The 115,343-nt window shown below is 46.1% G+C and carries 98 protein-coding genes (2 of these 98 only partly in view); 25 read left to right on the top strand and 73 right to left on the bottom strand.

Features of this window, described 5'->3' with window-relative positions; genetic code table 11:
• The 13 genes from desA to HP398_RS11880 form a co-directional block, all read right to left on the bottom strand.
• Nucleotides 1-947, bottom strand: the 5' portion of a protein-coding gene (desA, locus tag HP398_RS11940; RefSeq protein WP_017249910.1) for a Delta(5) desaturase DesA. It extends 112 nt beyond the left edge of the window; only the first 947 of its 1,059 coding nucleotides appear in the window; its start codon is at nt 945-947; its stop codon lies off the left edge, out of view.
• 255 nt (nt 948-1,202) lie between these two features.
• Complete coding sequence (locus HP398_RS11935) at nt 1,203-2,222, bottom strand: ABC transporter substrate-binding protein (RefSeq protein ID WP_017249909.1); 1,020 nt, start codon at nt 2,220-2,222, stop codon at nt 1,203-1,205.
• Nucleotides 2,223-2,339: 117 nt separating this feature from the next.
• Nucleotides 2,340-3,917 carry an AraC family transcriptional regulator gene (locus HP398_RS11930; RefSeq protein ID WP_173622814.1) on the bottom strand — a complete coding sequence of 526 codons (1,578 nt, stop codon included), beginning with the start codon at nt 3,915-3,917 and terminating at the stop codon, nt 2,340-2,342.
• A 124-nt stretch (nt 3,918-4,041) separates the two neighbouring features.
• A complete protein-coding gene (gene fhuB, locus HP398_RS11925; RefSeq protein WP_173622679.1) occupies nt 4,042-6,102 on the bottom strand; it encodes a Fe(3+)-hydroxamate ABC transporter permease FhuB in 2,061 nt (686 codons plus the stop codon).
• A 20-nt stretch (nt 6,103-6,122) separates the two neighbouring features.
• A complete protein-coding gene (locus HP398_RS11920; protein WP_173622678.1) occupies nt 6,123-7,142 on the bottom strand; it encodes an ABC transporter substrate-binding protein in 1,020 nt (339 codons plus the stop codon).
• Nucleotides 7,143-7,610: 468 nt separating this feature from the next.
• Nucleotides 7,611-8,225 carry a hypothetical protein gene (locus HP398_RS11915; RefSeq protein WP_017249905.1) on the bottom strand — a complete coding sequence of 205 codons (615 nt, stop codon included), beginning with the start codon at nt 8,223-8,225 and terminating at the stop codon, nt 7,611-7,613.
• A 223-nt stretch (nt 8,226-8,448) separates the two neighbouring features.
• A complete protein-coding gene (locus HP398_RS11910; protein ID WP_173622677.1) occupies nt 8,449-10,326 on the bottom strand; it encodes an FtsX-like permease family protein in 1,878 nt (625 codons plus the stop codon).
• Between the two features lie 13 nt (nt 10,327-10,339).
• Nucleotides 10,340-11,107, bottom strand: coding sequence for an ABC transporter ATP-binding protein (locus HP398_RS11905; RefSeq protein WP_017249903.1), 768 nt, complete (start codon nt 11,105-11,107; stop codon nt 10,340-10,342).
• A 176-nt stretch (nt 11,108-11,283) separates the two neighbouring features.
• A complete protein-coding gene (locus HP398_RS11900; protein WP_173622676.1) occupies nt 11,284-12,291 on the bottom strand; it encodes an ABC transporter substrate-binding protein in 1,008 nt (335 codons plus the stop codon).
• A gap of 159 nt (nt 12,292-12,450) precedes the next feature.
• On the bottom strand, nt 12,451-13,902 hold the full coding sequence (locus HP398_RS11895) for a polysaccharide deacetylase family protein (RefSeq protein WP_173622675.1): 1,452 nt from the start codon (nt 13,900-13,902) through the stop codon (nt 12,451-12,453).
• Between the two features lie 130 nt (nt 13,903-14,032).
• The gene (locus HP398_RS11890) at nt 14,033-15,262 is read right to left on the bottom strand and encodes an efflux RND transporter periplasmic adaptor subunit (protein ID WP_017249900.1); all 1,230 of its coding nucleotides are present in this window, start codon (nt 15,260-15,262) and stop codon (nt 14,033-14,035) included.
• A gap of 20 nt (nt 15,263-15,282) precedes the next feature.
• The gene (locus tag HP398_RS11885; protein ID WP_173622674.1) at nt 15,283-18,414 is read right to left on the bottom strand and encodes an efflux RND transporter permease subunit; all 3,132 of its coding nucleotides are present in this window, start codon (nt 18,412-18,414) and stop codon (nt 15,283-15,285) included.
• A gap of 38 nt (nt 18,415-18,452) precedes the next feature.
• Nucleotides 18,453-18,836 carry a MarR family winged helix-turn-helix transcriptional regulator gene (locus HP398_RS11880; protein WP_017249898.1) on the bottom strand — a complete coding sequence of 128 codons (384 nt, stop codon included), beginning with the start codon at nt 18,834-18,836 and terminating at the stop codon, nt 18,453-18,455.
• A 228-nt stretch (nt 18,837-19,064) separates the two neighbouring features.
• On the opposite strand from HP398_RS11880, the gene HP398_RS11875 reads away from it, so the two are divergent.
• Both HP398_RS11875 and HP398_RS11870 read left to right on the top strand, forming a co-directional pair.
• Nucleotides 19,065-20,231: a sensor histidine kinase gene (locus HP398_RS11875; protein ID WP_173622673.1), complete on the top strand. Its 1,167-nt coding sequence runs from the start codon at nt 19,065-19,067 to the stop codon at nt 20,229-20,231.
• A 32-nt stretch (nt 20,232-20,263) separates the two neighbouring features.
• Nucleotides 20,264-20,977, top strand: coding sequence for a response regulator transcription factor (locus tag HP398_RS11870; RefSeq protein WP_017249896.1), 714 nt, complete (start codon nt 20,264-20,266; stop codon nt 20,975-20,977).
• Between the two features lie 91 nt (nt 20,978-21,068).
• Here HP398_RS11870 and HP398_RS11865 read toward each other — a convergent pair whose 3' ends face one another.
• Nucleotides 21,069-21,527, bottom strand: coding sequence for a GNAT family N-acetyltransferase (locus tag HP398_RS11865; RefSeq protein ID WP_173622672.1), 459 nt, complete (start codon nt 21,525-21,527; stop codon nt 21,069-21,071).
• A gap of 131 nt (nt 21,528-21,658) precedes the next feature.
• Complete coding sequence (locus HP398_RS11860; protein ID WP_173622671.1) at nt 21,659-23,380, bottom strand: amidohydrolase; 1,722 nt, start codon at nt 23,378-23,380, stop codon at nt 21,659-21,661.
• A gap of 275 nt (nt 23,381-23,655) precedes the next feature.
• Here HP398_RS11860 and HP398_RS11855 point away from each other — a divergent pair, with 275 nt between their 5' ends.
• Together HP398_RS11855 and HP398_RS11850 are read left to right on the top strand one after the other, a co-directional pair.
• Complete coding sequence (locus HP398_RS11855) at nt 23,656-24,105, top strand: MarR family winged helix-turn-helix transcriptional regulator (protein WP_026043190.1); 450 nt, start codon at nt 23,656-23,658, stop codon at nt 24,103-24,105.
• Entirely contained in the window at nt 24,093-25,709 is a 1,617-nt protein-coding gene (locus HP398_RS11850) for a DHA2 family efflux MFS transporter permease subunit (RefSeq protein WP_017249893.1), read from the top strand. The genes HP398_RS11855 and HP398_RS11850 overlap by 13 nt, the downstream gene beginning before the upstream one ends.
• Nucleotides 25,710-25,746: 37 nt before the next feature.
• On the opposite strand, the gene HP398_RS11845 is transcribed toward HP398_RS11850, so the two are convergent.
• The 6 genes from HP398_RS11845 to HP398_RS11820 form a co-directional block, all read right to left on the bottom strand.
• Nucleotides 25,747-26,355: a pentapeptide repeat-containing protein gene (locus HP398_RS11845; RefSeq protein ID WP_173622670.1), complete on the bottom strand. Its 609-nt coding sequence runs from the start codon at nt 26,353-26,355 to the stop codon at nt 25,747-25,749.
• Nucleotides 26,297-27,700 (bottom strand): sensor histidine kinase, encoded by a 1,404-nt coding sequence (locus HP398_RS11840; RefSeq protein WP_254476052.1) that lies wholly within the window; start codon nt 27,698-27,700, stop codon nt 26,297-26,299. Before HP398_RS11840 ends, HP398_RS11845 begins: the two co-directional genes overlap by 59 nt.
• Before the next feature lies 1 nt (nt 27,701).
• Complete coding sequence (locus tag HP398_RS11835) at nt 27,702-28,349, bottom strand: response regulator transcription factor (protein ID WP_173622668.1); 648 nt, start codon at nt 28,347-28,349, stop codon at nt 27,702-27,704.
• Entirely contained in the window at nt 28,327-29,409 is a 1,083-nt protein-coding gene (locus tag HP398_RS11830) for an undecaprenyldiphospho-muramoylpentapeptide beta-N-acetylglucosaminyltransferase (protein WP_173622667.1), read from the bottom strand. The genes HP398_RS11835 and HP398_RS11830 overlap by 23 nt, the downstream gene beginning before the upstream one ends.
• Nucleotides 29,406-30,389: a polysaccharide biosynthesis protein gene (locus HP398_RS11825; protein ID WP_173622666.1), complete on the bottom strand. Its 984-nt coding sequence runs from the start codon at nt 30,387-30,389 to the stop codon at nt 29,406-29,408. Before HP398_RS11825 ends, HP398_RS11830 begins: the two co-directional genes overlap by 4 nt.
• A 129-nt stretch (nt 30,390-30,518) precedes the next feature.
• Entirely contained in the window at nt 30,519-31,274 is a 756-nt protein-coding gene (locus HP398_RS11820) for a metallophosphoesterase family protein (RefSeq protein WP_173622665.1), read from the bottom strand.
• A 264-nt stretch (nt 31,275-31,538) separates the two neighbouring features.
• Between HP398_RS11820 and HP398_RS11815 the strand changes: the two genes are divergently transcribed.
• Both HP398_RS11815 and HP398_RS11810 read left to right on the top strand, forming a co-directional pair.
• Nucleotides 31,539-32,096 (top strand): RNA polymerase sigma factor, encoded by a 558-nt coding sequence (locus tag HP398_RS11815; RefSeq protein ID WP_173622664.1) that lies wholly within the window; start codon nt 31,539-31,541, stop codon nt 32,094-32,096.
• Nucleotides 32,093-33,829, top strand: a complete 1,737-nt coding sequence (locus HP398_RS11810; RefSeq protein ID WP_173622663.1) for a DUF4179 domain-containing protein — start codon at nt 32,093-32,095, stop codon at nt 33,827-33,829. The genes HP398_RS11815 and HP398_RS11810 overlap by 4 nt, the downstream gene beginning before the upstream one ends.
• Nucleotides 33,830-33,884: 55 nt before the next feature.
• Here HP398_RS11810 and HP398_RS11805 read toward each other — a convergent pair whose 3' ends face one another.
• From HP398_RS11805 to HP398_RS11770, 8 genes are all read right to left on the bottom strand, one after another.
• Nucleotides 33,885-34,418 carry a GNAT family N-acetyltransferase gene (locus HP398_RS11805; protein ID WP_173622662.1) on the bottom strand — a complete coding sequence of 178 codons (534 nt, stop codon included), beginning with the start codon at nt 34,416-34,418 and terminating at the stop codon, nt 33,885-33,887.
• Between the two features lie 12 nt (nt 34,419-34,430).
• Entirely contained in the window at nt 34,431-35,048 is a 618-nt protein-coding gene (locus HP398_RS11800) for a TetR/AcrR family transcriptional regulator (protein WP_017249883.1), read from the bottom strand.
• Nucleotides 35,049-35,567: 519 nt separating this feature from the next.
• Nucleotides 35,568-38,732: a hybrid sensor histidine kinase/response regulator gene (locus tag HP398_RS11795; protein ID WP_173622661.1), complete on the bottom strand. Its 3,165-nt coding sequence runs from the start codon at nt 38,730-38,732 to the stop codon at nt 35,568-35,570.
• Nucleotides 38,733-38,790: 58 nt separating this feature from the next.
• Nucleotides 38,791-39,939 (bottom strand): ABC transporter permease, encoded by a 1,149-nt coding sequence (locus tag HP398_RS11790; RefSeq protein ID WP_173622660.1) that lies wholly within the window; start codon nt 39,937-39,939, stop codon nt 38,791-38,793.
• The gene (locus HP398_RS11785) at nt 39,936-41,066 is read right to left on the bottom strand and encodes an ABC transporter permease (RefSeq protein WP_173622659.1); all 1,131 of its coding nucleotides are present in this window, start codon (nt 41,064-41,066) and stop codon (nt 39,936-39,938) included. Before HP398_RS11785 ends, HP398_RS11790 begins: the two co-directional genes overlap by 4 nt.
• A 15-nt stretch (nt 41,067-41,081) precedes the next feature.
• On the bottom strand, nt 41,082-42,020 hold the full coding sequence (locus tag HP398_RS11780) for an ABC transporter ATP-binding protein (RefSeq protein WP_173622658.1): 939 nt from the start codon (nt 42,018-42,020) through the stop codon (nt 41,082-41,084).
• 118 nt (nt 42,021-42,138) lie between these two features.
• A complete protein-coding gene (locus tag HP398_RS11775) occupies nt 42,139-43,254 on the bottom strand; it encodes a sensor histidine kinase (protein WP_173622657.1) in 1,116 nt (371 codons plus the stop codon).
• A gap of 16 nt (nt 43,255-43,270) precedes the next feature.
• Nucleotides 43,271-43,972: a response regulator transcription factor gene (locus HP398_RS11770; RefSeq protein ID WP_017249877.1), complete on the bottom strand. Its 702-nt coding sequence runs from the start codon at nt 43,970-43,972 to the stop codon at nt 43,271-43,273.
• A gap of 268 nt (nt 43,973-44,240) precedes the next feature.
• Between HP398_RS11770 and HP398_RS11765 the strand changes: the two genes are divergently transcribed.
• The 4 genes from HP398_RS11765 (at nt 44,241) to HP398_RS11750 (ending at nt 48,060) form a co-directional block, all read left to right on the top strand.
• Nucleotides 44,241-45,026: a class I SAM-dependent methyltransferase gene (locus HP398_RS11765; RefSeq protein ID WP_106833837.1), complete on the top strand. Its 786-nt coding sequence runs from the start codon at nt 44,241-44,243 to the stop codon at nt 45,024-45,026.
• A 145-nt stretch (nt 45,027-45,171) separates the two neighbouring features.
• Nucleotides 45,172-45,783: a TetR/AcrR family transcriptional regulator gene (locus tag HP398_RS11760; protein ID WP_173622656.1), complete on the top strand. Its 612-nt coding sequence runs from the start codon at nt 45,172-45,174 to the stop codon at nt 45,781-45,783.
• A gap of 22 nt (nt 45,784-45,805) precedes the next feature.
• Nucleotides 45,806-47,110, top strand: coding sequence for an MFS transporter (locus tag HP398_RS11755; protein WP_173622655.1), 1,305 nt, complete (start codon nt 45,806-45,808; stop codon nt 47,108-47,110).
• Between the two features lie 95 nt (nt 47,111-47,205).
• Nucleotides 47,206-48,060 (top strand): copper amine oxidase N-terminal domain-containing protein, encoded by an 855-nt coding sequence (locus HP398_RS11750; RefSeq protein ID WP_173622654.1) that lies wholly within the window; start codon nt 47,206-47,208, stop codon nt 48,058-48,060.
• 228 nt (nt 48,061-48,288) lie between these two features.
• Here the strand turns inward: HP398_RS11750 and HP398_RS30925 are convergent, their stop codons facing one another.
• The 6 genes from HP398_RS30925 to trpB all read right to left on the bottom strand — a co-directional run bounded on the left by HP398_RS30925 (nt 48,289) and on the right by trpB (nt 53,915).
• On the bottom strand, nt 48,289-48,573 hold the full coding sequence (locus tag HP398_RS30925; protein WP_254476051.1) for a hypothetical protein: 285 nt from the start codon (nt 48,571-48,573) through the stop codon (nt 48,289-48,291).
• Between the two features lie 72 nt (nt 48,574-48,645).
• Nucleotides 48,646-49,521, bottom strand: coding sequence for a radical SAM/SPASM domain-containing protein (locus HP398_RS11740; protein WP_173622653.1), 876 nt, complete (start codon nt 49,519-49,521; stop codon nt 48,646-48,648).
• A 101-nt stretch (nt 49,522-49,622) separates the two neighbouring features.
• A complete protein-coding gene (locus HP398_RS11735) occupies nt 49,623-50,201 on the bottom strand; it encodes a GNAT family N-acetyltransferase (RefSeq protein WP_173622652.1) in 579 nt (192 codons plus the stop codon).
• A 144-nt stretch (nt 50,202-50,345) separates the two neighbouring features.
• Nucleotides 50,346-51,560 (bottom strand): NupC/NupG family nucleoside CNT transporter, encoded by a 1,215-nt coding sequence (locus HP398_RS11730; RefSeq protein ID WP_173622651.1) that lies wholly within the window; start codon nt 51,558-51,560, stop codon nt 50,346-50,348.
• Between the two features lie 57 nt (nt 51,561-51,617).
• On the bottom strand, nt 51,618-52,556 hold the full coding sequence (locus tag HP398_RS11725) for a nucleoside hydrolase (RefSeq protein ID WP_017249866.1): 939 nt from the start codon (nt 52,554-52,556) through the stop codon (nt 51,618-51,620).
• Between the two features lie 192 nt (nt 52,557-52,748).
• A complete protein-coding gene (trpB, locus tag HP398_RS11720) occupies nt 52,749-53,915 on the bottom strand; it encodes a tryptophan synthase subunit beta (protein WP_017249865.1) in 1,167 nt (388 codons plus the stop codon).
• 217 nt (nt 53,916-54,132) lie between these two features.
• On the opposite strand from trpB, the gene HP398_RS11715 reads away from it, so the two are divergent.
• A complete protein-coding gene (locus HP398_RS11715; protein ID WP_173622650.1) occupies nt 54,133-55,455 on the top strand; it encodes an esterase-like activity of phytase family protein in 1,323 nt (440 codons plus the stop codon).
• Nucleotides 55,456-55,507: 52 nt separating this feature from the next.
• Here HP398_RS11715 and HP398_RS11710 read toward each other — a convergent pair whose 3' ends face one another.
• Nucleotides 55,508-56,023: an SMI1/KNR4 family protein gene (locus tag HP398_RS11710; RefSeq protein WP_173622649.1), complete on the bottom strand. Its 516-nt coding sequence runs from the start codon at nt 56,021-56,023 to the stop codon at nt 55,508-55,510.
• Between the two features lie 145 nt (nt 56,024-56,168).
• Complete coding sequence (locus tag HP398_RS11705) at nt 56,169-56,603, bottom strand: HEAT repeat domain-containing protein (protein WP_173622648.1); 435 nt, start codon at nt 56,601-56,603, stop codon at nt 56,169-56,171.
• A gap of 185 nt (nt 56,604-56,788) precedes the next feature.
• On the opposite strand from HP398_RS11705, the gene HP398_RS11700 reads away from it, so the two are divergent.
• Complete coding sequence (locus HP398_RS11700) at nt 56,789-58,102, top strand: hypothetical protein (protein WP_173622647.1); 1,314 nt, start codon at nt 56,789-56,791, stop codon at nt 58,100-58,102.
• A gap of 51 nt (nt 58,103-58,153) precedes the next feature.
• On the opposite strand, the gene HP398_RS11695 is transcribed toward HP398_RS11700, so the two are convergent.
• Both HP398_RS11695 and HP398_RS11690 read right to left on the bottom strand, forming a co-directional pair.
• Nucleotides 58,154-59,365: a macrolide family glycosyltransferase gene (locus HP398_RS11695; RefSeq protein WP_173622646.1), complete on the bottom strand. Its 1,212-nt coding sequence runs from the start codon at nt 59,363-59,365 to the stop codon at nt 58,154-58,156.
• Nucleotides 59,366-59,619: 254 nt separating this feature from the next.
• Nucleotides 59,620-60,414 (bottom strand): glycosyltransferase family 8 protein, encoded by a 795-nt coding sequence (locus HP398_RS11690; protein WP_173622645.1) that lies wholly within the window; start codon nt 60,412-60,414, stop codon nt 59,620-59,622.
• 329 nt (nt 60,415-60,743) lie between these two features.
• Here HP398_RS11690 and HP398_RS11685 point away from each other — a divergent pair, with 329 nt between their 5' ends.
• From HP398_RS11685 to HP398_RS11670, 5 genes are all read left to right on the top strand, one after another.
• Entirely contained in the window at nt 60,744-61,826 is a 1,083-nt protein-coding gene (locus tag HP398_RS11685; protein ID WP_173622644.1) for a glycosyltransferase family 28 protein, read from the top strand.
• A 213-nt stretch (nt 61,827-62,039) separates the two neighbouring features.
• The gene (locus HP398_RS11680; protein WP_017249857.1) at nt 62,040-62,663 is read left to right on the top strand and encodes an acetate uptake transporter; all 624 of its coding nucleotides are present in this window, start codon (nt 62,040-62,042) and stop codon (nt 62,661-62,663) included.
• A 125-nt stretch (nt 62,664-62,788) separates the two neighbouring features.
• Nucleotides 62,789-63,232 (top strand): cell wall hydrolase, encoded by a 444-nt coding sequence (locus HP398_RS11675; RefSeq protein ID WP_106834954.1) that lies wholly within the window; start codon nt 62,789-62,791, stop codon nt 63,230-63,232.
• Between the two features lie 204 nt (nt 63,233-63,436).
• The gene (locus HP398_RS30920) at nt 63,437-63,742 is read left to right on the top strand and encodes a transporter (RefSeq protein WP_254476049.1); all 306 of its coding nucleotides are present in this window, start codon (nt 63,437-63,439) and stop codon (nt 63,740-63,742) included.
• 384 nt (nt 63,743-64,126) lie between these two features.
• Entirely contained in the window at nt 64,127-65,662 is a 1,536-nt protein-coding gene (locus tag HP398_RS11670) for a thiol-activated cytolysin family protein (RefSeq protein ID WP_173622643.1), read from the top strand.
• Between the two features lie 168 nt (nt 65,663-65,830).
• Here HP398_RS11670 and HP398_RS11665 read toward each other — a convergent pair whose 3' ends face one another.
• From HP398_RS11665 to HP398_RS11645, 5 genes are all read right to left on the bottom strand, one after another.
• Entirely contained in the window at nt 65,831-68,026 is a 2,196-nt protein-coding gene (locus HP398_RS11665; RefSeq protein WP_173622642.1) for a tetratricopeptide repeat protein, read from the bottom strand.
• Between the two features lie 6 nt (nt 68,027-68,032).
• A complete protein-coding gene (locus tag HP398_RS11660; RefSeq protein WP_173622641.1) occupies nt 68,033-69,229 on the bottom strand; it encodes a hypothetical protein in 1,197 nt (398 codons plus the stop codon).
• Nucleotides 69,230-69,690: 461 nt separating this feature from the next.
• Nucleotides 69,691-69,864 carry a hypothetical protein gene (locus HP398_RS11655; protein ID WP_173622640.1) on the bottom strand — a complete coding sequence of 58 codons (174 nt, stop codon included), beginning with the start codon at nt 69,862-69,864 and terminating at the stop codon, nt 69,691-69,693.
• A gap of 246 nt (nt 69,865-70,110) precedes the next feature.
• Complete coding sequence (locus HP398_RS11650; RefSeq protein WP_173622639.1) at nt 70,111-70,764, bottom strand: lysozyme inhibitor LprI family protein; 654 nt, start codon at nt 70,762-70,764, stop codon at nt 70,111-70,113.
• A gap of 505 nt (nt 70,765-71,269) precedes the next feature.
• Entirely contained in the window at nt 71,270-72,562 is a 1,293-nt protein-coding gene (locus tag HP398_RS11645; RefSeq protein WP_371736735.1) for a helix-turn-helix domain-containing protein, read from the bottom strand.
• A gap of 226 nt (nt 72,563-72,788) precedes the next feature.
• On the opposite strand from HP398_RS11645, the gene HP398_RS11640 reads away from it, so the two are divergent.
• The 4 genes from HP398_RS11640 to HP398_RS11625 all read left to right on the top strand — a co-directional run bounded on the left by HP398_RS11640 (nt 72,789) and on the right by HP398_RS11625 (nt 76,030).
• Entirely contained in the window at nt 72,789-72,992 is a 204-nt protein-coding gene (locus tag HP398_RS11640; RefSeq protein WP_173622638.1) for an aspartyl-phosphate phosphatase Spo0E family protein, read from the top strand.
• A 335-nt stretch (nt 72,993-73,327) separates the two neighbouring features.
• Nucleotides 73,328-74,347: an HNH endonuclease signature motif containing protein gene (locus HP398_RS11635; RefSeq protein ID WP_173622637.1), complete on the top strand. Its 1,020-nt coding sequence runs from the start codon at nt 73,328-73,330 to the stop codon at nt 74,345-74,347.
• Nucleotides 74,348-74,367: 20 nt separating this feature from the next.
• On the top strand, nt 74,368-74,877 hold the full coding sequence (locus HP398_RS11630) for an SMI1/KNR4 family protein (RefSeq protein ID WP_173622636.1): 510 nt from the start codon (nt 74,368-74,370) through the stop codon (nt 74,875-74,877).
• 643 nt (nt 74,878-75,520) lie between these two features.
• Nucleotides 75,521-76,030: an SMI1/KNR4 family protein gene (locus HP398_RS11625; RefSeq protein WP_173622635.1), complete on the top strand. Its 510-nt coding sequence runs from the start codon at nt 75,521-75,523 to the stop codon at nt 76,028-76,030.
• 139 nt (nt 76,031-76,169) lie between these two features.
• On the opposite strand, the gene HP398_RS11620 is transcribed toward HP398_RS11625, so the two are convergent.
• From HP398_RS11620 to HP398_RS11595, 6 genes are all read right to left on the bottom strand, one after another.
• The gene (locus HP398_RS11620) at nt 76,170-76,319 is read right to left on the bottom strand and encodes a DUF4062 domain-containing protein (protein ID WP_173622634.1); all 150 of its coding nucleotides are present in this window, start codon (nt 76,317-76,319) and stop codon (nt 76,170-76,172) included.
• A 46-nt stretch (nt 76,320-76,365) separates the two neighbouring features.
• Nucleotides 76,366-76,911, bottom strand: coding sequence for a restriction endonuclease (locus tag HP398_RS11615; RefSeq protein WP_173622633.1), 546 nt, complete (start codon nt 76,909-76,911; stop codon nt 76,366-76,368).
• 115 nt (nt 76,912-77,026) lie between these two features.
• Nucleotides 77,027-77,779, bottom strand: coding sequence for a hypothetical protein (locus HP398_RS11610; protein WP_173622632.1), 753 nt, complete (start codon nt 77,777-77,779; stop codon nt 77,027-77,029).
• Nucleotides 77,776-78,717, bottom strand: a complete 942-nt coding sequence (locus HP398_RS11605; RefSeq protein ID WP_173622631.1) for a hypothetical protein — start codon at nt 78,715-78,717, stop codon at nt 77,776-77,778. The genes HP398_RS11610 and HP398_RS11605 overlap by 4 nt, the downstream gene beginning before the upstream one ends.
• 405 nt (nt 78,718-79,122) lie before the next feature.
• Nucleotides 79,123-80,553 (bottom strand): 23S rRNA (uracil(1939)-C(5))-methyltransferase RlmD, encoded by a 1,431-nt coding sequence (rlmD, locus tag HP398_RS11600; protein WP_173622630.1) that lies wholly within the window; start codon nt 80,551-80,553, stop codon nt 79,123-79,125.
• Nucleotides 80,554-80,671: 118 nt separating this feature from the next.
• Nucleotides 80,672-81,562, bottom strand: coding sequence for a diacylglycerol kinase (locus tag HP398_RS11595; RefSeq protein WP_173622812.1), 891 nt, complete (start codon nt 81,560-81,562; stop codon nt 80,672-80,674).
• 142 nt (nt 81,563-81,704) lie between these two features.
• Between HP398_RS11595 and HP398_RS11590 the strand changes: the two genes are divergently transcribed.
• A complete protein-coding gene (locus HP398_RS11590; RefSeq protein ID WP_371736734.1) occupies nt 81,705-82,679 on the top strand; it encodes an ROK family glucokinase in 975 nt (324 codons plus the stop codon).
• A 68-nt stretch (nt 82,680-82,747) separates the two neighbouring features.
• Here the strand turns inward: HP398_RS11590 and HP398_RS11585 are convergent, their stop codons facing one another.
• The 5 genes from HP398_RS11585 to HP398_RS11565 all read right to left on the bottom strand — a co-directional run bounded on the left by HP398_RS11585 (nt 82,748) and on the right by HP398_RS11565 (nt 86,573).
• Nucleotides 82,748-83,650, bottom strand: a complete 903-nt coding sequence (locus tag HP398_RS11585; RefSeq protein ID WP_173622628.1) for a DMT family transporter — start codon at nt 83,648-83,650, stop codon at nt 82,748-82,750.
• A gap of 65 nt (nt 83,651-83,715) precedes the next feature.
• Nucleotides 83,716-84,897 carry an ABC transporter permease gene (locus HP398_RS11580; RefSeq protein ID WP_173622627.1) on the bottom strand — a complete coding sequence of 394 codons (1,182 nt, stop codon included), beginning with the start codon at nt 84,895-84,897 and terminating at the stop codon, nt 83,716-83,718.
• On the bottom strand, nt 84,897-85,625 hold the full coding sequence (locus tag HP398_RS11575; RefSeq protein WP_069847191.1) for an ABC transporter ATP-binding protein: 729 nt from the start codon (nt 85,623-85,625) through the stop codon (nt 84,897-84,899). Before HP398_RS11575 ends, HP398_RS11580 begins: the two co-directional genes overlap by 1 nt.
• A 28-nt stretch (nt 85,626-85,653) precedes the next feature.
• Nucleotides 85,654-86,124 carry a hypothetical protein gene (locus tag HP398_RS11570; RefSeq protein WP_173622626.1) on the bottom strand — a complete coding sequence of 157 codons (471 nt, stop codon included), beginning with the start codon at nt 86,122-86,124 and terminating at the stop codon, nt 85,654-85,656.
• A 110-nt stretch (nt 86,125-86,234) separates the two neighbouring features.
• A complete protein-coding gene (locus tag HP398_RS11565) occupies nt 86,235-86,573 on the bottom strand; it encodes a hypothetical protein (protein WP_017249806.1) in 339 nt (112 codons plus the stop codon).
• Between the two features lie 225 nt (nt 86,574-86,798).
• On the opposite strand from HP398_RS11565, the gene HP398_RS11560 reads away from it, so the two are divergent.
• The gene (locus HP398_RS11560) at nt 86,799-88,559 is read left to right on the top strand and encodes an RNA polymerase sigma factor (protein WP_173622625.1); all 1,761 of its coding nucleotides are present in this window, start codon (nt 86,799-86,801) and stop codon (nt 88,557-88,559) included.
• A 196-nt stretch (nt 88,560-88,755) separates the two neighbouring features.
• Here the strand turns inward: HP398_RS11560 and HP398_RS11555 are convergent, their stop codons facing one another.
• From HP398_RS11555 to asd, 6 genes are all read right to left on the bottom strand, one after another.
• A complete protein-coding gene (locus HP398_RS11555; protein ID WP_254476047.1) occupies nt 88,756-89,394 on the bottom strand; it encodes a hypothetical protein in 639 nt (212 codons plus the stop codon).
• A 13-nt stretch (nt 89,395-89,407) separates the two neighbouring features.
• Nucleotides 89,408-91,033 carry a hypothetical protein gene (locus HP398_RS11550; RefSeq protein ID WP_017249803.1) on the bottom strand — a complete coding sequence of 542 codons (1,626 nt, stop codon included), beginning with the start codon at nt 91,031-91,033 and terminating at the stop codon, nt 89,408-89,410.
• 132 nt (nt 91,034-91,165) lie between these two features.
• Nucleotides 91,166-92,602 carry an Asp-tRNA(Asn)/Glu-tRNA(Gln) amidotransferase subunit GatB gene (gatB, locus tag HP398_RS11545; protein WP_069847202.1) on the bottom strand — a complete coding sequence of 479 codons (1,437 nt, stop codon included), beginning with the start codon at nt 92,600-92,602 and terminating at the stop codon, nt 91,166-91,168.
• A 4-nt stretch (nt 92,603-92,606) separates the two neighbouring features.
• On the bottom strand, nt 92,607-94,079 hold the full coding sequence (gatA, locus tag HP398_RS11540; RefSeq protein ID WP_048031142.1) for an Asp-tRNA(Asn)/Glu-tRNA(Gln) amidotransferase subunit GatA: 1,473 nt from the start codon (nt 94,077-94,079) through the stop codon (nt 92,607-92,609).
• A gap of 32 nt (nt 94,080-94,111) precedes the next feature.
• The gene (gatC, locus tag HP398_RS11535; RefSeq protein ID WP_007717539.1) at nt 94,112-94,402 is read right to left on the bottom strand and encodes an Asp-tRNA(Asn)/Glu-tRNA(Gln) amidotransferase subunit GatC; all 291 of its coding nucleotides are present in this window, start codon (nt 94,400-94,402) and stop codon (nt 94,112-94,114) included.
• 713 nt (nt 94,403-95,115) lie between these two features.
• On the bottom strand, nt 95,116-95,961 hold the full coding sequence (asd, locus tag HP398_RS11530) for an archaetidylserine decarboxylase (RefSeq protein ID WP_173622624.1): 846 nt from the start codon (nt 95,959-95,961) through the stop codon (nt 95,116-95,118).
• A gap of 197 nt (nt 95,962-96,158) precedes the next feature.
• Here asd and HP398_RS11525 point away from each other — a divergent pair, with 197 nt between their 5' ends.
• On the top strand, nt 96,159-97,079 hold the full coding sequence (locus HP398_RS11525; RefSeq protein ID WP_173622623.1) for a diguanylate cyclase domain-containing protein: 921 nt from the start codon (nt 96,159-96,161) through the stop codon (nt 97,077-97,079).
• Here HP398_RS11525 and HP398_RS11520 read toward each other — a convergent pair whose 3' ends face one another.
• The 7 genes from HP398_RS11520 to HP398_RS11490 all read right to left on the bottom strand — a co-directional run bounded on the left by HP398_RS11520 (nt 97,080) and on the right by HP398_RS11490 (nt 107,511).
• Nucleotides 97,080-97,883 (bottom strand): MraY family glycosyltransferase, encoded by an 804-nt coding sequence (locus tag HP398_RS11520; RefSeq protein WP_017249798.1) that lies wholly within the window; start codon nt 97,881-97,883, stop codon nt 97,080-97,082.
• Between the two features lie 257 nt (nt 97,884-98,140).
• The gene (gene pruA, locus HP398_RS11515) at nt 98,141-99,688 is read right to left on the bottom strand and encodes an L-glutamate gamma-semialdehyde dehydrogenase (protein ID WP_017249797.1); all 1,548 of its coding nucleotides are present in this window, start codon (nt 99,686-99,688) and stop codon (nt 98,141-98,143) included.
• Nucleotides 99,689-99,963: 275 nt separating this feature from the next.
• Nucleotides 99,964-101,031 (bottom strand): CamS family sex pheromone protein, encoded by a 1,068-nt coding sequence (locus tag HP398_RS11510; RefSeq protein WP_173622622.1) that lies wholly within the window; start codon nt 101,029-101,031, stop codon nt 99,964-99,966.
• A gap of 41 nt (nt 101,032-101,072) precedes the next feature.
• On the bottom strand, nt 101,073-101,972 hold the full coding sequence (locus tag HP398_RS11505) for a WD40/YVTN/BNR-like repeat-containing protein (protein WP_017249795.1): 900 nt from the start codon (nt 101,970-101,972) through the stop codon (nt 101,073-101,075).
• 47 nt (nt 101,973-102,019) lie between these two features.
• Nucleotides 102,020-104,035: an NAD-dependent DNA ligase LigA gene (ligA, locus tag HP398_RS11500; RefSeq protein WP_026043184.1), complete on the bottom strand. Its 2,016-nt coding sequence runs from the start codon at nt 104,033-104,035 to the stop codon at nt 102,020-102,022.
• 228 nt (nt 104,036-104,263) lie between these two features.
• A complete protein-coding gene (gene pcrA, locus HP398_RS11495; RefSeq protein WP_173622621.1) occupies nt 104,264-106,609 on the bottom strand; it encodes a DNA helicase PcrA in 2,346 nt (781 codons plus the stop codon).
• A 101-nt stretch (nt 106,610-106,710) separates the two neighbouring features.
• Nucleotides 106,711-107,511 carry a VanW family protein gene (locus tag HP398_RS11490; protein ID WP_173622620.1) on the bottom strand — a complete coding sequence of 267 codons (801 nt, stop codon included), beginning with the start codon at nt 107,509-107,511 and terminating at the stop codon, nt 106,711-106,713.
• A gap of 195 nt (nt 107,512-107,706) precedes the next feature.
• Between HP398_RS11490 and HP398_RS11485 the strand changes: the two genes are divergently transcribed.
• A complete protein-coding gene (locus HP398_RS11485) occupies nt 107,707-108,756 on the top strand; it encodes a DUF418 domain-containing protein (protein WP_173622811.1) in 1,050 nt (349 codons plus the stop codon).
• Between the two features lie 52 nt (nt 108,757-108,808).
• Here the strand turns inward: HP398_RS11485 and mglC are convergent, their stop codons facing one another.
• From mglC to HP398_RS11460, 5 genes are all read right to left on the bottom strand, one after another.
• On the bottom strand, nt 108,809-109,828 hold the full coding sequence (mglC, locus tag HP398_RS11480) for a galactose/methyl galactoside ABC transporter permease MglC (RefSeq protein WP_017249790.1): 1,020 nt from the start codon (nt 109,826-109,828) through the stop codon (nt 108,809-108,811).
• A gap of 19 nt (nt 109,829-109,847) precedes the next feature.
• The gene (locus HP398_RS11475) at nt 109,848-111,365 is read right to left on the bottom strand and encodes a sugar ABC transporter ATP-binding protein (protein ID WP_173622619.1); all 1,518 of its coding nucleotides are present in this window, start codon (nt 111,363-111,365) and stop codon (nt 109,848-109,850) included.
• An 85-nt stretch (nt 111,366-111,450) separates the two neighbouring features.
• Entirely contained in the window at nt 111,451-112,497 is a 1,047-nt protein-coding gene (locus HP398_RS11470) for a galactose ABC transporter substrate-binding protein (RefSeq protein WP_173622618.1), read from the bottom strand.
• A 125-nt stretch (nt 112,498-112,622) separates the two neighbouring features.
• Nucleotides 112,623-113,609 carry a substrate-binding domain-containing protein gene (locus tag HP398_RS11465; protein WP_173622617.1) on the bottom strand — a complete coding sequence of 329 codons (987 nt, stop codon included), beginning with the start codon at nt 113,607-113,609 and terminating at the stop codon, nt 112,623-112,625.
• Nucleotides 113,606-115,343, bottom strand: partial view of a cache domain-containing sensor histidine kinase gene (locus HP398_RS11460; protein ID WP_173622616.1) — the 3' portion only. The gene runs 26 nt beyond the window's last position; only the last 1,738 of its 1,764 coding nucleotides appear in the window; its start codon lies off the right edge, out of view; the stop codon is at nt 113,606-113,608. Before HP398_RS11460 ends, HP398_RS11465 begins: the two co-directional genes overlap by 4 nt.

The raw sequence follows: 115,343 nt of genomic DNA, 5'->3' as shown, positions 1-115,343 counted from the left end.
TCATCCCATAAATGAAAACGCAGGCACTGCAAGCTGGCCGCCAGTGTAATCGTTGTCGCCATGTGAAGCGGCGGTGTCTCGTTATGTGCTTCTTCCAGGTTGTAGTTCGGTACGCGTGGACTTAAGTGATGGACGTGGTGAAAGCCAATATTGCCTGTGATCCATTGCAAAACCTTCGGCAGCTTGTAGTAGGAGCTTCCTTCTACTGCTGCTTTCACGTAGCTCCACTCTTCATCGTTCTCAAAGTACGAATCCTCATACGTATGCTGCACATAAAACAGCCAAATCCCAAACAAGCCAGAGACGAAAAAGATCGGACCTTGAATCAACAGGAATGCTTGCCAGCCAACCGCCCAGATCAAAAGCGCATAAAGACCGACCAGCAGCACATTCGTCAAATACGTATTCAACCGCTCTTTGCGGCGAGCTCGCTTCACATTAAAACGATACTGAAGCAAAAAGACAAAAATAGGTCCCAAACCAAACATCACGATCGGATTGCGATACAGCCGATAAGCGATTTTATTCCAAGTAGAAGCCTCGAGATATTCATTGACAGTCATCATCCACAAATCACCTACGCCTCGTTTATCGAGGTTGCTACTCGTTGCGTGGTGAATGTTGTGACTGTTTTTCCATTGTTCATAAGGGACAAGGGTCAGCACACCGGTAATCGTACCAACGATGTCATTCGCCAGACGATTTTTGAAAAAGGATTGGTGGCAGCAATCGTGACAAATGATGAAGGTACGGATGACAAAGCCGGCTGCGACAATGACGATAGGCAGCGTGAGCCAATAGGACACAGACAGACTGAGATAAGCTCCGTACCAGAGTAGAATCAGTGGAACTAGCGTATTGATCAGCTGTCGGATACTCTTTTTCATATCTGATTTTTCAAAGGGGGCAACATTCTTTTTCAACTCGGCAATATTGGCTTGATGCATCAATTGTTTCCTCCTCGATCGAAGCGTACAGGGACATGTAAATTCGCCGGACGCAATATTCTATCTTTATTGTAGAAAATAGCGTCTAGCCGCTGTAGTCATAAACGTCAAGTCGAGGACATGACAAATGTCATGGTTGAACAAACGACTGGGAAATTTAGGGTGCGCAAACCAAGCGGAACATCCCATATTATGCCAAGAAAAGACCCCATCCATACTTCGGATGAGGTCTTTGGCTTTGACGTCGTATTCTTCTTACTTCACATCGAGGCGCTTCATGATATCTTCGAGCAGCAGATTCGCTGCCTTGATGCCGCCTGCTTTGTTCCAAACCGTTTCGTCTACTTGGAAAACTTGATTGGTCTTCGCCACATTCAGAGATTTGAAGACTGGGCTTTCCATCCATTTTTTAGCGTTGTTCGCAATGTCTATAGATTCTTTCGTTGGCTCCGTTACCCAGTAGAACAGGATGTCCCCGTCCATAGCGGACATACCTTCTTCGCTGATCATTTCTGCAAAGTTGTTTACGTCCTGGGAAGCTGGACGTGCGAGTCCAAGCTGATCGAGCAGCACACCGCTAAAGGTATCTTTTTGATAGATTTGTACGCCTTTTTTGGAGAATTTCGCTACGGATACTTTAGTAGAAGCTTTAGGACCCAGCTTTGCTTTCGCAGCAGCTACACGGTCGTCGAATTCTTTCAGAACTTGCTCTCCTTCCGCCTTCTTGTTCAGTGCTTCTGCATAGAGCGTGAAGTTGCTTTTCCATCTACCAGACAGCTCTTCAGAGAATACGGTTGGAGCAATTTTGGACAGTTGATCGTAAATCTTTTCATGACGTACTTTGTTTCCGATGATCAAATCAGGGCTCAGGCCTACAATCGCTTCGAGATTGGGCTGGTCTTCGAAGCCCAACACTTCTACACCTGTCATCTCATCTTTAATGTGAGGATACCAAGGATCTTCATCCCAGGACTGTACAGCAGCGATTGGCTTAACGCCAAGTGCAAGCAAGGCTTCGGTACCTTCATTAGTCAAAATAACCACGCGTTCTGGTGTTCCTTTAATTGGAGTGGTGCCCATTGCGTGTTTCACTTCACGTACTTCATTAGAATCGGCTGGTGCTGGAGTAGCCTCAGTCGTCGTTCCCGATGCAGCTGGCGTCTGTTGAGCTTGATTGGCATTGCCTCCGCAACCGGCAAGAACAACCAGCAAGCACAGCGCGAAGAAGCTGGTCATGATGTGGCGCATGGTACGTAAACTGGTCTTACTTTTCATATCGAGAGTGCCCCCACTTCTGCTTATCAACTTAGTGATAACAATTATCAATTGATAGTATATAGAGACTCCTCTTACTTTTCTATGGACATGATTGTCTAATTACCATGGACCAGATTACCCCTGTGTGACCTGGAGAAAATACGCTATGCTCCTTTGAATCGTATGCTCTCTGCCAAAAGGTCCCCATGGGTCCCATTCGTGATTGGCGGGATGGTAGACTTTATTTTCCCGCACCGCACGCAAGTCTCTCCACAGCGGATTGTTCCACAGCGCTGCCACATGCTCCCGCTCACTCCAGAACACGATGATTCGCTCCGGATTCAATTCGATCAGATCGTTGAGCGCATGGGGTTTATACGCTGCATGGGTCACATTCGGATCAGGCGCAAATCCAAGCTTGTGATAAAACAAGTCTGCGAGGGCGTGTCCCTCTACACCATATAGTCGCACCTCATCCGCAAGCACGCGAATCATCGTCCATTCACCCGTGCGTGTAACCGGCAGTAGTGCATCTCTTGCTTGTTTTTCCACTTTGTCGATATGCTTGATAATTTTCTCAGCCTGACTCTCTTTCTTGAAGAGCGTCGCCAATTTGGTTTGGTAATCAATCCAGTTTGGATAACCGTCAAAGGAGATTGTTCCTTTTATTTTCTCCCAATCTCCTGCCTCTCGATTGTGGAAAAAATTCATCCTGACGATCACATCAGGCGACAAAGTCAAAATCTCTTTCGGATCGATCAACTGCTCTGCATTCAGTGCTTTTGTCCCGCGCAGCTTTTGCTGCAAATAAGAAGGAAAGCCCGTCCTCGTTTCAAAGTAGTTCGGGAAGGAGGGGGCAGCAATCGGCTGAATGCCCATCGCAAGAAAATGATCCTGCAAAAACAGCTTGCTGACCACGACTACCCGCTGGTCACTTTGCTTCATATAAATTTGCGGCGACAATCCTTCTCGTTTTTTGAAGAGTCTACTAAAATACAGCTCATCGGCATACCCTACGTTACGAGCCACATCCTTCACACTTCCTGCAGAATGGGCAAGCAGCTCCTTGGCCTGCTCCATCCGCAGCCCAGTCAAATACTCCCCAGGTGTCATTCCCGTCGCACGCTTGAAAGCACGGCAATAAGAGCTGGGGGTCAACCCCGCCAGTTTTGGCAAGCTTCCCAATTCCAGTGACTCGCGGTAATGTTTTTGCATGTAGGCGATGGTCTCCTCAATCGCTCCAATGCCCTTTTCCTCTTTCTTTTTCTGTTCATCATGAACAATACCAAGCAGTTCGTAGAGCAATGCTTGGCTCCGCAAAAAAGAAGAATAGTCCCGCTTCCGTATCAAATGAGAAAGCTCCTCCAATACCGTCAGAAATGAGGCAGGAGTAGAGACAGCCAAAACCTTGGCTTCTTTTCTCTCGGGAGCGCTCTCGTGCTGATCGTGTCTCGCTTCCACGTAATGCAGCCTGTATATGTGCAACGGTCCTGATTGGCACCGTAATTCTTCTATCTTCGTCGTCGGGCGCAACAACAAGAGCTTTCCGGCGTCGAGCACCTGCTTTTGACCATCAACCGTAATCTCTGTACTTCCTTCTGCCACATAGCAAAGGACATGGGTGTTTACCTCCACCTGACGCAGGTGAAAATTTTTCAATCGCTGTTTGCGAAAGGCGGTCATCAAAAAGCCAGGATAATCTTGATTCATCATCAACAGATTCACATCCTTCTATCACCGGAAATAGCAAGAAAAAGTAGACAAGCTGATTGCCAGAATCAGCCTGTTCTACTTTCATCATGTTGGAGATCTTTCTATTTGGCAAGTACCTGCCTATCTATTGTGAGGAACGAGTCGAACGGAACATCAGCAAGAACAGATAGGGCGCGCCTAGCAACGCCACTACGACCCCCGCCGGAATATCTTTCGGGATCATGACGATCCTTCCTAGCAAATCAGAAGCAGCCAGCAATACAGCTCCAAGCATGGCGGAAACGACAACTGCTCGACGATGATGAGGTCCAACCAGCATACGTGCTGCATGCGGAGCGAGGAGGCCGATAAACCCTACGGCCCCGACACTGGCAACTGCCGCTGAAGCGAGCAGCACTGCAATGACTGCCACAGACAACCGCGTCATCCGGACCTTTAACCCCAATCCAGTCGAGCTCTCGTCGTTAAATGACAAGAGGTCCACCCGACGTCCTAACCACCACGCAATCGGTGCTAAAACGAGGATCGTAGGCAACAGACGGCCTACTTCCATCCATCCCCGCCCGTATGTACTTCCTGCCAGCCAAGTGAGTGCAGGCGCTGCCAAGATCATAGAATGTACGATCAAGATATTGATAAGGGCGGCACCTGCGGCAGAAACCGCAATACCTACTAGCGTCAAGATGATTGGATTGAGTCCCCTTCTCCAAGAAACCGCGTACACAATCGCAGCAGAGATGATTCCCCCTGCAACGGCCCCAAGCGGCATCCAAGCCGAGAGTTGAGGAAACACGAGGAGCACGACAATCGCGCCTACACCCGCACCGCTCGTGACACCGACAATCTGCGGATCAGCCAGCGGATTACGTACTGCACTCTGCATGAGACTTCCGCTGATCGCGAGTGCCACACCTGCCAACATCGCTGTCAACAGTCGCGGCATCCGAAGCTCATACACCAATTGACTGTACATCTCGTTTCCTTGTCCCATGAAAATGGCGATGATCTCTGTCCACGGAAGGTACAAGTTTCCGCTAGATAAGCTGAGCATCCAAACGACCACAAGCAGCACAGTAAGCATACACACAATCAACGGATACGAAACTTTGCGTTGTGCTCCTCCGACGCTCATCGAGCCTCCAGTTCCAGCACTCATACTGCGCGAGACACGCAAAGCAAGCCAGATCAACCATGGTCCACCAATAGCTGCCGTGATGGCTCCTGCTGGAAGTTCACCATAATGATTGATGAACATACGTGCAATCGTATCGGAAGCTACAAGCAGCGCTGCCCCCCAGATGGCACATAGCGGCAGCAGCCATCTATGCTGCGTGATACCTGACAATCGCACCAGATGCGGAGCCACGAGTCCGATGAATCCGATTGGCCCGACCACACTGACACTAACACACGTAACCAAGATCGCAATAAACATGGTGAAAAGCCGTGTTTTTGCCACCTTTTGCCCCAATGACTTCGCCGTTTCTTCATGAAGGGTAAGTACATCGAGCTGCCTGGCCATGAACAAGCTGACCAAAATCCCAGCTACAATCCAAGGCCAACTGAATTCTACACCCGACCAGTCATTTTGCTTCAAGGAGCCTGAGCCCCAGAGGAAAATGCCATTTGTCGTCTCTTCATTAAACAAGATGATGGCACTCGTCAAGGAGGAGTACACCAAGGTGACAATCATCCCGGACAATGCCACACGCACTGGCGTACCTTTGCGCCCGCCAGACATGAAGTATACGGTAACGGCTGCGAGTATTCCGCCCAGCATCGCAAATGGAAGCGGGTGTTCATGCAAGAATGATGGCAAAAACACCATCCCGAACACTACGAAGAAATAGGCACCTGCATTTACGCCAAGTGTCGTTTCCGAAGCGAGCGGGTTTCGTGTTACCGTCTGCATCAATGCTCCGGCAATAGCCAATGCTGCACCAGACAAAAGCCCCATGACCGTTCTCGGAAGCCTGACACCTTGTATCATATGGTGATCGGAAATGTCTTGCGGATCAATAATGGCCTGTACAACAGAACGCAGAGAAATGTCTGCCATCCCCTGTGTCAAACTGACAAATGTAAGCACTAATAGAGCGACAAGTCCACTCCCTACCATCAAGAACAATCTCCAGCCCCCTCTTTGTGAGGAAGTGGCTGGAGTGATGTCAGTTCGTGTGAACATTTTATTTTTGGCTAAACTCATTATTTTGCCAACAGATCTACAACTTTATTCGCAAGAATCTTTGCAGACATGGTACCACCATACGGCCACAAATCTCCGCCCAGGGCGTAGACGCGATTCTCTTTTACAAAAGTAAGACCGTTCCAAACCGGGTTGTTCTTCAATTGATTCTCAATCACGTTGTCATCAGCTTGAATGATATGGAGGAAATTCGCATCCTGCAACGCTGGAAGTGCCTCTACATCTGCCAATGTCATTCCTGTCTGTTCAAATTTCTTAGGCTTATACTTATTTGTCAGACCAATGTTAATCAAGATACTTGCTGCTGTAGAGTTATCCGTAGACAAACGGAATTCTACCGCATTTTGACTGCTGTAGCCCATCGCGAGGACAAATGGAACTTTATCTGCACCAGCTTTCGTCAGTTTATCTTTTGCTTCTGCATAAGTCTTGTCGAGGTCTTTCAAAGCAACTTCGGCTTCTGCATTTTTACCCGTGATATCGGCAATTTGCTTGAAAATCTCGATCATTCGATCATACTGTGATCCCTGACCTTCAGCAGGATTCGTATCAAAAGCAATCGTTGGAGCAATTTTGCTCATTTCGTCGTAATTGGCTTCTACATTTCGTTTAATACCGATAATCAAATCTGGCTTCAACATCATGATCGATTCCAGGTTTGGTGAAGTACGACTCCCTACATCCACTACTTCTGGAGCAATCTCCACAGGGAGCTTCACCCATTTTTTCATATTGGGAATATCTGCAATCCCTACAGGCTGAATACCTAGGGCCAACAAATGCTCTGCTGAGCTCCATTCCAATGCAACGATACGCTTAGGAGTGCCTTTGATAGTCGCCTCTCCCATCATGTGTTTCACTGTGCGCACTTGCACTTCAGCCGGCTTCGCCGCGTCAGGTTGAGCTGTAGCAGCTTGGTTGGAACCAGATTGTGCAGTTGACCCAGCATTGCCGCAAGCAGCGAGCAGCAGCATCGCAGACAAAAATACAAGCATCACTGGTAGTTTCATAAGACGCATGGAAAATTTCCCCCTTACTTTTCTAGTTGTTGCTTCGAATGAGAAAGGATCATGGACATGATTTCCAATCAACCATTGATTATGATAATGATTATCATTATCTTTGTCAACTGTGGGATGTGTTCAAAGTCTTAGGCTCGCATGATCATTCGTTAACGGGTCTGTAGCCAGACGGTCCCATGCTGTACCTTTTTTGTATTTCGATCAGATCTCGTGGCGAAATACTCGCGCAGCTTTTTTCGTCAGGCCCTATCAGGTATATTTTGATTGGTGGAGCCGCTGTGTTAGCCGTAGCCGAAACCGGGGTCGAGAATACTTCATATGGTAGTGATAGAACGTAAAGGGGCTATCTAGAAAGTCAGTCTAAGCCGACTTTCTAGATAGCCTTACTCCAAAACAACTTTGGCATCTAAACAGGTTCAGTCTACAACACTATTTCCTACAAACAAAGACAGCAGATTAGAGCTCTTACTTCTTCGTAGGAATAATCTCTCCCGTTTTCGCATCTATTCCAATAGTGATAGATTGTTTGGGATCTTTTCCAGTAAACGTAAGGTTATATCTGCTAAATTTGTTTACAAAGTTGTCTACAATATTGGCACTTGAAATCACATAGGATTTTGCTTCTGGACGTGAGGCATAGAATTTATCTACCCCGGATTTTACATTTGGGTATGATAGAACTGTAGCAGCATCCAATGATTGTATGGTATAGCTAAGGTTCCCCGTTTTCGAATCTATTGCAAAGTGAAAAAAGTTTTTTGAATCTTTTTCAAGTCTAATAACATACTTATCATACTCACCTTTTGAAACCACATCTTGATAAGCAATGATCTCATAAGATTTTGTTTCTGGAAACTGTGCATAGACGTTATCAATTGCTGCTTTCACAGCCTTGTCGGCAAGAGCTTCGGAAGCTGAGAGCTTTTTGTAAGTTCCTGCATACAATTCTTCGTTTTGAGCTACAGTCTTTTGAGTTGGCTTTTCATTTGCACTTACTACTAAAGCTCCAGATAGGGAAATCGCAGTAGCCAATCCTAAAGCTGCCAAACGTACGGATGTTTTTTTAATGTTTATTTTCATACCAATTCTCCTTCACGTTTATGATTTCTTTCCTAGGTATAAGTTAGAAAAAACTTCTAAAATATAAAGTGGGGTAAACTTAAAATTTTTATTAAAGTTCTTTGGTCATATAGCTTATCCCATGTTTTTGTCCCTTTAGCAAGTTAAATGGTCCTTTGCTTATAACGGTCCGTTTAAAAGACAAAAAATCCCCCTCAAATGAGGAGGATTTTTCCGATTAAGATTACGCTTCTTTTGGCAACACAATTCCACGATAAAGCTGAACCGTGATGTAATAGTAAATCGCATAGATCACAACGAAAATCAGCGTTGGAATCCAGATGTTCAGATACGGATCCAAGAGGATGAACGAGAACATCTCCATACCGATCAATACGTGCATCAGACCGATGATCGCCGGGAAAATGAATACCATGAACAGCTCTTTATAGATCGAGCCTACGAGCAACGATTGACGTACGCCGATTTTTCTCAGCATACTGTAACGGTCTTTGTCACGAGCAGCCCCGGACAAGATTTTGAACATCAGGCAGCTCGCCATCATCGCCAGGAAGGCAATTCCGAGGAAGAAGCCCATGAACATCGTACCGCTTGTGAAAATGTACATGCCCGCATACGTGCTGTATTTGGAAGACGTATATACATCTTCTGCTTTTACATTAACGATAGACCCAATCAGTTGCTTTTGACGTTCATCCATTGCTTTTAATTCCTGCGTGTATTTCAAATAGTCGTCTACCTTAGCAAGGAGAACCTTGTGTTCACTTCCAGCAGTTTGCTCATACGTCGCCTGATCCACAACCAGAATAGATTTGCCCTCAATCATCTGGTAGTTGATAAAATTGGTGAATAAAGCTTTGTCCCAATCCTCAGGAATGGCATCGTATTTACCATTGTCTGCTTTTGACGCACTTACGATATACGCTTCTTTCGGAAGCGGATCTGTCACAAGTTTTGGCTTGTTGTCAGCAGAGTAATTTTGAATGCTGTTCGTGGAAATCATCAGCGGATTTGCCAGCAAGTCTTCCTTCAAGTAGTAATACGCCTTGTCGTCGACTTTGTATCGATACGTATTTTGCTCCAGGACGTTCATTTTTTTCAGCGCCTGATAATCCGCTTCAACCGGATCATGCAGATTCACGTCATACACATGGAACACCGTGGTAAACAAATTGACGTTTTGCTGGAACGCCAAGCCCCCTGCCATCGCCCCGACACCAAGCCCGATCAACATTGCTACTGTACCAAGGATTTTTGTCAGGTTGTTCACCCTAAAGCGCAGCTGTGCAAAGGTAAACGCGTTCAACTTGCTATCATTCAACTTTCTATTTTTCTTCAAAGCCTGTACAAGAACTGGCAGCAACGAGATGAAAATCAAATACGTCCCGATTGTGCAGGAAATTGCCCCTACGATAAAGCCGAGTGCTTGCAGGTACATAAGCAGATGCAAGCATGTGTAGCCCAGAGCCAACAGGATAACTCCAAGGATGGCTACCAATACCGCTCCGATTCCTTTTGACTTGATTTTGTCATTTTGCTGCTCGGCACGGATGAGAGCGAGCTCAGTAGCACGGGCCAGACGAATAGCATTAATCGTGGAGGTGATCAGAAAGAGTACCAGGAAGAATCCCCATGTCATCAACATTGCCGGCAGATAAAAAGCATAGTAACCCTCTGTCGAGATCTCCAACAGATTCATGAGCAAGACACCGATGCCGCTCGCGAGCGCAATACCAACCAGGCTACCGATCACCAAGGAAATGATTCCCATCGTCAATGTTTCCAGGAACAAAATCTGGCTGATTTTCCCCTTCTTCGCCCCTAAGACCATGTACATTCCGAGCTCTTTGCGCCGTAGCGAGAGTAGGAATGAGTTGGCATAGAAGATATAAAAAATCGTGATAAACGCCAGCAGGAACGCCCCTACATTGAAAACGATCTGAATCGAAGAGATCATCGAGTTGTTCTTCGTGTAATCAGAATTGAGGGCAAGCGTCTGGAACATGTAAAAAATCGAAATGGAGATGACCAGACCCACGAGCAGAACCAGATAGTCCTTCATCATCTTCCGCATACTGGACAAGGATAGCTTTAAAAGCATGAAACGTTACCTCCTAGCGTACATCATGTGATGCACCTAGCTCGGCCAGTACATCCAGAATTTGTTTGAAAAATTGCTGACGATCCCCCGTACGTTGAATCTCGGTATACAGCTTACCGTCTTGAATGAACAAGATACGTTTGCAATAACTCGCAGAAAAAGCATCATGCGTAACCATCATGATGGATACTTGGTGGTTCTCATTCAAATCTGTCATCGTTTCCAGCAAGCTTTTGGCATTCTTCGAGTCGAGGGCGCCCGTCGGTTCGTCTGCCAGCAAAATCGCAGGGTCATGCACAAGTGCGCGTGCTGCTGCTGCGCGTTGTTTTTGTCCCCCGGAAATTTGAACCGGATATTTTTGCAAAATCTCTTCGATCCCGAGTGTTTGTGCTACTTTACTTACTTTGTTGCTGATCTCTTTGGAAGGGACACCTTGCAGAGACAACGGCAATGCAATGTTCTCATACACGGACAAATTCTCTAGCAGATTGAAATCTTGAAAGATAAAGCCGAGCTTTTGCGAGCGAAAATCTGCGAGCTGGTCACGCTTCATCTGTGTAATGTTCGTTCCCGCAATTTCAATAAAGCCTTGCGTTGGACGATCCAGTGTGGAAATCACGTTGAGCAGAGTCGTTTTACCCGAGCCGGATGGACCCATGATTCCAACGAACTCTCCTTTATCTATGGTCATCGATACGCCTTTTAGGGCATGCGACTGGCTTTCACCTTTTGTCCCATATATTTTTTGAACGTCTTTCACTTCTAGTACAGCAGTACTCATTCTACGTTCCTCCATTCTATCTATTGGCTAGCGTTCGTTGTTTCCGTCGCTATTAACTGTAACCAAATTCCAGAATCGGAGCTATTGATGTTCCTTACAGTTTTCTTTACATTTTGTAAGGTTTATTTCGTGAGACGAAAAAAAGCCATCCGACGAGGGATGGCTTTCGTGATAAGCTATTTTTTACTTTTGTTCTCTTCATGTCTTTTGATCAGCATATCTACGAACATATCAATATGTGCTGTGATCGCGATTGGGTCATAGCGATAAAATGTATCGTAGTCGTTGTAGAAAATCTGATTGTTTTTGGCAGCAGCGGTCGCATTCCAGACAGCAGACTCCTGTAAGGTTTTCAAGGCTTCGCTATTCTTTTCCGGGTTGTAGAAAGTCACGAACATGTAATCCGCAGCGTATTCTGGCAAGGTTTCCATGGACAGCTGTACGGTTTGTTCTTTGGATTTGCCTGCGTGCGGCATTTTCAGCTTCAATGCATTGTACACCGTTTGACCACCGCGTCCTGCGTTGTCACCGAAGATCCACAAATCTCCTTTGTTGGTCAGCTCGTAGAGACCGACAGTCGCATTCTCATCCACGATACCTTTCAACTTTTCGCGACCCTCGGCAGCCTTCTTGTCAAAGTCTGCAATGAACTTGTCTGCCTTTTCTTTATCGCCAACCACTTCTCCGAACAATTTGACCGTATCGTAAATGTTTGTCGCCGTACCGTACGGGAGATATACTGTTGGAGCGATTTTGGACAAGGCTTCATAATTATCATCATACATGACGACAATGAGGTCAGGAGCGAGCTCTAACGTTTTCTCCACATTGATTCGCGGGCTACCTACGTCCTGCGCATTTTTTAATTGTTCAACAGTAAACGGGCTTTTGAAAGCTTCTGTCTCTGCACCGATGACGTTTCCGCCTACTGCAATCAACTCGCCTGCGTAGTAGTCGGTCACAATACGTTGTGGCTTGTCAGGAATTTGAATCGTCCCTTTTGGTGTTTCGATACTGCGCATTTTGTTCTCAGTAGGGGCTTCTGTTGACTTGTCAGCTGGCTTGGAAGCAGAATCCGTCGCAGGTGCTGACGTTGTCGTATTTGCTCCACCACATGCTGTCAAAAAAAGCGAGAACACAAAAATGACAGCAAGGACAGCTTTTATTGTTTTGTTCGGAATCATGATGAGCCTCCCTTATGTATGTTTGTAAGATAAATGTAAGTAATGATTTTATCGATATTGATTATCATTATCGTCAAAACTATAACAAAGAGTATTTTTACTGTCAATCGCCCGAGCTTTGCGAAAATAGACAAAAAAAATCCCTTTCTGAGAAAGGGATTAGTTACCGGAGCGGCTTTGTTTGATCATATCGTCCATCTTTACAAAGGTGTAGCCTTTGCTTTTCAGGCTTTTCAATACAATCGGGAGTGCCTCAATCGTGTGGATGTCATCGAGCATATGCAGCAAAATGATACTGCCATTTTTCGTCTTGCTCATGACGCCATTTACAATATCTTGGGCACTGTTTTTCTTGTCCCAATCCAATGTGGTGACATCGTACAACGCAATGACCTTGTAACCCGTGGCTGCAATCACTTTGGCTGTATGATCGTCTACTACGCCAGTCGGCGGACGGAACAGCATGACAGGCTGCTGTTGAATCGCTTCGGTAATCACCTGGTGTGCTTTGACCACGTCCTTCTGCAATTCCTCCGCTGTCAGCGTCGTTATGACCGGATGGTTATAAGAATGGTTTGCCACATCATGACCACCCTCCACCATCGCTCTCGCCAAATTCGGGTTGTTCTCCACCCCTTTTGCTCGCAAGAAGAAGGTCGCTTTGACATCATGCTCTGCCAAAATGTCTAATAGTTTCGTTACGGTTTTGTCGCTTCCCCAGTCGTCAAAGGTTAACGCGATCTGTTTTTTATTTGTGTCGACTTGATAGACGAGCTCATACTTGGCATTTTCGAATTGCGGATTCAATTTTACTGCGTCAAAGCCTGGTATTTGTTCCAGCGGCTTGCGTTCACTGCCGTTTTTCACCATCTCACTGAGCGGGACAAACTGGTAGCCGATATCCGCTGCTGCCTTGGCGATCAATGGAATGGCAGGAATCACCTCAGGATTGATGTCTGTATTGAGTGAGATAATGCTACCTCTGGACATGTAGCGAGCTATGTAATCTCCGATGGTTTTGGCGTCTTTCTGCAAATCACGGTCCTTCGGGTTGATATTGTAGCTGACGACCGCTTCCATCCCGAGATGGGCGGCTGCCAAACGAACGTCATCCGTCACATCGCCAGATTTGGTTCGCACATAGCGAGGCGAAATACCCGTCTCGCGTTTGATTACCTCATTACTCAACTGAATCTCCCGATAGATCTGCTCGTAGCTGAGCTTGCTCATGTCCAGTTGATTCAGTGTGTTGTTTTGGATTTCATGACCGCGGTTCAAAATTTCCTTGGCGATGTTTGGTTCCTCGGCGACACGCATGCCTGGTAGAAAAAAGGTTGCTTTGATCTTATGAGCATCTAGCTGCTCCAAAAGACTTTTCATCATCTTATCATCGCCCATGCCGTTAAACGTCAGAGCTAGTTCCTTGCGCCCCGTGTATACTTGAGACAACACCTTACTTTTTTCACCCGTGTAACGGGTAATTTTCTGTTTCTTCTCTATCTTCTGGCGCTCAGTGGATTCATCTTTGCTCGCAAACATCGAGCATCCGGAGACGAGCACGACTGTCATGAGCAGGACAATCCCTTTGCACAGTTTGGTGGAAATAATCATTTATGACTCCTTATCAATCGCCATAACTAAAATTATACTCTGTTTGGCATTTTTGGTAGAGTAGATAATTTTTCCATTTGATAACAAAAAGAGGCGGATCTGCTCCGCCTCTTTTTTCTTCCATTTCTGCTTACTCCTGAATACTCACCTTGCCGCCATCCGCAAGCAGCGTCTGTCCTTTTACCACGACTTTATCTCCATTTGCTAGGCCAGATACTACTTCAATCAACTCGCTTGTCGAGTTGCCCGTCGACACTTCCACTTGCTTGGCTATTTCCCCTTCTAGCTTGAACACATATTGTCTGCCTTCACGATCAAATACCGCCTTGCGAGGAATGACCAGTGACTTCGCTTCTTCTGATCCTTGTGGGAAAGTAACATTCACGACCATATCGGACTTCAATTCATTGGAAGCATTCGGGATCGTGATTTCTACTGGATAGGCTTTGAGCTGCGAATCCATGACCGGACTAATTGCCGTTACATTTGCATCAATCGTTTTGCCTGTAGACTGCACGTATACTTTGACAACTGTTCCCACTTTTACTTTCGTCACATCTGCTTCGGACAAATTCGCTTTGACCACAAGTGGATTCGTTTTGACGACAGTCACAATGGGTTGCTGTCCTGTCATCTGTCCTACTGCTCCAGTCACGCTTGCGACAAATCCGTCGATTGGGGAGACAACCGTTGCATTCGCCAATTGCTCGCGAGCATTTTGCAGTCGGACCTGTGACTCCGTTACGCTCGCTGCCGATACTTGCACACCTGTTTTTTGTTTCGCGCCTTGCAGCTTCTGCTGTGCATTGTCGTAGGAAATTTGGGCTTTTGTGAGCGTTGTATTTGCCTCTTCCATTTTCTCAGTAGCAATCGCTCCCTCTGCAAGCAGCTTCTGATTACGTTGTTGATTCAGTTTGGCGTCAGCAAGCGCTCGTTCTGCTTCCGTCAAATCATTTTGTGCTTCCACCAAACTTTGGTTAGAGGTGCTGCCTGCTTGGGTTAAGTTCGCTTTTGCCACACTAAGAGATGCTTCTTGTTCTCTTACACTGTTAGACAGCTCATTCGTATCGAGTGTAAACAATAATTGTCCTTTTGTTACGGCCTGACCCAGCTTTACTGGGAGAGATGCAATTTTCCCGCTAGCTTTTGGTGACATTTGGACTTCCTCACTCGGTGCCAATTTTGCTGTCAGTCCAGACTCAGATGTGACCACACCTTGTGCCACTGTTGCAACCTGTACAGGGGTAACCGTTTCTGCTGGTTGGGCAGCAGTCGTCGTCGCATCCTCCTGGCTTGCGCAGCCTGTGATCAAGGTAAGGGAAAGTAGCGCCACAATCGCGATTCTTTTATTTATGATCATGAATGGTTCCTCCTCTTTTCTCATGCATTTGTCGATTCCAAAGTGGTAAGGCTTTTCTTTTCCTGCTTTTGCTTGCGTTTGTTGCGTCTCTTTTGTCCCATCTCATCAAACCATACGGTAACGACAGGTACGAGTATCAGTGTGATCATGGTAGAGAAAATCAAACCGTACATGACGGTAGTAGCCATTGGCGCTTGCAGTTCTAAACCAGACCCAGCAGCAACGGAGAGCGGAGCAATAGCCATAATCGTCGTGAGGGTTGTCATCAAAATCGGGCGCAGACGAGCAGGCCCCGCATGTAAAATCGCTTCATGTAACTCCCAACCCTTTGCACGCAACTGGTTGATCAAGTCGATTAACACAATCGCATTGTTCACAACCAGACCGATCAGCAAAATGTACCCGATCAAAACAGATACGGTAATAGGCGTACCTGTAAACAAAAGCCCCAATATGACCCCAGTAAGGCTCGGAGGAACCGAGAACATGATGATAAATGGACTAAAGAGTGATTCAAACTGAGCAGCCATGACCATGTACACAAGCACGACGGACAAGACAATCGCGAGACCCAGATTCACAAAAGAATTTCCCATATCCTCGCTTTGCCCGCCCATTTCGATGGTGTATCCGTCCGGAACATTCAGCTTATTGATAATACTCGTAATTTCCGTCGAGGCCGCTTGCAGGTTATCCCCGATCAAATCGCTTGTGACCGTCACTTCACGCGTCATGTTTTTGCGCTCAATTGATGGCGGTACATCGACTTTGCTGATGGTCGCTACGGATGTGAGGCTGATTTGAGCGCCCGTCGGCGTGGAAATACGCAAGTTCTTCAAGTAATTAATATCTTCCTTATAGTCTTCTGGCAGCTTGAGATTGATATCAATTTCATCTTCGCCCGTACGATACTGGGTAACCGTTTGACCCTGGAAAGAAGTTCGCACAGCAGAAAGGATTTCATTTGTTGTCAATCCGTACAAACTTGCCTTCTCTGTATTGACCTTCACATCGAACTCCTGACTCATTTCCTGAACACTGGTAGATACGTTCATCGTTCCCGGTACCTTGGCTATTTCCCCTTTCACAATCTCGCTCAGTTCCGTTAAGACGTCCAGATCATCTCCGCGAATTTCAATCGAGATAGCTGGTCCGCCCCCCATACCACCGGAAAGGAATTTCACCTTGATATCTGCTCCTGCAATATGCTTGACTTGCTCTTGCAAACTCACAGCAATTTCCTCTGTTGATCGCTTTCTTGTAGAAATCTCTCCAATTTGCAGATCGATCGTGGCGTTATGAGAAGTAGATGCACCGCTCTCTGAAATACCGTCGCCACCCCCGACCGAGGACTTGACCAATTTCTTTTCTGGCACTTGATTGACCACTTCTTCTACCTGCTTCATTACTTTTTCAGTTTCCGTCAAGACGGTACCCTTTGGCAGCTTGATCTCTACCTGGATTAATCCTTGATCCATATCTGGGAAAAATCCTGCGCCGAGAGATGGAACTAGCATTAAGGAGCCAATCAACATGGCAAAAGCAGATCCAATCACCGTTTTTCGATGACCCAATGCCCATTTGAGCACCCTTTGATAGCCTTTTTCTACTTTATGGAACCCGATATTAAACCAGATCAACGGATTGATGCCTCGATAGTTTTCGTGATTCGTATGCTCCGGTATTGTTTTTAACATACGAGCACTCATCATCGGAACCAGCAAGAACGTGAAAACGAGTGCTGCGATGTGTGAGAAAACGACCGTCAAAGCTAACGGTGCGAACAGCTCAGCAACCAGACCTTGTGTCAGTGCAATCGGTAAGAATACGCAAATTTGTGCCAATGCGGAAGCCATTACTGCCGTTCCTACTTCTTTGGAACCGACCAATGCCGCTTCCATCATGCTCTTACCCTGTTCCCGCTGACGGAAAATGTTTTCCAGCATAACGACCGCAAAGTCTACTAATGATCCCAATCCGAGTGTGAGACCTGCTAGGGAAATCAAGTTGATTGTTTGACCCGTCATGTACATCAAGAGGAAGGTCGATATGATCGATACAGGCAGGACAATGACCGCAATGAGCATAGACGACAGACTGCCCAAGAAGAAGAACAGCATGAGTACACCAATGGCACCACCTGCCAGAGCATGTACCACCGTGTTGTCAACAGAGCTCTGGATGTATGTGGAGGTATCGAAAACGATACGTGTTTCTACATTTGCTGGAAGCGTGCTATTAATCTTCTCTAGCTCTGCCTTTACGTCTTTCGCGATTTTGATCGTATTGCCTCCGGTGCCTTTCATCACAGCAACTGCCAAGCTCGGCTTTCCATCAACGTAGCTCAGCTCGGTCACTTCTTTGATCGTGTCTGTTACTTTCGCGATATCGCTTAATCGGATGAAGCTTCCACCGACAGAGATCGGAGTGAGTGCAATGGTGTCCACATTGGTGAATTCTCCTTGCACGCGGATACTGGTCTTTCCGTCACCTTCCCGTATCGCACCAGCTGATCCAGATACATTGCTGTTTTCTAGTGCTGACTTTATTTGATCCAATGTCAATCCATAGGCAGCTAGTTTGGCGGGGTCCACGATGATGTCGACGATTCGCTCTTGCCCACCTGTCACAGTGACAGAAGCGACACCGTTAATTCGTTCCAAGCGGGATTTAATTAAATCATCTGCGACTTTTTTCAGTTTGTTGACATCTTGATCGCCAGTTACAGCCAGGTCAATAATCGGCTGGCTCGTCGGATCAAATTTCAACACCCTTGGTGAACCAGCTGATTCAGGCAAGCTCCCTCGGACCAAATCTACTTTATCTCGCATATTCAGCGTCGCTTGATCCATGTTTGTTCCCCACTTGAAATGGAGGATGACCGAGGATGAGCCATTAACAGAAGTTGATGTGATCTTGTCTAAATTCGGAACCGTGCCTAGAGCATTTTCCATCGGTTTGGTAACCAGCTTTTCTACCTCAGCTGGAGCCGCCCCCTCTACAGAGGTAACAACTACGGCGACCGGAGAAGTCAGCGATGGCATCAATTCAATAGCCAAGCGAGGAAAGGTAACCAAACCAAAAATGAAGATCGCTACGGATATCATAATCATCGTGACCGGACGTTTAATGGACAGTTCTGATAAATTCAAAATTTTCTCACCTCTTCTTTTGTAGAGAGCTCAGCGTATCAGCTCAGTATTTCTTTCTCCAAAATAAGCGCGCGCAAGGAATGCAGCGATGCAGGTGTGCAAGCACTTCCTTCTTGTCCCGTCCAATTCGCTGGCACACGCTCCGTCAATGCTGCCCACACAATTCTCCGATCCGATTTATCACGAAATCTGCGCACCAAGTTCATCTGTTCCAACCGACTGATTAAACCTGAGGTCGTACTATACGAAAGATCAATCGCCTTGCTGATTTCTCCCATTGTTTTCGGGCTGATCGCGATTTGCTCCAGAATGAGAACTTGTTGCCAGGTGATATCACTTGAATCCAATGCTTGCATGGAAAGCGTGGAAAACACGGTGCTCGTATCCCGTAGAATCTTCGCTAACTGAAACAGTTCGTTCATAAAAGCCTCCTACCCATTCTCTATTTTTCGGACTATCGTTCGGGGAGTTCCCCTCCACAGATCACATTGTACTTATACGATTCGTCCCCGAAGTCTATCGGGTAGTCAAATTGTGGAATTTGATTTTATCTATCCAGAGATAGAAGACCGTACACCCGGAGATAGACGACAGCGCATGCTAAAATGAAACTATAATGGGTACGTATTCCAAGAAAGGAGGTTGTCTTCTTGAACGCTTCAACTGCATCTTTACGTTCACGTTTCCTGCTTATTTGTTTTTTTGTATTGTTCTCATTTTTTCTCATTCCAACTGCTTACATGCATGAACCCACCATTCCCTTTATCATCACTCTGATCATTATCTTCTGCTTCCTGCTGGTGTTTCTCAGGCCCCAAAAAAATTGGAGACCTTTTCAAAAAGACATCGCCATTATCGTTCTTGGTACCGTGTCATTTATAAAGGTTCTATATGTAGGAGAAGAGGTCGGTCTATCCTTGCCATTGGTAGCTTTTATTGGATTTCACATTCTTGAACGCCGCCGATTGTACTATGCGATTTTTTTTGGCGCATGCTCCTTTTCTCACATGTTCTTTTATAAAGACTATATTTTTGAGGAGGTAGTAGGCTATGTCGTGGCCTATATCGGATGGTATATCGGCGCACGAGGATTATCTCTTCAAAAGCAAGCAAAGGAATCGAGTCAGCAGCATCTGAAACAATTGCAAGAGGCGCATGTTGAACTTCAGGAAGCTCATTCTGAACTTCAAGCAGCCTCTGTGAATACACTCCGTGCCGCTGTCCTGGAGGAGAGGACCAGAATCGCCCGTGATGTTCACGACGCCTTGGGACACAGTCTCACATCGTTAATCGTTCAATTGAATGCCTTGAAATACATGTTGCAAGGCGGACCGAGTGACGCACAGGAGGCTGTGCGAGACATGCTTTCGGTATCCAAGCAAAGCCTCGATGATATACGCTCGTCTGTACATACATTAGCCGCAGACAAATCCTCTCTAGGAATCTCACCGCTGCGTATACTCTTATCACGAGCCCAACAGCATACCAACATCAAAATGCATTTGATCAGTCCCAATCCAGATATTCCGCTCTCACAGCAGATGACCATTACGCTTTACCGGATTCTCCAAGAAGCTATTACCAATTCCATTCGACATTCGAATGCAACAGAGATTTTCATCTCGATTGAAAAAAAGCAAAACTTCCTATTCCTGTCTATTTGGGACAATGGGAATATTACGAATCATCATCAAATCAAACTAGGCTTTGGTTTAACAGGTATCGCAGAACAAACCAAGCAATTAAATGGAGACCTTTCCTATTCCATTCGAGAGCCCCACGGCTTTCAAATTGATATCAGCTTTCCGCTTTGGTAAACAAATAGCGATCTATACGGAGGAATGCCAGCATGGTAAATAAAATCAAAAAAGAGACCATTCGTGTGGTCCTGGTCGATGACCAAACGATGATCCGTCAAGGATTGGGGTATGTCATAAAAATGCAGAAGGATATGGAAGTAAGCGGAGAGGCTTCCAATGGAGAAGAAGCCGTGAAGCTCGTAGGAGAAGTCATTCCTGATGTAGTCTTAATGGATGTACAGATGCCAAACATGTCAGGAATCGATGCAACCAGAGAAATCACTCGACTCCATCCTTCGATAAAAGTATTAATCCTCACAACCTTTGACACGTACGATTACATCGTAGACGGTATTCGGGCAGGTGCTATCGGCTATATGCTAAAGGATTCCGATTCACAGGATATGTTGGACCTCATTCGCAGGGCCCATCAAGGAGAGGCACTTTTCTACACGGCTACTGCTGCCAAGGCTCTAGCGGAGGTTCTACAGTGTCAACAAAAGAATCACGAGTCTGCCTCTCATTCTGACTCTGATGCTGAATCTGTACTTCCCCCTCTTGTCATGTTAGATCAGTTGACCGATCGAGAGCAGGACGTACTAGAGCAGCTATCCTACGGCAAACGGAACGATCAAATTGCGCAGCACTTGCTCATCTCCGAGGGAACCGTCAAGACGCATATCCATCGGATTTTGCAGAAAATGGGCGTAGAAGATCGTACACAGGCAGTTGCCAAGGCGATCCGGTATAAAATCGTGAAATAATAAAGGAAACGCAAAAAAGCCCAAGCATATAAGCCATGCTTGAGCGTTGACAGCTGATTGGAATAGACTGCAGCTATTCCATACTCCGTACCTATCCGATCTCCACTTCCAACAACGGCAATACTCTTCCAGGGAACACAGTAGACACGATTTCTCCTACTCGCTTTGCTCCCCTCGACAAGTAAAACGGTTCTGCGTACGGGTCACTATGGATGGTGATGACTGAGATTTCTTGCTTTTGTGCCACTTCTACCATATGCTGCCACAGAGCCTTTCCGTAACCTTTTCCTACTACCTCCGGTTCCATGAACAAAAAGCCTAACAGCCACTGCTCTTGCTCAGCATCCTTTTCCAAACTCATGAAGCCCTTGATGCTGCCCTCATCCTCTAGCACATATACTTCGTGTTTCTCGATATAGGCAGGTGATAGCGTCAGGTCGTCACGACAGGCCTCCATGAATTCATCACTGTATCCCCAATAAGCTTTGGAGCGATAGGCTAGCTCGCTCAGTTCGCTTGCTTCTTGTCCTTTTGCTCTGCGAATGTTCATCTTGACCCTCCCATTTATACAATTTTTGTAAACCATCTAGCGTTTACCTGATTCTTCACGTACAAAAAGAATCCTTCCCGCCCTCACGCACAAAAAAATGGTCATCGCAATGGACGACCATTTTTCCTCTCTTACTTTGCTTCCTTTTGACGATAGACTTCCTTCCCTTCAACCAAGGTCAGCACGACTTTCGCATCCTTGATTTGAGTGGCCGGAATTTTGAACAAGTTTTTATCGAGCACGATGAGATCTGCCTTCTTGCCGACTTCGATCGAGCCTGTGATATCATCCACGTGGTTGGCGTAAGCACCATTAATCGTGAAGCTGGCGATCATTTCAGCAAGCGTCGCACGTTCTTCTGGATTGGCGATTTTGCTCGGATCGGTTACACCATCCTCGATCCGCGTAATGCCTTGTTGAATGCCGTGCAGTGGATTGAATTCTGGCGTTACGATGTAGTCCGACGAAGAAGCTACATGCACCCCTTTATTCAGGAAGCTCTTCATCGGGTATTCTTTTTCTGCGCGTTCGCGGCCCAAGTACGGTACTTCGATCTCATCGTAGTAGCCCTCTTCCTGCATAAACCAGAACGGCTGCACGATTCCGACTGCCCCCAGCTTTTTGAAGCGCTCGATGTCTGATTCGTTGACCAGTTGCAAGTGAACGAGCGAGTGGCGAGCATCGTGCTTGCCATTTTGTTTTTCAGCGAGCTCCATACCGTCCAGTGCAATGCGGGTAGAAGCATCACCGATGGAATGGACGTGCAATTGGAAGCCTGCCTTGTCTACTGCGGCAGCTGTTTGATTGTAAACCTCTTGCTTCCAGATTAATTCTCCGTTTGTTTCTTTATGGACATACGGTTTTTCCAAGTAAGCGGTAGCGCCTTCTACGACACCATCCAAGAAGATTTTGACGGCGTTGACTTGGAATAGGGGGTTTTGATTGCGCTCACGGATTTTTACGAATTCTGCGACCTGTTCAGGTCCCTTTTCCGGATTCGCTGTCAATGCATTGCGGAAGCGGATGGTCAGCTTGTCCTCTTTCGCGAGCTCCTCGTATGCTTCCAATACGTTCGGATAGCGCAGCATATCCGGGTCGCGCACTGTAGTTACACCGCGTTCAACCGCTTTTTCTTGGTAAGCTTCAATTCCGGACTTGTATTGCTGTACGGTGTATCCGCCGATTTTTGACAGTACCAGATCCATGGCGCTTTCACGCAACGTTCCAGAAGGTTCTCCTGTTTTCGGATCGCGCTCGATAATGCCGCCTTCAGGATTTGGCGTATCCTTCTTGATTCCGGCCAGCTTCAACGCTGCCGAGTTCACCCACAAAGAATGTCCATCATCCGAGGTCAGTGCGATTGGAGTCTTTGGGACAATTTTATCCAATACTTCCTTGCGTGGACCGATACCAGGTACTACCGGATTGCTCCAGCCGCGGCCTTGCAATGTTGGTTCGTTTGGATGCTCTTTTACGAATTTCTCGATGGTTGCAACATATTCCTCGACAGAGCCTCCGTCAAACAAATCAATGGAGAAAATGAGTCCCGTCGTTTTACTCGCATGCGTATGGCTGTCGATAAAGCCCGGCAACACCATTTGACCTTTCAGATCGATTACTTTTGTATCCTTGCCGATGTGTGCTTTCGCATATTCATCTGCGCCGACAAAGACGATTTCGTCACCGCGAATGGCCACTGCCTCTGCCCAGCTGTTCTTCATGTCCACTGTGTAGACCGTACCGTTGGTTAGCACGACATCTGCTGGCTGTTTTGTCTCTTGGGCGGCAAAAGCCGACATCGGGCTCATCAGCGCTGTGGCGAGCATTGCGCTGGTTAATTTTTTCCCAAACACGTTCAAATCCCACCTATCTATTTATCTAAGATGAAAAGAATGCCAAAACTGATTGTAGCATCGCAACTCTGAAAATTCCATGAAATCCGGTCGAAAATTAGTATATTTTCCCGATTGATGGCGAAATCACTCACATATTGACTAATGGAATTGGTCAAATTGGTAAAAGGTTGATTTTGACTTCCCTGCATGATTCGATGTATACTCGTAAATGTTTTAGGGGGTAAACATTTTATCACATATATAATTAAATAGTGAAAACAGGAGAGGGTACTATGCCAAGCCAAGTCAATTTTGAAGAGCTTTATATTCAACTCCAACGAAAAGTTTCGGCTGAGTCACACAAGCGTCTGGACCCACTCGTGTCAGGATCACAAGCCATGCTTTTGCGAATTCTAGATATGAATGGTCCGCAGAAAGCATCTTCTATTGCAGAACGTATGAATATTACCCCCGGAGCCGTTACGAGTCTCGCTGATAAATTGATTGCTTGCGGCTATGCCACGAGAAATCGTGACAATACGGATCGCCGCGTCGTACAACTGGACATAACCGATCAAGGAAAAGAAATCCTACAGCAATACAAAGCTGTGGTGAGGAACACCATTGAACAGTTTTTTGCCGGCGTATCTGATGAAGACAAGCAACACTTAGTCCGCATCTATCGCCAGGTTCTGAAAAATATAGAGCAACAAAGAGAGGAGCATCAAGATTGCAACAGCTAACAGAGAAAAAGAAAGTGACGATTATGATCGCGATTATTACAGCTATGTTTTTCGCCGCGATCAACCAGACTATTATCGGAGTTGCCATGCCGCGTATTATTTCGAAGCTGGGTGGCATGGATTACTATTCGTGGGCGATTACGATTTATTTGCTGACCTCCACTGTCGCTTCTGTGCTGGTTGGGAAGCTCTCCGATATATATGGAAGAAAACCATTTATATTGACGGGTATCGGGTTGTTTAGTATCGGGGCCTTGTTGTCCGGGTTTTCTACCGACATTTTCCAATTAATTACGTATCGTGGCATTCAAGGAGCAGGTGCCGGGATCATCATGTCTACTGCCTTTACCGCTATGGGTGATCTGTATGAACCTCGCGAGCGCGCAAAGTGGGGCGGAATCATGAGTGCCGTCTTCGGCGTATCCAGTGTGCTTGGTCCTCTGATGGGTGGCTATATCGTCGACCATCTCGACTGGCACTGGGTGTTCTGGATCTTCTTACCGATTGGCGTAATTGCCTTTTTGTTGATCATGATTCATTTCCCAAAAGTACCGAAGCAAGAAGGAGAGTCTGTCGACTACTTCGGCTCGCTGTTCTTGACGCTCACCATCGTCCCCATGCTGCTCGCCTTCTCATGGGCAGGAGATGGTCCGGGCAAATACGCTTGGGGCTCGTGGCAAATTATTGGTTTGTTTGCCACCACAATTGTTGCGTTGATCGTGTTTATTATGATTGAAATGAAAGTAAAAACGCCTGTACTTCCACTGGGCTTGTTCAAAAACAGTATTTTTACTGTCTCCAATCTGGTCGGATTCTTCCTGAATGCCGGGATGATGGGCGCGATCATTTATGTGCCGTTCTTTGTCCAAGGGGTCAAAGGCATCTCTCCGACGATGGCCGGTTATGTGGCGATGCCGATGTCTATCGCCATGCTCGCGACCTCCGCAATCGCCGGACAAATCATGACCAAGACAGGAAAATATAAAAAGATGGCGTTGGGTGGACTTCTCGTCATGACCTTGGGCATGGTACTGATGTATTTCATGTCTCCAACCACACCGATTTACTTGCTCGTGATCTACATGGTCATTCTCGGATTAGGGATCGGGATTGCGATGCCGGTCTTCTCCTTGACCGTGCAAAATGCTGTCGCACCACAGCAATTGGGTGTCGCTACAGCAACGTCGCAGCTTTTCCGCAACCTCGGTGGGACCATTGGAATTGCTGTCATGGGAACCGTCATGAGTGCCAGCATGTCTGCGAAAATGACGCAACTGTCGGGAGCCATGGGTCAAGGGAACAATCCCGCAGCAGCCGATCCTGCTCTGGCAGAAAAGTTGGCGCTCTTTACGAATCCACAAAATTTGTTGGATCAGCCGAAAATTGAAGCCACGCTGGCTAGTCTGCCACCGGATTTGCAACCGCTGTTTACTCACATGCTGGATATGATCCGGGAAGCGATGAGCTATGGGATTACGACTACGTTTTTAACTGGAGCGATTGTAGCGGGAATCGCTGTCATCATCGCGCTGTTCCTGAAGGAAATTCCACTACGTAGTGGGAAGATGGGACAGAAGCCAGAAGGCGAAGTAGAAAAGGCTTAATAGGAAAAGGAAGAGGGCACTTGTCCTCTTCCTTTTTTCATGGTGTATGGATTTGCTGTATGAGCCACTCTCTCGCTTCCTCCTCTGCAAGAATGACTGGCTGCTCCAAGGTACCGATATTTATGCTTTTGATAAAAGCTTCTTCTATACCTGTTACCCCTTTTAGTTGTGCTCCTTGAAACAATACTTCTTGGAACCAGGAAACACTGATATCTACACCTTCCAAATTGGCATCACGAAAGTCGGCTTGAGAAAAGAGCGCGTTCACTAGCTTTGCATGCCGTAAGTCTGCTCGGGCAAACACAGTTTCGAAGCAAGAGCTTTTGACGAAGGTCGCCCGTTGCAAATTGGCACCTGTAAAATCTGCATAGTCTGCCTCGCTTTTGGTGAAAATGGCATTTTCCAAATTCGCTGATTGAAAGGTAGAGGAAAACAGATGTGCCGCATAAAAATCTTTATCCTTTAGATTCATTCCGTCAAAAGTACTGGCGATCAAACGAGATTGGTCCAAAGGGTACTCTGCTACGTCTATGGAGCGAAAGTCTACTTCATCAACGACTAATCTCTCACCCGTTTCCCCAATCGAATCAATCCATTGCTTGTGCAAATCTAATTGCTTCAGAACAACCCTGCAAGGTAAAAGCAAACACAATCTCCTCCCCTTCTATCTGCACATCATAATGAGCCTGATGTTTGTCCAGCACGGCTTTGACGATGGATAGTCCTAGTCCCGTTCCGCTAAGCTGTTTGCTACGAGACTGCTCGATCACATAAAATGGCTCCCAAATTTGCTTCAATTGCGCGGCATCTATACGTCCGACCCCATTTTTGATCGAAAAAACGACGGTATCCCCCGTCTGTCTGATCGAAATATCAATGCGTCCATTTGTCGTGTACGTGACAGCATTGCCAAACAGATTACCGAGCACCATTTCCAGCTTGTCACGATCAGCCCACACACAATCATCCGCATCCGATTCCTTTTGGATCGTGAGCTGGATTGCTTCCTGCTGGATAAGCAGCTGGTATTTCTCCAAGGTTTGTTCCAGCACTGCATGAAGAGAGACGGCCGTAAACGAATATTGGTCTGTTTGGTAGCGGGACAATTCCAGCAGCTTATTGACCAACTCCGCGATACCGTCTGTCTGCTTTTCAATGACGGTCAGAAAGGTTCCGTCATCCAGGCCATCCCTGATACCCGCTGTATACGCCTTAATTAGAGCCAGTGGCGTTTTTAACTCATGAGAAATATCCGAAATAAACGTACGCAGATTCCGGTTTCTCGCTTCCAGCTCTTCGTGAGCGCGTTGGAGCTTGTCACTCATCCGGTTAATACTCTGGGCCAATTCCTCTATCTCATCGCCCGTCCGAATGTCTGCTTTTTGAAAACGCAGATTGGAAATCTCCTCCGCTGTATCCTTCAGCTGTGCGAGTGGGTCAATCATCCGTTTGGCAAACATCCCGCCCACGACAACGGTCAAGAGCAACGCCCCCAGAAAAATATACGTATTGAACTGATTCACAATGCGAATCGTATCACTGGAATACGCAACCGATTCACTGATCGCGAAAACCACTCGCTCCTTCATCATGAACCGGACGAGTACATTCGATTTCAATTTTTCTTGCATATACAGCTTGTTTACGTATTCGCCATCCTGTAAGGAAGCAACAGTCTCCTCCGTGACCCAAAACTTGCTGAGCGGTAATCTTTTTTGGGCAAAAAGCGCGTGCAGAGCTTCGTTCAAATCATCGTTGTTTCCCGTATATGAGGCATACACAATCGTGACGCGATATTCATTTTCAAGCCGTTCGATCTCTTTTTGCAGAGCATCTGCCGTGAATTCTTCCATCTGGGAAGTAATCGCGGACAACGTATTTTTCTTCTCATACAAAAAATACTTCGGCAAAAAGAACGTGTTAATGAGAAAAGACAAGACGTACACGACAGCAACCACAATGGCAATCTGCACAAACAGCCGCCGCCCCATCTTATTTATCCGGATTTTCAAAACTGTACCCCATCCCTCGATGTGTTTTTATCCAGTTATCGCCGATCTTCTCTCGCAAACGACGAATATGGGTGTCCACGGTTCTTTCCTCACCGAAATAATCAAATCCCCACACATGGTCGAGTAAGGCTTTTCGCGTCAATACTTTCCCTTCATGCTGCACAAAGTACTTCATGAGCTGGAATTCCTTGTTGGTCACATGCAGGTCTCGTCCAGCGTGGTATATTTTTTGCGCCTCCAAATCTACCTTGATCTGTCCAAACGTGTACTGCCCATCCAGATGCAGCATCTTTTTGGCACGCACTAACAAGATTCTCGGGTCAAACGGCTTTCGCACGTAATCGTCGGCTCCCGCTTGCAAGGCGTAAAGCTCGTCATCGATTTCCCCTTTGGCTGTAAGCATCAAGACTTTTACGGTACTATTTGCCTTGATTTCCTTACATACCTCGATGCCACTTACTTGAGGCATCATCCAGTCTAGGATCGCCAGGTCGATTTGTTCGTTGTACACCATATTGAGCGCTTCTTGCCCATTTTTGGCGGTATATGTAGTGAAGCCTTCTTTTTCGAAGTAGGCTTTCACGATTTTGACCATGTATTCTTCATCATCCGCGATCAAAATGTTCATGTGCAGCTCCTTTTAGCAATGCCCACACCTTGTCGACTGCTCTTTCATCCTTATTTTTCCTCATTTTCGCCAGATAAGTCTCGCGATTTTTGTACAGGGCAAGGATTCTCGCCACAAACCTCTGTGTCGTCATCTGTTCCTGTAAAAGTACATCTGCGTAACCCGCAGCTTGAAAGTTTTGGGCGTTCACGAGTTGACCTGTACGTGCACCCCCGTTCGTATGCGGGAGGAGAAGCATCGGCTTTTGCAAGGCGAGCAATTCAGAAATCGCATTGGAACCAGCCCGGGATACAACCACATCGGCAGCTGCCAATAAATCAGCCAATTCCTCTCCTACGAAATCATACTGCTTATAGCCCGGGTAATGAACAGAATAATCGACCTTTCCTTGCCCACATATGTGAATGATTTGGAATTGGGACAGCAAATTTGGCAGTGCCTCGCGAACAACACGGTTGATCGTCTCGGCCCCTTGACTCCCTCCCATAATCAACAGCACGGGCTGCTTTTCATGAAACCCGCAGGCGGTCATTCCACGCAGACGCTTGCCATCCTTGAGCGACTCCTTGATGAGCGGCCCGACATGGATCGCTTTTTCGGTGTTCAGCTTTCTCTTTGTTTCCGCAAATGTCGTGCATACTGAATCTGCAAAAGGCAGGCAAAGCCTATTGGCAAGCCCCATATGCACGTCTGGCTCATGAATGATGGTTCTGATCTTGTTCATGCGGGCGCCGAGCACGACGGGAACCGAGACGAAGCCACCCAGTGAGTACACGACATCCGGCTTTATCTGCCGTATCAAGAAATAGGCTTGAAAGATGCCACGGAGCACCTGGAGAACATCCGTTACGTTTTTCCATGAGAAGTACCTCCGCAGCTTTCCAGTCGAGATACTGTGATACTGTACTGTTTTTTGTGCTTCTACGAGCTGTTTTTCTATTCCTGTCTCTGAGCCGATATAGTGAACATTCCAGCCTTCTTGCAAGCATTTAGGGATCATGACGAGATTGCCTGTTACGTGCCCTGCAGAACCGCCGCCTGTAAACAAAATGTTTTTCATGCCAGGAAACCTCCTGCCCGCAGCATTGCTCTGGTCTCTTCCTTGGTCATGACCATCGACTCGGAATGGAAGCTGGAAAAGTCGACCCTCGGATATGCAGTGTAATACGCTTGCAGCTCTTCTTGTGGAAAAGCAGGCAGGATGACAAAGTATTGGTCGTTCAAATCAATCGTTCTGTCGCTTTCCATCTCGGATACGAGCATTTCATATCGCTTTTCACCTGGGCGCATCCCGATGGTGACAATACGGCTGCCCTGTGCTCCCGCCTCTTCTCTGAGGACCTCCGCTATATCCATGATCCGGCAAGAGGGCATTTTCAATACAAAGGTTTCTCCGCCCAGACTATTATGCGTAGCCGTAAAGAGCAGGTGGATCGCCTCTTCCAGACTCAAGAAAAATCTCGTCATTTCCCCATCTGTCACCCCAAGATCCAATCCTTGTTGCAATTGGTTTTTGAAAAGGGGGATCACACTGCCTGTCGATCCCAAAACATTGCCGCTTCGCACACAAACAAACCGGGTACTAACATCCCGCGTGTTGGCCTGAATGATCAGTCGTTCCCCAATCGCCTTGGTCATCCCATACGTACTGGAAGGATTGGAGGCCTTGTCTGTGGAGACGTAGATGACCTTTTGTACACCGTTGGCAATGGCCGCCTCGATGACATTTTGCGTGCCGATCACGTTTGTTTTGAAGGCAATATACGGTTGGTTTTCGCAAACCGGGACATGCTTCAATGCCGCAAGATGATACACATAATCGGCCTGCTGGCACGCCTGCATCAATTCCTCCTGATCCCGAATGTCTCCATTCATAAAACGCAGTCGTTTATCTTGAAAATGATGGCTCATTTCTACTTGCAGTGCTTCATTACGTGAAAAAATACGGATTTCTTTTGGCTGCTGCGGCAGGAGTTGCTTCACGAGCTCCCAACCCCAAGAGCCTGTACCACCCGTTATTAAAATGGTTTTGTTTTTCATCTGATGTACCTCCGAAGCATTCATGTGACTGACATGAATATCGTAGAGGTCGTATGTTACGCCAGTATGACAAATCTTCGTAGAAACGAAAAAATGACGCCAGAAAGGATTTCTAACGTCACTTTGTCCTTACAGCTCTGCTCTTCCCGTTCGGATCGCATAGGCATAGTCTCTGCGCCCGTTTTCCTCTGCTTTTCTGGCTGCCTGCTCGAAATCATACGGGACCAATACGTGCTCGACTAGCCACGAGCCGCCTTGTTGTTTTACCGTGACGTACTTGGCATGGGGCGTCTTCGATTCCATCGAATGCGGGTACGGCGCTTCCTCAAAATACGCTGGAAGTCCCACGCTTCCCGGGTTTACCACGAGCTTGCCATCTGGCAGCCATACAGATTTGGGCACATGAGAGTGTCCGCAAAAAATGACCTGCTGCTGAATGCCAGTCAGCTCGATCATTAAGGCATTTGCGCTTTTGTCTTCTATCCCATATGGAGCGACATTCTCTAATAAGTACACATCATCGGCAAAAGGTGTGCCGTGGCAAAACAAGAGATTGTCAAACGTCCACTGCTTTTGGAAGGACCCGATCCAGCTGAGCATTTCTTGTGTAAGCAGTGGCTTCACGTATTCGAAGGTGATGGACTCCATTTGCTCTTCCAGTAAATATCTGTCACAATTACCCATGATGTGGATGATCGTAGATCGCTCCATTAAGAGCTCTGCCGTTTTGATCGGATCAAGCGGTCCAAATAAAGTGTCGCCTAAATTCACAATGGTTTGAATACCGCGGGAATCAATGTCGTGCAGCACTGCTTCCAATGCATAGGCGTTGCTGTGTATGTCGGAGATCACCGCGATGGAATGGTTGTTTTGGCTCAAAGTCATATACTCCTTTACGAAATTCGAAGCATCTGTGCTTATAGTATTACTGCAAAATTATGTAGATTTCCTGCTCCATTTAAGTGATGGCGGCATACGTGATAGATCAAGAGGATGCCCTTCTAGCAAACGAAGAGAGGCATCCTCTTCCTATGCCATTTTTCAAATTTCATGAAAAAGTTTGAGAGGGGGGCACCCTCGTTTTCGTCTATAGTAGTGAACACCAAAAAGGAAAGCTGCGCAGCACCTTTTTGCAAGGAGGTAACAAACATGCAGGACGATCGAGAGGTCATTGCGGAGGTTCTTCAAGGAAATAAAGAGGCTTATGCTCTGATCGTCAATAAATACAAGGGAAAAATCGGTTCGATTCTTGGGCGCACGCTCCACCATTCTCATGATGCCGAAGACATGGTGCAGGAGGTTTTTATCAAGGCGTACTACAGTCTGCCAGATTATAAACCCAACTACTCCTTCTCTGCCTGGCTGTATCGAATCGCGATCAACCGCGGGATTGACGAGCTGCGGAAACGAAAGCGGATGCCTTCCGTAACGGAGATGGATGTCGAGGTCAAAGACGAATGTCCGATCCCGGAGGAAGATTATCTGGAAAAAGAACAGCGTCATGCTTTGCGACAGCAGATGATGACACTGGACAAGAACCACAGGACGATTCTCGCTTTGCATTATCTCCAGCACCTAAGCTACCGAGAGATTGGCCACAAACTATCTTTGTCCGTAGATACTGTGAGAATGCGCCTTTCCTATGCCAGGAAAAAGCTGCGAGACCAGCTAAGTAAGCCGGAGAAAAAAGGGGGAACCCCGCTTTGAATTGCCTTACGCAAAGACAGCTGATCGCCTACATGGAAGATCGTTTATCACCAGTGAACAAACGAAATATCGAAAGTCATCTCGATCATTGCACACACTGCCAGCACCAGCTGGAACAATGGATCGATGAGCTGCACCAAACGGAAGAAACGATGTGGGAAGACTCCCTCTCAGCAAATATGGATCAAAAGATTATTCAGATGCTCTCCCCTCATCCCGTGAGAGTATTGAACCCTGTTATCCCTTCACACCAACCACCTGCGTGGAAACAAAGGAGTATCACGATCATGAAAAGAATGACGCTTGCCGCCGCTGCATTAACCATCGTCGTCTCGGGAGGAATGCTCGTCTCCCCGACCTTTGCCAGTTATGTCCATGCTGCTTTTACGAACAGCCCGATTGGCAAGGCTGATCCTGTAGCACTTGTGAGCAATAGCTTCCTGCAAAAACTAGCGGACAAAGGAATTGCTCAAGCAGCCAAGAATGGATTCGCGCAGTCCGTTGAGGTAAGTACGACCGATCAAGGCCTCACTTTTACTGTGCATGAAGTGGTCGCTGACCCGCTGCGTATTAGCATAGCAGCTTCTTTAAAAGACAAGAACGGTAAGCCGACGGACGGTTTTTTGAGCCAAATGATCAGAAGAGATAAGAAGGAGCAAGTCATTACAATCAAAGACAAACAAGGGAACGTACTGAAGCCTGTTGAGTCATCTGCAAATGATGAAGATTGGCACAATGTTATGTATACAGATACCGGTACCATGTCCTTGAATCGTGAGCTGCGCAGCTACTTTGCTGATATCAGTGAAATTCCGGACGAGCTGATTGTAGAGTTCAACATTAAACAATTGGGCGACATCAAAGGAAACTGGAAGCTGTCCGTACCTGTTGACATGAAAAAGGCAAAGGCCGCGACGAAGACACATGAGATCAACAAAACATACACGACTCCGCAAGGGCTCAAGCTGGACGTAAAACAGATGACGTTTGCACCGAGTGGGATGGAAATGGTCGTAGATCGCTCGAATACGGATAACCAGCGAAAAGAATACAGCTACGAGCTAGTCAATGAAAAGGGCACAGTTGTCGCCGCTTGGGATTCCGATGCTGTCACCCGTAAAGCCAGCAAACAAAGCAATGTCATCCCGTATTTGAAATGGGATCATACCCGCTCTACTGAAAATGGAACAAGAGACTTCCACTACTTCCAACCAATCGACGAAAGCCAAAGCCTCACCTTCAAGCTCGGGTCTGTATATACAGAGGAAACAGCTAAGCTTAACGCGAAATTGGACACCGATCGCCTTGAGAAGAAAGAAGTCATCACAGCGGAAGTCCAGGGAGATCAGTTTACTTTCAAAAAATATCAAAAGGATCCAAACGCGGTCGTTGATTTTGAAGGCTATGACGGGTATCACCGCGTAAATGACGATGGGTCTACCACCAAAGTGGAGGGCTACCACCTGACATTCGAGGCAACTCTCTCTCCAGATACTGCCGCTATGGGTCCCTATCCATACTGGACCATTACGGACGAGACTGGGAAAAAGTACGAAGACGCCGACTACTTGATCGACAAGACTGAGTATGAAAATGGCCGGGCGATTTTTGGCGGTTCCATCTTCTTGAAAAACCTCACATCCCTGCCTAAACAACTGATCATTACTTCCGAGAAACGCATGGTTGAACACAAAAATGTGGAGTGGGAAGTACCGATTTACGACGGAAAATAAGAGACATCTTCATACGCAAAAGGCTGGTGGTACCCTTCGTACCGCCAGCCTTTTTTCAAGTGATATATTCCTGCTGCAAAATCCCCATATGGACGATATCATGCCATTTTCCCTCTCGAAACAAAAACTGCCGCGAGACCCCCTCCTGCTTGAATCCGAGTCTCTCATACAGCTTTATGGCTTTTTCGTTAAAGGAAAAGACACGCAACGATACCCGATGCAGATTCATTTCCAAGAATGCATAATCCAGCAGCAGCTTCATCGCTTCTCGTCCATACCCCTTTCCCCAATACTCCTTCCCCCCAATATCGATGATGCACTCCGCATTGCGGTTTTTCAGGTCGATTTGGATGAGAGAGGTAATCCCGATCGGTCGATTGGTTTGGCTGTCTAGGATCATATAGCTCTTCGAGGAGCTTGCATGCAGAATGACCTGGTTCACAAACCCGTTCGTATCTTCCCATGTATAGACGTCCATAGACGGATTCGTTGTCCGCATGACTTCTACGTCATTTCTCCACGTGTGGTAGACGTCCACGTCCTCCCCCGTCATTTTTCTCAAATAAATTCTCTCTGATTGAAACAACATTCATCCCCCTCCTTATTGAGTCGGTCCCAGCATCGCTCTCAATGAAAACAACAATGCTTCCATCTGCTCGGGCACCTTTGTTTTCTCTGCGCCCAAATGCGCGGTATCCAGCATCAATCCATCGATAACCGAGATGAGATAGCGAGCAATCGCCTCAGGTGGTAGCTGTGGCTTGAACTCACCTGTCGCTGTCCCATGCGCGAAGAAAGCCGTCAACACATCCACCATTTTTTCATAGCGAGTCGTGATGTATGGATAGCTCTGTTGCTTTTGCTGATCTTTCAGTGACAGGAAAAACTCTGAGTTGGCTTGGGATAGTGTTTGTTCGATTTTCTCGATCTCGACCTGCTGTTTGGAGACCCATTTGATGACTTGCTGCCAAGACGTTTCGCCAGCAATCGGTGTGAAAAACTGTACATCCTGTTGATCTTCGAATTGCAGCAGCTCCAAATATAAGTGCTCCAGGTTATCAAAGTAGGCGTACAAGGCTCCCCGCGATACACCAGCCTCTTCCATGACGTCTTGCATGGTGGCCCGTGTATAGCCTTTTGTGATGAACACACGTTTTGCCGCTTGTAGCAGTTCGATTTTCTTTTTGGTTTTGTATTCGTCGCTTACTTTTGGGGCCATGGGGTTCGGGCCTACCTCCTTCGAACAAAATATACATAGATGTCGTTTTTGTTGGTGAGATCATTATAAACGACACTAATGTCGTTTTTCAACTCCTCATGATTTCTTTCAACGGGAATAGCCGCATGTCCAATCATTGGAAAAATAATGGCATATTCTGTGTTAGATTGTCATGAAAGGATGGGGCATTCTTGAAAAGAAAAAAGTCGAAGGGTCTCAAGAAAGTCTTTGGACGTTTGGTACAATATGGACCTTATCTGGAACGTCGTAGAGACCTAAGTAATCATCTGAGAGATGAATGTAATGAGTTGAATCCGAATAATCCGAGTGGGGCTTTTTGTTGTTACCATTGCAGTAGATGTGCCATATATGGTAATCGTTTTGGTGACTATGACTGCAATTATTGTAATTCCGCAGAATGTAGGGGCGGATGAACGGCGTTCCTAGGTATAGAAAACGCGAAAAAGCACCCTGCTTCACCAGTAACAGTGATCCAGGGTGCTAAAACAGCAACTCACTCTATTGCGTCCGATCCGGTATGACAAACGACACCGTTGTTCCTTCACCCGGCTTACTCGTGATGCGCAAGCCCTTCCCGTACATTTGCGTCAGTCTGCGATTCGTGTTGGATACTCCGATTCCGCCTCTTTCCTTCTTCGACAAGTCGAGAATTTGACGCACAGTCTCTTTCTCCATCCCAATACCGTCATCCTTCACCTCAAAAAGAGTGGCATTCTTTTGCCGGACGATGCGGATATGAAGAGTTCCTCCCTCTATTCGGGTAAGAAGACCATGGTTAATTGCATTCTCCACCAAAGGCTGAATGGTCAGTGGCGGGATGAGAAGATCGATATCTGGCTCAATTTCCCACACGATCTGTAACCGCTCGCCAAATCGTTCCTTTTCAATGTAAAGATACGCTTGGACGAGCTCTAGCTCATGGGAGAGTGTGACTTGTTTTCCTGTATTCAAAAAGTCGAAGCTGATGTGCAAGAAGGCGGTAAACGCATCCCCGAGTTTACGCATCTTCTCCGTATCAATGTCACTCAATGCCATAATCGAGCTAAGTGTGTTGAACAAGAAATGCGGGTGAATCTGCGCCTGCAAGTAGGCAGCCTCCATGCGCAATCGTTCATCGACTGTTTGCTTGAGCGTCGTCAACGACCAGACGCGATATTTCAGCTCCATGCCATCGACTGGTTTGCATACATAGTCATTCGCACCAGACAAATACCCGGTGTATACATCTTCAGACTGGCTGCGCGCCGTTAAGAGCAAGATCGGAAGCTCGGAAACAGAGAAATGCTCCCGTACCTTTTGCGTCAGCTCGTAGCCCGACATATGCGGCATCATGACATCGATGATAAGCAAGTCCCACTGCTCTGTAAAAAGCAGATCGAGCGCGTCTCTTGGCGATGTGCACGTAGTGATTTGGTAATGCGAGGATGAGAGCATTCGATCCAGCACCCTTAGGTTAACCGGGTCGTCATCGATCGCTAATATGTTCGCCTTTCTGTCAACAGATGCATGCGCAGCCGTTTGCTGAAAAGCCAAGATATCTGGGGCTTCACTATGCCTCATCTGGTTGCTAGCCGTCACTTGATTGTTCTTATCCATCTGCTCCACATATTGGCTCTCTGCTGCCTTCATCTCATCTGTACTAACCACGGGCAGCCAGAAGCTAAATACCGAACCTTTGCCCGGTTCAGAGTCGACTCTCAGTTCGCTATCATGCAGATCTACCAGCTGTGTACAAATAGCAAGACCGAGGCCGATTCCTCCCCCATCGTTCGTTGCTTGCGCTCCCTGCTCATACGGCAAAAATATACGTGCCTTGGTCTGCTCATCCATCCCGATTCCTGTATCGGATACATAGATCGCCACCTGTCCGTCCACGATCTCAGCAGAAACGACGACAGATCCTTCTTCTGTGAATTTCAGTGCATTGTGAACAAGATTGAACAGAATCTGGACTAGCCGCTTCTCATCTGCCAAGATTGGCGGGATAGACTCTGGTATGTCCATTTTCAGTTGAACAGGCTTGCCTTCTACCAGGTAGGTGAGCATGCTGATGATGCCGGAAACGACCGATTGAATATGCAACGGCTTCTTCTGCAACAGGATATGCTTGTCCTGCAACCGTACGACATCTAGCAAATCGTCCAGTAAATGCGACATTCTGCGGCTAATCGTGATTAAGAGCTCCATATCCTGCGTGCTGCGACCGCCCATGACATGCCTTTCATTGTTCACGACAGTCTGGGCGATATTCATGATGCCGTGCAATGGCGTTCTCAGTTCGTGAGAGGTATGGGCGAGAAACTGGTCTTTGAGCTTGTCGGCTTCTTTCAATTGCTCCGTTAACTGTGCCTTTTCCGCTGAATTGCGAAAGAATCGCTTGAACCAATAGGCAGAAAAGCTGACAAGCGCAGCAATCAGGTCGAGCGGATAATACACGTACTTGATATCGATGATTTTATATTCCATGAGTGCGGACCATATAACATTGGAAAAAATACTCGTAGCAGCAATTAGCAAAAACACAGCATCATGCTTGTTTTGCATGAGCATGCGGTTGATCCTGAACACAAATAGCAACAACGGACCGAAATAAAGAATGACCAAAAATGGCGTTCCAGCTAAAATATACACCCATTGTGCCGTTCCCAGTATGATGACTGCCGAATAAAGACTGAGCACGGAAAGATATGCCCTGAACGGCTTGGAGTCTTCTTTCTCTCCCTGTTCAGATAAACTTCTGACCAATAATATCATCAGCAAAGGCTGCCATATGTAGGCGAGCACCTCCACCTTCACCGCCCATGTATAATCGATCGGGAGCCAAAGTAACAGCAGATTGTCATAATCGGACACAGTCTTTATCCCCACGCAGGAAAGCAACAGCAAAAACACCAGAAACTCTTTGTGACGGGCATTCAATATGTAGAGGATGCCTGCATACAAACCATGTAGCAACAAGATGAGGAAGGTTGTCATCTGGAAGCCGATAGAATACCAACGTTCGGAGTCAACAGCGGCCTGCGACCCGAAGTAAATCGATCTGACGATGCCCCCTTCGATTGGATTATGAAAGTTAGCCGTTCGGACGAGCACTTCAATGACCTTTGCATCACCTGCAATGTACGTAGCCGTGAAGGATTGCTTCAGCGGTGTGTAATCTTCCGCTGTTGTCGCAGGCACTCCGACTCTGGCTAATATCTGTCCGTTAACCTCTACGGTGGAAGATGCGTCCACTTGCGGAACCCATAAGGTGTATGGCTGATTTAGCGGTTGATCGACCAAAATCCGTAAACGGTATGTTCCATAACCATACGTTGACGGAGAGTCTCTGGAAAAAGCGCTGCTCCAATTGCCAGGCACTTGAATGTATTGTTGTTCGTAACTCGATGATTGCTTGACTTCTTCATGCGTGATCAAAGAACCAGGAAAAAACTCCCATTCCCCATCCAATGAAATAGACGAGGAATTTTCAAAGTCCCACCCGCGCATATCAAGAACCCCTTGAACAACAGGCGGATGCTCTGGAAACGCATGAAACGAAATCCAGAACGATCGAAGACCTAGAAGAAATGTTAAAAACAAGAGAAGAATCACAAGATGCTTACTTATGAGTGCATTTGAATGACTCCGTTTACGGATGCTTTGCTTTATCATAGTAAGCATCTTTCGACACGATTCGAATTATCCCTTGTCAAATTACAGTTCACCTAGTCCTATTTTCTCACACAAACTGTCTGCTATCGTTATTCCGCCCAAACCGATAAATGGCGATCAAGGCAAAAACCGTCGCGAATGCGAGCAAAATAGCTAAGTTCAAATACAAGCTCCCCAAACTATACCCTTGTTGAAGCTTATTCACCGTATCGAGCAACCAATGCTGGGGCAAGAATGTTGAAATTTTGCGCACCGTGTCCGGCATGATTTCCATGGGAAAGAAGCAGCCAGCCAGGAGGCACGTCGGTACAATGATCAGGTTGGAAATCGCTCCGGCACCTGCTCTACTCTTCGCAAAGGCAACGGTCATCAGAGAAAGTGCGATTGCCCCCAGCGCGAACACGAACAGCGGCAGAATCATTTGACTGTACGAGACGCCTGCATCTATGCCGAAGACGTTTTTCATGACGAGCAAGGTCACGATGATTTGCAGCAGCAAAATAAACATGCTGACGATAATATTCGAGAATACATAGGATCTAGCCGACATCGGCGAAGAAAGCAGTCGCAAAAAGGTGCGATTTTCTTTTTCTTTTAAAATGATCTCCGACATGTTCACCGCTGAAAACATCATGAACATAATGAGGAAACCAATCGATTGATTCGTCATACGCGTCACGTTCGAGGTGTCTGGAAGCTCTACGGTATTGAGCTTGTAGCTTTGCTCGTGGTATGCCGTATACAGCTTCGTGAACTTAGCCTCATCCGCTTGTGTCGCTTTTCCAATCGCGGCAAGATTGCCAATATAACTGTGCAGCATGGCCTTCACGTAGGCAGTAACCTGTTCACCTTTTACTGATACCATATTCAAGTGTGCTGGCGCCCCTTTTCGAACACTAGCAGCATACCCTGACTCGAAAACAATTCCGCTATCCAGCTCACCAGAAACGATTTGTTCACGCATCGTTTGTTCATCGATGACTGTGACCTTGATATGATTCAATCTCTCGATAAACCGGATCGTGTCCTTCGTGATCACCTGGTCCCCATCCTGATTGATGATTCCGACATGGATCGTACCGCTGCCTCCATTGCTGTAAAGAGTAAGAGATAACAGAACACCTAAGATCGGCAACCCCAAGTAAGTAAACCAGCTTTTTTTACTGCGAAACGTCTCCATCAGGGTTTTCCGAATTAGCCATAGCATCTCACTCATACAAAAGCACCCTCCCGTCTGCGCATCGTGATAACAGAAAAGATGATGAACGCCGTGGCAATGCTCACATTCATCGCAATCGCAAACCATGCACCTCTCGGATTGTCTGTGTAGATGATTTGCATCAGACCTGTATTCGCCCAGTGAAGGGGAGAGACTTTGGACAAGAGGCTGAAGAGACCAGCTGATTGATCAACGGGAAAATAGGCACCGCCTACAAAGGAGGCGACTTGCGTAAAAATATTGTTGATTGCCCGTACTCCTTCCCCTTTGAAAAGAAAGCCAATCCCCAGACCCAGGCTGACTGCAAGCAACACCTCTGTCAAAAGCACGAGGAGAACCATTCCGTAGTGGTTACCCCAATCTGCTTGGAATACGAACTTGCTGACTAAGAACACGACGAGTACGAAAAACATATTGACGAACGTACTGCCGATTATTTTTCCAGTAAAAATGGCACCTTTGCTGACAGGTGCTGCCATTAATCGTGTGGACGTTTTGTTCGTACGCTCCTTGGTGAACAAATAACTCGCAGAAAACATCGAGTAGAGCGCAATCATGGTCGTCATCGCAATCGCGTAATAGTCGATTGCCCCCGGTTTTTTATTTGCATGCAAGGCCGTTTCCTGAATAAAATCACTACGCTGTCCGGTACCCTTGACGATTGCCGAAGCAGATTCGGGATCTATCTGATAAGCTGCAGATGCGAGCGAGTACCGATCTGCAAAAACGGTTAGCATCCCCGCAAGGATATTGCTTCCTATCGCATTCTTGCTGCTTCCATAAAACTCAATCCCCGTATCACTGACGACTGCGTACCCCGTATAGCGATCCGCGCGAACTTCCTCCTGCCCGTCCATGCCTGAACTTACTGGAGCGGCCTCCACTCCTTTATCACGCAATGCTTTTATAAACGTGTTCCATGCCGTAGACATTTGCGCATTCGTCCCGTTGCTTTTATACAGCAAGCGCATGTCTCCTACGGTCCTCGTATCATCGAATGCATTGGAAAGGGCGGAACCTAAAATCAGCATCAAGATGATGGGAAGTGCTAGCATAAACATAAACGTTCTCTTTTCACGAAGGCTGGACTTGATTTCTTTTACAGCGATACTCCATATGTTCATGGCAAAGTCCCTCCTCTAGTCTCGCAAGTTTCGACCGGTTAAGGTCAAGAACACAGTCTCCAGATTCGGTGCTTGCTCTTCAATGGAGCGGATTTCTACCTGGTCCTTGATTAATTGTTGAATGATCCGGTTAAGGTTGTTGATCTCCGTTTTCGATACGATTTTGATCGTATTCTCTTCTTGAAGCACTGCATTCACACCAGGAATCGCCTTAATACCTTCGAGGTTTAATGGTTCATCTGCCCTGACGCCAATCCAAATTTCCTTCGCGTCGGTAATAATCGCTTTTAGCTCCTCCTTCGATCCTTCCGCGATGACTTTTCCATGATCAACGATGGCAATACGGGTGCAGATTTCTTCGACTTCCTCCATGTAATGGCTCGTATAAATGATCGTGCAGCCCATGTCGTTGAGCTTGCGTACCGAATTCAAGATATAATTGCGCGAATGAGGGTCAATCCCGACAGTAGGTTCGTCCATGATGATCAGCTTCGGCCGATGGGCAATGGCGCAAGCGATGTTTAACCGACGCTTCATCCCGCCAGAGAAGTTTTTGGGAAAGCTAGTAGATTTGTCACCGAGACCTACGAATTCAAGCGCCTCTTCCGTCCGTTCGCGAAGCAGTGATCCACGCAGTCCGTACAAGCCAGCAAAAAACCTCACGTTTTCATAGGCAGTCATATCCTCGTAGATGGCGATATCTTGTGGTACGATACCGATGTTCATTTTGGCGAATTTGCTGTGTTTCTCAATGTTTTTTCCCAGCAGGGTAATCTCACCCTTTGTTACGCGCAACAGGGAGGCGATCATGTTGATGGTCGTGCTCTTTCCCGCTCCGTTGGCCCCCAAGAAACCAAAGATTTCTCCTTCACGCACATTCAGAGACATATTGTCGACGGCGACGAACTCACCGAATTTTTTCGTTAGCTGACGAATTTCCAATACATGACTCACATCACTCACTCCCTTCGTGGCTATGTCTGCATTGTAATAAAAAAGGATGCCCCTATGTCAGTGCATAAGTTCATCCCTTGGCACATGAGAATTCTCATGTTGTTTCTCATGATCTTTTTCATTCGTTGCGATAAGGCAGCAGTGTGGTCACGCTAAAGCCTCGCGTACCGTCTACAATCACTGTTCCACCAGCGGAAGCAGCTCTCTCCTCCATCCCGAGAATGCCAAGCCCTTTTACAATCTTTTCTGCGCCGGCGCCATTGTCTGTGACCACTGCTTTTATGAATGTATTCAGCACCCGTACCTCTAGGGAAATCACTGTCGCCTTCGCATATTTGAGTGCATTCGTGACCGCTTCCGTTGCATTTTGCTGGATGATTTTCCACTGAAGCGGTGTAATGACGTCAATGTCCCCGGCAAAAGTAAGCGTGGCTGTCACTGTCTCTCTGGCAGACAGCTCATCGACAAACGACCGGAGTCGATTGATTCCCAGCTCCTCCGGCCGTGGCTTTACTTCCTTGAGTGTCACTCTGATTCGCTCCAGCCCTTCCTTCGATATCGTGATCGCATTGCGGAGCAGCTCGGATGCCTTGTCCTGATCAGTCGCCATCAGCAGTCGCGACGCTTCCATTTGTATCAGCGCACCTGCAACTGCATGTCCCACATCGTCGTGAATTTGTTGAGAAAGGCGATTGCGCTCCTCCAGTTGAATCGTGTAAGTCGACTGGCGGAAGTATTCACTGCTTTCGTTTAAGGAGCGGGTCAAGCTTTGTAAATCCTCTCTCAGCTTCTCCCGTTCAGCTTCTAACCTGCCGAGTTTGTCCGTTAGCCTGCTGCCACACCTATACAGCAAAAAGCTAAGAAAGGCCGTTAATAAATACAAGGGCACCCATTCAGATGGCACCATGAACAATGGCAACAACATACAGAGAAATACGACCACCCGCTGCTTACCTGCCAAAAAAGCTAGCTCTAAAACGTTGATTGGCAAGAGCAGCATAAACAACGGATCCAGCACGAGTCCACTCGCTATCACAAACATGATGGATAGCCAAACAAACCATTGCTTATGATTCATCTGTTTCAAAATGAGAATAGTAAGATTGATAGCCAGATACAACAAGTACACGAGAGTTTGCCACGGGTCAACTTCAGAAGTGGGATGAGCAAGAAAAGAAGTCACGATGATAAAACCAAGCACCGCTGTCTTATTCGCCATTGTCCATAACGCCATCGGTTGTGACCTCCTTTCAATCAGACATGTTCGTTTCGCCCGTCAAATAATAGATGGCAATCTGCGTACGATGTTCAAGTGCTGTTTTATTCAAGATGGAAGTAATGTAATTCGCAACTGTCCCCTCGGAAATATACAGCTTCTTCGCGATTTCTTTGTTCGATAGTCCCTTGGCGATCTGCTTCATGACATCGAGCTCCCGTTCCGTGAATAAGCTTTGATCGATTTTGCTTTCGGTAGGGTTGGCTGCTTTCGCTTTGGAAGGAGCGGTAGCGGACACGGTATCCGTAGCGTTCTTCCCTGTATTCAGGTTCATTTTGATCTTATCCAGGACGACATCCTGCAGCACATGATGGTTGTTATAGACGCTCTTAATGGCATCTCGAATGCGGTTGGGATCATTGTTTTTCAATAAATAACCGCGTGCCCCCGCTTGAATGGCTTCGAGGACAAATTCGTCATCGTCGAATGTGGTCAAAATGAGCGGTTTGACCGTAGTCTCGGCAGTCAGCACACGAGTCGCTTCCACTCCATTCATGTTCGGCATCCGAACGTCCAAGAGCGCGACGTCTACCTCGTTCTGTTTGCAAAACGTCACCGCCTCGACCCCATCCTCCACACTCCCGACTACTTCAAACTCCTCGAAGCTCGTCAGGATGATTTTCATGCCTTCGCGTATAAACGAATTGTCGTCTGCGATCAACACTTTGATTTTCAAAGCAGCTTGCCTCCTGTCGAACAAACCCTCGACCGCATAAAGAGCGGACGTATCTATTTTTCCCAATATTACCACTGTCCCGCTTTGCTTCACAATTGTAGAATCTCGCCACCAATTGTTCTCACTTTCACGTCACACATGGAAAAATTAACACTTCGAAAAGATATAGACACGAATGAGCTGTGTCAGTATCATAAATTACCTGAGCCCTCGTAACCAACATACCTGGGCCAATTTTTTGAATGGAATACTCTATGGAGGGGAATTTGTGGAAACAGCACAACTAAATAAAACGGCTTGGAACACTGGGGCATATCAAGCGTGGCTGAAGCGCTTTGGAACACCTGTTGAGGCAGCGGTCAAAATTAAAGAAGACCCCCAAAAGCGAATCGGTAAAGTATATGAGCACATGGGGGATATTCGCGGCAAAAAGATTATCAATTTACTCGGTTCAAATGGAAACAAAGCCGTTGCGCTTGCCTTGCTAGGTGCCGACGTGACCATCGCCGATTTCTCTTATGAGAATGAGCAGTACGCCAAAGAACTGGCTGCAGCTGCCGACGTTGACCTGACTTACATCGTTTCGGATGTATTGCAGCTACCTCCAGATGCATTGTCTGGTGAGTATGATCTCGTTTTTATGGAATTCGGTATTCTTCATTACTTTTTGGACTTAACCGAATTATTCCAGGTGGTCAACTCGCTCCTGCGTAAAGGCGGCGTGCTCGTCCTCCAAGATTTCCATCCGGTATCCACAAAGCTCATCTCCTCACGCGGAACGACTGCTACTATCCGCAAACATAAAGTAACAGGCGATTATTTCGATACCTCACTTGAGGAAAAGGACATTGCTTTCTCCAAATTCCTTTCGAACGGGATGAATGACACTGAATCAAAAGTATTGTTACGCAATTGGACATTAGGGGAAATTGTAACGGCCATTGCAAGCAAAGGGCTGTGCCTAAAAATGCTGGAAGAGCTCCCGAACCTTTCCTCAGAAGTCTTTGACAAAGGAATCCCGAAAACCTTCACGATTATCGCCGAGAAATTATAACGAACGTTTGCCATCATCTTACTAAATTCCTACTACCGAACAGAGGAGACTTACCCTCCTCTTTTCTTTCAAGCGCTTATAGACTGACGGTCAGTCATATGGTAATCTGTATCCAACCACTTACTGACAATCGAAGGAGGCGCCGATGAAAAGAATCGTAAAAGACCCCACAACACGGCGAGCAGAAATATTGGAAGCCGCCGGGGAGCTATTTCGAAATCAGGGTTATGTCCATACAACCGTGGATGCGATCATTCAAAAGGTGGGCGTAGCGAAAGGAACCTTTTATTACTACTTCAAATCGAAGGAAGAAATCCTCGAAGCATTTGTCCAGTCCATGGTCGATACACTTTGCGAAGAATATAAAAAAATCGCAGATGACTCTACCTTAAGTATCATGGAGAAGGTTCGCCAGATGCTGCGCAGTCAAAGCCAACCCATCGACAAGCAAGCCGAATGGATGGAAAGCTTGCATCGCCCTGAAAACAGAGAGCTTCACGAGCGTCTGAACATCGCCATTATCTTGAAAGTTGCCCCTGTCCTTGCACAAGTCATTGAACAAGGAAATCAAGAAGATGTCTTTCATGTCGAAAATGCCTTGGAGACCGTTCAGTTTCTCCTCGCTGGCTCGCAATTTTTGTTGGAATCAGGCATTTTTCATTGGGAGCACGAGGAGCAGACAAAACGATTACAAGCCATGCAGGTGATTATTGAAAGGTCACTAGGAGCTGCGCCGGGGTCCTTCTCGTTTCTGTGATGGATGAAAAGGAGGAAAGACAATGATCGCTCATGATAAAGCCTTTCGTAGATTCCTGATCATTTGGTCAGGGCAGCTTTTATCAGCTATCGGAAGTGGACTTACCGCTTTTGCCTTGGGTGTCTTTGTTTTTCAACAGACCCAATCTACCACGAGCTATTCGTTCATCATTCTCTGCTCTTTTCTCCCCTCCTTCCTTTTACTTCCCTTTAGCGGGGTGCTGGCAGACAGATTTGACCGCAAAAAAATGATGATCATTGGCGATCTCGGTTCCATAGCTGGTATCTTGTTCATCTTGCTTGTCATGCTGTCCGGGCGTATGGAATTATGGCACATCTATTTGGGGGTCGGCATCAGCTCGATCTCTGCCGCCATCCTAAACCCAGCCTTTAAAGCAGCCGTATCCGATCTGGTTTCGGAAGAGATGTACTCACAGGCTAGCGGGCTCATCCAACTGGCAAGTTCCGCTCAATATCTTATTTCTCCACTTGTTGCAGGGTTTCTTCTCAGTGCTTTTGATATCCAGCTCGTCTTACTCATCGATATGATGACCTTCCTTCTAGCTGTCGGCGCCGTGCTAATGATTATGAAACACGATGCCACTCCGCAGAAACAGGAAAGACAAAGCTTTTTTCGCGAAATGTCTGAAGCCTTCCGCTATCTCCTTTCAAAGAAAGGGGTTTTCTCGTTAGTTTTGTTAATGTCCGTCGTGTGCTTTTACATCGGACTGATGCAATCGCTTTTTGGGCCTATGATGCTGACATTAACTGATTCCAAGACGCTCGGTATTGCTCTCTCTGCATCTGCATCGGGCATGCTCGTCAGTAGCCTTTTGATCGGTCTTTTCGGTATGAGTAAGAGCAAGGTGATCATGCTGTCCTTCTCCCTCGTACTTGCTGGGTTGTTTTATGCCCTGATGGGTGTGTTCACCTCCGTTTGGCTGATTATGGTTTTTGGCTTCCTCTTTTTCATCACGCTTCCCTTTGTAAACACGAGCCTCGAGGTTCTCATCCGGACGAATGTCGAGAATGAACGGCAAGGCAGAGTATGGTCGATGATCACGGCTATTTCACAAATCGGGTTCGTACTGGCATTTGGATCGGCAGGATTTTTGGCGGATCATGTATTCAATCCGTTGTTTGATGCAGATCAATTGCTTGGGCAAACGGTCGGGCACATCATCGGAACGGGGCCTGGCAGGGGGATTGGTTTTCTGTTTGTTCTCTCTGGCGTACTTGTGACGCTACTGGGAATCGTAATCGGGCGTGTGAGGAAGATACGGGATTTGGAAGGAATGACACTGAAAGGTAACCACTCGTACAAATAAAAATATTTTCTCAAAACCTATGCAACATATTCATATTTTCCTCCGTCTGGAATGTCGAGTTCATGAGACTTACACCTAGAAGGAGGAAGATTCAAATGAAAAAAGCGATATCTACTTCGTTGGTTGCTATTCTACTCGCAACAAGTGTACCTGCTGCTCTGGCTGCTGACCAGGAGAGCAAAGGAAATGGGAACGGCAAGCCCGAAGTAAAGGCAGAAGCAAAAGATAAATCAAAAGAAACTTCTGTCAAAGAATCTGATACCGATACCGACGATGAGGACTCAACCGAAGCTAGCACAGATACCAACATCAAAGACGTAAAATTGAAAAAACAGCTGATCGAGCTTCGCCAAGAGCTCAAGCATACGGCTGAAATCACGGAAGATCAAATAAAGGAATACGAGCAGCTGGTAGCTGAACTGGAAAAAACCACTGACAAACAGGGAGCTTTGGACGTACAGCTTGAGCTTCTTCAGCGCACGTACCAAAAAGGAGATCACACACCATTCAAAAAGCTTGGAGAACTCCTTGAGAATACTGGCTCGACAGAAGTGAAAGCATTCGTAGATGGAAAACAGGTAAATGCGGATGTGGCACCGTTTGTACAAGGTGGAAGAGCTTTAGTGCCTGTGCGTGCCATCAGCTCCGCATTGAAAGCGGAAGTGAACTGGAAGCCAGAGACTCGTACCGTCGAAATTTCGCGTGGCGAAAAATCTATCACGCTGTACCTCGATAAAAAAGAAGCAACTGTAGACGGAAAAACTATTTCTCTGGACACTGCACCTGTACTGAAAAATGGACGTGTATTCCTGCCTCTGCGCTTCATCAGTGAACAGCTGAACGCGGAAGTAAAATGGCAAGAAGAAGGCAAAATCGTTATCATTGACGACATTCAAGCCGCTAAAGAATCCGACCAAGATACAGACTCCAGCGATACATCTGCAAAGTAATACAGGCTACAAGCCCTCACATAGCTGAGGGCTTTTTACCTTTCGTCTACCCTGGCTCATATGGCCTAGAAAAAAAGATAGTGGTTCTCATTAGCTCTTTTAGCTATGGGATCTGCTATCTTTTTTGCGTTTTACCATCACTTTTGCCCATGACTTTGTGGAAGGATAGCAGCATTCGCCACTTTTCCGCGACTGAAAACAAGCTTATTTCCCCTATAGTTCGTCCAGTCATGTCCAAGCGGCATTCATAAAATATTGTATGAACGCTAAGGAGGTGGATGTATGTCTTGTGGTTGTAATGATCGAGAAAAAAAACACGAGATTGAAAAAGATTGTGACACAGACATAGAAAGGGATTTCGATAGAGACGTGGACGAAGATTTTGACAGTGACCATGATCGTTGTGGCTGTGGTTGTCGCCGCCGTCGTCGTCGTCGTCGCTGCCGTTTTTGTTCCTTCTTCCGTCGCCGTCGTCGCCGCTGTCGTTTCTGTTTCTTCCGTTGTCGCCGTCACCGCCGTTGATAGTAGTGTCCTTCTAATAATGAAGAAACGTCCGAATCATTTGACTCGGACGTTTTGCTTTTGCTACGCTCCAAACCTCTGGCGGTACCCACATCTTCTGCATAATTCCTCGACAGCTTCCCTGCGAGAAAATCCTTCTACCAGATCATTGGCCCGCTCGCCATCCACAATATCAGTGAAAGAGGTCTGATTGATATTCCCTAGATTAATAACCCCTTCTCCATCGAGACAGCAAGGCACAACCGTTCCATTCTCGAGAATCGCCGCCTGTGTGCGCAGACCATGGCAAAAGCCTTTTCCATCATCCTCAGGCGCTGTCAGACTCGGCCACTGGAATTCGTAATCTTGGTTCAAATAAACGCGGTCATCGATTTTTACCCCGCTGCCCGGCATTACTTTTTCTTCAATTCGATAGTCCAGCCCAAATTCTTTTTCAATCACTTCAAGCGTCTGGCGGTTTCTACTCTTTTGAATGTTCGTGGCGTTATCCTGCGTCAAGTTCCACAGACGGAAAGAAAAAATCACTTGATGCTCCCGAGCTTCCCGAACAAAGGAAAGAATCTCGCGCAAATACCCTTCGCGGTCGGTTGAGCCGATATGTCCGTCAAAGCTGTGAAGCGAGAAGTTCATTTGCCGGAGCGCAGGCTTGCCCAGCAATTTATGCCGATTTTTCGCGATCAGCGTACCATTTGTGGTGATATTGACCTTGAAGCCTTTCTCATGACTGATATCGAGCAGCTCATCAATTTTGGGATGGAGAAGCGGTTCCCCTTTGACGTGCAAATAAATGTAATCGGTGTGCGGTTTGATCTCATCCAGCCTTTTCGCAAAGTCTTCTACTTTAATAAAACTTTTACTGCGCTCTGTTGGCGGACAAAAGGTACAGGCGAGATTACAAACACTGGTGATTTCTATATAGACTTTCTTAAATGTTTTCAAGATGTTTTCCCCATTCCAGATGCCTATGATTGATCATACCCATCATAGTAACATAGGAGGGCTTTTACGGGTAACGGTGTATTCTGGTGAATGGGCAACATTCATCCCTTTCCTTTTTCATAGTCCTCTTTTAGCATTCCATAAATCTCTACATCCACGATTCCTTTTCCCGACCATAGCGTTGCTTGTCTGAGTGTTCCTTCTTTCATAAAGCCATTCTTCATCAATACTTTCTTGGAGTTCTCATTCGGAGGCATCACTTCCGCCTGTATTCGGTTGACGTTGACATCCATGAACAAAAAGTGGAGCAATATGTTTACCGCTTCCGTCGTAATCCCTTTTCCCCAATGCGCTTCGGACAAGAAGTAGCCAATCGTCACCATGTTTACCTTTTGATGAAAGTCGAAAGCTTCCATAATACCAAGCAAGTGATCGGAGTTATCATTGGTGAATATCCCCCATTTGATCCTCGATTTTTTCAAATAGTCTCTCTCAAAATGCCCGATCATGTTTTTCACTGTCGCTTTATTATGCTTGGGGATAATGCCGCAGTAGGCAAATACATGATCATTGCTATAGATTTCAAATACTTCGTCCAAATGCTGCTCTTCGATTTTCTTCAAAGTGAAACGATCTGATTTTAAAATGGGAAACTGGTTAAAAAGTACGTCAACGTTCATAATTTCAGCTCCATCTTTTGAGATTACCTAACTTCTTAATTTTTCCAACATAACTCTTTTTCCTCCTTATCCACCCCATAGAAAAAAGGTATGGAAGCATGCCTCCATACCTGCATCAAAAAGCGAGTAGTACTACTAATTCATCTAAATGAGCATCCCCGCAATCGCTGCGCTCAACAGATTCGCCAAGGTTGCCGCAACTACTGCACGTAAGCCCATCTCCGCAAGGTCTGATCTTCTTGACGGAGCAAAGCCGCCCAAACCGCCAATGACCATAGCCAGCGCAGCCAAATTGGCAAAGCCGCAAAGGGCGAAGCTGATGATCACAACGCTTTTTTGCGACAAATTCACGATCTCAGGTGCAAAAGCCGTGTACGCGACAAATTCGTTGAGGACAATCTTTTGCCCGATGAAAGAACCAGCTTTTAGCGCTTCCTCCCATGGAACCCCGATCATAAAGGCAATCGGCGCGAACAGGTAGCCTAAAATATGCTCGAGCGTCAACGCTTCTATTCCCACTAACCCGCCAAGCCAGCCAATAATCGAGTTCAGCAAGAAAATCAACGAGATAAATGCTAGCAAAAGCGCACCGACACCAGCAGCTACTTTTAGCCCGTCCGAAGCTCCACGAGCTGCCGCGTCAATGACGTTTCTGGACTCCGTATCTTTCATTACTTCCACATGTTCCACTCTGTGTGGCTGTTCTGTCTCCGGCATCATCATTTTCGCAAGCAACAGACCACCCGGCGCTCCCATGAATGCTGCGGCTAGCAAATATTCAATCGGAACACCAAGCATCGCATACCCACCGATAACCGAACCCGAAACGCACGCCAGTCCGCCTGTCATGACAGCAAACAGCTCGGACTTGGTCATTTTCTCAATATAAGGCCTTACGACAAGTGGCGCCTCAATCGGACCCAAGAAAATATTTGCAGAGGCTGACATGGATTCGGTCTCGCTCGTTTTGAGCACACGAGACAAAAATCCACCGATGATTTTCGTCGCCCACTGCATGATTCCGAGATAATACAGAACCGAAATCAAGGAAGAGAAGAAGATAATGATTGGCAATACTTGCAGGGCAAACGTAAAGCCTGCGTTCTGTGCACCGAGTATCCCGCCAAACAAGAACTGAATTCCGGCATTCGTCGAATCAATCATGCTTTGAACAATCGACGCCAAGTACTCCAGAAGCTTTTTCCCAAAATCCCATTTCAGTACGATCAAAGCAAAAATAAACTGAATCGAAAACGCACCAATGACCGTTCTCGGATTGATCGCTCTCCGATTTTTCGAAAACGCAAAGGCTATCAAAAAAATTCCCAGGATGCCGAGAACTCCCCAAATGTATTGCATGAACATATCCTTTCCTTATCGCCAGCTGTGTCGATATCTAAGATGATTTGCTTTGTTCTAGTTCGCTTTTTTCGCTAATTCTGTTATGTAATCAAAGAATGCATCACGATTTACGTCATACACCACATGTACAGGGCGTCCATCAGCCGTCTCAACAGTTCGGCCTTGGCTTGCCCCTTCTGTAATCACGATGCTGTTAACCGTTTGTACCTTTACAAGATCACTATTGCCAACAAACGCTGTCGTTAATACATCCCACAGGTAGTAAGTCGAGTTGGTCGAGAAATGGACAAGCGGCGGTACCATTGCATAGCATTGCCCCAAGAAATCCACACCGATATACTTACGTGCTTTTGCCCAGCGCTCACGAACATCCAGTGTCAGTGGGACTTGGTTCGTGCTCTCCAGTGCGACCAATTCAATCTCCATTCCGCTTTCCCATACGCGAGCAGCCGCTTCCGGGTCCCAGAATACGTTCCATTCTGCGGTTCCATCGTGCTCAGGCTCATGCACGTTTCCTTCTTCACGGAATGTTCCGCCCATCCACACCAGGCGTTCTACTTTTTCTTCGATGGTCGGATCGATATCCAACGCACGCGCAAGGTCAGTCAAAGGACCAGTAAACAACAAGGTCGTTTTTCCCTCCGTAGCACGCAGCGTTTCAATAATGTGAAGATGCGCGGGCTTGTCCGCTACTGGCGTAATCACTTCTCCTGATTCATTGAGCAAGGGCAGTGCGTCTACATAAAAGGCATGCATGCGCCAGTCCTTTGGAAAAGGATTTTTCCCGCGGGAATTGGACTCGGCTACATCCAGACCGCCTTTACCGAAACGATCAATGATTTTCCGGCTGGCAAACATCGCTGGTTCCAAGTAGCAATCCGCTGGAATGACAGATACCCCTGTCAGATTCACATTGTCCATTTGGAGCAGCAAAAATAAAGAAATTAAATCATCAACGCCGCCATCATGGTTAAAGTAAATGTTTTTCTTCATCATTATTATCTCCAATCTCATACATGAACTTGTAAGAAGTACAATGAAACCACTATTATTTGGAACCCTTCAAAAAATAATACTAAAGTTTCACTAAAAAATATATAACCATTATGAACAACACAACTGAAGAACGAAAAAGAGACTATCCTCCAGTAAAAAATCTACTTTCGCGATAGCCTCTAAGTCACTTTATTTGTTTAACAGATGGAAAACTTGCTCTACGTCTTTGTCACCTCGTCCTGAAAGGTTAACAATCAGGATCTGCTCTGGTGAAAGAGTGGGGGCCAACTGCAAGGCATAGGCAATGGCATGTGCGCTTTCCAAGGCGGGAATGATCCCTTCTGTTCTGGACAGTTCTTGAAAAGCCGCCAACACTTCTTCATTCGTCACCGTATAATAATCCGCTCGTCCACTGACTTTTAGCTGGCTGTGCTCTGGACCAATTCCAGGATAGTCCAATCCAGCCGCAATCGAATACGTTTTTTGCGGCTCTCCATTTTCATCCAGCAATACGAGGCATTTAAAACCGTGAATGACAGCTGGAACCCCTTGGGTCAAGGTAGGTGCCTGATCAGGCTCCACACCAATCAGACGTACGGATGGTTCCTCAATATAATGGGCAAAAGCCCCAATCGCATTGCTGCCACCGCCAACAGCAGCGATGACCGCATCTGGCAACCGACCTTCTTTTTCTAAGATTTGTCGCTTGGATTCTTCACTGATAATCGCTTGAAAATACTTTACCATCGTGGGGAACGGATGCGGACCAACCGCAGATCCCAATAGATAGAACGTGCTCTGATAGTTTTCAACCAAATCATTCAGCGCTTCATCAACCGCATCCTTCAATCTTCCTTGCCCTTTGGACACCGCTACCACTTTTGCCCCTAAAAGCTCCATCCGAAACACATTTAACGCCTGTCTTTTCGTATCCTCCGCTCCCATATAGATCACGCAATCCATGCCAAACATCGCGCAAACAGTCGCGGTAGCAACTCCATGCTGTCCTGCACCTGTCTCGGCAATAATACGCTGGGCACCCATTCGTTTTGCCAGAAGGATTTGCCCAATGACATTATTGATCTTGTGGGCACCCGTATGGTTTAAATCTTCCCGCTTTAGATAAATTTTGGCACCGCCGAGTTTTGCAGTTAAATGGCGAGCAAACGTCAACGGATTTTCCCGACCGATATATTCTTTCAGATAATACTTGTACTCTTCGATAAATTCCTCGTCATCTTTATACCTTTCAAATTGTTCAGCCAAATAGTCCAATACTTCCTGCAATTGTGGAGGTACAAAGCTTCCTCCGAACTCACCGAAATATCCCTTCTTTGTCTGTTCTGTCAATGACATGCTCATCTCTCCTCAGCTATAACTAGTCCTCAATCCTTCCTTGCATTTTATAAGATCAAAAGAGCGTGTGTCAATTTAATTTTATGATTATTCAGAATTCATTTGTTTGTTGGTATTTTTTACAAAACCATCATTTTAGCTTCATATTTCCCCAATATAGATAGGGTAGTCTAACAAAAGTGATTCATTACGTCGTTTTTTCATTCGGAGGGATATGATGAAGATTCTTTTTCAAAAGAAAAGCTTGCTAGTCGCAACAATTGCGGCTCTTTCCTTGATCGGCACACAAGGAGCAGGTGCAACTCAAAATGTAACGGGAGCACCAGTAGTAGCAGAAATACATGAATGGAAAAATCCTCCTGCGCTCACTGAAGGTATTAAGGAAGGCGGCTTCTCTGGTCTCGTGCATCTTCCTAACGATCCTCCTTCTATTTTTTATACACTGGCTGACCGTGGACCAAATGGGCAATACGGCAAGGACGAGCTGCGTACGTTCCCTGACCAAAACTACACACCACGCATGTACAAAATAAAAGTAGAAAACGGGAACATTCACGTTTTGGAAACCATCAAGCTGCGTTTGCCACAGGGCAAGATCAACCCTTTTACGAAAACGACTTATATTAGTGGATTGCCGAACCTCGCTGGCCCTGATGAAGTTCCTTACGATGTAACGGGAACTAAAAAGCTTAGTTACGATCCAGACGGTTTGGATTTGGAAGGCATCGCTTACAACCCGATCGACGATACTTTTTGGTTATCCGACGAATATCGCCCATCCATCATTCAAGTAAAGCGTGACGGCACAATCCTGGGCCGCTATGTACCAAAGGGTACCAAAGAAGCCTTACTTGCAGCAGGTGCACAGATGGAGATATTTGATACGCTGCCAGCCGTCTATTCCAAACGCATTGCAAACCGTGGCTTCGAAGGTGTCACGATCTCGCCAGATGGTAAGTTCTTGTATACTTCGATCCAAAGTCCGATGGCACTCCCTGATAAAAAGACAGGCGAAGCTTCCCGTAATTTGCGCATTTTAAAGATGGATCTCGCCACCAAAAAAGTCGTAGGCGAGTACATGTACATCGCAGAAAACGCGAAAGACTTCGTGAAAGTGAAACAAAAAGACGTCGTCATCAGCGACTTGGCCGCACTCAGTCAGGATGTTTTACTCATTGACGAGCGAGACAAAAATGCCGGTGCAAACGCACAGCTTAAGCGTATTTACAAGGCTGATTTTTCGAAAGCAACCAATCTACTCGGTACGTCAACAAGTGAGCATGACTTCGAAAAACTCACCGTTGCCCAAGTGAAAGAGAAAGGAATTGTGCCGATTTCCAAGGAATTGCTGGTGGATGTAGCCAAGCTGAATTATCCGCATGAAAAGCTGGAAGGATTAGCGATTGTGGATAAAAATACGATTGCCATTGTGAATGACAATGATTTCGGCGTAGATGGCTATGATGAGAAGGGCAAGATTAAAATTAATAGCAATCCGACGCAAATGTATGTGATTAAAGTAGGTAAGGATTTGAAATAAAATGTAGAGAAAAGCCTCGTGGGTGATACATGTCCACGAGGCTTTTCCTTAGTTATTCGTCTCCGCCTTCATACAGCTTCGATAAGAATTCTGTAAATGTTTCAGCCACTGGGGAGATCGCATCTCTTTGCCATTCTTCCAATGATTTTTCTTCTATTTCACCCTCATACAGGTCTTCCTCTGTGATCAAGAATTCGTGATGTACGAAAACAACGATTGGTTCAGCATGCTTTCCGTTACTATAGTCAAAGCAAATGTAATTACCGGCAGCATCATACCCGATTGGGATCACTCCGTCAGGTACACAATCCTTAAGATCCTCGTGTGCTGTTAAGATATAGTAACTCCCAACCTTACTACTAAGGCTATAGAATGTATGAAATACTTTACCTTCTCCTTCCTCGTAATCAAAGACACAAGGAACAGGACATCCTTCATTATTCTCAAGCATGCACTCTACAAAATCTTTGGGAAATCGGACGCCCAAGGCAGCTTCTACTTCCTCGATATCTTGGATGTCTATTTTCTCTGTGCAACTTTCAAATGTTACATGCTTTGGAATTCCCATGTCATTACTCCCTGTGAAAGAATTTCGCAATCATTGCACCACTTTACTTATATCGGTAATTCTTACATTTCGTTGAAACCAGAAAAACAAAAAGAAGGGGCGTGATCCCCTTCCTTTGCAACTCATTCCATGTCTACTGTTCTTTCTATAACGAGGCCCATGTGCTTTCTAGCCACTGATCAAAATCAGCACCTTTTTCTCCCTCATACGTATCATATATATCGCTTCTCATTTTTTGCAGTTTCTCTTTGAACTCCTCAAATGTATGGCCTTTTGGCAAGCTTTTCTTAATTCTTACCAAGGCTTTCGTTGCTCCTTTGATCAAGTCGCCTTTTTTCTGAGCAGGTAATCGAACACCTTCCCCAAAGGCTTTCAGTTTATGAAAAGCAGTCTCTTGCACTTTGTACACCGAATCATTTTCCACGATACGCTTCAGTAATTGAATCGTTTGCTCATGCTTCCACTGCCCTAATTCTTCAACAGCCTCTAAGCGCTCTCTCCAATTTGATGTTCGATTAGCAGCTTTCTTTAATTCCTCAAAGTTTAGGGGAAACTCATTTTTGATTTCAGTATTATTCAATCGAATCTATCTCCTTCTGACTATCATCCTTCTATTATGACACTACGTCACACGAATAACACCACCTGATCGCATATAAATTCCTCGAATCTAGGTCTGTTCCCGTCATCCCATGAATAAAATGAACGGAATTTCGCCAGTTCACCTGTCTTCTATCCATCGAGAAGAAAATGGAGGGTTGCCTATTGTTAGCGGTCAGGAAGAAAAAAATATCCCTTTGGGTGATCAGCGTAATGATGCTCTCTGCCATACTGTTGCTCTTTGTACCATCTGTAGAAGGGGCACAGGGCAAGGGATCTGACGCATCCACAAACACAAATGTTGTATCTGCAGCCAAAGTCGCACCAAAAGGCTTTTATGCAAAATGGGAAATGGATGTGGGCGGAGCAAGAGGATGCTCCTCGTTGTGTTGGGAGTATTTTTACTTCATCAACGATAAGCAGGTGGCAACAACATTTCCAGATGGCGGAATAGATGCACTCAATTGCAGTAAAAATACATGTTTGACCTATCAAATCAAAGGGAACAAACTCACGCTCAGTAACGGAAAATCGTATACGTTCAAGGTCAAATCAGCAAACGAACTGGAGATCAACGGTGGAAAATTCATCAAATATGCCCCCTCCTCTGGGCTGAAGCTTCAAGGCAAGTACGAGTCTTTCAGCTATTCCTCCAACGTTCTTGGCACCGGATACGCAAGCTCGATCACCTATGTATTCAATAAAGACGGTACCTTTGTAGACAGCAGCTTCGTGGGCGTCACCACAGATGGTTCCAGTACAGGAGATAATTCGGGCACTTCTACTAGCGTCGGATCAGAGTCCAAAGCATCCGGAACCTATCAGATCGTAAATTATACTCTCTCTCTAACCTATAAGGATGGCAAAACGAAAAAGCTCCTATTTTTCCTACCTGAACAGCCAAGTCCCAAAATGCTGCGCATCGGAGGTCGAGACTTTTTGCTCGCGGATGGTAACGCCGCGAAACCTCAGCCTCCTGAACCGCCTTATACTGATTTTCTCACCACCAAAAAAATCGCCAAAAAACAAGTACTCTTTACCTTCAAGCCAAACAAGAGCGATCAGTATAACAACATCAAAATTACACTGCAAGGCTATCAATGGGCAAAGCTGACGATTGAGCCTGCTTACGTTAAGTCTTTTCAAGGGTTCAGCGATAAAGGGATTGTCGCCCTGACAGCCAAATACCGAATCGATAATACCTCGGCGCAAACGGTTAAAGTTAGCAGCTTGCAGGCGACGCTTGATTTGCCCGATTCCAAAGCCACTGTAAAAGCCGCGAACGGATTGACCCCCACAGTCAAGGACGAGTTAAAAGCAGGTGAAAGTGTGGAGAGCATGCTGGTCATTTTGGTTCCAGCGGAGCATTTTGACAAGAACAAGGATTTCAAGCTGTGGTTCGGCCCATTGCTTAACCTCAATGGCCAAGACGTGCTTCAAGAGGAATGGCTCCATTTCAATATATGGAAAAAGTTATAGAAAAAAAGCTTCTCGCCTCTCATGATTAAGGAGGCAAGAAGCTTTTCATTTTTAATCAGGCACGAACATCTCCATGATACGTCTTGCAGCTTCTTTGTATCCGCCAGCGTTACGCAAAGAATCCCCTACCTGCATCGCACGCTCTTTATAGGTCGATTCGTTCAACACTTGCAGCAAAGCATCCTTCAAAACTGTCGGTGTAAGCTGCCCTCTATCTAACATAATCCCCGCTCCCAGCTCCTCCACCCGCTTCGCCACAATCGGTTGATCAGAGCTTAATGGAATCATGACGAGTGGTACATGAAAATAGAGAGCCTCACTCGTACTGTTCATGCCAGCATGGGTAATAAAAGCATCCGCTTGCTGAAGCACTTCCAGTTGAGGAACGTAAGGCTCAACGATGAAGTTCGGTGGAATATACTCTCTGAGCGATTCCAGCTCTGTATCTTTTCCGCAAGACAGTACGACTTGAGCTGGGATATCTTGAAAGGCTGCAAAGCACAGTTTGTACAATTCCACATCTTTGGTCAAAATACTGCCCATAGAAATGTATACGACCTTATCGTATGGTGAGCGAAGCTTTTCAAACGGAAAAGAAGGAGCATCAGGGCGCGAAGTAATCGAAGGTCCTGTGAAAATGTAACTATCGTCCAGCTTGTCAGCATCTGGCTGGAATTCACGGCTGGTAAAGACAATCTTCATGTCCCCAAACTGGCGGGTAATATCTTCAATGGCAGGTACGGGTACGTTGCATATACGAGCAATGCTTTGTGCAGTCTGCGTCACTCGTTCATAAAGTGCATTCACATCTACATCACTTGCATCAAATACTTCTACAATCTGGCTGAGCGGTTCAGCAAAAGCCAGATTGGTTACGGAGCAGATCGTCGGGATTCCTAACTTCTCCCCTAAAATCGCCCCTCCCCACCCAAACAAGGAGTCAAAAATCAGGTAATCAAATGATTCATTTTCTATCTGCCGGAGAATCTCGGGAATGTGGGGTTCAATAATACCTCGCAGCATAAAATCGGTGAAATGAAGAGGGTGATTAAATTCTGTTGGGTTAAAGCCTAAATCACGAAGTACTTGTTCATCCAATTGATAAGCCCGGAATTGCGCCCCAGTCTGGGCAAGCCTATCCCGATATTCTTCTGAACACATATAGACGACTTCTTCTCCGTTGTCGACTAACTGCTTCACTAATCCCAATGTAGGATTCACGTGACCATCTGCTGGAATCGTAACATACAATACGCGTGCCACTCACTCCACCTCCAAAAGAATACCTAATTAGAAATTGTTTCCATTTCATTATAGGTCAGGTGGTTGGTGAAAATGGTTACATTCCAAATATTTCATAATTTGTTCAATATTTTATATGAAGATGTTTAGTCTTGCAGGTAAACCATTATATTCCAAGGATTTCAGAAACACAAAAATCCCTCCAGCCATCATATCTCCATGTGAAGGGATTTCCATCCGTTTTATTTAATTTGGAAACCCCGAAGGCCCGATGCCTACAAGGAGTTTAACTTCTGTACTTTTTTGAGATAGTGAAAATATTCCTCTCGAAGCGGGTGCTTTTTACTCAACCACGGTTTGCTATCTTCCCCTGTGTAGTGAATAATGGCCGGGTCTATTCGCAGGTTGCTTTTATAAAGATGCTTGGACTGATAATTCCACTTTGTATCGAGTTGGAGCCAATTATCATGAAGAATCGCATTCATCGGATCTTGACTGGGATAACGAATAAGACTTTGGTTCTTTTTCATGTAATCATAAATCTTGCTCGTGATGTTATGCACTCTCCATTTATTCAAATTCATGACTAATACTCCCGCATTAAAGTAATCACAGTCATCCGGAATAGACAGATCGACATGTCTTAATTTGTTTACCCCTTGCCAAGAATCCTTCACGGCTGCAAGTAAGTAATCATCAATATTGGTGTTCCATAATGGAGTGATGTCTTCTTTAATAACCATATCACTGTCCAAATAAATCACTTTTTCAATCTCTTTGTCCAAGAGGTCTGGAATCGAAATTCGATGATAGGTTTCCTGCGTAAGATGATCACGGACGAGGAATCCATCATATAGGGTCGGATCAATAGTTACATAGTTGATTTGAGCATGGAATCGTTTCACAGTTTTCGTTAAGATGGATTTATTTTTCCCTGAGACTTGACTGTCAATAACGTGAACGGTGACTGGGTTTTTAGAAACCTTATTTTCAAAAAGGGAATATAACATGACTGCGAGATGGATAGCAAAACCATCATTAACGGCTGTTACAATATGAATCGTGCCCACTATTCTCCCACCCCATATCCTTATTGAGCTATATATACACACTATTCATGGACAGCGTTGGTTTGTGTGATGAAAATACCTAATTATTTCTAGATGGGAGCACAATTCACAGCTGCAAGCCTCCGCTAATGCGGCTTTTTTCTGTGATCGATCAGAAAACCGTTATACGACTAGAGCATGTTCTATCCATCCCCATAAAATATATAAGCTGTGAGGAACGACTCGAATTCGGCAATGACCTTATCCCATAAGAGCGTTATTGGGGTAATTTGTCCAAGCTCCAGACAGACAGGGAACAAGAAAGTACCTATTTAAAAGGGTGATGAAATATGATCTCCTTTGTGGTTGGCAGAGGTATGGGCCATCTCGGTAGATGCATTAGCATAACGGAAAAATTGCAGCAACACCATCTTCCTATTCACGTGTTTGCCTTTCGGGAAACACATGGCTATTTAGCGAAAAACCTGCACAATGACGTCCAATTGAAGGCCTTTAAATCCAAAAAATTCGAGGATGGTAAACAAACCACACTATTAATAAATGATTGGCGCGCCGATGTGCCTCGATTTCGCAGTGAGGGGAAAGTCGATGGAAACACAAAGGTAGTGACCCTCTATCACAGTGACTTTATCATCGATAAAAGTGATTCAGCTCCCATGCAGGAATATAAAAATCGCATTGTAGAAATCGCCAATCACTCCGATATCTTTCTGCACATGAATCTGATTCCGCCTAAGCAGACCCATCCGCAAATGAACTGCATCTACATCCCGATTCCTTTAATCACCAGGGAAATCAGCCAGTCACCGGAAGAAGTGCGACGCATGTTAGGTCTTCAGCAGAACGAGTCGTTTATTTTGGTTCACATGGGGGGCGGACTCGCTAACCGTTATGAACAGATCGTGAAGTGGTATGATCAAATAAACTCACTTGCCAGCCGCTATCGATTTGTTATAGCTGGGCAATTGGCAGATGAAGATTACCCATTCGATGAAAGAATCATCAAAGCCCCTCTCATCCCGAATGGCAAAAACCTTGTACAGGCGGCCAGTCTGGTCATTAGCAAACCGGGCATGGGCATTTTAGGAGATTGCATCTCTACAGGAACTCCATTGCTTTTCCTTCCGCCGGATGATGCGGAACGCGAGCAAAAAATAGATATGCTGCGAGAAATAGCCAATAGTGATCAGGTATCGATCCAGGAACCGGCAGAGATTGTACCAAAGATCGAGTATGCTTTAGGAAATAAAGAGGTCATTCAAAAAAGATTTCGTCTTATCCCTACCAACGGCGCTGAGGTCGCAAGCAAAATTATCGAAATGGCATACCAGATCCCGCTATCGAAATTGCCACAAAGCCAGGAAGATCTCTTGCTCTTGACGCCATATCGCTCATTTGGAAATAAGGACTGATGACTTTGAAGCAAACAAGGAGGACTGTCTTAGGTAGAAGATCAATTTCTACTTAAGACAGTCCTCTTACTTTCGCTCATTTCCCCGCAAAATTTCCATCTATGCGACGAGTATATTTTCGATTAGAATATATCAGTGCTACTCTGCTATCGGCAGAAGGTCCAAATCTTTCACAGGTTTACCCTGATAATATTGGAGGCTTTTACTGCTATCATGAACAGTCAACAACATACCAACGTCAAAATCGTCACAGCCGATCCGAGCGCGATCGGTTTGTTCGGACTGGCTATCGTTACGTTCGTAGCTTCTTCGCAAAAGCTTGGGCTGACAGAAGGGCTTGGACTCGTGATCCCTTGGGCCATCTTCCTCGGTGCTTTTGCCCAACTCTACGCCTCTATCCTCGATGCGAAGCACAACAACACATTCGGGACGACCGCTTTTGGGGCGTATGCATTCTTCTGGTTCGCGACGGCAAGCAGTTGGCTTGTGAAGCTCGGTGTATTCGGTGAGACACTCGCTGCGAATGCTGACGGTGCACAGCTCGGCTTTGCCTTCGCTGGATATCTCATCTTTTCCATTCTGATGACGATTGGATCGATGGAGACTCACAAAGTATTGTTCTTAATCTTCGTCCTGATCGACGTTTTGTTCGTGGGTCTGACTTTTGATGCTTTTGGTGTTGCTTCTGGCGTATTCAAACCAATGGCTGCTTATGCTGAAATGGGAATCGCTCTTCTCTCCTTCTACGGTGCAGGGGCAGCGGTGTTGAATAATCACTTTGGTAGAGTATTCCTTCCTGTTGGTCGTCCGTTTGGGATTTTTAAAGATCGTTCTTAGTTTGGTAGCCGCTCTTCGCGTTGTTCTGCGAGGGGGCGGCTTTTTCTATTCGTTGAAAAGCCAGCGTAACATATCCGTTTCATCTACAATATAATGTGCCTAGAACAATCTAAAGAGGTGAGCCGATGGCAGTCGTAAAAGCCAGGAGCAGTGATATTGACATGTTGGCAAGGTTGCTTCGAGCCGAAGCTGTGGGTGAAGGCGAAATGGGTATGCTCCTTGTTGGAAATGTTGGCGTTAACCGAGTAAGAGCGAATTGCTCCGATTTTAAAGGAATCCGAACCATTCCCCAAATGATCAACCAGCCGCATGCGTTTGAAGCTCTGCAACATGGTATGTACTACCAAAGGTCTAGAGAGAAAGAACGCCGTCTGGCACGACGGGCTGTGAATGGGGAGCGGCATTGGCCGGGCAAATTCTCCCTCTGGTATTTTCGTCCGGGCACGGCGCAAAATCCCCTGCCTTGTCCGCCAACCTGGTATAATCAGCCGCACGTAGGACGATACAAGCTTCATTGTTTTTATGAGCCGACAGCGAAAGAATGTGAAAATGTATATAATACTTTTTAATTTTATGGGCGAAAACAGCCCAGACATTACACTGCCCCAAGCGAAAAAAGGGGCAGTTTTTTTATAAGCTCGCGCGGGAATGTGATCATGCATGATTCGCTACGTATCATACGCTAGTCACATCCATAGGTGTGGCCTGCCCAATCATTGTTTTTGGATTGAACATACACTGTTGAGAATTCATTGTAAAAGGAGAGATTTTTAATGGCATTTAGACCACCTCTAGGGCCACCTCCGGGTCAGCCGCCAGGAGCACAGCAAGTACCAGAGCCGTTAACTCCTCCCCCATCGTTCATCCCCCCACAACCCGCTCCCTTTCGAATTGATCCAAGGGCTATTGAAGGTTGTTTGTTTCGTTTTACGTATCTTTGGCTTGTAAATGGAGAGCAATTCTGGTTTTTCCCCGTTTTTGTAGGTTCTAGGTCGGTTGCAGGGTTTAGATGGACGGGGAGGTCTTGGAGACAAACTGGATTTGATTTACGGTTAATTATTGCATTTACATGCTTGTAAGCCACGGCTCCCTTCCCTTTTACACCGATTCGATACACAGGATACGTATACTTTGAATTTGGCAACACAGCCAGGGATTTATTCAACCTGTCTCGCGAATTCATGGGCTGCACGATCTTTGTCGTTAACGTGCAGCCTATTTAAACTGCCTACTCCTCAACCATAACTACTCACCCAAAGTGTCGTTCTAATCGAACGGCTATTTTTTTTGTACACCATTTGTTAAATGGCTTCCATAGCTGTAAGATATGCCCCACCATATACTTTTTCTGGTTAAATCTAAAGATTATTTCCGAAACGACCGATATAGTTAGTATTCCGGAAAATATTTACTGTGAGCATATTTATTTGACGTCATGCTCACATCTCAAAGGAGGATATCTTATGAAGAAACGAAATCATACTAGAATTTTCAAATTAATCGCGAGTTTATCTGTTATTTTCGCTACTGTAAATTATCCAGTTATCTCTTTTGCCGAAACAAGTGATTCTAGTTCAGTCAGTGAATCAAGCAACGCCGATGACATTAATACCGGTATAGCAGACTTAGACTATGATAATGACGAAATTTTAGCAGTAAGTGGTGATGAGATAGATAGCTTTGTTCCAAAAGAAGGAATCAATCCAAAAGGTAAGTTTATTGTCATCGAACGTAAAAAGAAGTCACTTGCAACTTCTCCAGTCGATATTTCCATTATTGATTCTATGACTAATCGCACTTACCCAGGAGCATTACAACTTGCCAATCAAGCTTTTACAGAAAATAAACCTAGTCTATTACTCGTACCAAGAAAACCTTTGACTATTAGTATTGATTTACCAGGTTTGAAAAAGGAAAATTCAATTACTGTGGATAATCCAACATACGGTAATGTGTCTGGAGCAGTAGATGAGCTTGTTTCTAAATGGAGCGATGAGTATTCAGAAACACATACTTTACCTGCGCGATTGCAGTATGCAGAATCAATGGTTTATAGCAAATCTCAAATCGGAAGTGCTCTAAATGTTAACGCTAAATATCTTGATTCTACATTGGGAATTGACTTTAATGCGATTTCTAGTGGAGAGAAAAAAGTGATGGTGGCGGCATATAAACAAATATTTTATACGGTAAGTGCGGAACTGCCTAACGATCCATCCGATCTTTTTGATGATAGTGTTACTTTTAAAGATTTAAAACGTAAAGGGGTAAGTGATCAATCCCCGCCTGTAATGGTATCAAATGTAGCTTATGGTAGAACCATTTATGTGAAATTAGAAACAACCTCTAAGAGCAAAGACGTAAAAGCAGCATTTAAAGCCTTGCTTCAGAATAAAGGCAGTGTAGAAACGAATGCCGAGTACAAGGATATTTATGAAGACAGTTCCTTTACAGCTGTCGTATTAGGCGGAGATTCACAAGAGCATAACAAAGTGGTTACAAAAGACTTTAGTGAGATCCGTAATATCATTAAAGATAATGCAGAATTTAGCCTAAAGAACCCAGCATACCCAATCTCATATACAAGTGTTTTCTTAAAAGATAATGCAATTGCTGCCGTTCATAACAATACTGATTATATTGAGACTACAGCTACAGAATATTCGAAAGGCAAAATATCCCTTGGTCACTATGGCTGGTATGTCGCTCAATTTGATGTTTCCTGGGATGAAGTTTCCTATGATGAAAATGGTGAAGAAATACTCACACATAAAACGTGGGAAGGAAGCAACCAAGACAGAACAGCTCCTTTCAATACAGTCATTCCTCTGCCTCCTAATGCAAAAAATATAAGGATTTTTGCGAAAGAATGTACCGGCCTTGCTTGGGAGTGGTGGAGAACCGTTATTGATGAACACAATGTTCCATTAACTAGTGAAATTAAAGTTGAAATTGGTGGAACGACATTAAATCCAACAGGTGGTATTACATTTAATTAGTTGAGAAAAGAAACGGCTGAAATCCTTTTTATCAAGGACTTCAGCCGTTTTTCTTTTTCTTATTCCTCATTCAAATGAATAGCCGTTACTGGATGCTCCTCACATTGCTTGCCCTATACCACGTGGCCTTTGATGGGGAAAGTCCTCCCTTGTCCACAAAATATTTCATTATTTCGAAACGAACAGGGAGGGTAACAGTTGCATCATTTCATTCACATGCGGTGATTCTCCAAACATGAGATGCTTGTTCCAATCTTCCGTGCCAAGTTCCCTATCACCCATTTTGATAAAACACAAACCTCTCCGATAGTAAATATCTTGTTCGTCTGCATCAGAAAACGCTAAGGCCTCTGTATAATCGGAAATGGATAATTGCCACTCCTCCTGTGCTTCATAGACCCATGCACGGTTGTAAAGGACGGTTGCATTTTTCTCTAGTGCAATAGCTTCAGTTAGATCAGCTATGGCCCTGTCATACTCCCCCATCTCATAGTACAGGACAGCCCTATTTGTCCAAGCGGCCATCATTTCCCTATCCTTGTTTAGGGCAACGGTAAACGTTTTTAGTGCTTGATCATTATTGCCATCCGACATTTCAATTAAACCTAGTGTACACAGGAGCCGCGTATGATCAGGCTCTATTTCTAAACCGAATTCAGCATCTTTTCGGGCCATTTCGAATTTCTCCACTTGATACAATAATGTAGCTCTGTTAAGTAATCCATCAAGATTTTCGGGGTCTATATCAAGCAAGTAGTCATAGTCCGCCATTGCTTTCTCCACATCTCCAAGACGATTGAAGGCAGTAGCTCGATTGAAATAAACCTCTGGAAACGGAGGACTAAGCTTTATCGCTTGGTTATAATCTTCAATGGCTTCATCCAGTCGCCCCATTCGGCTATAAAGGTTTCCACGATCAAAGTAATATTCTGGATAATTGGAATCAATCTGTATCACTTGGCTAAATGTTTCAGCTGCTTCTTCAAACCTTTTTAAAGCTACGTAAATCAGCCCTTTATTATGAAGCAACACCGAGCGATGCAGCATATGTTCATCAGGAGCAAGAGTCTGATTTAACCTTTGCCATCCTTCCGTAACCAATCGAAGCGCTTCTTCAGGATTATCCATATGTAACTCTACTAAAGCCAATCCATTTTGGTTAAATACTTGTTGAAATGCACGTTCTTTTTCATCTTCAATCAATTCTGCCAAATCAATGGCTTTTTGTATCCATTCTTTCGCCTTCTCGTGTTCTCGTTCTCGGTGATGCCTCGTATAGTACATCGAAAATCCATATGAAATTTGCATATGAACTCTAAAATCATCAGTGTTTGCGTACACTTCTCCTAAAAGCGTCGGTATATCATCAGTTTCACCCAATGCAGCCAGAGACGTAGCCATTTTCATTGTAAAATACCGGCTATTATCAAATTCGCTGCTCCAATTCGTCAGTTTCCGGCCACGTAGGCTCATATCGATAGTCGCATCGTAAAAACCCATGTTAATGCTATAACTAACTGCTTTAAACAACGCTTCGCTTGCTGATTTCTCAGAAGTACCGCGCTCCAGATGAAACGGAATGGCGCCTAAGTGCAGTGACCACTGCTCTTCTTTTATAAGAGATTCTGCCCGCTCATCGTGAAGGCTCTGACGAATTTCAATAGGAGTTGCTTCATAGGCGAGCAATTCCTGCTCACAATCTGATGTGCAGTCAGAAAATATGTATCGTTTCGTTAGCTCAAGTCGCTGTTCGTCAGATAGATTTACTATCCCCCTATCTTGTTCGATGTCAGAAAGAATAGTAGTAGGCTCCGTATACGTTTGTAACGCCTTTTTCAGGGCTTCCTTTTCCGCTATTTCACTTGAACTTACGATCACCTGAATCAGGTCAGACTTCGCACGACGCAGAAGTGTACTTATCAATTCTGCATCAAGTTGATCACAGGCCTGCACATTTTCAAAAACCAGGGTCAATTTTCCCATTCGTTCCCGATTCGCTAATGCCAATAAAAGATCGATCAAACCATTCGACATGCGAAGTGTACGCAATTTCGAATAATAACGTGTTCTTTCTTTCGGAATAGCAAGAGAGGTAAGTGTTTCTACACTAACAGGAATGACTGCTTTCAGTTCTGGTGCTATGGATAAGATCTCGGTGCAGTGTGATAAAATCAGGTCTGGCCATTTCGAATAAGCTTCTGGAATAATCTGGCGCAGAAGGTCACCAGTACCTGTATAGGGTCCTCTAAGATTGCAATGACAATTGCTGACATAACATGTGGAGTATTGCTCTTCGAAGTACTTCTTTTCTCGGTCGCTGCGTCGAGATCCAATCAGCCATTGGTGTGTAATCGATTGTTTCATTTCGACTCATCCCCTCTGTTCCATTGATAAATTCCGAATTTCCCTTTTGTTTCTACGCTCTTTTAGGTATAGATAAAATACAATTCCATACTGGACTCCCGTTATAGACAAGAAAACAACGGAATCCCAGAATTTCATATCTTCTCCTGTAAATATGGAGAGAAAAATATTCGTTAAAAGTTGAATAGCGACCGGAATCATATAGAGCATCATTCCTGTCATCATCATCCAGCCAGTTGCGTAAAAAAAGCTGTACCATCTCGCTACCTGATGATCCCGTTCCGTATACTTGGACATATCGACCATCTTGTTCTTTTTTCCAATTAGTCCATACCATATATTTTTCAAATAGGAACGTGTAGCCTCCTGAAGATTTACACACCCCAACATCGTAATCATTAAATAATAGATATCTGTTTGAAGATGAAAATAAAATTGCCAGAAGAAACGCAACAGCGTTGTAAATGCTAGTCCCATACAATATGCAGCTATGATTGTCTTCTCACCTGTATTTATCCAAATTGCACCAGCAACGATCACCAATAAGGAATACCACAAAATATCACCGAACATTCCAACTAAAAATGGAAGAACACGCTTTCGTTTTGGAAATCCCCAAATACCTGGCATGGAAGAAGTGAAGACCAAAAAGTACATTCTTCTGCCTATACTTAGTTCTGACGGGATACCCAGTCTTCGTCCGGCAAGCATGTGCATCCATTCATGAAACAAGATCCCTGGAATCTGACCGATCGTCATGCCAAGAAAAACCACCATGGCGTATTCGGAAAATAAGATGCTTAATCGACCCGGACGAATCTGTGGATATTGGTATAACAACCACAAGGCACAGGTTATGATGGCAACATAAATCAGCCAACCAAGTGGAGAAAAAGCTAGCTTACCCAACCATTGCCCCGATACTTTCTGCGCTTTCGTTTCCTTTTCCTCAACATCACAAATAAATGTCAGGTCACGTAATGTCTGCAAAAAATCATCCATGTCCACTTCATCGTGATAGGTATCTTGATACCAGGAATGCGCTTCGGCAACCCCCATGCCCTCTTGCAGTTTTCGTACAAGTGCTGCTCCATCCTCAGGAAAAACAGCAAACGTATCCGTCCCAAACCGCCCAATCAGGACTCCTTGCTTATCCTCCAGAAATGTTAACGGGTGTAATTGGATCACGCGATTTTCGTTCATGACTTTCCTCCCGGATGTTGTCATGCTATCTTCATAATTGAAAAAGAGGGGCAAATGCCCCACTTTTCCATGTTACTGACAAATCTTTATGCCTGCTCACATGTGCAGTCGTACATTGTGTTAGCTACTGAAGTCAATTTTACAGGCTCGGTTTTTTGCACAGTAATTTTTTTCATAATAATGCCTCCGATAAATTGTTATTTATACCATATTCGCGAATGTATGGTATATACTGGTAATGATATCTTGTAATTTTCTGACTGTCAATAATCTTTTGATTTTTTTGAAAATAAAATATATTTGGAAAAATAGAAGAAAACGAAGGCAGGTAAATTAGGATTAAAAATTATGGTAACTGGGGATGTTTAACCTTTGTTACGAGGCGAGCGTAGGGGAATTAGAGAAGTATTCTATTTTGTTTTCATCAATAATTTGATCTCTTTTTTTGGTATCAATATTACTTAAACATTGAAAGATCCTTTTTTCAAATTCTTAACTGTGGGCATACTTATCTCAGAAAACTGCTTGTGTGTTAAGTACTGCCCACCTTCAGTGTTACGATGGTAGCTTTCATCTGCCACCAATTTTTCTATTTTTGCGATTCCATTTATTTTAATGCTTTTCCAATCTCCCACATTACCCCACCCTTTATATCTTAAGAGTCTTATCGCTTCCATTATGAATCGAAATAACCCTTCCACATTTAGGAAGGGTCTAGACACCAATGCTTCTTGCTTTAATTTTTCCGTACTAACAGTGTACAGCACTCCACATGTGACGAGTAGACAGTAGGGGTGGTAGCCCCGCAGCGTGAATACAGTGTTATGCCCTGTTACTGTCTTTGAAGCATCACCTAAAAACCTTAGATCAAGATTCCAACTCTATTTTTTACTTTGGTATAAAAACTCAACTTCACCATCTAGCAAATATCGATATTCAAATAATTGCATTGTTCTTTCCCTAATTCTCTCCCGTATAACCGTGCCTAGGCTTACCGATCCTTGTGATCCAAGGTAACCATTATTAATAAATGTCTTCTCTACAAATTTTGTTTCTCTTAAGTGATACTGTAACCATACTTTCTGCGATTCAATTAGTGCTTCTCTTGGTTCTCTATCCAACTTAGAAAGAAGCTTTTTATATATTTGATTCAACTCTTTATCCCAAATCTCTGTATATTTGCTTTCCAAAGCCCCCCATCCCAATGTTGTAATAATCTCTTTGGAATTTTGAAATTCATTAAATTCCACTTCATAATCATGATCTATAGGATTTCGAAGCATTTCATCATAAAATTCTCCAGTCAAATCATAGTTCCCAATGTTCATGGATAACACTTTATTGTTAGAAGGATCTGATCGACCTTCAGTTATTTCTTTCGATTCTGTTCCATTACCTGTACTCCCTACATCAGGAGGCAGTTCAGAATTCATTATTGATTTAGTTTCGCTGTTCAAAGTAGTCGATTGACTAATATTTTGACAAGATGAAAACATTATCGTAATAAAAAATAATAAGAGTATCTTGCCTTTCATAAATTATCTCCTTAACTATTATCTTTACTATTTACCGGTAATGGCGCATATCCTAGATTAGCTCTCGACAGATGCATCCTTTTCGTCTCAGTAGGTATTGTTGATATTTGTGCCGAGAAGATGAATAAAAGCACCTTGGCAATAGTTGTCAAAGTGCTTTTGTTACACAAGAACAAAGCATCCGATTTTACCACCCTGGGTCAGTGCCATAGGAAACTACTTGAGAATGGTTTGGAATGTTTTGTACCTCATTTGCTTGAATAGTTAGAGGCACAGCAACTAAGAACACCGTCATAAATATATGCAAGAGAAGCCTGTTCATAACTTTCCCCTTTGGATTTCGTTTATTAATGTCCGGGATTATCTGAATATAACTTTATAGTTTTTATTGGAGAAACGTTAGTTCCTTGTTCAATTTCATTCCTAACATTAGGAGTAGTTACTGTCAAGACAGAAAACGATATTATAACAGAACACGTTACAATATTCATTACTAACTTTTTCATCATTCATCCCTCGCTTCGCTTTCCTTATATACTTCATTATATACCTCTTTCAGATTTCCTATAAGTTCCAATTTCATCATTTTCTCATGTGTGTAATGATGAGAATGTATATCATTGTAACATTGCAAAATACTTTTATAATCATTTATCTTAGCGTAATGTAATATACTATTTAGATAAGCCTCCATTCCTTCATCAAAACACCCCCTCTTAACCAAAAATTTGCCTTTGTATTTGTAATACCTTCCTAGTTCGGAATATTGATATGGATCGGTGTACTGAAGTAATATTTTACTCTCTTCTGACCCCAGAATACTGCTAATTGAATCAAGATCATTGACTTTAAATAAAGCTTCCAAAAGCATATTTACTCGATGTAAACGATTACTATCAGTTACTTCTTCTACACACTGATACAACATAGGAATAGCAACGCTATATTTCCCTGTCCGAGATAGAATAATGGCGCGGTAAAACTTCAACCGTTTAATAATCTGCGTGTACTTCAATTCTTCATAAATATTCAGGTGTTCTTCCAAGTTACTATATTTTCCTAAGAATAGGTATGAGTTGCATATAGCTAAAGCAACCTGTTCTTTTAACGTATTACTTGTCTTATCTTCGAGATGACCTGTTTTCCCCAGTTCAATACATTTGTTATAGTCCTCAATGTTATGAGCATGAAGCGCCATTCTATAATAAAATGTAATCTTTTCATCATGGGATAGGAAGTCAACATAGTGTAAAATTTCCTCCCCATTGCAAAAGGTTTCCTTTAGTTTTTTGAGATCATTTCGTTCAATTAGATATTTCTTAAATAAAGCTTTTGCAATGTATTTCGGCTCTCCGCACTGTCGTGCATAATTTGCGATGACCTTAAAGAGAGCTAAGCGTATTTCGTTATTTATTACTATTACAACAGTCGAATCAGAGAAGTTATACAGTCGCTCCAATGCCTTCTCAATCTTTTCATTAGGGGATTGAAGAAATTTCAATGAAACTCTTTCGACTAGTGAAGTATGATCACATTGAATAACTTCTTGAAGAATTTCAAATAACGTTTCACTCCTAGTCTCTTCCTCAAGGTATCCTTCAATAATTTCTTCATACGGGTATGGAAATAAAGCGGCTATGGACTTCACTGTTTTAAATTCAGGGCGTTTTGTCTCTCCACTCTCAATCTTCTGTAGTACGCCTCTACTTACACCAGTTCTATCTTCTAACTCAGCAAAAGACAAGCCTTCATTTCTTCGGCTCTCAGACAACATATCCCCAATTGTTTTCTTTTGCACTATATTCCTCCCACAACAAAAACTTCCATTTTTTTACAATGCAATCGAGTAGGATTATAGCAAGTCGATGTTTGTGAATCAACAAAAACACACAGACATATTTCGACTGCGATTTGCGGAAATTATCGAATGATGTCAAATGTATCAAGGTAATTTTTTCCATAGTTTTTGTGATATACGTGCTAGAGTGAGAATAAGGGGGTGAGACTATGGGGGACAGATAACGATGGTTGAATGGCCAGAAGTAGGCAACGAAGACCTTACACAAATCATCAAGAATCTACAATATCAGCTTAAAGAAGTCTTCAAACAACAGGGTAAACTGACAGACTCCGATATGTTGAAGATAAGTCAAGAACTAGACAAGTACATCTTAGAGTGTCAACGAAGAAATCTTACTTATCAGAAAGGAGGAAAATTTCAAAAGTGAATGGACTTGTTTTGAGAAGGCAAATCAACAAGAAAGGACGTTCCCCCTTTGCTTCCCGGCAACAGGAACGCCCTTAATAGGAGCCGCTTGAAACTCCTATATTTAACTCTATCATGAGATATTCAGATTAGAAAGCAGGAGATTCTTACGAAATAGACCTAAAAACATAGCGGAGCATTTGCTCGTTCTGGTAATTCAATCAAAAATGATGAAGAAAGAATGTGAGCAAGTGTAGTAAGGGAAAAATCTAGTGTCATCCCCCTTAGAACAGGTAGATTCATAGAATAAAAACATGTAAAAGAACGCACCAAATTAAATGTTAGGAGGATTATTAAGTGAAAAAATATTTACTCTCTTTACTCGCTTTCGCTTTGCTCATAATAAGTCCATCTGGTTCGTATGCGGAAGATTCTAAGAACAGCATTCAAGAAAAAATAGAAAGAGGTGAATTAAAAGAACTTACTTCTACGATAATTGAACTTACTTACGATTCTGATAGTGGAGAAATTCTGAATACAGAGGAAATTACCTCCATACACTTAGCAGCCATTGAAGAACTTGAGAAGGAAACTGGCGAAAGCCTTGAAAAGAACTTTGAGTTACCTGAACAAGAGATTCAAGAGTTATCGATTGAAGAAAACACATACGAGGAAGTAACTCTTCCTTCATCACAAAGAGGTTCAGGTGTCAGACTTAAAGGGGGTCTGGTAATTGATGAAACAAACAAAGAAATCCTTTCGTATGTTACAATCGATGAAATTCGTCGGGCCAGGCCGACAATAATTACTGGGAAACTAACATTGCAGTATTCAACTAATCGCAACAAATCATATAGAGATGAAGATATTTTAAACTATACGTTTACTGGGACAGAATTAAGAGAAAAAGAAACAAAATTAAGTGATCCAGTCAGTATTTCAGATACTAATTTTTGGCGTGTTATTAATACCTCAGTAGCGACATGGAGTGATGGGTATAGCGATGCAGACCATAAAGTAGGAAAAGAATTTTTGCTTAACAAAAAGGGTATCGAATACCCTAAGTATAGAGATGAGCATAGTAGAATAAAAATGCTTGAGCCTGATGAAGCCGATCTCGCTTGGGTTCCTAATAATCAAAGAGAACCTAGAGAATCTGGCATGAGAGGCTTATATATTGATTGGTATGAGAATAAATATGGCACCCCCGATTTCATTTGGGATGACGTAGATATTCATCACATTATTCCCCTTGCATATGGTGGGGATAACAGCTATGATAATTTAATTCCGTTACCAAAAGACTTCCACCGAAAAGAGGTTACTCCTTGGTGGGCTAGTTATGGCAAATATGTACCTTCTGGTGATGACTATTAAAGAATAGTAGGTGATTCTCCTTGAAGAACAATTTATCTGAATTGGTATTGGAAGGGTTAAAAAAAAGACTCGATAATAGTAATCGATTATTAGTGCAAAATAGGAATGGAAAAGTTGATACAGCCCAGTTTACATTTAACCCTCCTGCTAATGAGGAAGAAATTGAGGAGTTTTTAAGGAGCACTCACTGGCACTTACCAACTGACTATAAGAATTTTCTCCTAATCCATAATGGAGCATGGCTATTCAAGAGTGTAAGATATGGTGGAGGATATGAGATACTGAGTCTAGATGAAATTAAGGACAATCATCTCGACTATATGCCTGTGAATTGGTACCCTATCTCGATTAACAATGGTGACTACATTTTTATTGACTCTAATCGAGTTGCGTCCGGTCAAAACAACTATTTAGTGTGTTTTAATCATGATGATGTTTCAACCTCAGAAGGTTATTACTTAAATATGACTTTTGAAACTTGGTTAGAAAGATTAATAATTGCACAAGGAACAGAGTTTTGGACTTGGTAAGTGGAAATAAAGAAGGGGCTGTTTCAAAAGTCGATTTTTTCGACTGAGAGACACCCCATTTTTAATATCGAAACTCTTGATACATCAACGTTTCAGAGGGACTTCTCTAGTTGTCTAGTTGTAAGGAAGATGTGGAAGCACTCATTCAAGCTTACTCTAAACAGATCTGCCCCCTACTTTCACATAGAGTCAGTGCCGACGGGAAAGCAAATTTTATAGAAGTTACCTCGGATACAGAAAATTGTTATATGTGCTCTTTTAAAGGGTTGGATGTCTTTAATATCAAGGTAGAAAAATTGGTCGAAGAGATTGATAAAATATCTCCATATGACCGAGAGCTTTGGGAGGACGAAAACGCTATTCACTCGAATTCAAACATTAACTGGTTCAAGGAGCCAAAGGAGCAGGGAATGCATCTCAGGTTGCCCGTCGCAATGGTATCGATGTGAAAATGCTCTATCGAAAACTATGGATCAAATGATATGAGTAATTTGATTCCGCTTCTCAGATATCCGAACAGCAACTCTAACATCCTACATCATGATGATGTCACTAACTGGCGGAGAAGTTATCGGAAAAATTAAAAAAGAACAGACTGTCATCTAGGTGGCAGTCCATACTTTTATTGAAAGGGTGTGTAGACATGAGTAATTCGTTTGACGGCAGTATCCGTATGATCCGAGGAAGTCGAACAGAGCGGGATGGGAACTTGAATATTATAAATGAAAAACATGACTCCATTTTTTACAAAGCAATCGATCCTAATGCCAGTATAGAGGCGTATCTGAAATCGTTTGATCTTCCTGAAGACTATGTAAAATTTTTGCATGAGTTCGATAGTGCCGTCTTATTTCGAACTTTGAGACAGGGCGGTGGTTGCAGTATATTGAGCCCCCAACTCGTCATTCAGTATTGGAAAGGATACAGCATAGATCACCCTTACTATCCTATCGCATGGAGCAGTCACTCTTTAGGCTGTATATGCGTAGATCAAGACCGACTAGACAGCGGAAACGGTTACCTCACATGGATTGAATCAATGGACCCCGACAACCCGATTGACATTGACCTGACATTTACAGAATGGCTGGATAAGCTCATTGAGCATGAGGGGAAGGAATTCTGGATTCCGTTCTATGAGGAGGAAGAGTAAGAAAAAAGGACGCCTTTTATAGTGCGTCTTCAGGATGAATCGACTAATGCATGACTGGCAAAAAGCTGGGATTAAGTTCTCAGCTTTTTTCTGTAAGTTGGGGGTAATCCCGGCGCCGCTTTTGGTCTTGTACGGGAATTTACTTAAACTGCTCATCGTTAGAAGCAGAAAATGATTCCATCCCTGCAGGTATATGTTTTGAATTTAAAATTGCTTCAAAAATCGCTTTTCTCTCTTCTTTCAAATCTACATAAGTAGAGCTAATAAATATCTGATAATGTTTGTCCAAATTGATATCAACTCCATAGATCGTAATGTAACAAAAGAAGTCCCAATCACTTCTCCGAAATACCCAGCAACTCGTTAAAGTTATCAATTATACTGCTTCTTAGACTTGATGCACTCAATGATTCAATTAATTGCAATGCAATGTTTCCTGAAAATTGCGGAGGTACGACTTTTTCAAGAAACTCTCTACTTCTTCTTTCATACATAAACTCTTCATTTATTAACCTAATTAGAGCGATATTATGTATCTTTGCATATTCAATCGCTCCTAATTGAAAAGAACTGGAAGACACTAGTATTCCTTTTTGAGCACCTAGAGAATCAACTTTATCTCGAAGTAGCTGAACATAGTCTCTCTTAATTGGATACCTATGGTGTTTGCATTCTACAAGCACTAAAAAGTTAACACCAAGCTCTTGAAAACGAATACTAAGATCAATGTTATATTCCCCATCTACACCTTTCAAATTTTCTCTATGTAATATTTCAACATGAGGATATAGTTTGTTGAATTTATTCATTACTAACAATTCGAACTGTTCCGGTGAAATTTCAGCCTTAGGGTAAAGCTTTTCAGGTGGGAAACTTTGCATACGTTTATCCTTTCATTACGCATGATGAACTTCATTTATCTTTAGGCTCAAAGCATAATGTCGGCTGTGATTCGGAGTTGGTACAGTATTTTCCGCTTGCTTTAACTGCAAGTTTTTATTCATTTCGTAGATCACCAAATAAAGAATCAGTAACAGCAGCAAGTTTAGGTCTTACTTCTTCCATTTCTTCATCTGTCATACCATTTAAGATAACGTAAACCTTAGTTCCTTCATAAAAATTCAAAGCTAGTGTTTGGCACTTAAACCCGTCAACTTCACTAAACTGATAGGAGAATATATCTGGGTTATTTCCTTTTATTTCATTTATCCAATATTTTTGTTCGTTTTCTATTAATTCAGAAGACCTATTATTAAACTCCGAACCTTTAACATCATCAGGATGATTAAACAATCTTGATATAACAAAACATTTTCCGCGAAAAACGTGTTCATTTTCGTAAAAGTATATTGCTCTTGCTATTGACTCAAAAGAATATCTTAACTTATCATTATCGACATTGATCCAGAGAACCGGAAATTCTTTATCTTTAACTTTCAGAATATCCTCTCTATCGATATTAATTATTTTAGGGTTTCGGATTCTACTACGACTGACCTTCGTAGCGGTATGAATGTAAGCAACAGAATTATTTCCTACTTTGCCGCTCAATGTAACCATTAAGTACTCGTCCAAATTTGATTTTTTCATATTATGTTCATCACACGACGGAACTCTTATCAGATTATTTCTATACGATTTATTAAAAATATCTTTGATATCTTTTTCTTCAGGAAACAGACATTTCGGTGGTACATGCTCCATCGAAGTTGCAGATTGGCCACACCAATAACATTTCTCGTCATTCATATGATTCTCTCAAAATGAATCTGTCTTCTCAACACGGCAATCCCCTTTATGTTTTTATTTCCATCTTTCTCGTATCTTTCTATTTTTCCAAAGAAGGTTATTTCAATTTGCTCAGCCTTTTGCTTCGCTTCCTCCAATTGTTTTAAAAAATTAGAGAAAATCGGCTTAAATAACTTGATTTGCGGAAATGTTTCAGAGGGAGCTTTAGAAGAAATAGATCTTTTCATTAATTTTATATGAACCCACTCATGCCCGTTACTATCTACATACGGTTGACCCGTTGAAGCATATAGCCCTCTAAGGCAAATCAATTCTTTCGGTGACTTTGTTTGGAATTTTTCATAAACTTTATCCCAATTTTCAAAATATATATCCATCCACCTTGCAGTGATTCCAAAAAACTTGAACTCAAGGAAATTCTGAACTTTATTTTGCTCAAAATATTTAGCTATTTTTGCGAAAGCTCTTGCTGAATTGATATAGTCTGATAGTTCGCCCTCACTATTTGAATAATTCCCCGGTGATTTTTTAGTTTTAGGACTCTCCGATTTTCCCTTTTTAGGTATTAAGTCTTGAGATAATAAATCCATTAAAGATTTTTTTAATTCGACAGGGATGTTAACCCTGATAACAGTTTCCTTATCAAGGACAACACCTGCCACTTTGCTCTTACGAAGTGTCTGAGTTTGGTTGTTGGATTTATTATAAGGACATTCTCCACCGTCATATTCTAAATGATTCTTCTTACCTTTCTTCAATCGTAAAATTGGAGCAACATATTTGTCCAACTTTATATACGTTCCTACAAAACTCAAATCAACATGACAAAACTCACATTTTAGTGATTCATTTAAGCTTTCATCCAATTGAATATCATCGACTGATACTCTGCCAGCAGTAGGGTGTAGCGCCCAACCCATCTTCATTTTTGAACTCATACTAGCCCTCCGCACTTTTAGTTCGCACTACTTATTTTCGTCAATTCTATTATACTACCAGAGTCCTAATTTGGCGATATATGGGAGAATAGTGTCGAAAAATAATAAAATACGACCCCCACCAGGAATAGCGGGAGCCGAAGACATACGCTTGCTTATACAATTCATTAGCAACGGTGCTACGTGTCAGCATTTCACCATACTACGCCGCATCTGGCGAGTTTACCCCAATAATCCCAACACACCCTACTAAGCTAATAAGCTGGCTGATACATAGCTCGAACGAACCTGAATCCGTTCAGGCCCATCCATTAATTTTACACCAACACGCCAATTCACATTGCAAAAGCCCAAGCGTTGAATACGCCTGAGCTTCTGAGAACAGGTAAATGCGGCTCCGATATTCTATTTCCTCACAAGCGACACACAGCACTCCACATGCCCCGTATGCGGAAACATATCCACCGGCTGCACTTCCTTCACCTCATACCTCTCCGCCAGCACCTTCAAATCCCTCGCCAACGTAGAAGGATTACAAGACACATAAACCACTCGCTCCGGCTGCATCTCCAAAATCGTCGTCAACAACGCCTCATCACAGCCTTTACGCGGCGGGTCAACCACAATCACATCCGCCCGTATGCCCTTCTCCTTCCAAGCAGGAATGACAACCTCCGCAGGACCTGCCTCAAACGTCGCATTCTCCACGCCATTCAACTGTGCATTTCGATTCGCATCCGCAATCGCTTCCGGCACAATCTCTACCCCATACACATGCTTGGACTTCTGCGCCAAAAACAGCGAAATCGTCCCGATACCGCAGTACGCATCAATCACCGTCTCCGTACCAGTCGCACCCGCGTACTCTAGCGTCTTGTTGTACAGCACCTCGGTCTGCGCAGGGTTAACCTGATAAAACGAACGCGCCGAAATGGCAAACTTGATCGGACCGATATAATCGTAAATCACATCGCTGCCCCAGAGTGTCACGGTCTTTTTACCAAAAATAACGTTGGTCTTGTCCGGGTTGATGTTCTGCACGATACTCGTCACGCCAGCTACCTTTGCACGAATCGCTTCCACCAGCTGATCGCGCTGCGGAATCTGCTCCTCTGTCGTTACGAGCACGACCATGACTTCCCCAGTCTTGACGCCAACCTTGACTACCACATGACGCAGCAGGCCAGTATTGCGAGTCTCATCATATGCTTTGATATTCAACTTGGTCGCCGCCTGCTTCACGGCTGCCACTGCTTCATCATTCGCCTGATGCTGAATGAGACATTCGTTCATGTCGATGATCGAGTGGGATTTCTCCGCGTAAAAGCCGCCGACCAACGCCCCGTTTTCCTCGCCGATTGGTACCTGCGCTTTGTTGCGGTAGCGCCATGGATCACTCATGCCGAGTGTCGGATGAACGGTAATGGCCCCTTCCCCTTCGACCTGGAAACCGCCAATGCGCCGCAGGTTGTCCCGCACGATTTGCTGCTTGTGCCGCAGCTGCTCCTCGTATGCGAGATGCTGCAACGAACAGCCTCCGCAACGGTCGTACAGCGGACAGGGCGGCTGGAAGCGATGGGTACTCGCTTCTACTACTTCTGTCAGCTTGGCAAAGCCGAAGTTTTTCTTCACATGGTCGACGCGCGCATGAACTCGCTCTCCTGCAAGTGCGCCATCTACGAACAGCGTATATCCTTCAATCCGGCCGACTCCTGCTCCTTCGTGGTTCAGTCCGGTTATCTCCACTTCCACGGTTTGTCCGACACGCACTGGGACGTCCAGCTCCACTTTGGCTGTCGGGTGCGGACCGCGCCGCTTCTTTGTTGTCTTCGCCACTATCTATTGCTCCTTTTATCTTGCTCTATAGGTTTTCGTTTTCGCTCCAGGAAGCATGCAGGGATGCACAGCGAAAAGCGGCATCCCCACGGCTATTGCTATTCATTTTACTATCTTCTTACGGGACGAACAACTCGATATGCCCCGGCAGTGCTTCCACCACGCAAGGCAGCTGTCCGCCCAGCTCACCGTCCAGATTGAGCTGAACCGTCTCTCCTCCTGGCGAAGTAGCTTTGATGTAATCTGCCTGGAAATACAGGATGTTCGGGTCCTTCAGGTGCTCGCCGCGAACTGCTTGTGTCGCCAAGCGAATAAACTCCGCAATATTCAACTTCTTCACGACGATGACATCCAGCTTGCCGTCTGACAAATCGGCTTCCGGAGCGATGTTGTCAAAACCGCCTACGGATCGGCTATTAGCGATGAGGAACACCATGATTTCTTCATCCAACAGCACCTCTCTACGGCTCTCCAGACGAACACGGATCGGGTGCAGCGACGGCAGCTTCTCCAAGCCTTTGACGTAATACGCCATTTGTCCGATCAGCGTTTTTAGCTTGCTCGGGACCTCGTAGGTCAAATTCGTCAGCGAGCCGCCACCCGCGATATTCATAAAATAGCGGTTGTTGATGCGTCCCAGGTCAATGCGTTTCTTCTTGCCCTTGGCGACAATCTCCGTTGCACGCGTGATCGATTTCGGTATACCGACCGCCCGGGCAAAATCATTGCTGGTTCCGCAGGGGATTATTCCTAGAGATGGACGCGCTTTATGCTCTGCCATCCCATTTACTACTTCATATATGGTTCCATCTCCACCAGCGGCCAGGATGACGTCAAAACCGCGAGCTACTGCACGAGCAGCTTCTTCTGTCGCATCATCTTCCCCTTTGGTCGCATAGCATGAAGTTTCATATCCGGCCGACTCCATTAAATCGAGGATTTCCGGCAATCGCCGACGCACGATCTCCCGGCCGGAGCTTGGATTGTAGATTAATCTGGCTCGTTTCAAGGCAGATACCTTCTTCCTTCCCTCGCTCACGGGGGTACTCTCTTCCATCATATCCTGTATAGCCATTTTTGGGAATCGCTATGCTCCATATAGCGTGATAAGATAGAAAAAGATGGAAATCAAGGAGATAGGGGAGACGCTTGTGAAGAAGATCATCGTGGGAGTAGATGTGGGTGGCACTGCAATCAAGATGGCTTTGATTACGCCAGAAGGCGAGCTGGTTACTAAAATGCAAGAACCGACGCCTGTTGCGGACGGCGAGGATGGCATTTTGCAAAAAATCGTAGACATGTCTCATGATCTTCTTGCGCAGCACGACTATTCTCTTTCACAAGTCTGCGGAATCGGTGTAGGAGTACCCGGACCCGTCGATGGCGGGAAGGGAATCGTCTTCCAAGCGGTGAATCTTCACTGGCGCCAACCCGTTTTATTAAAGGAAAAATTGGAAGCCCTTACAGGTTTGCCAATCGCGGTCGACAACGATGCCAATGTCGCAGCCCTCGGGGAAATGTGGCAAGGTGCAGGCCAAGGTGCACAAGACCTCGTGCTCATCACGCTCGGCACAGGTGTAGGTGGAGGCGTCATTTTGAATGGAAAGGTCATCCATGGTATCAACGGTGTTGGCGGCGAAATCGGTCACATCACCATGACCCCGGATAGCGGTGCCCCCTGCAATTGCGGCAAAACAGGTTGTCTCGAAACATACACGTCTGCGACTGCCATCATTCGGGAAGGGCGATTTGCAGCTACAAACGGATCAAGCCCGGCGCTTGCCGCTGTACTAGCTACCAAAGGAAACATTGCCGCCAAGGATGTCCTCGAGGCCGCCGTAGCAGGAGACGCAGCAGCTCTAGCCATTACCGATCAAGTGGCGCTCTATCTCGGTCTCGCTCTCTCTCATTTGGCGAATGTACTGAATCCCGCGAAGTTTATGATCGGTGGAGGCGTGGCCGCAGCAGGTGACTTCCTCTTTTCCCGAATCCGCGAATCATTCAAACGCTTTGTTCCATTCACCTATGTCGTCGATTCCACAGAAATCGTTCCGGCTCAACTTGGCAATGATGCGGGTGTGTACGGTGCAGGCTGGCTAATCCGCTCACAAATGAACGAATCCTGATCCGCTATAAAAAGATGGACGCTCCTGCACGTGAATCCTCACAGCAAGAGCGTCTTTTTGGAATAACCTTATGAAGAAGCCTGCCTGGGTGCCAGCTCTGGCTCGCCGCCTTTCCCCGAAACAATCAGCGCAGCACCGATGAGCACTGCACATCCCCCCAACAACTGGAGCAGGCTAAAAGCTTCGCCAAATAACAACGCCGAAAACCCAAACGTGACAACAGGCTCCAGCGTGCTTAGCACCGACGCTTTGGTTGAGCCAATCAATTGTAAGCCGCGGAAGAAAAAACTGATAGCGACCACCGTAGAAAAAACGACGATCCCCAGCAGCGCCCACCACCCTTGTACCGCAAAAGACAGGTCGACACCTCCGTCTTTTAGCGCAATGAAAAAGGTAGATATGGTAGCAAACAGGGCAATGTACGCAGACGTTACATAGGACGAGACGCCTTTAACCACTCGATTTCCCACCACAATATAAACGGAATAAAACAACGCCGCTGCAAGCGCCAACAGCACGCCAATCGGCTGAATCCCGCCAAATGACAAGCCGAGCACCAGTCCAAGACCAACAAGTGTGATCAGCATGGCGATGACAGTCTTTTTCGTCAACTGCTCTTTCTCGACGAAGTAGCTCAGTATGGCAACAAACACCGGAAATGTATACAGCAGCAAGGCCGCCATTGAGGTCGGTATGTACTGTACCGCAGAGAAAAAGCTAAGGGATTGCAGGGTGTACAAGATCCCGCCGAGACAAAACATGGCGAGCACCTGTCTTTTATCCAAGCGAAGCGACTCCTTACGCCAGAGCAACAAACCAAAAAACAGAGCAGTCGCCAATAAAAACCGCAAAAATAAGAGCGTTGAAACAGACACACCCGCTTCGTAGGCGTACACAGCAAAAATAGACATGACGCCAAAACCAGCAGCCGATCCGAAAATATAGAACACACCGACATACAGCGGATTCACAACATTTCACCAGCTTTCTCGAAATGACAGCGACGAGTGATGCGACAGGTCTGAAAATTTTACGATCAGTGCTTCAACCCCGCCCCTTCTCTGCGGAATATGCGCGACGCGAGAAAAATGGTGAAAACCACATAGATAAGCAAAGAGCCAATCCCCAGGAGTGCATGCATCGGGTCGACCTTGCCATAAAACACTTCCTTTGACAGTGCGACACCGTTGAACACGGGCATCACGTAGTAATGTGTAGGGATGTCGACCGGACTGACTGGCATCAGCATATATGAGGGAACCATCGCCAAAAATATGACAGCACTCATGTACGTCTGCCCCTCTTTAAAAGACTTGGCAACCGTACTCAAAACAAGCTCCAACCCTGCAAAGAGCGCCGCCAACAACAAAATAGTCACGATGAGCACCAACAAAGTGACAGGCGAGAAGAAGGCGAGTGTAAAATGATCTCCTTCCGTCCCCATTGGTCCCAGACGCATGGCCAGCGTGACAGAGATCAGTGACGCTACTGCCCCCATGGTACTCATGGTCATGACAGCCAACAGCTTTGCCGTGAGGATGTGCTGGGCTGCAATCGGCGCCGTCAACAGCGATTCGAGTGTCCCCCGCTCTTTCTCACCTGCGACGAGATCATTCGCTGCGGCCATTCCCGCGGATGCGAGTGAGACTACCAACATCAACGGAATGATGCCAGCCAGCATCCCTCCCGACTTCCTTTCCTCAGAGGCTGCATTTTGAAAGGTGGAGACAATCGGTTGAATCGTCTGCTCGGACAAGCCCGCTTGGTTCAACCTTTTTGCTACAACGTCTTTGCTGTACGCCTCTACTGTCTGCTCGATCAACGTACGGGCATAGACAGATTTTTGATTGGTGGAGTCATAGGCAACTGATAGCTGTGCTGTTTTTCCCGCCGCGATCTCTTCATCGAAGCCAGCAGGAATCGTCAAAATGGCGCGCAGCTGACCTGCTTGCAGTGCTTGCTCCGGATTGGCTGGCTCTAGGATTTGAACGGCAGGATTTTTTTGCAAAGACGTAATCAATGAGGATGATCCTTGAACAGCTAACGGGATGTACTCCCTCGCTTCTTTTTCCACATTGCTATAGGATGTTCCCAGCAAAAAGAAGACGAACGGAATGACGAGCAATGGCACCAGAAGCGTCCCCATCCATGCCTTGCGATCGCGAAACAAGTCCATCAGTTCTTTTTTCAGTACGGTCCAAACGACATGTGAGCCCATCAGCCTTCGCTCCCTTCCACGACAGCCATGAAAATGTCGTCCAGATCCTCTGTCCCAAACTGCTCGCGCAACGTATCCAATCCTCCGGCGAACCGCAGCTTACCCTTGTGCATGAGCGCAACCCTTTTGCACAGCTTGTTAATCTCGCCCATGTTGTGACTGGAGAACAGAATCGTCTTCCCCTCTTCTTGCAGCATTCTGACCATTCTTCGAAAGATGGTAGCAGCCGTTACATCCAGTCCTGTCGTCGGTTCATCCAACAAAATGACATCTGGATCGTGTACCAGCGTCCGGGCAATCGCTACCTTTTGCTTCATTCCCCGGGAAAAGGCCCCCACTCGCCGATCGATAAAGTCGTCCATCTCAAGCATCCGGCTCAGACTATGAATCCGCTCCTCAAGCCTCGCTTGCTCTAATCCGTATAGACGACCGAAGTACGCGATATTTTCCCGCGCTGTCAAACGGCTGTAAAGTCCCACATCTCCCCCGAACAAAATGCCGATTCTGCGGCGCACTTCAAGCGGTTGCTGTCGAACGGAAAAACCACTAATCTCGATGTCTCCCTCGGTCGGGGTCAAAACTGTCGCCATCATGCGCATCGTCGTTGTCTTACCCGCACCGTTTTCGCCGAGAAGTCCGTATACCTCGCCTGCCTCGACCCGAAACGATACATGCTGGACCGCTGCGATTTCCTTGAACCGCTTGCTGACATCCTTGACCTCAATCAACAGCAGCCCCTCCTCTCCCGTACTTTTACTAGAATCGCACCTTCAGCAAGTACGATGCCCGCTTTTCTCCCGTAAACGTCACCTGTACGACACCCGTCCGCCCGCGCAAAACCCTCGGTATAGCGCCAGTGACTTGGAATTCCCGCCGCTTCTCATCGACTCGCGCGACAGACACGGAGCCTGGGGGCGAAAAGACCTGGTCGCCTTCCAACGTGTAAAACGACAGGGTGATTTCTCCGGGTTGCCCGTGTGCTTCTCCCGAAAAACGGATGATTTCCATCATTCCTGACACCGCTGACACTTCCGTGAGGTCAAAAAGCGGATGACGCAGGTTCGCAAGCGTCTGCCCTTTTTTCCAGTCCTGCAAAAACGCATCAAACTCCTGTACAGCAACCATCCACGCCGCCGAGGAAGTCGTAGTCGTAGGGACATGCGAAGGTATTGCACCAAAAATAAGTGCAGAAGACGTCATCATCAGCGGCAACCAAATAGAAAACATGCTAATTCCCTCCAATAATTGGTGCCCTTAGCATGCCCTCACAAAAGTTACCCGTATGTGTCTTTGGCGAATCAGAATCTTTTGACTTTAAAAACGGTAACTCTCATATCCTACAACGGATAGCGCTCTTTCCACTTTGTCAGGGAAAAATCTTCAAACAGCGCGACGAAAGACTCCGTATCGTTAATATAATGACGGGTTTCTTTTGCCTCTGGATGCTTTTCTAGATACAGCGTCGCTACCAAATGGCTGACAGGAACACCTTCTGCCTCTTGATCATAAATGCCTCGCTCAGCGAGCACTTTGCCAAAATAACGCACATAGGTGACTGTTATTGTTTTTTCTTGACCATTTTCTTGCCACGTAGAAATGGAACGATCAAATGTATCAGACGGTGATCCACCTTTTCCAGGTGCCACACTTTCTCCTGCAACAGAAATGAGCTTCATGTACTTCCATCCTCCTTTTTCTTCCTGTACGTTCATTATAGGGGAGAGTGGAAATTGTTACAAATTGCTTTGTCATCTGCCATTGGAAAAACCACTGCCTTTATTTGTCTGATACACTAGACAGAACGATTTAAAAAACTCCGAAATTTTTTCGCATCCCGTGTCAGATAATCCGTGAACCAGAAGTCTACATAGTAAATCAACAAATCACGAGGAGTTTTTGCGATGGATCACTTGTTAATCAGGCCCAAGACTCATGAGGAACAAGACCAGACAGACGACGAGACTTTGGTAGAGCAAGCAAAAGCCGGAGATCAAGCGGCGTTTAGCGAGCTGGTCAGGCGTCATCGCTCCAAAGTATACGGCTATGCACGGTCGTATACACAAGAAGCCTTTCTTGCCGAAGACATCGTTCAGGATGCTCTCATTCGCGCCTTTTTGCACCTTGGAACACTGGTGGACAGCCGACGTTTCCTTCCTTGGCTGCATCGGATTGTGCGCAATCAAGCGTACACGCGTCTGACGAAGGGTCCGCAAAAAAGGGAAACTGTCTTCTCTAGTCTAGGCAAACAGACGTATGAGCAGGAACCGACTGACTGGGAGGACCTCGATAGTATCCTGCACAGGCTGGGACGATCTTGGTCACACTCTGCGCAGAACACCAATCCCGAAGAGGTCATGGTGCGGCGTGAACTGTTTGAGACGATCAGGAGCCTGCTGTACTGCCTCAATCCTCGGGAGAGACGCATTGTGGAATCTCACTTTTTTGACCATTTGGCCCCTCATGAGATCGCCCACATGTTCCAGATGTCCCAGGCGAATGTCTACCAAGTGCTATCGCGTTCTCGCAAAAAACTGATTCAGGAAAAAACTCGTGTCGTTGTTGATCAATACATGAAGACGAGAAAGGTTGCGGGGAGTATGAAACAAGCAGTATTAAATAAACCAGAAGCATTCACTATGCCTACTTGGGTTACTTGCGCAGCAGCACTATACGGATTGGTAGAATCGACCGATCGAAAAATGTCTTTGCCGATGATCCTTGGCCTGAGCGGGCATGCCTTTCGCCTGACAATCGTCCCTGAAAATATCCACATTGCGGGTCCGACGATGTTTCACTTTCAGCGAGTCTTGCAGCAGGGTTTGAAAAACATGGGCTTTGAATCTCGTGCCGTTACCTCGTATCATCTTTCCTGCGAGCCAAGCATGAATGCCAATCAAGTAGAACCTTCGCTGCTCAGCCCGGAAGCACGCCAGAAGCGTCAGCTGTCTGTCCTCTTGCCAGAAGCATTGGAGCTGGTACACCGCTCCATCGACAAAGGGCACCCTGTGCTTGCTTGGGACCTGTTCATGCCAGAGTTCGGATTGATCTACGGCTATGATGATGAAAAAAGAGTGTTTTACGCAGGAGATAACTGCCGAAACGACAGCACCATTCCTTATGAAAACTTGGGACGGGGTATCCTCGAGGAGCTATTTGTCCTTGCCATCGACCGTGCGTTTCCAATCGATCAACGCACGATGCTCGCAAATGCCCTCCAATCTGCACTCGTTCATTATCGTGGAGAAGAACCGCAGGACACGAGCTGTGTCAATGGTCTAGCCGCCTATGCTGCTTGGCAGGAAGCCTATGAAAAGGGAACGGTTGAGTCGAATGGCAACGCGTATACGACCGTGGTGAACGGGGATGCACGTCGCTACGCCTCTCTTTTCTGGAGCGAAATCGTTGATACGTGGACAGATTCTGTGTTTGATGAGGTTCGCCCACTGATGAAAGAAGCAGCTAGCTTGTACGGGGCGATTGCCGATGGCTTTGACATGTTAAGCAAGCTCTTCCCGTTCCCGGCTGGAGGCGAGCCGAACGATGCGGAGCAGGGTAAGCAGGCTATTGCGTTGTTGCAGGCGATTGAGCGAAATGAGCGTGCTGCCGTATCTGTACTGGAACAAATACAGACGGGACTCATTGCAAATCAGGCGCGCACATAAAAGGGACAGAAAAAAGAACGCAGTCAGAAAAGCTGCGTTCTTTTTCGTTCGAATTATTCCTCGTATTCGCCCCATTCAAGTGTGCCGTTTACGGCATCTACGTAAGGCCAGCCTTTGCTCTTGTCAATCGTATAGACAAGGGTGAGAAAAGGAGCTTCCTAAATGGGGTACTGGATACCTCCAAAATATGACCAGCTTAATCCGTCGTACTGGATACCTCTAAAAGATGACCAGCATAATCCGTCGCCACGTATATGCCCGTTCCATTTCCCAATATCTCCAGCCCATTTAGTAACTTTGGATAATAAACAATACGGTATATTGCTAACGGATCAGTCAAAACTTCAGAGTCTACTTCTTCAACAGCGTCCGATAATTGAGGGGAGCCTAATTGTTTTCTTTTGTCTGCTCCCAATAACTCAAGCACTGCTTTTTCTGCCCGTTGCAAAATAACCTCGTCTGTCGCAATTTCCCCTTGCTTCCAAATAGGAAAACTAGCGCTGTACATGAACAACTCTCCAGTTTTGCTGTCAAAGACAACAGTGGCACCCATGTCATTGGATTCGGGACTTCTCAGATAGAGCTTTAACAGTTTTTCATCGATCTCACTTTTCACAATCGTTCGTTTCGTCAATGCTTTCAATGCAGGCTCCAGCTTTTCTAAAGCAGCTACGATCTGAGTGGCCCGCTCTGGGAGCTTTTCCTCGCTTTTCGTAACAGTTGCACTGTGGCTAGGATGGATTTCAGGACTTGCAGCCAAAGCTGTTCCACTTGTTCCTAGCAACATCATTGCTATTGTCAAAGCAATTGCTATGTGCTTTCCATTTCGTTTCATTAAATCTCCTCCCTTAATCCTCTATCTCGTCCCACGTAAACGATCCGTTTACGGCATCTACAGTTGGCCAGCCTTTGCTGGTATCGAGTTTGTAGGCAAGAATGGGAGCATTATGATCACTGGATGTCGGCCAGATGTAAGTCAGCTTTACCGGTACATTTTTGGCGAAAATTTCGGCAACCTGCTGGTCTGTTACGGATGGTTTGAGCACAGGATATTTGCGATCCTCTGCGGGAACTGAGGCCAAGAACTCTGCGACTTGTCCTTTAATTGGATCAATAACTACTCCATAGGAATACTCCATGACTGGTATACCGTTTTGTTTCTCGAAAAATAAAAAGCCGTACTGCTCGATGGATTTCTTTTCCTCAGTCTCTTGCTTGTTATCCCTATTCGAAAGAACCTTCAGAGCCAGTGAATCTTCTGGTTTGATCCGTTCGTACATTTCGACTTGCCATTCGGATGTTTTAGCATAAGGCTCCAAGAAAGCAATCGCTTTTTGTAACGATTGTTCTTTGGTGAGCGGAGCAGGAAGATATGGGATATGCGTCCAATTCAGATAACCACCAATCTCTCCTGTCATTTTGTCCTCCACTACCGAAGCGTAATTCACTTCAACATAGTTGGCCCAATAATGATTGATTATGCCGTCCTGCTCCTCCTTTCGATAGGTCGAATACGTCTTCTTCGTATCTATTCCAAACAGGCGCTCTAAAATTTGTGTATCCGTTGCATTTTTCTCAATGAATGGCTTTGCCTGGGGCTTCAAGGAAATATTTTTCAGATCGGCAGCATTTAGCTTGCCTTCCCCGTTTTCTTCCCCCCATCCATCAACGATCTGCTTGCCTGTCAGTGCATCAAATATTGGAGATGTTCTTAGCTTATACGCTAAGCCAGGCTTACCTTCACTGCCTTCCCATACATATCCATGCTGGATTCGTTCAGGTGTAAAAATCTGCTTCTGGATCGCCTCTTTTGCGACAGCTTTTTTCGGGTCAGCAACCTGAACTCCCTTCAAATCGAGTGGTTCAAACGAGATCCCGATTAAATGACCGGCGAAATCCATGTCTACATCTATGCCAAAACGCGTTCCTTCTATTTCCAGACCGTTCAACAGAATCGGATAATAGACATTTCGGAATTCATTTGACTCTTCCTCATCATCCACGTATGTTGACAATTGTGGGGCATCCGTCATACTCCGCTTCTTCGACCCAAACAACTCCTCAACGGCTTTATCGGCTTTTTTCAAAATGGCCTCATCTGTTGCTTTTTCTTTCTGATCCCAGATGATGGTGGCAGCCTCGAAGCCAACCATCTCACCGCTATTGCGATCAAAAAGGATATACGCATCCTCGTGTATGTTGTCTGGATGATGCATAGTCAAGACCACTTGATTTTCATCTTGCTCGGAAATGAAGACTTCCCGTACCGTCAAAGTTTTCAAAGCAGGCTCCAGCTTCTCCAGCGCAGCGACAATCTCTACCGCACGAGTAGGCAGCTTGACTTGTGCTTCCGATGGAGTTTCTGCATTTTTCAAGATCATTTCCGGGCTTGTAGCAAATGCCTGGGCACCCGTCCCCAGCAGCATGGTTGTCACTGCAAAAGCAGCCGTTGCACTTTTCCAATTTTGTGTCATGAACATTTCTCCTAATCAATTATGATGATAGCTACGCATTCTATCTTACTTTTTTTCCACTATTTAGCATAGCTTACAGCACAAAAAAACAGCACTCTCCCCTTCCAGAGAAAGTGCTGTCGTATGTTTTGCCTACAGGCTGTTCAATACTTCCTGAATCAACTTGTTTACCATTCCCGGGTTTGCCTTACCTTTGGTTTGCTTCATGACTTGGCCCACGAAGAAAGCAGCTGCTTTTTCGTTTCCGGCTTTGAAGTCTGCCACGGCTTGCGGGTTGGAATTGACCGCATCGACGACGACTTGACGCAGAGCGCCTTCATCGCTAATTTGGACGAGTCCTTTTTCTTCGACGATCTGCTTCGGCTCTTTGCCGGTCTCGACCATCTCTTTGAAGACGGTTTTGGCGATTTTGGAGGAAATGGTTCCGTCCTCGATCAGCTTGATCATCTCACCCAAGCCTTTTGGTGTCATTTTCACATCAGCAAACACCAGATTGTTGGCGTTGAGGTGTGCCAACAGGTCAACCATCAGCCAGTTCGCTACGGACTTCGGCTCTGCTCCTGTTTTCACAGTCTCATCAAAGAAATCAGCCGTCTCCTTGGAGATCGTAATGACTCCGGCATCATCCTTAGACAAGCCAAACTCGTTCACATAGCGTGCCTGACGAGCATCTGGCAGCTCTGGAATGGTTGCGCGAACCGCTTCAATCCACTCCTCGGAAATCTGCATGCGAACCAGATCCGGGTCTGGGAAGTACCGATAGTCGTGCGCTTCTTCTTTCGATCGCATCGTCAACGTCTTCTTGTTCGCTTCATCCCAACGGCGTGTTTCCTGAACGACCTTGCCACCGGAAGAAACTACCTCCGTCTGACGCAGTACCTCGTACTCCAAGCCCATTTGTACGTTGCGGAAGGAGTTCATGTTTTTCAGCTCAGCCTTGGTTCCGAATTCTTCTTGACCGTATGGACGGATCGAAACATTGGCATCGCAGCGCAGGGAGCCTTGTTCCATGCGAACATCAGATACTTCGGTGTACTGGATGATCGCTTTCAGCTTTTCCAGATACGCACGTGCTTCTTCCGGTGTGCGGATGTCTGGCTCAGAAACGATCTCGACGAGCGGTACCCCTACGCGGTTGAAGTCTACCAGAGACTCTCCGCCAAAATCGCTGTGCGTCAGCTTACCCGCATCCTCTTCCAAATGCAGACGAGTGATGCCAATGCGTTTCGTCTCACCGTTTACCTCGATGTCGATCCAGCCATTGTAGCCGATCGGCTGGTCAAACTGCGAGATTTGGTACGCTTTTGGCGAGTCTGGATAAAAGTAGTTCTTGCGGTCGAACTTGGTCTCACGGGAAATCTCGCAGTTGAGGGCGAGTGCTGCTTTCATCGCGAATTCTACCGCTTGCTTGTTCGTTACAGGCAGTACACCTGGGTGTCCCAAGCAGATCGGGCATGTATGTGTATTCGGCGGTGCACCAAATTCAGTCGGGCAGCCGCAAAAGATTTTACTGTTGGTCGATAGCTCGGCGTGAACCTCCAAGCCGATGACGGTTTCGTATTTGCTCATGCTCTTACCCCCTCACCCATTCCGGTTTGCGCCCGTAGAAGCCTGCTGTTTGCTCATACGCATGGGCTACGCGCAATACGGTGGATTCGTCAAATGCACGACCTACGATCTGCAAACCGATCGGCAGACCGTTTTTGGAGAATCCGCACGGCACGCTGATTGCTGGCAGTCCAGCCAGGTTTACAGGAACGGTACAAATATCTTCCAGATACATTTTCACCGGATCATCTACGTTTTCGCCTACTTTGAAAGCCGTAGAAGGCGTGGTTGGGTGTAGGATTACATCGTAGTCAGCAAAAATGTTGTTGAAGTCCTGAATGATCAGGGTACGAACCTGCTGCGCCTTTTTGTAGTAAGCATCGTAATAACCAGACGAGAGTGCGTAGGTTCCGAGCATGATTCGGCGCTTCACTTCTGGGCCAAAGCCTTGGCTACGGGATTCCTTGTACAGCTCGATCAGGTTTGCCGCATTGTCTGCGCGTACACCATAACGTACGCCGTCAAAACGAGCCAGGTTGGACGAAGCTTCAGACGAAGACAAGAGGTAGTAAGCTGGCACTGCATATTCCGTGTGCGGCATGGAAACCTCGCTCCATGTAGCTCCCATGCTCTCCAGCTGCTTCAATGCTGCCAGAACAGCATCGCGAACCTCAGGGTCAATCCCTTCTCCGATCAACTCTTTCGGTACCCCGATACGCAGTCCTTTCACATCTCCAGTCAACGCGGACAAGTAATCCGGTACGTCCACATTAGCAGAGGTAGAGTCGTATTCATCATGTCCCGCAATCGCTTGCAGCACATAGGCAGAATCCTCAACGTTTTTCGTCACAGGTCCGATTTGATCCAGCGAGGACGCAAACGCAACCAGCCCGAAACGGGATACGCGTCCATATGTAGGCTTCAAGCCGACAACGCCACAGAAAGCAGCAGGCTGACGGATGGAGCCACCTGTATCAGAGCCGAGTGTGAAATAAAAATGACGCGCAGCCATTGCCGCCGCTGAGCCACCGGAAGAGCCTCCCGGAACGTAGTCGGTGTTCCACGGGTTTTTCGCTGGGAAAAAGCCGGAATTTTCGTTGGAGCCGCCCATCGCAAACTCGTCCATGTTCAGCTTCGCAACGATGACCGCATCGGCATCCTTGACCTTTTTGGAAACAGTCCCGTCATGGACAGGATCGTAGTTCGCCAAAAATTTGCTCGCGCAAGTCGTGCGAACGTCTTTTGTAACCAGGTTGTCCTTCAGTCCGGCAGGCAAGCCGTAGAGAAGACCCAGTTCCTCATTTCCTTTGACCAGACGCTCGTCCAATTGACGGGCATGAGCCAAGGCTCCCTCTTCATCTACATGCAGGACGGATTTGATTTCTCCGTCATGCTCCTTGATGCTAGCGATGGAAGCCTGCACCAGATCCGTTACCGAAATCTCTTTTGCGCGCAGGGCGCTATGTATCTCAGACAATCGCTTGTCAAACAGCGACACAGTGGGTTCCTCCCTTCTCGTTATCCAGTAGGTTATTCAAATACAGCCGGTACTTTAAACTGCCCGTCTTCGTGATCTGGTGCGTTTTTCAGCACGTCCTCACGCGGCAGGGACGGTCTGTTTACGTCTTCGCGCATGACGTTTTTCACGTCTGTAGCATGACTGGTTGGCTCAATATTAGATGTATCGAGCTCATTCAGCTTGGCTGCAAAATCAAGAATCGCATTCAGGTCTTTTGTGTACCGCTCCGCTTCTTCCTCAGTGAGCTGCAAACGGGCCAAATTAGCTACGTGTTCTACTTCTTTGCGAGTAATGGCACTCATTCTTTCCACCTCCGAATCGTATCACATAACTTTGATCTTACTTGAAAAGAGCAGGTTCAGTCAATTTTCGTAGGGATTTCAACAGGAAAAACAAATAATGTTCTCGACAAAAAAATATTGATCGATTATTCGCCAATAAAAACTTTGGCTCGCTGTTGTGGTGGGGAGGAAACAGGAGAAAACGCTCAGCTTCTTGTCCCACCCGCTGGGGGATTCACTGCCCGACTCCATGCAAAAAGCGAAACCGCGTCCAAAGTAGTCCATTCAAGTTGTTGTTTCAGAGGTGGACGCTTAAAGGCGTGTTTCGCTTTTTGCATTCCGTCTCAGTCGGTGTACCAAAGATCTTCGCTTTTTTCTCCTGTTTCCTCTACGAGCGTTCAGTGTTAAACGGGTCTTAAAAGACTTAAAAGATGGAAGAATGTAATCAGTTACGACAGAGAAGAATATTTCCAGACGTAGCGACTTGTAAGCGGAGAAGGGATGAGCGGGCAAAAGAAACGCAACCGTGCCCGTGCGACGTAGCGGCTACCACTTTTGCGTTTCCCCGCGAATCCCTTCGGAGCGGGCAGTCTTAGCCCTCAGCAGGACGGAGCCTGGAGCCTAGACTGGAAATATTCTTCTCCCCACCACAGCCACATCTACTAGAAAACTTCATCTCCTAAGAAAAACAAGCCCAAGGCATTTGCCCTGGACTGTGCGTCTTCTATCTCTTGCTATTCAGCCTTCTTTTTCGCCAAGGCCTGCCCCATCAAAAGAGACTTCCCTTTTTCAACGCCCGTTGCCCATTCGAGCTCGTTGGACTCCAACAACAAAATGACGGTGGATCCAAATTCGAACCAGCCCAGCTCCGCCCCTTTTTCATAACGAGGTGTCCCAGCAATATTCTCGTGGGTTTGGCGCCCATGCTTGATATTCGTCGTAGCCGTGTTGTAGCAGACCTTCACGCTTCCTACAAACAAAGCTCCTACTTTAACCAAAGCCATATCGCCCAGGCTATCTGTTTTGATGTGAGTTACCAAGCGTTCATTGCGGGCAAACAAGCGGTCTACGTTTTCTATCCCGAGCTGGTTGACTGGATAGAGTCTGCCAGGCAAATAGCAATAACAGCTCAAATCGCCCGTTACCGGCATATGAATCCGGTGATAGTCCCTTGGACTCAAATAAATGGTGATAAATTTACCACCGTAGTAACGCTTGGCCTCTTCCTCCGAACCGCCCAACAGCTCACTCACACTGAACTCTTTTCCCTTTGCTTGAATCAAGGTACCTTCGCAAATATCACCTAACTGCGAAACAGTTCCATCTACCGGGCTGACGATGGTATCTGGGCCAGGTGCAATCGGTCTCGCTACGGGCTTCAAGCGTCGGGAAAAAAACTCCTTCAGCGTGCGGTATTCCGAAGCCGGCTTTTCTATGATGGACGTATCAATTTGATAGTGCTTTATGTATCGTTGAATGGCTAATCGACTAAAGGGAGTAGCGGTAATTTTGCCCATAGTCCGCGACATCGCGTTTTGTGGCAAGCGATGAATGAGACCTGGGAGCAGCTTTTTGCCCATAAGAAATGCTCCTTCGTAAAACAACAATACCCTTACTTTACCACTTCTGCTAACAGCCAGTAAACCCCGCACTATTACCAGAGGTTCATCATTTTCTTCGACGGTCTTGCTATACTATAATCATTCTAACAAGCCAACTATCAGTGGTTGTTCAAAAGGTCGACTTTTTGAACACATATTATCAGGAGATATCGGTTATGGTGAAGAAGCTCGATTTTACTACCCTTGTCAGTCAACATGGAGATATCCTAACCAGTCTGTTCGATCATATGTCGGACATGTTCTTTCTCATGGCTGTCGAACAAGCTACGGACGGGGAGTATCAGTTCCGCTATGTCTTGATGAATCCATCTGCTATGCACAATGCTCAATTGTGCGAGGAAGCATACGGACAAAGGTTTGAAGACGTTTATCCTTATGAGAAAGCAAGCTTATTGCAGCACATGTACACACAGGCAGTAAAAAGCGGGAGCCCGATCCACTTTACTGCAAATGGTGACATCATTGGCGAATCCATTCTTTCTCCTGTCTACGATAGTAATGGTGTATGTACGCATGTATTTTCCATTACCCGCGATGTTACCGAACGCACAAACCTGGAGTCACAGCTGGCCTATATGGCGTATCATGATGTGCTCACAGGATTACCGAACAGGCGCCTCCTCTCCGAAAAGCTCCAGCAAGCTCTACGTGCTGCCCAATCAAAAGAGGAGATAGTCGCTGCCCTCTATTTGGACTGTGACCGTTTTAAAGAAATTAACGATACCTGGGGTCATGACACTGGAGATTTGTTTTTGCAAATGTTGGCTACACGCCTCAAATCATCCGTTCGAGATGGAGATATTGTCGCACGTCTGGGTGGAGACGAGTTTGTCATTGTTCTGACCGGCATTCACTCCGAACGTCAGGTTGAAAAAATTGCGAACCGTATCCTGCTTGCGACTCAAGAGCCGTGGATGATCGAGGACCGGGCCGTACCGTTCTCGACAAGCATAGGCATTGCCCTCTACCCGGCATCTGCAAGCGAAGCGGAACAACTGTTGAGCAATGCAGACAAAGCACTTTATCAGGCCAAAAAGACAGGGCGCAATCGTTTCTTTTTCTTTGACCCCATTTGATTATTGACTATAAAACAAAAACACTGCCAAGACAGAGAACAGCAAACTCACCACATACAAAATGATGACCGTCTGCTTCGTAGACAACCCCCGGGACATGAGCCGATGATGAACATGTCGACGATCCGCTTGGTACATGGGGGAGCCTGCCAAAAGCCGACTGATCATGACCTGTACAGTGTCTATGACGGGCAAGCCTACTGCCAGCACAGTCACGACTAATGAAATGAGCGTAGCCCCTTTCATCGTTCCTTCCAACGAGATCACGCCGAGAGCGAATCCCAAAAACATCGATCCCGCATCACCCATAAAAATTTTCGCCGGATAAAAATTAAAGCGTAGAAAAGCGAGTGCAGCACCTGCCAGTGCGACTGCCAATAGTGCCGTTAATTCTTGACCTTTGAGCATCGATAAAAAGAACAAGGTCACCGCTGAGATCACAGTAGCACCTGCAGCGAGTCCGTCCACCCCATCCAAAAAATTCACCATATTGATCAAGCCGACGATCCACAGCACGGTCATCAGCAGGGAAACCAGGATTGGAAATGAGATATACATCCCTTCCTCTCCCCCCAGCCACATGAAATTGATTCCCCGGAAGCGAATATCCATGAAGAATGTCAGCGTCGCTACCAATAACTGCACCATCAGCTTCGGCAGTGCCGGAAACTCTTTTTTCTTCGACTTGTACGTATCGTCTACCCATCCAATGGCCACCAGCATGGCCCCTCCAACTGCCAAAACTGCAACGGTTTTTTGCGCCCCTGCAAAAAAAGTTGACACCAACAAGAGACCGACGAACATCGCCAACCCACCAGATAATGGGATCGGTCTGCTATGTCCCTTTCTTCCCTTTGGTATATCTAGCAGCTTTGTTTTCCAAGCCAGCCAATTTGCTACTGGCATTAACAAATACACAACAAAAAACGAGGAGAGTCCTGACACGATATAAGTAAACAGTTACCCTCACCTGCTTTGCCCTTCATTTTGTCTTTAGTGTGGACAAAATGGGAACAAAAAAGCCGCCCCTGTATAAGAGGCAGCCTTTTTTATTGCGAAGCTTACAGTTTTTCGGAAACCATTTTTGCTTGTGTGAAGAGCAAGAGGTAGTCTGGTCCACCCGCTTTGGAGTCTGTACCGGACATGTTGAATCCTCCGAATGGATGTACACCTACCAAAGCGCCTGTGCACTTGCGGTTGAAGTACAGGTTACCAGCATGGAACTCTTCGCGTGCACGCTCCAGGTTTTCACGGTTGCGGCTGATGACAGCGCCAGTCAAACCGTACTCGGTGTTGTTCGCGATTTCCAGTGCATGATCGAAATCGTTCGCTTTCGTGAACGCTACCACTGGGCCGAAGATTTCTTCTTGCATGATGCGAGCTTGTGGATCTACATCTGCAAATACAGTTGGCATGATGAAGTAGCCGGATTCTGGACCTTTTTCGCCACCTGCAACCAGTTTGCCTTCTGTTTTACCAATCTCAATGTACTCGAGGATTTTGTTGTATGCTTTCTCGTCAACTACAGGACCTGTGTAGAACTCGTTGGTTCTGATGTCGCCGACAGTCAGTTGTTTGGTCAGCTCTACTACGCGGCCCAGTACTTGATCGTACACGTCTTGGTGAACGATCGCACGGGAGCAAGCGGAACATTTTTGACCGGAGAAGCCGAATGCAGAAGCCACGATGGACTGTGCAGCCAACTCGGTGTCGCAATCGTTGTCAACCACGATGGAGTCTTTACCGCCCATTTCGGCAACCAGACGCTTCATCCATTTTTGACCTGGACGATGTTTCGCAGCCAGTTCGTTGATACGCAGACCTACGTCACGGGAACCTGTGAAGCTGATGAAACGAGTCAGGTTGTGCTCTACGAGGTAATCGCCGATTTCGCTACCGGAACCTGGTACGAAGTTCACAACACCAGCTGGTACGCCAGCGTCTTCGAGGATTTCCATGAATTTCGCAGCGATAACTGGAGTCGTAGAAGCAGGCTTCAATACAACAGTGTTACCCGCTACGAGAGCTGCTGTCGTCATACCAGCCATGATCGCCAGAGGGAAGTTCCAAGGCGGGATAACGATACCTACGCCAAGTGGAATGTAGTACAGTTCGTTGTCCTCATCCGGGATACGTGGCAAGTCATGGCGCTGGGACAGCTTATCCATTTGACGTGCATAGTATTCCATGAAGTCGATTGCTTCTGCTGTGTCAGCATCAGCTTCTGGCCAGCTTTTTCCTGCTTCTTTTACGAGCCAAGCAGAGAACTCATGCTTGCGGCGACGCAGGATTGCTGCTGCTTTATACAGATAGCGGGAACGTGCTTGTGCAGGCACCTTTTTCCATGTTTCGAAAGTGCTAGCAGCTGTTTGGATCGCTTTTTCAGCCAGTGCTTGGTCAGCCTGGGAAACAACGCCCACTACTTGTTCTTTATTAGAAGGGTTGAAGGAGCTGGATTTCTTTTCAGTTGTGATGCGTTCTCCGCCGATAATAAGCGAATACTCACGGCCAAGCTCACTTTCTACCTTAGCGAGTGCTTCTTCAAATGCCTTTTTATTTTCTGGCAGACTAAAATTGGTGAACGCCTCGTTTTTGAATTCCACTTGCATCTGTGACGCCTCCTTATCGATATCTTCCATGTTTCGGATCACTCATAAAACATATGCAAGGATCATACCAACCAAACAATTAAAAGCTCGACTCTATTAGTGTTTGCATTTTTCCCGAAAAATCACCGCCATGATTCAAGAAGTATTTCGAACACTTTTGTACATGAACCGTTCATCACTTTACACTTTTGTTCAACTCACTATCTTTTGTGTACAAAAAAACACCCGACTTACTCACCTTTTCAGGCGATCATTCGGGTGCTTGTTGCTTTTCCTTATTGTCTGTAAATATGCATATACGGCTCACCATTTGTCGGTCGAATGTAGAGCGACAATGGTTTGTTCATCGACTGCACGTACATGTTGACATGGACGTTCTTATCGAATAGTTGGTTGATACTGCCCGCTGCAAATTGAGTAAACTGCAATACCTCTGTTCTGGAGTCATACTCTGCCGTAGCTGTGATTGTCATTTCCGTCAGCCTGCCATCCATGAAGCGCCCCAGACCAGTCATCCCGATGTACTCACCGAAATAACCCTTAGACTGGCGCATGAGCTTATCGTACTGCAAGGACACTTCTGGGTACTTCTTCTCAGCCTCAGAGCTTGGGAATAGTAAAAACTCCTCTTCGATCGGCAGCCACTTGGATACCGTTGCTTCATTCGCCCCTACAGTTCCTGACATGATAAAGTGACCTGGCACCAGAGAAGAATTCGCTTCCGGTACTTGATACATCAAAATCAATATCGGAACCTGCGGGCTGTTGGCACGTACAGACTGCACAATACGAGCTGCGACCTGCTGGCCTTTTGCTTGCAGTTCTTGAGTCGTGTAGACCTTGTCCTGACCGGTTGCATCCTGGTAGTTCGGCGAAAGCGACAAGCCCAACACCATGCCAGCCAAGCTCTTATCCTTTTTGTTCAGGTAATCGTGCTCCAACACGTGCACGAGAATTCCGTTTTTCTTTTTCCCGTTGGCCCCAGCCGTCTTTTCTTGTGCGATCCACTGGGTGACTTGCTCTTTTTTAACCACTTGACCTTCTTGGAAATAATACTCGGACGTCGGGAATGTCTCCCGAGCAAACTCCATCAGGCCTAATTCAAGATGACTGAAATCGATGCGATATTTCGTATCCCCAAGCATACCTCGCGTCTGGTTCGGCTGATATGGCGTAATACTGCCGTAGTAATCCTCGGATACTTCCACTACCTCCGACAAGGACGGTGTAGTAGGCTCAGGAGCTTTGTCCTTGCCCCCAGGTATCAACGAGCAGCCAGTCAATGCCATCACAAGAAGTACAGCTGTGAAGAACCTGCATCCTGTCAAAAACTTCACTTTCATAGATTACTCCTTTTCGTATCCAAAAGTGGGCGATGTACAAATCATTCGTTCCACTTGATCCATCGATTGTCTTCGAGCTTATAGATCAATGCCGATTCGCCAATCCCCACCCATTTTGTATCCTCGCCACCTGACGCAATGACAATCAGCTTTTCTGGTGAGCGAGCATCAAGCAAACGCCATTCGCCCTTGATTTTCTCATAGATACCTTTTTCGGTTGCGACAGCGAGAGTGCCAGTTCGTCTGTTAATGGCGAGCGAATAGATCTGCTGTGCTCCGGGAATCTCCTCTGTCTTCCACTGCCCCTCTTCATTATAGAGCAAGCTGAATTGAGCCGCTACATAGAGTCGGTCTTGTTCGGGATCAAAGTCCATGGCAAATACTTCCTGGTCCATCGGCTGCCACAGGCTCCAAGATTGGGCCTCGTCCGTCGATTGATAAATGCCTTCACCCGAGACAAAGGCAAACAGACGTATTTCGCCTCCTTGGCGACTCCCCACAAAGCTGCTGATATTCGCAGGCTCTGGCAACCCCTTGTTGACAGAAGCCCATTTTTTACCACCATCTGTCGAATGAAGAACCCCATCAATCCCGCCGACAAATATTTGCTTCGGATCATCCGGGTCCACAAACCAACCTTCGATCGCATACTGCTCTAAATCTGCCGAGAGAGATCCCCACGATCCACCCCCAACCGAGCTATACAGCCCTGCATCGGTGCCCACCCATATTTGCTTAGCATCATCGGTCATCATCAGATTGTGAATGGTTGCTCCCTGCTCCAATACGTCCTGATAGGTCAAGTCCCCTTGTAGAGCAGCAGCTGTAACTGTTGGAGGATTCGTATTGATTTGTTCACTGCCAGTACTGCTGTTACTTCCACAGCCAACCAATTGCAGCATGGCTAATACACCGATTCCCCATTTCAGAAAGCTATTCATGCTCTTCACGTCCCTTCCCTTACTCATCCGTTGTCGCCACCGTTTTCTTAGGCGTTGCTCTCCAATACTTGCAGGAAACCTGCTTCGTCCATAACAGCCACGCCTAGTTTTTCTGCTTTCTCCAGCTTAGAGCCCGCTTTTTCACCTGCAATCACCAGGTCTGTCTTCTTGCTGACGCTGCCCGTTACCTTCCCACCCAAGCGCGCAATCGCTTCCTCTGCTTCCTGTCGCGATAATTGCGTCAAGGTGCCGGTTAAAACGATTGTTTTGCCTGAGAATGGGAGGTCTGCGCCACTTTCAATGCGGATTCCTTTGTACTCCATGTTCACTCCGGCCGTACGCAGTCTCTCAATAACTGCCTGAGCCTGCGGCTGTGCGAAGTAGTTCACGAGACTCGCAGCCATTTTCGGCCCGATCTCATCGATTTGTGTAATCTCTTCTTCGGATGCCTGCATAATGGCATCGATATTGCCAAAATGCTCCGCGAGAACACGTGCCGCCTTGGCTCCGACCAAACGAATACCAAGACCAAACAGTACACGCTCCAGCGAGTTTTCCTTGCTCGCTTCAATCGCCGCGAGCAAATTATCTACGGACTTTTCACCCATGCGCTCCATGCCCATTAGAACATCGCGCTGTTGGTGCAAGTAATACAGGTCAGCAACACTGTGAATAATACCGTCGCGATACAGCTGAGCCACGACCTTTTCTCCCAAGCCGTCAATGTTCATGGCTGTTCGAGACACGAAATGAATCATGCCTTCACGGATCAGTGCCGGACACATCGGATTAATGCAGCGCAGAGCCACTTCTTCCTCCAAGCGCACCAGCTCACTGCCGCATTCCGGGCAATGCGTTGGCATGGCAAACGGTACTTCATTTCCAGTACGACGCTCTGGCAAGACCGCGATAATCTCCGGGATAATGTCACCGGCTTTTTTGACGACAACATGATCGCCGATAAGGAGACCTTTTTCCCGAATAATATCTTCGTTGTGCAAGGAAGCACGCTTCACAGTCGTACCTGCCAGACTAACTGGCTTCAACAAAGCAGTCGGGGTAACATTCCCTGTACGACCCACAGATACTTCAATACCTTCGAGAACCGTCACCGCTTCTTCGGCAGGGAACTTGTATGCGATAGCCCAACGTGGGCTTTTCGCAGTAAATCCGAGCTCCTCCTGCTGCGCGTAACTGTCGACCTTGATCACCATGCCGTCTATTTCATAAGGCAAATGTGGACGCTTCTCTGTCCAGCCGGCAATAAAAGTGAGAAGTTCATCGACTTCGTCAAATACGCGTCGCTCCTGATTCACCATGAAGCCGAGCGTCTCCAGCAAATCAAGCCCTTCACTGTGCGATTCCACTGTCTCCCCTTGCAAATCGCCAATGCCGTAAACAAACGTATCCAGTTGACGGGATGCAGCAATCTTCGGATCGAGCTGTCGGAGCGAGCCTGCTGCGGAATTACGCGGGTTGGCAAATAACGCTTCTCCACGATCCTCGCGTTCTTTATTCAGCTTTTCAAATGCTCCTTTGGACATGTAAGCCTCACCGCGTACCTCAAGGGTCAACGGTTTCGTCAGCCGCAAAGGAATGGAACGAATCGTTTTCAGGTTTTGTGTGATGTCTTCGCCTGTTGTTCCGTCTCCACGGGTAGCCCCGCGGACGAACAGCCCATTTTCATAATGAAGTGACACGGCCAGACCATCAATTTTCAGTTCAGCTACATATCGGACAGCCTGACTGCCAACGGCCTGACGTACTCGGCGGTCAAAATCCCTGATGTCCTCCTCATTAAAGGCGTTACCGAGACTGAGCATCGGTGTCCTATGAACGACCTTTTCAAAGAAGGGCAGCGGTTCTCCCCCTACACGCAAGGAAGGAGAATCAGGTGACTGCAAATCAGGGAAGCTGGTTTCAAGCTCCTTTAGCTCCCGCATCAATTGATCGTATTCCTGGTCAGAAATCTCAGGTCGATCCTCTTCATGGTAAAGACGATTATGCCGCTCAATTCGTTTCGCTAATTCTTTAATTTTTGTTTCCGCCGTCAATCGATCCATTTCGTTCATCCTTTCTTACTCTTACCTGTTCAAAAAGTTGGCTTTTCAGCACCGAGATAATGGTGAGAACCGTACGAAGGAGGAGCGGAGTGTAGGTCCCTACATGAGCACCGGACTTCGAAGGTGAACGCCATTATCGATGCGAATAAGCTTCCCGGACTGCTTCGTGATCAAAAGACGACTTTTTGAACTACCATTTTTGCGATTGGCTGTATTTGCATTTGCACACTATCCTTTTTGAATAGGAGCGAACTTCGCTAATAGCTTTTTAATGCCAGTCGGGCTTGGGAATGCAATGTCGAGCTCCATGTCGTCGCCCGTTCCTTTTACTTTGACGACCGTACCGTTGCCCCATTTGCCATGTGCTACTCTGTCGCCAACCTTCCAATCAACGCCTGCTCCTTGACCGTGACCAGGCAGTTTTTCACCCGCTGGACGGGTAAACGTAGCAGGTGTGCTGCTTGCGGTTCGTTGACCCATGCCAAATTTCGGAGCAGAGCCTGCTTGTGAGGAGGACGCTCCAAACGGTCTCGCTCCCGTGTCACGTCCAAAAGCACTGCCATCACGCTGTCCAAATGCACTGCTTCGTCCACCGCCGAAGCTTCGGTCCGCTGTCGCTGGATTTCCTTCCAACAGCTCAGCCGGAATTTCTTGCAGGAAACGAGACGGCGCATTCACATTGGTCCGTCCAAACAACGTCCGCATACGGGCACAAGTCATGTACAGACGTTCCTCCGCCCGTGTAATTCCCACGTAAGCCAGTCGGCGCTCTTCCTCCATCTCGGTATCGTCAAACAAAGAGCGACTATGCGGGAAGACACCTTCCTCACAACCAACCAGGAACACGACAGGAAACTCCAGCCCTTTGGCGCTATGCAAGGTCATTAATACAACCTGCCCATCTGCCGATACTTCCTCCTGAGCACCATCTTCTCCCAAGGAATCGATGTCTGCCACCAACGCGAGGTCAGTCAGGAAGGCTAGCAAGCTCTTGTCTTCATTTTTGCGCTCGAACTCCTGAGTTACAGACAGGAACTCCTCGATATTCTCCAGACGCGCCTGTGCTTCCAGCGTTTTTTCTTCTTTTAAAGAATCGCGGTATCCAGAGCGCTTCAGCACTTCTTCCACCAGCTCAGTCACACTCAAGTAATCGGTCATTTGCATCACATTCGAGATGAGATCATTAAAGGACAGGATCGCATTCGTCGTACGTGAAGGCAGCCCCATATAAGCCGTCTCCTGAATCGCTTGGAAAAGGGACTGACCATTTGCGTTCGCATACGCTTGTAGCTTATCTACTGTCGTATCCCCGATATTACGCTTCGGTACGTTGATAATGCGCTGCAAGCTGATATCGTCATCCGGATTGGAGATGAGACGCAAATAAGCCAAGATGTCTTTGATCTCTTTGCGATCGTAGAACTTGGTTCCGCCGACGATGGTGTACGGAATGTTCGACTTGATGAAAACTTCCTCGACCACACGGGACTGTGCATTCGTCCGATACAGGACTGCAAATTTGTCGTAGCGCTTGTACTGTGCCATCTGCTTGCGAATCGTATCGACAATAAAATACGACTCGTCATGCTCGGAATCACCCTGGAAGCACATGATCTTGTCGCCACCCGGATTCTCCGTCCAGAGCTTCTTTTCCTTGCGCAGCTTGTTATTGGCAATGACCTGATTCGCCGCTTGCAAAATCGTTTTGGTAGAGCGATAGTTTTGCTCGAGCTTAATAAGTTTGGCTTCGGGATAGTCTTTTTCAAAGTTTAAAATGATCGAGATGTCGGCACCGCGCCATTTATAAATACTTTGGTCAGCATCCCCCACGCAGCATACATTTCGATACTTGTCTGCCAACATGGAAATCAAAAGGTATTGCGCCCGGTTTGTATCCTGATACTCGTCTACGTGTATGTAACGGAATTTCTTTTGATAAAACTCCAAGACTTCCGGCACTTCTTTAAACAGACGAACCGTCGTCATGATCAGATCGTCGAAGTCCAGCGACTGGTTATTTCTCAGCTTTTTCTGATAAGCCGTGTAAACCTTTGCTGCCACTTGTGCAAATGGATCGCCCGCAAGACGCGTATAGGTTTCTGGATCGGTCAGCTCGTTTTTCGCTCCACTGATCGCTGCCAAAATCGAACGCGGCTCATACTGCTTCGGATCGATGTTCAATTCTTTTAAACATTGCTTGACGACAGACAGCTGATCACCAGCATCCAAAATGGAAAAGCTGCGATTGATGCCGAGTCGGTCGATATCCCTGCGCAAAATCCGCACACACAAGGAGTGAAATGTCGACAGCCATGCATCCTGCGCTGCCGCTCCGCCAATAATGGCAGCCACACGGTTTTGCATCTCGCGTGCTGCTTTGTTGGTGAAGGTGATTGCCAAAATGCTCCAAGGTGCTACCTGTTTGGCACTGATCAAGTATGCGATACGCTGTGTCAGTACCTTGGTCTTGCCGCTACCCGCACCGGCCAAAATCAAGACGGGGCCTTCTGTTGTAAGGACTGCTTCCCGCTGCTCCGGGTTCAGCCCTGCTATGATACGATCTGCAAAAGACATATGTATAAATCCACCTTTCCACGTTCCCTAGACGAAAGCATATGTTCCTATTTTCGCACAGATCGCAGTGGAGTTCCAGTTCGTATCCCGAACAGGAAACATCATCCTTTCGGCAGCAATGGCTCGTACATCAAATAAGCCCGATTCTGCGTCAGCCATTCTTGCTCCACCCATTCTCCTTCCAGCGAATAAACATCAAGATACAATTCATTCTTCCGTTCATACCCTCCCCAAATCGAAGGATGGATCTCATGTTCTTTCTCGATAATGACATACGTCCGTGTCGGAGGCATGTCTGAACGCCACTCCCCTACCAAATGTGTATCGGTCAGATAGACATGCAGTTGAAAGGGCTGAGTCGTCCGGTTGGCGATTTGCAAATCCAGATAGTTATAGAAACAAGTTGCCCCACTTCCGAACGGCTGTGTCCGATTCGAATCGGGAAAAACATCGTAGCTATGACGATGTCGTTCCGTCACTGTCAACGGCGTATGCAGGGTCATCCAGTACAGCAGATTGGAGAGCTGACAAAGCCCTCCGCCAACTCCAGCTGTGACGCGTCCCTGTGAGAGCAACATGCCCTCTACATAGCCTTTGCTACGGGTCGGCTTGCCAATCTGTTTCCAGTACGAAAAGGTTTCTCCAGGATGGATAAGCAATCCGTTCAGTCGTGCAATCGCCAGACGCAAATTGATCACTTTGTTGTGCTGCATCCACATTTCCACGTTCTGTAATGGGCGTAACAAAATCGTTTGATGAGAATAATGGACATAACGCAACCATTCGCTTCTTTTCTCATGAGCGAACCTCGTTTGACCAAATGTCCATTGTACATACCTTTTCCAACGAAAATAGGCCATGCCTGCTGCCAGACGCCACTTTCCCCGTGCGATCGGTTTCATTGCGCACCCCGACTTCCTGATTATTACAATAGACGCAAGAATTTGGGATGAAGTTGCGGTCGAATACGGGAGAGCCCCTCACTTCTTACACTTTTGTAAGCGAGACGTAAGCATATGCCATTTCTCCTCCATCTCCGGATGAGCTAGGATAGGAAAAGTGCGCGATCGGACGACGAACAACGAGAGAAGGAAGTGATGGGATTGAAAGAAAACGCACCTACCATGAACCAACGAATTGATACAGTAGATACCGTACGGGGCTTCGCCTTAATGGGCATTCTCCTCGTCAACATTGTGGCATTACTGTATGCACAAACACCTGAGATAGGAAGTGTGGACCACTGGCTGTTCCAGTTTTTCAATTTCTTTGTGGAATCTCGCTTCTTCGTGATCTTTTCCTTCTTGTTTGGCGTGGGCTTCTATATTTTCATCAGTCGTGCAAAAGCAAAAGGGGCCAATAGTACCGTTTTGTTCATTCGGCGTTTGATTGCGCTGCTCACTCTTGGCTTTGTGCATAAAATGTTTCACCCTGGCGAAGCGCTCTTCATCTACGCCATCTTCGGCTTCATCTTACTGCCTTTTTATCGTTTGAAGGCGAAAACCAATCTGGTCGTCGGCCTTATTCTGTCTATAGCTGTCTGCGCTACCGGCTTCAAGCCGCTTTTGGTGCTTCCGTTGTTTATTTTGGGACTCGCTGTTGGGCAGTACGGGGTCTTTCAGGACATTCTGAGATTTTTGCCTGTGATTAAAAAAGTGCAGGGCGTGACCTTCATCCTTTCGTTAATCGGCTTGTTTATCCAATACCGGCTGACTCCTGCTGATCCAGCATTGGGTGGAGCGAATCTGGTTGTAGACGATACCATGTCAGAAGAAACCCTACAGCATTTGATGAACTACACGATTGCCTTGACCTCCACAGGTCTTGTCATGGCTGCCTTCTACACAACGACCCTGATTCGGCTCTTGCAAAACAAAACCGTCCAAACGCTCTTGTCTCCGCTAACCAGCTACGGTCGCATGGCTTTGACAAACTACGTCGGACAAACCGTATTGATCCTTGTGGGAAGCTATTTGTTCGATTGGTTCGGCAATCTGGGCTACTTGCAAACGACACTGATCTGCCTCGGTATCTACGTGGTCCAAATGGTATTTAGTGTACGCTGGCTGTCTGTCTTCCGCATGGGGCCACTTGAGTGGGTATGGCGATTATTTACGTATATGAAAATCACACCACTGCGAAAATAAACAAGCAAAGACCCCAGAAAAAGCTGCCTGACAGCTGATCCGGGGTCTCTTTCTATTTTTTCGCCAAGTATTTGCGAATGTCAAAAGCAACGGCTGCCACAATGATGAGCCCTTTGATGATGAGCTGCCAATACGGGTTGACTCCGATAAACGTAAGTCCGTAGTTGATGACGCCAAAAATAAGGACACCCGCAAGCACACCTGGAACGGTACCAATTCCGCCAGACGTCGAGACTCCACCTACCACACAGGCTGCAATGGCGTCCAGCTCGTACATGTTGCCGTAGTTGTTCGTCGCGCCACCTGTTCTGGCTGACTCCAGAACGCCTCCGAGTCCATACAGGGCACCAGCAATGGCATAAATAATCATGAGGTTAAAAGCGACGTTGATCCCGGAAACAGTTGCGGCCTGCATGTTGCCTCCGATGGCGTACATGTTTTTTCCAAGCCGTGTTTTATTGAAAATCACCCAGACGATGAACGCAACCATGATCGCAATGATAACGATATACGGAATCGAATACGGGCCACTCGGGCCGATGTACCCTGTCCCAAGCTGATTGAAGTCACTGCGCAGTCCAGCAATTGGCTGCGATTGATTGGGCTCCATATCAAAATAGATGGAGTTGAATCCGTATACAATGACCATCATGCCTAACGTGGCGATAAAAGGGGGCACACTAAAACGAGACACAATGATGCCATTGATCAGACCAACCAGCAAGCCCGCAGCAATTGCAATGAGAATGGGGATAAGCAACGGCAAATCGGGTAAATCCGGGAAAAACCTCCGCGGATAATCTTGGCTTTGCAGCATCGAGGCGGAGATGACAGCCGTCAATCCAACCACTCGCCCCGCTGAGAGATCCGTTCCTCCTGTGATGAGAACAAACGCAGCACCCAAGGCAATAATGGCGCGAGTTGAGGATTGCATCAAAATATCCCGAAGCGTTGTAATGGAAAGAAAATTGGGATCGTAAATCGCTATTCCCGCTATTAACAAAACCAGAACGATATAGATGGCGTTTTGCGTAACAAAGCCTTGCACCTGTTTAGCAGACAACTGAGACATACCTCTTCCCCCTCCTTTCTCATGCAAGATGTTTGGTAGCCAGCCGCATGATCTCTTCTTCGGTTGCCGCTGGGCCAGACAAAAAACCCGAGAGCCTCCCCTCGCACATGACCATGATCCGATCTGACATTCCAAGCAACTCCGGCATTTCCGAGGAAATCATGATGATGCCTTTTCCCTGACTCGCCAGCTCCGCGATGATTGTATAGATTTCGTATTTGGCGCCGACATCGACTCCACGCGTAGGTTCGTCCAGCAATAAAATATCCGGATCAGTCAAAAGCCACCGCGCCAGCAGAACCTTTTGCTGATTGCCTCCTGACAGGTTTTTGATCAGTGCTTTCATAGAGGGAGTCTTAACGCGGAGCATCTCGATGCTGCGGCTGACATCGGCTCTACACTTGCGCTCATTGAGGAGCAGAAAAGGGGTTTGATAACTGGACAAATTCGCAATGACCGTATTTTCCAAAATCGATAAGACAGGAATGATGCCGGTGACGCGCCGCTCCTCCGTCAAGAGCGCCATTTTGTACTTCTTCGCATCCTTCGGTGATTTGATCCGTACCTCCTGACCGTTGATCGACACTTTCCCTGCTGACACCGCGCGCAGTCCAAACAATGCCTCAATCAGCTCTGTTCGTTGTGCGCCCACGAGGCCGCCTATGCCCAAGATTTCGCCTTTGCGTAATTCAAACGACACGTGCTGAAATGACTGGGGGAAGGGTGAGGTCAGTCCCTCTACCTTCAAAATCGGTTCCCTTGGCGTATTGGATCGACTCGGGAAACGCTGCGTCAGGTCCCGTCCGACCATTTTGGAGATGATCAGGTCTGTCGTCAGCTCGGTCGCCCGCCATGTTCCAATGAGCTTGCCATCGCGCATGATCGTCACGTCATCCGCAATCCGTAAAATTTCTTCCATCTTGTGTGAAATATAGATAATGGCGACACCTCTGCTCTTCAGTTCGCGGATGATCGCAAATAACTGCTCCACCTCGTTTCCCGTCAAGGAAGACGTCGGTTCGTCCATAATAATCACTTTGGATTGGTAGGAGACAGCTTTGGCAATTTCAAGCGACTGTACCTTGGATACAGACAAGTCACGGACTACAGCGTGCGGATTCAGGTCCATTCCCAGATCAGCAAACAGCTTCTCTGTATCCGAAAGCATTTTTTTCTCATCCACAAACGGAAAAGGACCGATTCTTTTGACCGGAAAACGTCCTAGCCATATGTTTTCCATGACATTGCGAAAGGGCACCGGATGTAGCTCTTGATGAATCATGGAGATGCCATGTGCCAGCGCGTCCTTTGAGCTGCTCATCGTCACCTGCTCTTTGTTTAACACGATTTCTCCCGCATCTGGCCGATAAATTCCGAAGAGACACTTCATCAGGGTCGATTTGCCTGCTCCATTCTCTCCCATCAATGCATGGACTGTGCCGGGACGGACTTTTAGCGTGACATCATCGAGTGCCTTGACCCCTGGAAATTCTTTATGAATGTGGTTCATTTCCAATAAAAACGCATGCTGGTCCATGCGAATGCCCTCCTTTTTGCAAAAATCATCCCCATCACCGAAACAGGAGAGTCGGATTCGTCTCTTCACCGACTCTCCTGCTTTTTTATTTCGCGTCGTTCATGTTTTCCTTGGTGATTTTTTTGTAGGGCACCCACACGTACTTGCCATCCGTAATGTCAAAGCCTGTGGAATCTTTCGTTGGCGTTTCGCCCTTTGCCAAAAACGCAGCGATACTAAGGGTGGCTTTTCCTTGGTTATTCGCATCGTTGAGGACCGTTCCGAGCAAGGTTCCTGCCTCCAGCTCCTTCAGTGCAGGTGCTGTGGCATCCACGCCAACAACAGGCATATACTTGCCATTCGCAAAATAGCCGGATGCCTTCAGCGCTTCGATCGCCCCTAGTGCCATATCGTCGTTGTTGGCAAGAACAGCTTCGATCTTGTCACCGGATGCTGCGAGGAAGGCTGCCATCTTTTCCTGCCCTTTTACGCGATCCCACATGGCTGTATCTTCCGCGACCTTCTCTACTTTAATCCCTGCATCTTCAATCGCCTTCACCGAAAACTTCGTCCGCAGCTCAGCATCCTGATGCCCTGGCTCACCTTTTAACATGACGTATTGGAGGACGCCATCCTTGTTTTTATCTGCTTCCGGGTTTGACTTCCAGTAATCGACGATCAGCTGCCCAGAAATCGTGCCGGATTCCTCCGCTTTTGCTCCCACGTAATAGACCTTATCCCACTTCTGCATATCCTCTGGCATCGGCTCACGGTTAAAGAAGACGACAGGAATATTGGCTTGCTTCGCCTTGTCGATAAGGACACCAGCAGCTGTGCGATCCACCGGATTGATGGCGAGGGCGTTTACCTTTTTGTTAATGAACAAATCCACTTTGTCATTTTGCGTAGGCTGGGCATTTTGGCTGTCTACAATGTCCACTTCCGCTTTGCCCTCCGCGGCCTTAGAAATCGCATTGCGCACTCCTGTCATGAACGTATCATCGAACTTGTAGATGGCGACTCCGATTTTGGGATTCCCCGCAGGAGCCGATCCTCCCCCCGACGCTGTCGGCTGCGAACCGCCTGATTGTGAGCATCCAACCACCGAGAGTGTAACAGCGGCCACCAATGTAGTGGCAATCAGCTTTCTCATTCGATAATCCCCCTTTATCCCCTATGTTTACATCTGATATACACCAAATGTAAGCGTTTTCCCAAATGTGTTCCATCGAAAATCCTGCGCATTTCTATCAAAATTCTCATCTGTTTTTCGGGGGCCTATTTAACGAAGGGGAAAAGGAGCTTTTGATTCTCCGACCAGAACATATTCTCCCGATCGATTACTTTTGTTCCGGTGTCGACCAGACTGGGCACGGCTTCACCGTTGCTCGCTTCGACTGCGTACTTGACCCCGAGATATCCCATCGATAGCGGCTTCTGGATGATCGTCGCGGAAATGATTCCTTCCTGCAAATACTCCAGTACTTCCGGCGGACTGTCGATTGCTACGATTTTGACTTTGTCCCGCAGTCCACTGTTTTCCATTTCCTCGGCCACACCGATCGCAGTACTGGCATCGAGTGCAATCACCCCTTTCAACTGCGGATGCTTGCGGATCAGTCCGCGCGTCCAGTCACCGATCTGCTTTTTATCCAAGGGAACATTTTCGTTGGCCACCAGTTCAACCTGCGTTTCCCGTGGGAGCAAATCGAGGATGCCCTGTTCTCTTTGTTTGGCATTTGCCTTTACCCGATCTGTGCCGAGCAATGCGATTTGTCCCTTTTTTTCGATCAGGAATACCATTTTTTCGAATGCCTTCATGCCCATATCGTAGTTACCCGTCCCAATGTAGCTTTTGACGGCTGAATCATTTCCGACTGTGTCGAGTACAAGGATCGGGATGGCCCGCTCTCTTGTCAGCTTGATGGCTTCTCGCAAGACTTGTTCGTCACTAGGTGCCACCACGATTGTCTCGGAGCCATCAGCAATTGCCTGCTGCACCAGTTCCATTTGCCTGTGGGCATCCTCCTCATAGTCCGGCGCGTAAAAATTCAGGTTTCGCTCATATTCCTTGGCAGCCATCTCCGCTCCGAGCTTGACCGTTCGCCAATAATCGCCGTGCTTCATACGGACGATCAGCGCCACTGTCTTTTTCTTGTCTACTTCCCCATCCGTAAGCGGAGCACTACACGAGTAGAAAAGCGTCACCGCTACCAAAAAGAACAGTCCGTATACGCTAAATCGTTTCACCGCTGCTGTCCTCATAAACGATCTCGCTCCTCTGCAAGTTGGCGCGGAATCCATACACGCACAACGGTCCCCTCTTCCTGTTCGCTCGCGATTTCCAAACCGTACTCTTCGCCGAAGGTCAAGCGGATGCGCTCTTGCACGTTTTGAATCCCAACGCCTGATCCTTCTTCGCTTTTGTAAAAGCCAGCTTTTACTTGTGCAAGAACATCAGGGGACATGCCCAAGCCATTGTCGCTTACCTGAAGTAACACCTTACCGTCGATGAGTGCTGCCAATATACGAATCCTGCCTGGATCAGCCAAATGCTCAATTCCGTGGTAGATGGCGTTTTCCACAATCGGCTGGAGCAGTAACTTCAGCGTCAGACAGTTGAGCACCTCACCTTCATCCTCGACCACGATCTCGTACTCAAATTTTTGCTTGTACCTCATTTTTTGAATAATGAGATAATGTCGCACATGCTCCAGCTCTTCTCGCACCGTAATAATGTTCTTGCCTCTGCTCAGGCTAATCCGAAACAGCTTTGACAACGAAGTAATCGTGGTGATGACATCCTCGTTTTTTCCGTTGCCGACCATTCTGACCACAGAGTTCAACGTGTTGTACAGAAAATGCGGATTGATCTGTGCCTGTAGCACCTCCAGCTCGCTTTTTCGTTTGGCTTCCTGTTCCCAAATGATCTGGTGCATCAATTCCCTGACCTTCGCGACCATCAGATGAAAACGCAAGGAAAGCTGCTCGACCTCATGGCTTCCCCGGATCGGTTCACTCTCTGAAAAGTCTCCCTGCTCCACCTTTTCCATGGATCGCTCCAGCAGCTTGATCGGTCGTGATATTTTCGCAGAGAGATAGTGCAGCACGAACAGCACAATGACAATTACAAAGATGAGCAGCCAAAAAATGAAGCGACTGATTTCGTTTTTGGTCGTCACAATCTCGTCCATATAGGAAACCCCAATGATTTTCCAGCCTAGCTGATCAATCGTCTTGATGGTGATCAAGCGCGTTTCATCCTGTGTCTCTTCTACATAGCTGCCGTAGGAATGCTTCAGCGGCAAGGAACGGTTTTCATTTTTCAATCCGGCGTAAATCAACTGCTGCTGCGGATGGTAGACAATGTTCCCAACCAAATCGATGATGTAGACGTACCCCTTTTTCCCCAAGCCCACTCTTTGGCACAGGTCATCGATCTCTTTGAAATTCACATCGACTAAAAGTACAGCCGGAATTTCTCCGTCAGGTCCGTGGAGAAGAATTTCCCGACTCATCGAGACGACCCAGGTGTACTCCCCTTTAAACAAGTTCTGGATATGCGGGAGCGAAAAGGACAGGTTCGTCGGGTCCTCGATCGCCTTTTGGAACCAGCTCTGTTCGGTCAAACGAGTGTTTCTCCTCAGTACTTTGGAAGGAGTGGTGGCCAATAACGTTCCGTCACGTGTAAAAACCGCGATGGAGACGATGTCCTTTCTCGTTTCTACGATTGTCTCCAGCTGTTCACTCAGCTTGTCTGCCGTGAGTCCCTTGCTTCTTCTGATCTTATCATCGACGAGTTCGAAAATTTGCGTCATCCCATTCAAATAGCTGTCCAGATTGTATTTCACCTGCTCCAGGATTTGCTGCGTGTGCAGATAGGCGTTTTGCTCAGCTGTCTGCGCAAATTTTCCGTACAGCATCACCCCGACAAACAGCATGACGAGTACCGTTACGAGCGTAAAGGAAGTGGTAATGATAAATTGAATCCTTTTGACC

It is taken from the genome of Brevibacillus sp. HB1.4B (assembly GCF_013284285.1).
In the GTDB taxonomy this organism is placed as follows: Bacteria; Bacillota; Bacilli; order Brevibacillales; family Brevibacillaceae; genus Brevibacillus; species Brevibacillus porteri.
The sequence above is the reverse complement of the archived record's forward strand: the minus strand, read 5'-3'. Positions and strand labels throughout refer to the sequence as shown.

Excerpts from the sequence above, each read along its gene's own strand:
- HP398_RS11935 (WP_017249909.1), bottom strand. The coding sequence starts at position 2,222 with ATGAAAAGTAAGACCAGTTTACGTACCATGCGCCACATCATGACCAGC.
- HP398_RS11930 (WP_173622814.1), bottom strand. The coding sequence starts at position 3,917 with ATGATGAATCAAGATTATCCTGGCTTTTTGATGACCGCCTTTCGCAAA.
- fhuB (WP_173622679.1), bottom strand. The coding sequence starts at position 6,102 with ATGTTCACACGAACTGACATCACTCCAGCCACTTCCTCACAAAGAGGG.
- HP398_RS11920 (WP_173622678.1), bottom strand. The coding sequence starts at position 7,142 with ATGCGTCTTATGAAACTACCAGTGATGCTTGTATTTTTGTCTGCGATG.
- HP398_RS11915 (WP_017249905.1), bottom strand. The coding sequence starts at position 8,225 with ATGAAAATAAACATTAAAAAAACATCCGTACGTTTGGCAGCTTTAGGA.
- HP398_RS11910 (WP_173622677.1), bottom strand. The coding sequence starts at position 10,326 with ATGCTTTTAAAGCTATCCTTGTCCAGTATGCGGAAGATGATGAAGGAC.
- HP398_RS11905 (WP_017249903.1), bottom strand. The coding sequence starts at position 11,107 with ATGAGTACTGCTGTACTAGAAGTGAAAGACGTTCAAAAAATATATGGG.
- HP398_RS11900 (WP_173622676.1), bottom strand. The coding sequence starts at position 12,291 with ATGATTCCGAACAAAACAATAAAAGCTGTCCTTGCTGTCATTTTTGTG.
- HP398_RS11895 (WP_173622675.1), bottom strand. The coding sequence starts at position 13,902 with ATGATTATTTCCACCAAACTGTGCAAAGGGATTGTCCTGCTCATGACA.
- HP398_RS11890 (WP_017249900.1), bottom strand. The coding sequence starts at position 15,262 with ATGATCATAAATAAAAGAATCGCGATTGTGGCGCTACTTTCCCTTACC.
- HP398_RS11880 (WP_017249898.1), bottom strand. The coding sequence starts at position 18,836 with ATGAACGAACTGTTTCAGTTAGCGAAGATTCTACGGGATACGAGCACC.
- HP398_RS11870 (WP_017249896.1), top strand. The coding sequence starts at position 20,264 with ATGGTAAATAAAATCAAAAAAGAGACCATTCGTGTGGTCCTGGTCGAT.
- HP398_RS11865 (WP_173622672.1), bottom strand. The coding sequence starts at position 21,527 with ATGAACATTCGCAGAGCAAAAGGACAAGAAGCAAGCGAACTGAGCGAG.
- HP398_RS11855 (WP_026043190.1), top strand. The coding sequence starts at position 23,656 with ATGCCAAGCCAAGTCAATTTTGAAGAGCTTTATATTCAACTCCAACGA.
- HP398_RS11840 (WP_254476052.1), bottom strand. The coding sequence starts at position 27,700 with ATGGGGCGGCGGCTGTTTGTGCAGATTGCCATTGTGGTTGCTGTCGTG.
- HP398_RS11835 (WP_173622668.1), bottom strand. The coding sequence starts at position 28,349 with ATGAACATTTTGATCGCGGATGATGAAGAATACATGGTCAAAATCGTG.
- HP398_RS11830 (WP_173622667.1), bottom strand. The coding sequence starts at position 29,409 with ATGAAAAACATTTTGTTTACAGGCGGCGGTTCTGCAGGGCACGTAACA.
- HP398_RS11825 (WP_173622666.1), bottom strand. The coding sequence starts at position 30,389 with ATGAAAAACAAAACCATTTTAATAACGGGTGGTACAGGCTCTTGGGGT.
- HP398_RS11820 (WP_173622665.1), bottom strand. The coding sequence starts at position 31,274 with ATGACTTTGAGCCAAAACAACCATTCCATCGCGGTGATCTCCGACATA.
- HP398_RS11815 (WP_173622664.1), top strand. The coding sequence starts at position 31,539 with ATGCAGGACGATCGAGAGGTCATTGCGGAGGTTCTTCAAGGAAATAAA.
- HP398_RS11805 (WP_173622662.1), bottom strand. The coding sequence starts at position 34,418 with ATGTTGTTTCAATCAGAGAGAATTTATTTGAGAAAAATGACGGGGGAG.
- HP398_RS11800 (WP_017249883.1), bottom strand. The coding sequence starts at position 35,048 with ATGGCCCCAAAAGTAAGCGACGAATACAAAACCAAAAAGAAAATCGAA.
- HP398_RS11795 (WP_173622661.1), bottom strand. The coding sequence starts at position 38,732 with ATGCTTACTATGATAAAGCAAAGCATCCGTAAACGGAGTCATTCAAAT.
- HP398_RS11790 (WP_173622660.1), bottom strand. The coding sequence starts at position 39,939 with ATGAGTGAGATGCTATGGCTAATTCGGAAAACCCTGATGGAGACGTTT.
- HP398_RS11785 (WP_173622659.1), bottom strand. The coding sequence starts at position 41,066 with ATGAACATATGGAGTATCGCTGTAAAAGAAATCAAGTCCAGCCTTCGT.
- HP398_RS11775 (WP_173622657.1), bottom strand. The coding sequence starts at position 43,254 with ATGGCGTTATGGACAATGGCGAATAAGACAGCGGTGCTTGGTTTTATC.
- HP398_RS11760 (WP_173622656.1), top strand. The coding sequence starts at position 45,172 with ATGAAAAGAATCGTAAAAGACCCCACAACACGGCGAGCAGAAATATTG.
- HP398_RS11755 (WP_173622655.1), top strand. The coding sequence starts at position 45,806 with ATGATCGCTCATGATAAAGCCTTTCGTAGATTCCTGATCATTTGGTCA.
- HP398_RS11750 (WP_173622654.1), top strand. The coding sequence starts at position 47,206 with ATGAAAAAAGCGATATCTACTTCGTTGGTTGCTATTCTACTCGCAACA.
- HP398_RS11735 (WP_173622652.1), bottom strand. The coding sequence starts at position 50,201 with ATGAACGTTGACGTACTTTTTAACCAGTTTCCCATTTTAAAATCAGAT.
- HP398_RS11730 (WP_173622651.1), bottom strand. The coding sequence starts at position 51,560 with ATGCAATACATTTGGGGAGTTCTCGGCATCCTGGGAATTTTTTTGATA.
- HP398_RS11725 (WP_017249866.1), bottom strand. The coding sequence starts at position 52,556 with ATGAAGAAAAACATTTACTTTAACCATGATGGCGGCGTTGATGATTTA.
- trpB (WP_017249865.1), bottom strand. The coding sequence starts at position 53,915 with ATGTCATTGACAGAACAGACAAAGAAGGGATATTTCGGTGAGTTCGGA.
- HP398_RS11715 (WP_173622650.1), top strand. The coding sequence starts at position 54,133 with ATGAAGATTCTTTTTCAAAAGAAAAGCTTGCTAGTCGCAACAATTGCG.
- HP398_RS11710 (WP_173622649.1), bottom strand. The coding sequence starts at position 56,023 with ATGGGAATTCCAAAGCATGTAACATTTGAAAGTTGCACAGAGAAAATA.
- HP398_RS11685 (WP_173622644.1), top strand. The coding sequence starts at position 60,744 with ATGATCTCCTTTGTGGTTGGCAGAGGTATGGGCCATCTCGGTAGATGC.
- HP398_RS11680 (WP_017249857.1), top strand. The coding sequence starts at position 62,040 with ATGAACAGTCAACAACATACCAACGTCAAAATCGTCACAGCCGATCCG.
- HP398_RS11675 (WP_106834954.1), top strand. The coding sequence starts at position 62,789 with ATGGCAGTCGTAAAAGCCAGGAGCAGTGATATTGACATGTTGGCAAGG.
- HP398_RS30920 (WP_254476049.1), top strand. The coding sequence starts at position 63,437 with ATGGCATTTAGACCACCTCTAGGGCCACCTCCGGGTCAGCCGCCAGGA.
- HP398_RS11670 (WP_173622643.1), top strand. The coding sequence starts at position 64,127 with ATGAAGAAACGAAATCATACTAGAATTTTCAAATTAATCGCGAGTTTA.
- HP398_RS11665 (WP_173622642.1), bottom strand. The coding sequence starts at position 68,026 with ATGAAACAATCGATTACACACCAATGGCTGATTGGATCTCGACGCAGC.
- HP398_RS11660 (WP_173622641.1), bottom strand. The coding sequence starts at position 69,229 with ATGAACGAAAATCGCGTGATCCAATTACACCCGTTAACATTTCTGGAG.
- HP398_RS11650 (WP_173622639.1), bottom strand. The coding sequence starts at position 70,764 with ATGAAAGGCAAGATACTCTTATTATTTTTTATTACGATAATGTTTTCA.
- HP398_RS11640 (WP_173622638.1), top strand. The coding sequence starts at position 72,789 with ATGGTTGAATGGCCAGAAGTAGGCAACGAAGACCTTACACAAATCATC.
- HP398_RS11625 (WP_173622635.1), top strand. The coding sequence starts at position 75,521 with ATGAGTAATTCGTTTGACGGCAGTATCCGTATGATCCGAGGAAGTCGA.
- HP398_RS11615 (WP_173622633.1), bottom strand. The coding sequence starts at position 76,911 with ATGCAAAGTTTCCCACCTGAAAAGCTTTACCCTAAGGCTGAAATTTCA.
- HP398_RS11610 (WP_173622632.1), bottom strand. The coding sequence starts at position 77,779 with ATGAATGACGAGAAATGTTATTGGTGTGGCCAATCTGCAACTTCGATG.
- HP398_RS11605 (WP_173622631.1), bottom strand. The coding sequence starts at position 78,717 with ATGAGTTCAAAAATGAAGATGGGTTGGGCGCTACACCCTACTGCTGGC.
- HP398_RS11580 (WP_173622627.1), bottom strand. The coding sequence starts at position 84,897 with ATGGGCTCACATGTCGTTTGGACCGTACTGAAAAAAGAACTGATGGAC.
- HP398_RS11570 (WP_173622626.1), bottom strand. The coding sequence starts at position 86,124 with ATGTTTTCTATTTGGTTGCCGCTGATGATGACGTCTTCTGCACTTATT.
- HP398_RS11565 (WP_017249806.1), bottom strand. The coding sequence starts at position 86,573 with ATGAAGCTCATTTCTGTTGCAGGAGAAAGTGTGGCACCTGGAAAAGGT.
- HP398_RS11560 (WP_173622625.1), top strand. The coding sequence starts at position 86,799 with ATGGATCACTTGTTAATCAGGCCCAAGACTCATGAGGAACAAGACCAG.
- HP398_RS11555 (WP_254476047.1), bottom strand. The coding sequence starts at position 89,394 with ATGAAACGAAATGGAAAGCACATAGCAATTGCTTTGACAATAGCAATG.
- HP398_RS11550 (WP_017249803.1), bottom strand. The coding sequence starts at position 91,033 with ATGACACAAAATTGGAAAAGTGCAACGGCTGCTTTTGCAGTGACAACC.
- gatB (WP_069847202.1), bottom strand. The coding sequence starts at position 92,602 with ATGAGCAAATACGAAACCGTCATCGGCTTGGAGGTTCACGCCGAGCTA.
- gatC (WP_007717539.1), bottom strand. The coding sequence starts at position 94,402 with ATGAGTGCCATTACTCGCAAAGAAGTAGAACACGTAGCTAATTTGGCC.
- asd (WP_173622624.1), bottom strand. The coding sequence starts at position 95,961 with ATGGGCAAAAAGCTGCTCCCAGGTCTCATTCATCGCTTGCCACAAAAC.
- HP398_RS11525 (WP_173622623.1), top strand. The coding sequence starts at position 96,159 with ATGGTGAAGAAGCTCGATTTTACTACCCTTGTCAGTCAACATGGAGAT.
- HP398_RS11520 (WP_017249798.1), bottom strand. The coding sequence starts at position 97,883 with ATGTTCGTCGGTCTCTTGTTGGTGTCAACTTTTTTTGCAGGGGCGCAA.
- pruA (WP_017249797.1), bottom strand. The coding sequence starts at position 99,688 with ATGCAAGTGGAATTCAAAAACGAGGCGTTCACCAATTTTAGTCTGCCA.
- HP398_RS11510 (WP_173622622.1), bottom strand. The coding sequence starts at position 101,031 with ATGAAAGTGAAGTTTTTGACAGGATGCAGGTTCTTCACAGCTGTACTT.
- HP398_RS11505 (WP_017249795.1), bottom strand. The coding sequence starts at position 101,972 with ATGAATAGCTTTCTGAAATGGGGAATCGGTGTATTAGCCATGCTGCAA.
- ligA (WP_026043184.1), bottom strand. The coding sequence starts at position 104,035 with ATGGATCGATTGACGGCGGAAACAAAAATTAAAGAATTAGCGAAACGA.
- pcrA (WP_173622621.1), bottom strand. The coding sequence starts at position 106,609 with ATGTCTTTTGCAGATCGTATCATAGCAGGGCTGAACCCGGAGCAGCGG.
- HP398_RS11490 (WP_173622620.1), bottom strand. The coding sequence starts at position 107,511 with ATGAAACCGATCGCACGGGGAAAGTGGCGTCTGGCAGCAGGCATGGCC.
- HP398_RS11485 (WP_173622811.1), top strand. The coding sequence starts at position 107,707 with ATGGGATTGAAAGAAAACGCACCTACCATGAACCAACGAATTGATACA.
- mglC (WP_017249790.1), bottom strand. The coding sequence starts at position 109,828 with ATGTCTCAGTTGTCTGCTAAACAGGTGCAAGGCTTTGTTACGCAAAAC.
- HP398_RS11475 (WP_173622619.1), bottom strand. The coding sequence starts at position 111,365 with ATGGACCAGCATGCGTTTTTATTGGAAATGAACCACATTCATAAAGAA.
- HP398_RS11470 (WP_173622618.1), bottom strand. The coding sequence starts at position 112,497 with ATGAGAAAGCTGATTGCCACTACATTGGTGGCCGCTGTTACACTCTCG.
- HP398_RS11465 (WP_173622617.1), bottom strand. The coding sequence starts at position 113,609 with ATGAGGACAGCAGCGGTGAAACGATTTAGCGTATACGGACTGTTCTTT.